We start from the raw sequence: 114,177 nt of genomic DNA on the forward strand, positions 1-114,177 counted from the left end.
GCCGGTGAGACAATACGACGAAATCGAGGTTACTAAGGTCCACATCCTTCGCCTTGACATTGGCAGCGAAGATCTTCGCGTTGTCCCCGGTATCGAACAGGATGCGCTTTCCTCCGACTTCAACGAGGGCGGAGAAGCCCCAATCCTTTGTCATCGCGGTATCAGTACCGAACGCATCGTACAGGATCGTGATCCGGGCCGCCGGCTCGGCCGCACGTGTTGCAGTGCCTATTGCGGCAACTAGCGCAGCGAGAACGACCGCGAAAAGAAAATTTGATTTGAGATACATGGAAGTTCCTCCTGTTCAAACGCAACGATTGAGGAATTCCTGACAGGCGACCAGTCGCTATAGGGCCGGACCGGACCTGCCTAGTTCAGAGACCAGCCTTCCAACGATCCATGCTCTCGACTTTGCGCGATCTCGTGGACGGCGCGGTCATGCAAATCCTCCCGCTGCGCGCCGCAAGCTGCAAGGCAATTATTTTCGTCATGGGCCGTGAACCTTTTCCTTGGTTCACGAGACTACCGCCTTCCACAAACAATTCGGACGTCGTCAGGTTTTGGAGACGTTTCGGCTCCATCGCTGCCGTTTCGCGGCGGCGACTCGTGGCGGTGGACACGCCCTATAACAGCGTCCCGTGCAGGATCACGGCAGCAACGCCGAAATAGATCACGAGGCCGGTGACATCGACCAGCGTCGCGACGAACGGCGCGGACGCGCTGGCCGGATCGAAGCCGATGCGCTTGAGGATGAACGGCAGCATCGATCCGGACAGCGAGCCGAAGGTGACGATGCCGACCAGCGCGGCGCCGACGGTGATGGCCACCAGCATCCAATGCGGGCCGTAGTCGAACAGGCCAAGCGTCTGCCAGAGCGTGATCCTGACGATGCCGATCAAGCCCAGGATGGCGCCGAGCACGATGCCGGTCGGCAGTTCGCGCATGGCGACACGCCACCAGTCGCGCAGCCGAACCTCGTGCAACGCCAGCGAGCGGATCAGGAGCGAGGTGGCCTGGGAGCCGGAATTGCCGCCGGAGCTCATGATCAGCGGGATGAACAGCGTCAGGACGATCGCCTTCTCGAGTTCGCTCTGGTACGACTGCATCGCGGTTGCGGTCAGCATTTCCGAGAGGAACAGCGCGCACAGCCAGCCGCCGCGCTTCTTGATCATTTCGAGGAAGCCGATCCGCAGATACGGCTCGTCGATCGCTTCCATGCCGCCGAACTTCTGGGCGTCCTCGGTCGATTCCTCGACGATGGCGTCGATGACGTCGTCGACCGTGACGATGCCGAGGATATGGCCGGGACCGTCGACGACGGCGACCGCGAGCAGATCGTAGCGCGAGATCAGCCGCGCCGCCTCCATGCGGTCGGCCTCCGGCGAAATCATCAGCGGCTTCCGCGCCGGTGCTGCGGTGAGCACATTGGCATGCGGATCGGCCGAGATCAGGCGGCGCAGCGGCACCGCCTGGATCAGGGTCTTCTTGACCGGGTCGATCACGAAGATCGAATAGACGGTCTCGCGGGTGCGCTCGACCATCCGGATGTGATGCAGGACCTCGGCGATGGTCCAGTTCGAGGGCACGCTGACGAATTCGGTCGTCATGATGCTGCCGGCGCTGCGCTCGGGATAGGCCAGCAGCCCCGAGATGACGTTACGGGTATCCGGATTGAGGCCGTTCAGCAGCGTGGTGCGCAGCGGCTCGACCAGTTCCTTGAAGATGTCGGCGGCGCGGTCGTCGGAGACGCCCGACAGCAGCGACACTGCCGCGTCCTTCGGCAGCTCGGCCAGGATCTCGCAGGTATTGTCGAGCCCGGGCAGGTCGAGCACCTCGATCGCTTTCTCGGCCGGCAGCGATTGCAGCAGCTTCGCCGCATCCGCCGGCTCCCGGGCATTGAGGGCATCGACGATCTCGGGCGCCCGCACATGGGCAAGGTCCCCGTTCTGGCCGGCGAGCGTGTCGTGGGTGATGGTTTCGCTGGTGTCCTGCATCGATCGGCCTCGGCTTTGCGTCCAGCAGCGCAATGAACCAAGGCGGCGCAGAATTCAAACAGAAAGTGCGGCGGCACGTCGCAGGCGCGGTCGACTGAGCCCGCGTCACGGCGCCGTCACATTTCGGGAGATTGCGCGGTGCCGTGCCGGAGGGCCGATCAGGCCCGGCTGAACAGTTTCGCGGCGTCGTCCACCGCCTGGCGCGCGGCGGCGAGATCCGGCGTTTCGTTGTCGTCGTTGAAGCCGAAATAGTCGTTTTCACCGACCGGCTGGACGACGATGCCATCGCGCCGGCCGAGGACGCTGAGGTTGCGGTAGAAGACGCCGTAATTCACATCCGGCTGGGGAATGAGCCAGGCGATCTGGCCGCGCACCGGAACGATGCTCTCGTCACGAAACAGCGCACGAGCGCCGTAGCCGGTGCAGTTGACAATGACGGTTTCGCCGATCTTCGAAAGATCGGACGGCGCCTGCAATTCGATCGGCACGAACAGCCCGCCGGCGCGCTGAAACTCCGCTTCGAGCTGACGGTAGAGATCCGTGACGTTGTAGGTGAGCGAAGCGCTTTTCCACACGTACGGCGCGGGAAACGGATTCGATCCGGCGGCCAGCAAATCCCATCGCGGCGTGAGCGACCTGATCCGGCCGCGCAATTCGAGGAATTTCTTCGAGCCGTCGCCCGAGGCATGCTGGCGCCTGTGCGGACGGCCGTCGGCGTCGGGTGCATCGTCGGACAGCAAATAGCGATCGGTCCATTCGATCGGATTGCCGGCAAGGCCGAGATAGCTTTGATGGGTCGCAAAGGTCGTGCGCGCCATCCGCTCCCAGCGGTCGGCAAAGTCCGGTGCGACGTCTGCTTCCATCGCGATACGCGAGTCCGGCGACCAGTCCCCGGTCGCACGCGCCGAGCGCACCTGCGGAAATCGCTCCTTGGCGTAGATCGTGACGGTCGCGCCCATCCTCTGGGCGGTGATCGCCGTCGTCAGACCGATCGCGCCGGCGCCAAGGACGGCAATGTTGCGCGCGCTCAATTGCAGGGCGAGCGGCACGGCCTCCTGCGCGGCGCCCCAGGACAGCGACCAGCCGCTACCGCCGTGTCCGTAATTGTGGACGACATATTTGCTGTCGATCCATTCCGCTTCAATGCGCGGACCGGCAGCGCGGAACGGACGCAGACATACCGTGACACGAAACATGCGGTCCGGACGCGCGAGAACCGGCCGGAGCGCAGGCGCGTCGACGAACGCAGCGTTGTCGGCAACGCCACGCGTTGATATCCCTGCGACCGCAGCGCTCGCCAGGCCGCCGCCGAGAAATGCTCGACGATTGAACATCGATCCCACTTCGATCCCCCTTGCCGCCACGGACTTCCGGGACGTCACGTCCCGTGCGGCAGAGCATCGAATCGTGACATGACGATGTCGCGCTTGGTCTCGTCGACCCGCACCGTCATGTCGAAGCGCTCGCCATTGAGCTCCTTGTTCAGGACCTCGGCATTGCGATGCAGCCAGCTGATGCCGGCGCCGTCGGAGGCATCGATCGAAAGATTGAGCGTGATGCGCTTGGCCGCGAGGCGATCCTCGATCGCGGTCAGGAGCTCCTCGATCCCCTCGCCGGTCACGGCCGAGACCAGGAAGCACGGGCGCTCCGGCGGCCGGCGCGCGGCGATGTTGCGCAGATTGTCCCGCTCCTCCGGATCGAAGCGATCGATCTTGTTCCAGACCTCGATGATGCGCTGGCCGCCGTCGGCGTCGGGATCGATGCCGAGCTGGTGCAGCACCGCCTCGACGTCGCGCTCCTGCGCCTCGGCATCCTCGTGGGAGATGTCGCGGACGTGCAGGATGATGTCGGCTTCCAGCACCTCCTCCAGCGTGGCGCGGAACGCGGCCACGAGCTGGGTCGGCAGATTGGAGATGAAGCCGACCGTGTCCGACAGCATCGCCTTGCCGCCATGCGGCAGGTTGAGCGCACGCAGGGTCGGGTCGAGCGTCGCAAACAGCATGTCGGCGGCTTGCACGTCGGCGCGCGTCAGCCGATTGAACAGGGTCGATTTGCCGGCATTGGTGTAGCCGACCAGCGCGACGACGCGGTACGGCACGCGCTGGCGTCCGGCGCGATGCAACCGCCGCGTCGCCTGCACCTTCTTGAGCTCGTTCTCGAGCCGCGTGATGCGGTCGCCAATCAGGCGGCGGTCGGCCTCGATCTGGGTCTCGCCCGGGCCGCCCATGAAGCCGAAGCCGCCGCGCTGGCGCTCGAGATGGGTCCACGACCGCACCAGGCGGCTGCGCTGGTAATTGAGATGGGCAAGCTCGACCTGCAACGCGCCTTCCTTGGTCTTGGCGCGGCGGCCGAAGATTTCCAGGATCAGGCCGGTGCGGTCGAGCACCTTGGTGCTCCAGGCCTTCTCGAGGTTGCGCTGCTGGATCGGCGACAACGCGCAATCCATCACCACGAGCTCGACCTTGTCGCCAGCGACGAGGCCGTTGATCTCCTCGACCTTGCCCTTGCCCAGATAGGTCGCGGGCCGGATCTGGCTGATCGGCGCGACGACGGATTCCACCACGGTGAGGTCGATCGCACCGGCGAGGCCAGCGGCTTCCTCGATCCGCGCTTCGTAGTCGCGGACAGACGAATCCGTTTGCGCATCGCCGTCGCCACGGCGCATGCGCAGGTACGGGCCGATGACGATCACCCGCCCGGTGCTCAAGTCCCCCGCCGACCCGGGCCTAGACTTGGTCCGGTCGACGCCCCCTTCAGGATTGAAGGGTTCCAATCAGTTCACTCTCAAGCCGGTGCGTCCTCACCACCTTCGAACAGTTGAATCGGAGCGCCGGGCATGATGGTCGAGATCGCGTGCTTGTAGACAAGCTGCGAGTGACCGTCGCGCCGCAGCAGCAAGCAGAAATTGTCGAACCATGTGACAATGCCCTGCAGCTTTACCCCGTTGACCAGAAATATCGTCAGTGGCGTTTTTGTTTTACGAACGTGATTAAGGAAGGTGTCTTGTAGATTTTGTGCGCGGTCTGCCGCCATTGTTTTTGTCCCGCAAGCTTGTGCTTCTTTTTCTTGAACCGGTTGCGGCTCTCTGACGGAGCCTCCTCCGGCTGCCCGCCTGCCCTGAGATCCCCCTCTGGCAGGCGTAGCGGTAGGATTAGAGGCCACGCGCGGTTTTTAGGCAAGCCGGTTCGCGCAGCAGTCGGTAGGAACACGGTGGCAATTCTAAGAAAGCGCAGGGAAAGAGACGAATATTCTCGCAGGGAGTGGATAAATCCCCCGGTTGTACCGACCCGGCCCTCGCCTCGCTCAGCGGCCCGCCCGGACCCGAGCCTGGCCTGCTTCCCCCGGCGGGTGACCGCCGAGACTTCGCGCCAGTCTACCGGCGAGTGCCGGCCCTGGCGTATTGGGTCAGGCATTTCGGGGTCAGCCGACCCCGAGCGCCTTCAGCTTGCGATGCAGCGCCGAGCGTTCCATGCCGACGAACTCCGCGGTGCGCGAGATGTTGCCGGAGAAGCGGCTGATCTGGGCGATCAGATAATCGCGCTCGAACACCTCGCGCGCCTCGCGCAGCGGCAAGCCCATGATGTGCTCGCCATTGTTGGAGGTCGGCATCGCCGGCACCATGGAGCCGACGTCCTGCGGCAGCATGTCGGCGGTGATGATCGCCTCCGGCCCGCCGCCGGCCAGGATCATCACGCGCTCGACGTTGTTGCGGAGCTGGCGGACGTTGCCCGGCCAGACATGCGACTGCAGCACGGCCATCGCGTCTTGCCCGATCTGCCGCTTCGGCAGGCCGGTGGCCGCCGAGATCTGATCCATGAAATAGTCGATCAGCTCGGGGATGTCCTCGCGGCGCTCCGACAGCGGCGGCACCCGGATCGGCACCACCGAGAGGCGATGATAGAGATCCTCGCGGAAACGGCCCGCCGCGATCTCCTCCTCGAGGTTGCGCGCGGTCGAGGAGATGATGCGGACGTCGACATGGACCTTGCCGGTGCCGCCCTGGCGCTGGAAGGTCTGATCGACCAGCACGCGCAGGATCTTGTTCTGCGTCTCGCGCGGCATGTCCGCGATCTCGTCGATGAACAGCGTGCCGCCATGCGCCTCCTCGAGCGCGCCGGCCTTGCGCTGCTGCTCGCCGTTCGATCCCTCGATGCCGAACAGCTCGATCTCCATGCGCTCGGGCGTGATCGCGGCCGCATTGATCACCACGAACGGCCCCTCGGCGCGCCCGGAGGCATGATGCAGCGTGCGCGCGGCGAGTTCCTTGCCGGCGCCGGAGGGACCGACGATCAGGATGCGGCTGTTGGCCTTGGCGGCGCGGTCGATGGTCTGGCGCAGCTGGTTCATGCAGGCCGAGCGGCCGGTCAGGACGCTCGCTGCCGGCGCCAGTTGCTTGAGCTCCTTCACCTCGCGCTTGAGCCGCGATGTCTCCAGCGCCCGCGTCGCCACCAGGATCAGCCGGTCCGACTTGAACGGCTTCTCGATGAAGTCATAGGCGCCGCGCTTGATCGCCGCGACGGCGGTTTCGATGTTGCCGTGGCCGGAGATCATCACGACCGGCAGATCGGCATTGTCCTTCTTGATCTGCTCGAGCAGTTGCAGGCCGTCGAGCTTGGAGCCCTGCAGCCAGATGTCGAGGAAGACCAGGTTCGGGCGGCGGTTGGCGATCTCGGCAAGCGCCGAATCGCTGTCGCGCGCGGTGCGCGTGGAAAACCCCTCATCGTCCAGGATACCCGCAACGAGGTCACGAATGTCAGCTTCGTCGTCGACAATCAGAATGTCACTTGCCATGGGTTACACCTGCGTTGTCAGTCGCCCGTCGCGGCTTTGATTCTTGGCTGTTGGCTTCTTGGCTCTTGTGCATTTGGCTCTTGGTTATTTGGTTCTTGCTGGTCGGGTTCTTGGATTGGCTGTTGGATTTTTGGTTCATTGTTGGTCGCCTGTGCCGGGCCGTTGGTCGGCTCTTGCGGCGGATTTTTTTCGCCGACGGGGTCGGATGATTTCGCGTCCGGCTTTTGCTCCTTGTTCTCCGGCTTGGCCGCCTGGCCCGTGACGGAAAAGCGCAGCCGCATCCAGGCCCCGCGCTGGCCCTCACGAAAATCCGACGCGTCCTTGAGCTCGATGCGGCCGCCATGGTCTTCGAGAACACGGCCGACGATCGCGAGTCCAAGACCGGTGCCCTTCGCCCGCGTCGTAACATAGGGCTCGAGCAGCCGCGAACGGGCAACCTTGGGCAGGCCGATGCCGTTGTCGACGACGTCGATCAGGATGTCGTCACCCTCGCGCTGCGCCACGACGTCGATGCGGCCCTTGCCGAGCTCCTCGCGTGGGACCTGCTCGATCGCCTCGGTCGCGTTCTTGATGATGTTGGTCAGCGCCTGCGAGATCAGCCTGCGGTCGAACTGTGCCGGCAGCGGCGCCTGCTTGATGTCGGCCTCGATGTCGAGATCGGGATGCGCGACCTTCATCAGGAACACGGCCTGACGCACCACGTCGGCGACGTCCTCGCCTTCCATCACCGGCTTCGGCATCCGCGCGAAGCGCGAGAACTCGTCGACCATGCGCCTGATGTCGTCGACCTGGCGCACGATGGTGTCGGTGCACTGCTCGAAGATCGACTTGTCCTTCTCCTCAGTGATGGTCTTGCCGAACTTGCGGCGGATCCGCTCTGCGGAGAGCTGGATCGGGGTCAGCGGGTTCTTGATCTCGTGGGCGATGCGGCGGGCGACGTCGCCCCAGGCCGAGGTGCGCTGCGCGGAGACCAGTTCGGTGATGTCGTCGAGCGTGATGATGTAGCTGTCGCGCGACTGGCTGGTCTGCTCGGCCGAGACGCGAACCGACAGATTGCGCTCATTGCCGTCTCGCAGGATCGTGACCTGCCCCTGCACCAGGCGCTGCGTGCCCTCGCGTGCGGTCTTCATCATCTCGTCGAGCTCGGGCAGCACGTCCGAGAGCGGATGGCCGAGCGTCTCCGACTCGGCATGCCCGATCAGCTTCTCCGCCGACCGGTTGAGGACGCCGATGGTGCCCGACGCGTCGACCCCGATGATCCCGGCGCTGGCCGACGACAGCACCGCCTCGATGAAGCGGCGGCGGCTGTCGATGGTCTCGCTGGCGTCGACCAGCTCGTTGCGCTGGGTGCGCAGCTCCTGGGTCATCTTGTTGAAGATTTCGCCGAGCATCGCGAGGTCGCTTGCCGATTTGTGGACCGGCACCTGGACATTGAGGTTGCCGGTCGAGACCTCGCTCGCGGCGCCCATCAGCTGGCGGATCGGCGACACCAGCCCGTTGGCGAAATTCAGGCCGATCAGCACCGAAGCCATCAGGATGGTCAGCGCGATCACCGCGAACATCAGCGCGAACGCGACCTGGATGCCGAGCCGGCGGGTCTCGAGCTGGGCATACTCGGCGGCACTGGTCTGGGTCTGCTTGAGCTGGGCGACGACGGCCGGATCGAGCAGACGCGCCACGTAAAGGAACATGTCGTCATAGGCCCGCAGCCGGACCACGGAGGCGACGTAGTTCTCCGGGAAGACCGAAATCTTCGGCTCGGTCTCGTTGATGTCCTTCAGGATGTCGGGTGGCGGTGCTTCATAGTTGAAGCGAACGCCGGTTTCAGCGCTGGCGACGATCTTGCCGTCCTTGTCCATCAGCACCGCGACCGGCAGGTTGCGCGCCTCGGCGCCGGCGGTCAGGAGTTGCAGGAACGTCATGCGATCCTGATCGTAGAGCGGCCGCGCATGGGCGAGGTCGTTGGCCATCGCCAGCGTGTCGCCGTTGATGAGTTGTGCGTGCTCCTGCATGTAGGCGCTGGCGATCGTCAGCGAGTTCTGGATCACCTGCTTGGTGGGGCCCGAGAACAGCCGGTCGAGGCCGCGCTCGATGGTGACGTTGGCGACGATCGACACCAGCACGGCGGGCAGCACCGCGATCACCGAGAACAGGCCGACGATCTGGACATGCAGCCGTGCCGCCGCCCGGCCCCGCCGTCTCGCCTGCACCATCTGCCAGACTTCCCGGACGATGATGCCGACCAGCAGCAGGATCGTGGCGGCGTTGATCATCAGGAAGGAGCGGACGACGTCTGAGGTCGGCTCGATCGGGGTCAGGCCGGTCAGCACCACGAAGGTGAGGAAGCCGGACAGCAGCGCGATCGCCACGGCAAACGGCGCCAGCCAGCGCCGCAGCGGGAAGCCCCGCGCCTCTGCAGTGGGCTCGGCCGGGGGCGCGTGTAACGTTGAAGCGGTGGTGTCTGCGCTGGTCATACCGGCAATTGAGCTGAGAGCGATCGCCCGCGGGAATTGCGAACTGATGCAATCATATCACAATGTTGCCGAATTGCGACATTTCCGCGGCGCAAACCGCGGTGCGGCGCCGTGTCCCTCAAAACCATTTGTGACTACTCAAAAACGGTTGCGAGGCTCGCGCCCCGCCCCGTCTCAGCCCTAGCCGCCGCTCCGGTAGACCTGGATATCGAGGTCGCGGATCTTCTTGCGCAGCGTGTTGCGGTTCAATCCGAGCAGGTCGGCGGCCCGGATCTGGTTGCCGCGGGTCGCCGCCAGCGCAGCGGTCAGGAGCGGGATCTCGATCTCCTTGAGGATGCGGTGGTAGAGGCCCGGCGGCGGCACCCCGTTCGGGAAGCCGGAGAAGTGCGAGGACAGATAGGCCTCCACGGCCCCGCCGAGATTGTCGACGCCGACGGTCGCGGTGCTGCCCGAGGTGACGGCCGGCGGCGCCAGCTCGCCGTCGATGACAGAAGCGGTGATGACGTCCTGCGGATAGAGCGCGGCGAGCCGCCGGGCGAGATTTTCCAGCTCGCGGACGTTACCCGGCCAGCGGTGCTGCTTCAGCCGCTCCAGCGCCTGGGTGTCGAGCTTCTTCGGCGGCAGGCCGTCCTTCTCGGCGAGCGAGAAGAAGTGCCGGATCAGGTCGGGCAGATCCTCGATGCGCTCGCGCAGCGGCGGCAGCCGCAGCGGCACCACGTTGAGGCGGAAGAACAGATCCTCGCGGAACAGGCCCTGCTGGATCAGGATGCGCAGATCCTTGTTGGAGGCCGCGACGATGCGCACGTCGGTCTTGATCGGGGTGCGGCCGCCGACGGTGGTGTACTCGCCCTGCTGCAGCACGCGGAGCAGACGGGTCTGCGCCTCCATCGGCATGTCGCCGATCTCGTCGAGGAACAGCGTGCCGCCCTCGGCTTGCTCGAAGCGGCCGGAGGCGCGGGTGTTGGCGCCAGTGAAGGCGCCGCGCTCATGGCCGAACAATTCGGACTCGATGAGATCGCGCGGGATCGCCGCCATGTTGACCGCGACGAACGGGCCGTTGCGGCGCCGGCCGTAGTCGTGCAGCGCGCGCGCCACGAGCTCCTTGCCGGTGCCTGACTCGCCCGAGATCATCACGGTCAGATCGGTCTGCATCAGCCGCGCCAGCACGCGGTAGATCTCCTGCATCGCCGGCGAGCGGCCGACCAGCGGGATCGAGTCGAACTCGCCGTCGTCGGCGGGACTGGAGACCCGCTCCTTCGGCTCGGCCAGCGCGCGGCCGACGATGGTGATCAGCTCCTTCAGGTCGAACGGCTTCGGCAGATATTCGTAGGCGCCGCGCTCGGAGGCGCGGATCGCCGTCATGAAGGTGTTCTGCGCGCTCATCACGATGACAGGCAGGTTCGGCCGCATCTTCTTGATCCGCGGCAGCAGATCGAACGCGTTCTCGTCGGGCATCACCACGTCGGTGATGACGAGATCGCCCTCGCCCTGGCTGACCCAGCGCCACAGCGTGGCGGCGTTACCGGTCAGGCGCACCTCATAGCCGGCGCGCGACAGCGCCTGGTTCAGGACGGTCCGGATGGCGGTGTCGTCGTCAGCGACAAGTATGCTACCTGCAGGCATTGTTGTTCCTCATCGTGAGGCAGGCGAGGACGTACCCGGAACGTCATCGCGGTTGCTGTGATCGTGTTGCTTGGCGGCGCTGTACATCGGCATCAGCACGCGGAAGGTGGTCTTACGCGGCTGCGACTCGCATTCGATGATGCCGCCGTGATCGCCGACGATCTTGGCGACCAGCGCGAGGCCGAGTCCGCTGCCGGTCTGCTTGGTGGTGACGAAGGGATCGAACAGGTTCGGCAACAGGTCTTCCGGCACGCCTGAGCCGTTGTCCTTGACGCAGAATTCCAGCGGCAGCGAGACCCGCGATTTCTTGCCGGGCACTGACAGCCGCACACCAGGCCGGAACGCCGTGGTGAGGTGGATCTCCGCATCGGTGCCGAGATCGGCAACCGCTTCGGCGGCGTTCTTCACGAGGTTGAGGAAGACCTGGATCAACTGGTCCTGGTTGGCCAGCACCGGCGGAAGCGACGGATCATAGTCCTCGATGAAACGGACGTTGCGGGCGAAGCCCGATTGCGCGAGGCGCTTCACATGGTCGAGCACCGAATGGATGTTGACCGGGCCGCGCGCCACCGGACGGTCGTCGCCGAACACTTCCATGCGGTCGACCAGCGTCACGATGCGGTCTGCCTCGTCGCAGATCAGCCGCGTCAGCAGCCGATCCTCCGAGGAAGCCTGCTGCTCGAGGAGCTGCGCGGCGCCGCGGATGCCGGACAGCGGATTCTTGATCTCATGGGCAAGCATCGCGGCCAGCGCGATCACCGAGCGCGCCGCGCTGCGATGGGTGAGCTGGCGATCCATCTTGTCGGCGATGGTGCGCTCCTGCAGCATCACCACGATATGTCCGGGCCGCTCGGTCAGCGGCGCGACGTGCAGGTCGACCTGACGATCGCCGCCGATCCGCGGCGTGCCGAGATCGACCTTGTATTCGTTGACCGGCGAACCGCTCGCCCGCACCTGCTCGATCAGCGCGAGCAGCGGACTGCCGAACGGCACCAGCTCCTTCAGCGACTGCCGGCGCAAGAACTGCGTCGAGATCTCGAAGAAAGATTCGGCGGCGATGTTGGCATCGACGATCCGTCCGTCGGGTGCGACCAGCAGCACCGGATTGGGCAGCGCGTTGAGGATGGCCTCGCCGTCGGTGGGCACGGGTCGGCGAAATTCCATGGCTGACGTCATGCGGCAGCACTCCAGGCAAAGTCGTCATAGGCGTCCTCGAGCGCGCGATGCACGCTGGACGGCTGCTCCGAGGTCAGGATTGCCTGCCGCCAGGTCTTCAACGTTGCCGCCGGCGCGCAGCTATAGGCCGCAGCAGTCTCCAGCGCCCAGCCGAGATGCTTGCGCGCATGCCTGAGCCCGATACGCAGGCCATAGTGGCTGCAGACCTCGTCATAGAGCGCGCGAACATGCTTGAGTTGCTCGGCGAGCGACGGCGCAGCCTCGGCGACCCCGGTCTCGAGCCGGCGACCGATCTGGCCGGGCAGCCAGGGCTGGCCCTGCGCGCCGCGCCCGATCATGACGGCGTCGGCGCCCGACATCTCCAGCGCGCCGACCGCCCTGTCGAACGAGGTGATGTCGCCGTTGACCACGACCGGGATCGTGACGGCGTCCTTGACCGCGCGCACCGCGTTCCAGTTGGCCTCGCCCTTGTAGAACTGGCAGCGGGTGCGGCCATGCACGGTGATCATCTGCACACCTGATGCCTCGGCGCGGCGCGCCAGTTCGGGCGCATTGAGCGAGCGATCGTCCCAGCCGAGTCGCATCTTCAGCGTCACCGGCACCTTGACCGCAGACAGCGTCGCCTCGATCAGCGTCACCGCGTGGTCGAGGTCGCGCATCAGGGCCGAGCCGGACTGGCCGCCGGTCACATGGCGTGCCGGGCAGCCCATGTTGATATCGATGATGTCGGCGCCGGCGCCCTCGGCGATCCGCGCGCCCTCCGCCATCCAATAGGTCTCGCAGCCGGCGAGCTGAACCACATGCGGCCCGATCCCGGCTGCCTCACAACGCAGCTTCGACATTGGCTTGCCGTTCACCAGATCGTCGCTGGCGGTCATCTCGGAGACCACCAGCCCGGCGCCCAAGGTGGCGGCGAGTCGCCGGAAGGGCGCGTCGGTGATGCCGGACATGGGCGCGAGGAGAACCCGGTTGGCGACAGCAATATCGCCTATCTTCAATGGGTTACGAGGAGTACTTTGCACGCCGGTCACAGCCGTCTCGTCGTTCTGTCAGCCACGCCATTGCAGCCGACGCCATCTATTCTGCGCACAATTCTTGTGCAGTCAAGGCTCATGCCTACGGTTTAGACATTCCTAGCACCTGTGCAAGTGCACTGCAACAAAATCTGCTTTTCCCACAGTCATCGGCAAACGCTCTGTTTTTGCGCAGCGGTCATGCTAAGGGCTGTGCGCGGCGGTCCCCGCCGCTCCCCTCATCCCCGATTCGTCTGTCACTGGTACAACATGTCGAAGCCTGAGCGTACCGCAGCCATCCTTGTCGCAGCCGGCCGTGGACTGCGCGCCGGCGCAGGCGGACCAAAGCAGTACCGGACGATCGGCGGACAGACGGTGATCTACCGCGCCATGGAGGCGTTCTCCGGACACCCCGACGTGTTTGTGGTGCAGCCGGTGGTCAATCCCGATGATGCCGCGCTGTTCGATGAAGCGGTGGCTGGCCTCCGCCATCAACCGCCGACGCCGGGCGGCGCGACCCGGCAGGCCTCGGTCCATGCCGGGCTCGAGGCGCTCGCGAGCGCGAAGCCCGATATCGTGCTGATCCACGATGCCGCGCGCCCCTTCGTCACCGCGGCCGTGATCTCGCGCGCGATCGCCGCGGCCGGCCGGACCGGCGCTGCGATCCCCGTGATTCCCGTCACCGACACGATCAAGGTCACCGGCGATGCCGGCGATGTCGAGGCGACGCCGGAGCGCGCCCGCTTGCGGATCGCGCAGACGCCCCAGGCATTTCGTTTCGACGTAATATTGGAGGCGCATCGTCGTGCCGCGCGCGAGGGCCGCAGCGATTTCACCGACGATGCCGCGCTGGCTGAATGGGCGGGATTGACCGTTGCGACGTTTGAAGGCGATGCTGCCAACATGAAACTCACCACCCCCGAAGATTTCGTGCGCGAGGAAGCGCGGCTCGCAAGCCAGCTCGGCGACATCAGGACCGGCACCGGTTACGACGTGCACGCCTTTGGCGACGGCGACCATGTCATGATCTGCGGCGTCCGCGTGCCGCACACGAAGGGATTCCTGGCCCATTCCGACGGCGATGTCGGGCTGCATGCGCTGGTCGACGCGATCCTCGGCGCGCTGGCCGACGGCGACATCGGCTCGCACTTCCCGCCGAGCGACGCCAAGTGGAAGGGCGCCTCCTCCGACCAGTTCCTGAAATATGCCGTTGAGCGCGTCACCGCGCGCGGCGGGCGGATCGCCAATCTCGAGGTGACGCTGATCTGCGAGCGGCCGAAGATCGGCCCGCTGCGCGACACCATGCGGGCGAAGATCGCGGAGATCTCCGGCGTCCACATCTCGCGCGTGGCGGTCAAGGCCACCACCAGCGAGCGGCTCGGCTTCACCGGCCGCGAGGAAGGCATCGCGGCGACCGCGAGCGCCACGGTCCGCCTGCCTTGGGACGATAAAGGTTGGGACGAAAAAGGCTGGGGTGCCTGACATGGGCGGCAGCGACGCTCGTGCCCTCTCCCGCGCGCTGCTCGACCTGTGCCGGATGCGCAAGCTGACCATCGCGACCGCCGAGTCCTGCACCGGGGGCCTGGTCGCGGGCGCGCTCACCGATATCCCCGGCTCTTCCGACGTGATCGACCGCGGCTTCGTCACCTATTCGAACGAGGCCAAGCGGGCGATGCTCGGCGTCAAGGCGGCAACGCTGGAGACGTTCGGCGCGGTGAGCAAGGAAACCGCGACCGCGATGGCGATCGGCGCACTGGAAAAGGCCGGCGTCGACCTTGCGGTCTCGATCACCGGGATCGCGGGCCCCGGCGGCGCGACGCCGGGCAAGCCGGTCGGCCTGGTGCACTTCGCCGTCGCCGCGCGCGACGGCCGTATCGTTCATCGGGAGCAACGATTTGGCGCGATCGGCCGCAGCACGGTGCGGCAGCGCTCGGTGGTCGAGGCGCTCCGCATGCTGATCGAGCTCGCGCGGCCGCCGCAGGCCGCAAAGCCGCGCCGCGAGGCTGCCAGCCGATTGCGGCCGCGCGTGGCCCGGTCGCCGCGAAGCCATGCCGCGAAGCGCCGGCGGCCGCCACGCGGATAGGCCTACGCAAGTCGCATCGCGCGAAGGCCAACCTCACACACCCCTGTGTCAACTGCGACCCAGTGCCGCTATCTCAGGTGGAACTGCGACGTCGCTTCGCCGTTTTCTATTGTTCCAACTCTGCTGTTTGAATTTTTTGTCCAAACAGCATAATCCCACAACAAGGAGAAAATGATGAAGTTGGGCACTTTGGTCGTGGCCGCAATCACCTCAGGCGCCATGACGCTTTCAACTATTGCCCCCTCGTTCGCCGCACCGCTCGCGCCCGCGCGATTGCAGGACCAGCCGATCTCCGTCGAGCAGGTGCAGTATCGTCACTGGCATGGCGGCCCGCGTCACGGTTACCGCGGTGGCTACTACGGTCATCGCCATGGCGGTGGTGGAAACGGTGCTGCGATCATCGGCGGGCTTGCAGCCGGCGCGATCATCGGCGGCGCCATCGCGGCGAGCCAGGCCAAGGCCAACAACGACGCCTATTGCTCCCAGCGCTTCCGCACCTACGACCCGGCTTCGGGCACCTACATCGCGTCCGGCGGCGTGCGTCGTTCCTGCCCGTAAGTCCACGCATCATCCGTCATGCCCGGCCTTGCGCCGGGCATTTGCGTTCCGGGGATGCAACGAGACGGCTTCGCTACGTTGACAGCTGAGGCTTGCCGTAGACTTGGTCCGCCCGCTTCTCGAACGCGGCGGCAAAGCGCGAGAATGCGGCATCGAACATCGAGCCCATCAGCATCGCCAGCATCCGGCTCTTGAATTCGTAGTTCAGGAAGAAGCCGACATCGCATTCGGTCTCCGACTTCGGCTCGAAGCTCCAGCGGTTCTCCAGATTGCTGAACGGGCCGCGCAGATATTCGACCAGAATCTTCAGGTTGGGCCGATCGAGCGTCACCCTGCTGGTGAAGGTTTCGCGGACCAGCTTGAACGAGACGGTCATGTCGGCCACCACGACCTCGGTGCCGTCGTCCTTGGGCGTCCGCTGGCGGACCTTGAGCGCCTGGCACAGCGGGACGAATTCCGGATAGCGCTCGACGTCGGCGACCAAATCGAACATTTGAGGTGCGGTGTGGCGGACCCGCCGCTTGCTTGAGAATCGTGGCATCAGTGGATACTCGCACGGTTTTGCTGGCGTGCGAGACGCTTCAGATAGTCGTCCGCCTGGGTCCGATCGGTGAAGCAGACCAGCGATTGACCGGCGCGCAAGCCCGAAAAATATTCGACCAGCTTCGGCCGCTGCTGCTGGCGATAGGTCCAGACATACCGGAAGAATTCGAGATCGATCTTCTCCGGGCATCCCTCCGCCATCTCGGGGCGAACCTGGCCATAGCTGCCGGCTATCCGGCCCAGGATTCCGAGCATGCAGGTCAGCCGCGGCAGGTCGAACCAGATGATCGTATCGGAGAGTTGCCGGCGCAGTTCACCTGCACCGCTCTTCATGTAGTTCCCATCCATGATCCAGCGCGGCGCTTGCGTGACCTCGACCATGCGGCGCTCGAATTCATCCTTGTCGGACTCGACCCAGCCCGGCTTCCAGAACAGCGCGTCGATCGATACGGTCGGAATGCCCGTCATGGCGGAGAGCCGTCGCGCAAAGGTCGATTTGCCGGACCCCGACGATCCCATCACCAGCACGCGTTGCATTGGTCCCGTCCAAGATTCGGTCAAGATTCGGTCGAGGCTCGATCAGGCAATGGCGCGTGGCGACGCCGGCCTCCTGCCGTTTACAAAATCTAGCGGCCGCGAGCCGTGCGCGCCGCCTGCAGCTTCGCAAAATCCTCGCCGGCATGATGCGACGAGCGCGTCAGCGGACTCGCCGACACCATCAGAAAACCCTTGGTATAGGCGACACGCTCGTAGCCCGCGAATTCGTCCGGCGTCACGTAGCGCAGCACGGCGTGATGCTTGCGCGTCGGCTGCAAATACTGGCCGATGGTCAGGAAATCGACCTCGGCCGAGCGCAGGTCGTCCATCACCTGCAGCACCTCGTGCCGCTCCTCGCCGAGGCCGACCATGATGCCCGACTTGGTGAAGATGGTCGGGTCCATCTCCTTGACCCGCTGCAGCAGCCGGATCGAATGGAAATAGCGCGCGCCGGGACGGACCGTCAGATAGCGCGACGGCACGGTTTCCAGATTGTGATTGAAGACGTCGGGCTTGGCCGCGACCACGCGCTCGAGCGCGCCGTCCTTGCGCAGGAAGTCCGGCGTCAGGATCTCGATCGTGGTGGTCGGGCAGCGCGCGCGGATGGCGCGGATGGTCTCTGCAAAGTGCTCGGCGCCACCGTCGGCGAGATCGTCGCGATCCACCGATGTGATCACGACATGGGTCAGACCCAGCTTCGAGACCGCCTCAGCGACGTATTCGGGCTCATGGGCATCGAGCGCGCCGGGCATGCCGGTCTTGACGTTGCAGAACGCGCAGGCGCGGGTGCACGTGTCACCCATGATCATGAAGGTGGCGTGCTTCTTGTCCCAGCATTCGCCGATGTTGGGACAGCCCGCCTCCTCGCACACCGTGACGAGGCCGTTCTCCTTCACGATCCGCCGCGTATCGGCATAGCCGCGCGTGTTCGGCGCGCGGACACGGATCCAGTCCGGCTTCGGCGGCGACACGGCATCCGGCCGGTTCACCTTTTCGGGGTGGCGCGGGCGGAGCTGAGTGGTGGAGATGGTGTCGACGATGGTGACCATTTGTGCCTGCAAGTCGCGAGAAGCCATAGCTAATCGGTGTTGACGCGGCTCGCAACCCGCCCTGCGACCCTAGCAGATCAGCCCATATGTTGGCAGTCTTGCGGTCCGTTCCACGCCGATTCCCACCTCAAAATGGCTCAAAAACCCCGATCGACCCGTGCGACCGCGCCGCGCCTCGGCAAAGCTCTGAAACGCGCCTTCTTCGATCGCAGCGTCCATGAGGTCGCGCCCAACCTGATCGGCGCGACCTTCCTGGTCGGCGGCGTCGGCGGCATCATCACCGAGGTCGAGGCCTACCATCACACCGAGCCGGCGGCCCACTCGTTCAACGGACCGACCCCGCGCAACCAGATCATGTTCGGCCCGCCGGGCTTCTGCTATGTCTACCGCTCCTACGGCATCCATTGGTGCGTCAACTTCGTCTGCGAAGCGCCGGGCTCGGCCAGCGCCGTGCTGATCCGCGCGCTCGAGCCGACCCATGGGCTCGCCGCGATGCGCCGGCGGCGCGGGCTGGAGGATGAGCGTGCTTTGTGCTCGGGGCCCGGCAAGCTCTGCGAGGCGCTCGGCATCACGATCGCGCACAGCGAACTGCCGCTCGACCGTCCGCCGATCGCGCTCCACGCGCGGCTAGAGCCGCCCGACATCGTCACCGGATTGCGGATCGGCATCACCAAGGCCGTCGACCTGCCCTGGCGCTACGGGCTGAAGGGATCGAAATTCCTCAGCAAGCGGTTCTGAGCGTTACAGCGTTGTCCGCTATGACGCCCGCTTCAGCAGCTCGATCGCCTCGAGGATCTTGGCCCGGCGCTCCGTTGCTGCCGCGCGCTTCTCTTTCTCTTCCTCGACGAGCTCTTCCGGCGCGTTGGCGACGAACTTCTCGTTGGAGAGCTTTGCGTCGACCCGCTTGATGTCGGCGTCGGCCTTGCCGAGTTCCTTCTCCAGCCGCGCCCGTTCGGCCGCAAGATCGATCACGCCCTTCAGCGGCAGCGCGACGACTTCGCCGCGCACTAGCAGCTGCATGGCGCCTTCCGGCGCGGCGTTCGCGAAGGAAATCTCGGACAATCGCGCGAGGCGCTTGATGGTGTCGTTCCAGCGCTGCGCGCGGTCGCGCGTCTCGTCGGAGGTGGTCACGATCACCAGCGGTGTCAGCGTCGACGGCGGGATGTTCATTTCCGCCTTCACCGACCGCATCGTGGTGACGAGATCGACCACCCAGCCGATCTCGGCCTCGGCTGCGGGATCGCTGAACTCGTCCGCGTCGAGCGCGGCAATGACCGGCGGAATGATCGGATCGACAATCGGCCCCGCCGTTGCGATCGCCGCCAGCTGCTCGCCGGTCACGCCCGACTTGCGCGGCCAGGGCGCCAGCACCAACAGACCGTCGCGCTTCGCGGTCACGGCCCACAGCTCTTCGGTGATGAAGGGCATGAACGGATGCAGCAGCTTGAGGATCTCGTCGCGGGTCCAGGCGATCATGGCGCGAGTCTCGGCCTTGGCTGCGCCCTCCTCGCCCATCAGCACCGGCTTTGCGAGCTCGAGATACCAGTCGCAGAACACGTTCCAGACGAAGCGGTAGATCGCGCCGGCCGCGTCGTTGAAGCGATGATCCTCGATCGTCTCGGTCACCTCGCGGGTGACGCGCGAAGTTTCGTGCGCGATCCAGCGGTTCAAGGTCTCCTTGGCGCTCTTCGGATCGAAACCGTCCGGCTTCACGCACTCGTTCATTTCGGCGAAGCGGCAGGCGTTCCAGAACTTGGTCGCGAAGTTGCGGTTGGTCTCGACCAGATGCGGCGACAGGCGGATGTCATGGCCCTGCGCCGCCTCGCGGGTCAACGCGAAGCGCAGCGCGTCGGCGCCGAAATCGTCGATCACGCCGAGCGGGTCGATAACGTTGCCCTTCGACTTCGACATCTTGGCGCCCTTCTCGTCACGGACGAGACGGTGGATATAGACGGTCGAGAACGGCACCTCCTTCATGAAGTGGAGGCCCATCATCATCATGCGGGCGACCCAGAAGAAGATGATGTCGAAGCCCGTGACCAGCGTGTTGGTCGGGTAGTAGCGCGCGACCTCCGGCGTGTCGTCCGGCCAGCCCAGCGTCGAGAACGGCCACAGCGCCGAGGAGAACCAGGTGTCGAGCACGTCCTCGTCACGCGTGATGAAGCCCTCGCGCTTGGCGGGGTCGACCGCCATGTCGTGGCCCTGCTCCGGCGTGATGACTTCCTGCTCGACGTAGTAGCCGAGCGCGTTGCCGACCGCCTCTTCCTCGGTCTCGGCGACGAACACCTTGCCGTCGGGCCCGTACCATGCCGGGATCTGATGGCCCCACCAGAGCTGGCGTGAGATGCACCAGGGCTGGATGTTCTCCATCCACTCGAAATAGGTCTTTTCCCAGTTCTTCGGCACGAACGTAGTCTCGCCCGAGCGCACCGCCGCCATCGCCGGCTGCGCCAGCGTCTTGGCGTCGACATACCACTGGTCGGTGAGGTACGGCTCGATCACGACATTGGAGCGGTCGCCATGCGGCACCATGTGGGTGTTGGGCTCGATCCGCTCGAGGAAACCGAACTCCTCCAGCCTTGCGACGATCTTCTTGCGCGCGGCGAAGCGCTCGATGCCGTGAAACTCCGCGGCGAATTCGTCGGCGCCCGCCGGCAGGCCGCGCAGATAGTCCTCGTTGCCGGTGAGATTCAGGCAGCCTTCCTGGTCCAGCACGCTGATCTGCGGCAGGCCATGGCGCTTGCCGATCTCAAAATCGTTGAAGTCGTGCGCCGGCGTCACCTTGACCGCGCCCGAGCCCTTCTCCGGATCGGAATAGTCGTCGGCGACGATCGGAATCTTGCGGCCGACCAGCGGCAGGATGACATGCTGGCCGACCAGATCGGTGTAGCGCTCATCGTCCGGATGCACCGCGACCGCGGTGTCGCCGAGCATCGTCTCCGGACGCGTGGTCGCGACCACGATGAACGATTTGGGATCCTCGGGGCTGAAGCTGCGGCCTTCGATCGGATAGCGCAGGTACCAGAGATGGCCCCTGACCTCGACCTGCTGCACTTCGAGATCGGAGATCGCGGTGAGCAGCTTCGGGTCCCAATTGACCAGGCGCTTGTCCTTGTAGATCAGGCCCTGGCGGTGCAGCTCGACGAACACCTTGACGACGGCACGCGACAGGCCCTCGTCCATGGTGAAGCGCTCGCGCGACCAGTCGCAGGAGGCGCCGAGGCGCTTGAGCTGGTTGACGATGGTGCCGCCGCTCTCGGCCTTCCACTGCCAGACCCGCTCGAGGAATTTGGCGCGGCCCATGTCGCGTCGGCCCGGCTCCTGCCGTTCCATCAGCTGACGCTCGACCACCATCTGGGTAGCGATGCCGGCATGGTCGGTGCCGGGCTGCCACAGCACGTCACGGCCGCGCATCCGCTCGAACCGGCACAGGATGTCCTGCAGCGTGTTGTTGAGCGCGTGGCCCATGTGCAGCGAGCCGGTCACGTTCGGCGGCGGGATCACGATGGTGAAAGGCGGGGCGTCCTTGCGCTCGGGCCGGCCGGCCTTGAATGCGCCGCTCTCCTCCCAGAGCTGGGCCATCCGGAGCTCGATATCGGCAGGCTGGTAGTTTTTCTCGATCATGACAATGCGCTGTGGACCATGGGGAAAGGGTAGAAAGCCGCCAGAACGCACCGAGTCAACCGGACCGGCACGTCAAAACGGCAATGAGAGCGTTTTCGAGCGAAGCGGACACCGTTTCGCGTGAAGAAAACGCGTCAAAAAGGGAACTTGAGTTTCGGGTCTGATCCTATCAGAACCGAAACTCTGGGGCATTTGGGGGCTGAATGAGGGCTGCCAAGCCCCTGCGGCACCAGCTACCGCCCGCGGGAGACCCGCTCGATCTCGGCCTTGACGATCCGCTCGACCAGCCCCGGCAGATTGTCGTCCAGCCAGGACTTCAGCATCGGCCGCAGCATCTCCTTGACCAGATCCTCCAGCGTCCGAGCATTGTTGCTCAGTACGGTGTTGGCCAGCGAGTTGAAGGCGGATTCGACCGCCCGCATCGTGGTTCCCGAGATGATCTGCTGCATCGGCGCGGTTTCGATTGCCGGCGGTTCTCGCTCTCGAACCGGTTCTCGCATGGGCTCCGGCGCCCGTGTGCGGGCTTCCGTGAACTCGACGTCGTCCTGGGGCTCGACCTTGCGGAACGACGGCGTGGCCGCCGGCTCCGGCAGCGCCATGTCGTCGGTGAGCTCGAATACGTCGGCTTCGGGCTGGGCTTCGGGCTGCGGCGACGGCCTGATCTCGGACGCGGGCGTCGCCTCGTCGAGGCTGGCGAGCAGCGAGTCGATGTCGTCCTGATTGTTGCTGGCCGGCGCCGGCGCGGGTGGCGGTGATTTCGGCGCTGACGCGGCGGGCTTCGCGGCCGGGGGCGCTGCGGGCGGCGGGCTCTTCATCGCGGGCTTGGCTGCTGGTGGCGGCGATTCAACCTTCGGCGGCGGCGCAGCGGCGGCCGCAGGTTTCTCGGCCGCGGCCGGCTTCGCCTCGTCGTCGGCAATGATGCGACGGATCGACGCCAGAATCTCCTCCATCGAGGGCTCTTGGACCTTCGCAGGTTGCGTCATCTCCAACTCCACATCGAAACTTATTTTACATCAAGCCCGAGAGGATTCGCCGGTTCCGATGAAGCGGGCGGAGATTTTCATTGCTCCCGCCCGACTTGTCCCCAGATCAAGCCCGCCCGAGGCTTTGTGCAAGCTTCGTGTCGCCCAATGCAGCGTCATCACAGGTGGCGTCGCACCTGCCATCACGCAACGCCGGCGCGAATCGCCTTGCTGCCCGACAAAACGGTATGTCAGGCCAATTATCGATTGCAAGCAAACGCGCCAGTCTGTGGTCCTGATTAACTCAGAACCACAAACATGGCGCGACAAGCGATGTTGACGTGAAGGTGTTTAGCGGCCGTCGGGCGTGCGTACGCCGGCCCAGTTGTCGCGCACCTGCTGGTAATGCACGCTGGCATCATAGACGTTGGTCGAAAGGCCCATCACCTGCGGTGACAGCCGGCCAATCGCGCTCAGCACGTTGTAGGATGCAACGACGCGGTCGTGTTGCGCGGTGACGAGTGCGTTGCGCGCATTGACCAGCGCTTGCTGCGCGTTGAGCACGTCCAGCGTGGTGCGTTGGCCGGCCTTGGCCTCTTCGCGCACGCCGTTCAGCGCGATTTCGGACGCGGTCACCTGCGCCTGCGCCGACGCGACCTGCGACTTGCCGGCGACCAGCTGGCCCCAAGCGGTGACGACGTTGGCGCGCGCCTGATCCCTGGTCTGTTCCAGGACCAGACGCTGCTGCGCCAGTGATTCCTTCGACTGCCGGATCAGCGAGTATTCAGCGCCGCCCTGATAGATCGGCACCGACACCTGAACCTGCGCTGCCGCATTGAAGAGGCGGTTCACCGACAATTGTTGCTGGTAGCCTTCGGTCACCGACGCCTGCAACCCGACCGTCGGCAACAGCGCGCCTTCGGCAACCTTGGTCTGCAGGAAGTTGACGTCGACGCCGTACATCGCGGACGTGACGTTTGGATTCTGGGTCAGGCTGAGCTCGACGGCGGCCGCAAGCGTCGTCGGCAGGAAGCGATCGACCGGCGAGCCGGGCGCAAGATTCTGCGGTTCGTTGCCGATGATGCGGCGGAAGTTCGACCGCGTGGTCGTCAGGTTCGATTCTGCGGTGAGCTGCTGCGTCTTGCCGGCCGCAAGTTGCGCCTCGGATTGTGCGACGTCCGTCCGCGTTACCTCACCTACGTTGAAGCGATCCTGGGTCTGCTTCAGCGTCTGCTCCAGCACGCGCGTGTTGCTGCGCTGGACCTCGACGATCGCCGCGTCGCGCAAATAATCCATGTAGATGGTGGCGGCGCTCAGGATGACGGTCTGCTCGAGCACGCGCAGACCTTCGCGTGCCGACGACACCTGGCTTTCGGCCGCGCGCACCTTGTGCGGGGTCTGCGCGTTGTACAGCGACTGGTTCACCGTCAGCCCCGCGCTGGCGGGATTTTGGGTGCCGTGAATCGAGTCTTTGATGCCCGTCGGCTGCTGGTCGCTATATTGATATCCGCCGCTCACGGTCAGCGCGGCTTTCGGACGATAGCCCGAGAGCGCCTGGGGAACGTTTTCGTCAGTCGCCCTCACCAGCGCGCGCTGCGCATTCAGCTGGGGATTGTTCTGGTAGGACCGCACCAGCGCGGCCTCGATAGTATCGGCGAGCGCAGGCACGGGGCCCATCTCCGCCAACAGAAGGACGGCAGTCGCAGCCGCGGTGATAAGCTTCACCCCACGCATCCCCGGTAATCCAATCATTGTAGTCGCCGTCTCCACACGCAAGTCAGTTCCGGCGGTCGCTTCAGACGAAGTGAGTCCCGCCTCACCTTAGTCCGCAGCTAAGGGCAACGGAACTACCCCGCAACGGAACGTGGTGGAAACTCTTCACGTGGGGCAAACGGGCCACACTTCTGATTCAGAACGGGATTTTATCAGCTAGCGCAGCGCGGTAGCGGTCAGAAGACGAACGCCGGAACCCGCTCGAATCCGGGCAGCACAGGGGCCGTGGCGTCGAACAGCTCGCGATGGCCGAAATCCCCGTGGGAGTGAGTCACGAGGGTGGCACGCGGCGGCGGCGTCAGGCCGAACACCCCGACCAGCCGGCCCCCCTCCTTGAGCTGGCCGAACAGCCCGGTCGGGATAACCTCGGTCGCACCGTTGAGAACAATGACGTCATACGGCGCGCCGGCGGCATCACCGTCGGCGGCGGCTGCGGTCTTGACGGTCACATTCTGGATGCCGAGCTGGGCGAACGCTGCGGAGGCCTTTGCGGCGAGCGCCGGATCGCTTTCGGTTGCGCTGACCTCGCCGGCAAAACGCGCCACGATGGCGGCGGCGTAGCCAGTCGCGCAGCCGACGACCAGGACGCGGTCGGTCGCCTTGATCTCGGCGGCTTGCAGCATCCTGGCGAGCAACGCCGGCGTGATCAGGCAGCGCCTGGCCGTGCCGCCCTCGGTCACGTCGAGATCGAGGTCCAGATAGGCCAGCGCCTGCTTGCCGGCCGGCACGAACACCTCGCGCGGCACGGTCAGCATGGCTTCGAGAATACGATCGTCGGTCACGTCGCTCGGACGCACCTGACCATCCACCATGTACTGGCGCGCGGTTGAAAAACCGGTCATTGGCGGGACCCTGCAAGTCGCGGCATTGCCGCTGGAGAAGCTAGAACAGGGCCATCTTTTGGAACAAGCTCCGCCAAAACGCAACACGCCGTTGGCGTGCAAAACCCGCTCTCAAAATGCGCGCCGTGGTGCGCTCTATTCGATCGTGACGGCAAGCCGGCCGATCAGGCGGACCACTTCATCGAGATGCTCGGAATCATGCTCCTCGACGGCCCTCGCGAGCCGGCGGACACACTCATCGTCACTGATGTCGGGAGCATCGCTCGGAACAAGCGTCGGCTGCAGCATCGACAGGTCGATCAGGTTAATGGCCATCAAAATCACCTCTCAAGACCCGGCAGGACGAAGTGTTGACGGTTATTGAGTCGATTTGACGACGTTTTTTGTCTGTCCGTAGCGGACCACAGGCTTGTGATGGGCGTTGAAGGGGTCTTGATGGGGCCAAAACTGGCTCCCCGGGCTGGATTCGAACCAGCGACCATTCGATTAACAGTCGAATGCTCTACCGCTGAGCTACCGAGGAATAGGCGAACAAAACGTTCGCGAGCGGGCAGCGTATAACAAAGCCTTTCGGCCTTGCAAAGAACCAAATGGGCCTCCGGCGAAACTTTAGCGGGGCACGGTAAACCTCTGCGTTGCAAGGCTTTGCCGGCGTTCCAGGGCGATGCAGGCCTGTCCCGGCTGTGCCGTTATCGGCGCCGCGGGCGCAAGGAAACACCGTCAAACACCGCCGGGCGCGGCCATTTCGCCGCGCCGCTGATTCTTCCGCGGGCCCGCCCCGCCTCTGACCTCATTCCGCGATGAACGAGGTGGTCGTGCGGCACGAGTAAAAATCGTGCACAAAATGTGAAGCTTCGCTCGGAAGCGCTCTATCGCGCAGCGATGGCGGCAATCAGCAGCGCCGTCGCCGCAAGCGAGGCGATGGTCCGCGCGTGGTTCCAGAAGGTCCAGTCGGTCAGGTAGTGCGCCCAGACCGGCGCGGCCGCGGTGCTCGCGGGGTCTGTGGCCGCAAGCTGATCGTTCAGCGGCACGTTGAAGACGACCGTGACGACGAACATCCCGACGACATAGAGGCCGCCGCCGCAGATCATCGCAAGCGCGCCCGGCTCCTGCCATCGCAACCCGCCGAGCACGACGAGCCCGGCGCAAGACAGCGTAGTGCCGAGGAAGACCGGCATGAACAGCGAGCGCACGATGTCGACATTGATCGCGTTCATCGCCGAGACGCCGGCGGCCTGGTCGATGCGGCCGAGCGCGGTCATGACGAACGCCGAGAACGTGAAATAGACCCCGGCAAGCAGGCCGCAACCGAGCGCGGAAAACCACAGCAAGCCCGAGGTCAGCACATTGCGCATCGCTCTACCTCCAAAAGCGAGAAGTACTCGCATTTGTAAGATGCGATAAACTCTCGTATTTAAGACGTCAACCCCCATTGCGGAGGAGACAGATGGCGAGACGAAAGGCAGTCGCAGGGGCCGCGCCCGGGGCGGAAGCCCCCCTGCCCGGGCTGGCGCGGCTTGCTCCGACGCAACAGCGCAGCCGCGAGCGGTTCGAGCGCATCCTCGCCTGCGCGACCGAGATCATGGCGGAGAAAGGCAGCGAGGCCTTCCGCATGAGCGACATCGTCGAACGCAGCGGCGTCGCATTCGGCTCGCTCTATCAATATTTCCCCGACAAGGCCGCGATCATCGGCACGCTGGCGGAACGGCATAACGCCATCGGGCGCGATTGCGTCAGGCGTGATCTGGCCGCGGTCTCGTCCGCGCGCGACCTGCACCCGGCGCTATGCCGGATCGTCGACAGTTACTACGAGATGTTTATACGCCAGCCTGTGATGCGCGACATCTGGCAGGCGACGCAGGCCGACCGCGCCCTGCAGAAGCTCGATGCGGACGACATGGCCGTGCTCTCCGGCCTGTTGTCCGACGCGGTCAGGCGGGTTGCGCCCACCTTACCGGCCGCCAGCCTCGCCACCTTCTCGGGACTGACGATGACGCTGATCGCGGCCGCCGTGCGTCACGCGATCACGCTGCCGCCGCGGAAAGCCCGGCAGGTGCTGACGCAATTCAAGACCATGCTGCCGGGAGACCTCGCCGGACTGGCATGACCGCGACCGCGCCGATGTCGGGAATTTCCCCGGCACTGATGCGATAGACAGCAGGCGCAGACGATCTACGCCGTTCGGGCCTTCACTGTCACGTCTCCCTAAAATTCCTGCGATATTTGACGGCTATGAATATTGCCGGGAAGTCCGGGAAGAGTTTTTCGCTAGATGTGATTTGTCTCACACGAGGTGCGGCCTTGCCGACCTAGGTTCCCCGAGGGGTCGTCAGACATTTATTTACCAAAGCGGGCGCCATCGTTCTTTTCATAAAATTCGAACGAATCGCTCAATCAGGACCGAAGACAGTTTTGCGACCATGGCGCTCTCGAACCTCGGAGAGCGCGATGAGCGAAGTCGAATTTGATCTGCTGCTGGACGCCGTGCGAACGGCGATCGCGCCTATTGCTCAGGAGGATTTCGTGGCCCAACCGTCGCCCCGCATTCAGCCGCCGCCGCGCGCGGCGAATGACAACCAGGCGCCGTGGCCGCTAATTCCGTTTCCTGAAGGCTGGTACGCCACAAGCTAATGCGACTTCTCATTTGTCGGCTGCAAGCCATTGATGAGATGAGTGGAGGCCACGACCAGAATTGAACTGGTGTACACGGTTTTGCAGACCGTTGCGTAACCACTCCGCCACGTGGCCCCTTGCGGCGCACTTCATATACGCCCTCTTTGCGATAGGCAACCAAGCCGGACAGCTAACGTCGGCGCTTCCGGAAGTCCCGCTTCTTCGGTTTTGGCGCCAATTCCGGCATTTCGGCCTGCACTTCCCGGAATCTCGCCAGCATCCGCTCGAAACTATCAGTTAACGTTGTGGCGATATCCGGCCGCTTTTCCAGCCCTGCCAGCAGGATCGCGGCCGCCTCGATGGTGGACAGGCCGTCGCGCCGCGGTTCCCGGCGCAGCTTACCGTACAGCGAGGGCCGTTTCGGCCCGAGAATCACCCGCTGGCACTTCAGCATCCAGGCGTTGCGCCACCACAGCGCCTTGGCCTGGCTCCAGGTGCCGTCGAGCAGTACGATGCCCTCGATGTCGGAGAGGACCGCGCGCTGGTGCGGCTCCGGCTCGCCCTTGCGGTTGATCGCGACGATCTCGGCGTCGGTATCGAGATCCTCGACCTTGGCCGAACCGAGATAGAGCACCGCCCAGCGCGACGGATCGGCCACCGGTCGGCCGAGCGCCTTGGAGAGGCTCGGCCAGGACAGCCCGATCCGGACGACCGCATTCTCAAAGTGCCGCGCGGTGAGCCGCGCCGTGCCGAGCGCCCTGTCCTGCTCCTGCGGGTGCTGCAGGATCAGGAGCTGGATCCGGCTCTTGATCGGCGTGACGCTGTCGCAGATACACAGCGGCACCGGCTTGCCGCAATGCGGACACTCCGGGATCTCGGTGGCAAGTTCGGTCTTTGCTTCGGTCGGTTCGGACATCGCTCCGCTATACGCGTGCCGAGCCGTTCAATCCAACCTATTCCGCCGGCGCGTGCACGCCTGACGGCGCCGGGCGCCGGCGCAACCGGTCGATCAAGAGATAGATCACCGGCGTGGTGTAGAGTGTCAGGATCTGCGACACGAACAGGCCGCCGATGATGGTGATGCCGAGCGGCCGCCGCAGCTCGGTGCCCGGGCCGGTCGCAATCACCAGCGGAATGCCGGCGAACAGCGCGGCCATGGTCGTCATCAGGATCGGGCGGAAGCGCGCCCGGCAGGCCTCGAAGATCGCATCCCGTGACGACAGGCCCTGATGCCGCTCGGCCTCGAGCGCGAAGTCGACCATCATGATGCCGTTCTTCTTGACGATGCCGATCAGCAGGATGATGCCGACAAAGGCGATCACGGTCAGCGGCGTGTTGGTCACCTGCAGCGCCAGCAAGGCGCCGAGGCCGGCCGACGGCAAGGTCGAGATGATCGTGATCGGATGCGCCAGGCTCTCATAGAGCACGCCGAGCACGATATACATCGCGACCAGCGCGCCGAGGATCAGTAGCGGCTGCCGCCCGCTGGTCTTGTTGAAGTCGCCGGCATTGCCGTCGAAGCTGCCGCGAATGCCCTCGGGCATGTGCAGCTCGTCGACCGCCTGCTGGATGTTCGTGGTGGCGACCTCGAGCGGCACGTCCGGCAGCAGGTTGAACGACACCGTGGTCGAGGGAAAGCCGCCGGAGTGATAGACCGCGAGCGCCGACAGTCCGCGCTGGTAGTGCACGAGCGCCGACAGCGGCACCTGCACGTCGTTGGCGCCGGCGACATAGATCCGCTCGAGATTCGACGGGTCGCTCTGGAATTTCGGATCGATCTCGAGCACCACCACGTACTGGTTGCGCTGGGTGTAGATGTACGAGATCTGCCGTTGCGAGAACGCGTTGTTGAGCGCGTTGTCGATGTCCTGCACGCGGACGCCGAGGCTGGAGGCGATCTTGCGGTCGATCACGAGGTTGAGCTGCAAGCCGCCGGGATCGCGGTCGGCGGAGACATCGGTGATGCCCTCCACCGTCTCCATGCGCTTGGCGACGAGCGGCGCCCATTTCTGCAACAGATCGAGATCGGTCGAGGCGAGCGTGTACTGGTAGTCGGAATCGCTCTGCCGGCCGCCGGTGCGGATGTCCTGGGCGGCGAACATGAACAGGCGGATGCCCGGCACCATGAACAGGTTGCGGCGCAGCCGGTCGATCACCTGCGCGGTCGACAGACCTCCCCGCTCCTCGGGCGGCTTCAGGCTGATGAACATGGTGCCGCGATTGGAGGTGGCACCGCCCGGGCCGCCGCCGGAGCCGACCGACGAACCGATGCCGGCGACCGCGGGGTCGGCCATCACGATGTCGGCGAGCCGCTGCTGCAGACCGAGCATCGATTGGAACGAGATATCGGCGGAAGCGCGGGTCGCCCCGATCACGAAGCCGCTGTCGTCGGTCGGGAAATAGGCCTTCGGCGTCTTGACGTACAGCACCACCGTCAGCGCGACGGTGGCGAAGAACACCACCAGGGTCAGGAAGGGATAGCCGAGCACGATCCGCAGGGTCGACGCATAGAACGCCACGACGCGCGACAGCGTGCCCTCGATGACGCGATCGTACCAAGTGGCACGATCCGAGGTCACCTCCTTGATGTAGTGCGCGCAGATCATCGGCGTGATCGTCACCGACACCAGGGTCGACACGATGATGGCAAACGTCAGGGTCAGCGAGAACTCGCGCAGCAGGCGGCCGACGATCCCGTCCATGAAGATCAGCGGCGTGAAGGCCGCGATCAGCGACAGCGAGATCGACAGCACCGTGAAGCCGATCTGCTTGGCGCCCTCGACCGCGGCCGGATATGGCGCCATGCCCTGCTCGAGATTGCGGTACATGTTCTCGATCATCACGATTGCGTCGTCGACCACGAAGCCGACGGAGATCGCGAGCGCCATCAGCGACAGATTGTCGATCGAGAAGCCGGCGAGCCACATCCCGGCGCAGGTGCCGGCCAGCGCCAGCGGCACCGAGACGCCGGCGGCGATCGTCGGTACGATCCTGCGCAGGAATACGAACACCACGACCATCACGAGCACGGCGGTCGCCAGCAGCGTGAACTGCATGTCCTCGACGCTGGCGCGGATCGTTCCGGTGCGATCGACCAGGGTCGAGATCTCGACACCGGCCGGGATCCACTGCTTCAGTTCCGGCAACATCCTGCGAACGCCGTCGACGGTGTCGATGACGTTGGCGTCGCCCTGCTTGGTGATCTGGATCAGCACCGCCGGCTGCTTGTTGAACCAGGCGATCGAGCGCGAATTGCGGACGGAATCCTCGACCTCTGCGACATCCGAGAGGCGGACGAAATTGCCATTCGAACTCTTGATGACGATGTCGCGGAACTCGGCCGCAGTGCGCATCTGCTTGTTGATCGAAAGCGTCTCGCTCAGCCGGTCGCCATTGAAGATGCCGACGGGGCCGAGCGGATTGGCATTGATGATCGCGAGCCGGACGTCGTCGGTCGCGATCCCGGCATTGGCCAGCGACACCGGATTGAGCGCGATGCGCACCGCCGGTTGGTCGGCGCCGCTGACCGTCACCTCGCCGACCCCCGGCACCTGCGAGATGCGCTGCGCCAGCACGGTGTCGGCGACGTCGTACATCGCGCTGGTCGAGATCGTCTTCGAGGTCAGCGCCAGCACGAACACGGGTGCCGCGGCCGGATTGGCCTTGCGGAACTTGGGCAGCGACGGCAGGTCGCTCGGCAGATCGGCGAGCGAGGCATTGATCGCGGCCTGCACGTCGCGCGCGGCGCGGTCGATGTTGCGGCCGATCGAGAACTGCACCTGGATGCTGGTGGTGCCGAGCGAACTCGTCGAGGTGATCTGGTCGACGCCCGAAATGGTGCCGAGCTTGCGCTCCAGCGGTGCCGCGACAGTCGCAGCCATCACCGAGGGATCGGCGCCGGGCCGCGACGCCGACACCCGAATGGTCGGGAAGTCGACATTCGGGACCGACGACACCGGCAGAAACTCGTAGGCGACGATCCCGACCAGGAACAGCCCGATCGCCAGCAAGGTGGTGCCCACCGGCCGACGGATGAAGGGCTCGGAGATCGAGATCACTGCATGCCCTCGGTGGCGCCCGCGATCGGCGGGCCGCTGGGACCGGGCTCAGGCACGGCCCGCTCGATCCGGCGGTTGAGCCGGTCGAGCGCGAGATAGATCACCGGTGTGGTGTAGAGCGTCAGCATCTGGCTCAGCAGCAGACCGCCGATGATCGAGATGCCGAGCGGGAAACGCAGCTCGGCGCCGGTGCCGCTTTCGATCGCGAGTGGCAGCGCGCCGAACAGCGCCGCCAGCGTCGTCATCATGATCGGCCGGAACCGCAACAGGCAGGCCTGCACGATGGCGTCATAGGACGACATGCCCTGATGCCGCTCGGCCTCCAGTGCGAAGTCGATCATCATGATCGCGTTCTTCTTGACGATGCCCATCAGCAGGATGATGCCGATCAGGCCGATCACCGAGAGGTCCTGCCCGCACAGCATCAACGCCAGGATGGCGCCGACGCCGGCCGAGGGCAGCGTCGAGAGGATCGTGATCGGGTGGATGTAGCTCTCGTAGAGCACGCCGAGCACGATGTAGATCGTGATGATCGCGGCCAGGATGAGCCAGGGCTGTCCGGCCAGCGAGCGCGCGAATTCGGCGGCGTCGCCGGAATAGATGCCGACGATGCTGCCGGGCATGCCGATCCGGGTCTCGATCGCCTTCACCGCCTCGACGGCGTCGCCGAGCGCCTCGCCGGGCGCCAGGTTGAAGCTGAGCGAGACCGACGGGAATTGCGCCTGGTGCGAGATCGCAAGCGGCGCCGTGGTGCGGACCAGCGTCGCGACCGCCGACAGCGGCACCTGCGCGCCGTTGGCGCCGGGCAGATAGAGCTTGTCGAGGATCGAGGGATCGCGCTGATACATCGGCAACGCCTCGAGCACCACGCGGTACTGGTTGGCCTGGCCGTAGATCGTCGAGATCTGCCGCTGCGCGAAGGCGTCGTTCAACGTGTCGGTGACGCCCTGTAGACTGACGCCGAGCTGGCCGGCGCGCTGGCGGTTGATGTCGAGCGCCGCACGCAGGCCGCCATCCTGCGCCTCCGACGAGACATCGCGGAAGATCGGATCGCGCCGCATCTCGGCGACGAGCTTCTGCGACCATTGCGAGACCTCGGCGGCATCGGTCGCGGTCAGCGTGTACTGGTATTGCGAGCGGCTCGACTGGGTCGAGATCTGCACGTCCTGCACCGGTTGGAAGTAGAGGGTCATGCCGGGGACCGTCGCGATCTTCTGCTTCAGCCGCTCGATCACCTTGACGACGCCGTCACGCCGTTGGTCGAGCGGCTTCAGCGTCATCACCAGGCGGCCGACATTGGTGGTCGGATTGACCGAGCCCGCACCGATCACCGAGACCACGCCGACCACGTCGGAGTCGGCCTTGATGAGGTCGGCGACCGCGCTCTGGCGCCGCTGCATCTCGGCGAACGAGACGTCGGGGCCGGCCTCGGTCACCGCCGTGATCGAGGACGTGTCCTGCAGCGGCAGGAAGCCCTTCGGCGCCAGCACATACATGATGAGCGTCAGCGCGATGGTCGCGAATGTCACCAGCAGCGTTGCGCGCTGGCGCTGCAGCACCCAGAGCAGCGTGCGATGGTAGAACTCCACCATGCGGTCGATGAAGCGGCTGACCGCGGCAAGGCCCGGGACCGCCATCTCCTCGTGGATGTTCTTGAGCAGCCGCGAGCACATCATCGGCGTCAGCGTCAGCGAGACGATCGCCGAAGTCACGACCGCGATCGTCAGGGTCAGCGCGAATTCGCGGAACATGCGGCCGACCAGGCCGGACATGAACAACAGCGGGATGAACACCGCGATCAGCGACACCGTCAGCGAGATCACGGTGAAGCCGATCTCGCTGGCGCCCTTCAGCGAGGCCTCCATCACCGTCTCGCCGCCTTCCATGTGACGGACGATGTTCTCGATCATCACGATGGCGTCGTCGACCACGAAACCGGTTCCGATGGTCAGCGCCATCAGCGACAGATTGTCGAGGCTGAAGCCGGCGAAATACATGACGCCGAAGCTCGTGATCAGCGACAGCGGCAGCGCGACGCCGGCGATCAGGGTCGCGCGCAGCGACCGCAGGAACAACAGCACCACCAGCGTTACCAGCACCACGCTCAGGATCAGCGTGAACTGCACGTCGTGGACCGAAGCACGTATCGTGACGGTACGGTCGGAGACGATGGTCAGCTTGACGCCGGCCGGAACGGCCCGCTGCAGCCGCGGGATTTCGCCGCGGATCTGCTTGACGACGTCGATGACGTTGGCGCCGGGCTGGCGCTGGATATCGATGATGACAGCCGGCGTGCCCTGGTACCAGCCGCCGGTGCGATCGTTCTCGAGCCCGTCGACGATCTGCGCGACGTCGCCGATCGTGACCGGCGAGCCGTTGCGATAGGCGATGATGATCGGCCGGTAGGCGGCGGCGGCGGCGATCTGGTCGTTGGCGGCGATGGTGTAGGACTGCTGGGCGCCGTCAAGCGAGCCCTTCGGCCCCGACACGTTGGCGCCGGCGATCGCGTTGCGCAGATCCTCCATCGCGATGCCATAGGCCGCAAGCCGCGCCAGGTCGGCCTGCACGCGCACCGCGGGCTTCAATCCGCCGAGGATCGAGACCCGGCCGACGCCGGAAATCTGGCTCAGCCGTTGTCCGAGGATGGTATCGGCAAGATCGCTCATCGCCCGCAGCGAGATCGTGTCCGAGGTCAGCGCCAGGGTCATGACAGGCGCGTCCGCCGGGTTCACCTTGGCGTAGACCGGCGGGTACGGCAGCGTCTTCGGCAGAATGCCGGCGGCGGCGTTGATCGCGGCCTGGACGTCTTGGGTGGCGCCGTCGATATCGCGGTTGAGGTCGAACTGTAGCGAGATCTGGCTGACGCCGAACGAGCTGGTCGAGTTCATCGACGACAGCGACGGAATCTGCCCGAGCTGCCGCTCCAGCGGCGCCGTGATCAGCGAGGCCACCACGTCGGGGCTCGCGCCCGGCAGTTGCGTCGTCACCTGTACGGTCGGGAAGTCGACCTGCGGCAGCGCCGAGACCGGCAATGCCCAATAGCCCAGCGCGCCGCCGATCATCAGGGCGATGCCGAGCAGCGAGGTGGCGATCGGCCGGCGGATGAACGGTTCGGAGACGCTCATGGTTGCGTGCTCGCTGTTAGGTCGGACATTACGAGGTCGGGATGTCGGTCATGGCTGCGCCTTCGGCGCGCCGCCCGACTGTTCGCCCCCTGCAGCCGGCGCGGGCGCCGGTCCGGTCTGCCCCTTCTGATCGCCCTCGCTGTGGTCGCGCCGGCCGCGATGCTCGCCGCCCTGCCCGTCCTGCTTGGCGTCCTTGCCCTGATCCTTGCTCTGGCCCTCGCCTTGCGCCCCGCGCTTGCCGTCCGGAGTACGGCCGCGCTTGCGCGGCGCAAGATCGGCGGCCGGCGGCCCGTCGTCCTTGCCGACCACGACCTTGGAGCCTTCAGCGAGATTGGCAAAGCCCGTCGTCACGACGCGGTCCGACGTGGTCAGGCCGGTGGCGATGACGGCTTCATGCTCGTTCTGCTGCGTGACCGTGACCGGCTTGGCGGTGACAGTGCTGTCCTCGCCGATGACGTAACTGAACGTGCCGGCGGGACCGCGCTGCACCGCCGAGGTCGGCACCACGATCGCCTGCGGCAGGGTCTCGACCTTGAGCCGCACATTGACGAACTGCCCCGGCCAGAGCTGGTAGCTGGCATTCGGCAGTTCGGCCTTCAGCTTCAATGTGCCGGTGGTCGGATCGACCTGGTTGTCGATGCCGGTCAGCTTGCCCGTATCGATCACGGTGACGCCGTCATTACCGAACACGTCGACCGCAAGCTGGCCCTTTGCGGCCGCGGCGTTGACCCGCATGATCTGCTGCTGCGGCAGGCTGAACCACACCGCGATCGGCTGCAGCTGGGTCAGGATTACGAGCCCGGTGGTGTCGGAGGCGTGGATGATGTTGCCCTGGTCGACCTGGCGCAGGCCGGCGCGGCCGGAGATCGGCGCGACGATCTTGGTGTAGCTTAGGGTCGCGCCCGTATTGTCGATCGCGGCCTGGTCGGCCTTGATCAGCGCCTCCTGCTGCGCCACCAGCGCACGCTGCGTGTCAGCCTGCTGCTTGGAGCCGGCATTGCTGGCGGCCAGCTGCTCATAGCGGGTAAGGTCGAGCTTCTGGTTGGTGAGCAGCGCGACGTCCTGCGCCTTCTTGGCGACGGCCTGGTCGTACTGCGCCTGATAGATCGCAGAATCGATCTCGCCGAGCACGTCGTCCTTCTTGACGTCCTGGCCCTCGACGAAGTTCACCTTGAGCAGCTTGCCGTCGACCTGCGAGCGTACCGTGACGGTGTTGAGCGCCTTCACCGAGCCAACGCCATCGAGATAGACCGGCACGTCCCGTACCTGCGGCGTGGCCGCGAGCACCGGCACCGGCAGATCGGGCCGCGCGCCCGCGCCGCGCCCGCCGCCTCCATTTTGCTTGGGCTGGAAAGCAAGCCAGCCGAGATAGCCGAGCCCGCCGAGGATCACGAGCGTGATGAGCAGCGACACCATGCGCCCAAGCACGCGCGAGACCAGGCTCCGCTTGCGTGGGGCTGAGCTTTTCTCGTCGTCCCTCGAGTCGGGCTTAAAGAGCATCGACCGGTCTTTCCATCTTCGGTTCCCAGCCGCCCCCCAAGGCCTGATACAGGCTCACGATCGCCAATAGCCGGGCCAGCTGGGCCTGGGAATAAGCGTCTTCCGCCTGGAACAGGGTCAGCTGCGTGTTTAGCACAGTTACGATATCGGCGGTGCCGGCCTTGAGCTGCTGCTCGGCCAGGTCGAAGGCGCGCCGCGACGACGACAGCACGTCGCGCTGCAGCTGCAGCCGCCGCGTGGTCTCGCGGATCGCGACCAGCGCGTTGTCGACATCGGTGAACGATTGCACGACCGTCTTGCGATAGGTCTGCAGCAGCTCATCCTGCCGCGCCTTCGCGTTCTCGAAATTGCCGAGGATCCGGCCGCCATCGAAGATCGGCTGGGTCATGCCGCCAACCAGGTTGAAGAAGGCCGCATGCGGCTGGAACAGCGAGACCAGCGCCTGGCTCTGGTAGCCGCCCGTCCCGGTCAGCTGGATGCTCGGGAAGAACTGTGCCCGCGCGCTGCCGACATTGGCGGTGGCGGATGCGAGCTGCGCCTCCTGCCTGCGGATATCGGGACGCTGGGTGAGCAATTCGGAGGGCAGGCCCGGCGTGACGCGCGGAATCGCGACTGAATTGAGCGAGCCGCCGGCGAGGCGCACGCTCTCCGGCGGCCGCGACACCAGCACCGCGAGCGCGTTGATGTTCTGGTCGAGCGTCTGCCGCAGCGGCGGCACCAGCGCGCGCTGGTTGGCCAGCACGCTCTCCTGCTGCGCGACGTCGAGATCGGAGCCGGTGCCGGCCTTGAAGCGTTCCCGGATCGCATTGAGGATACGCTCGGCGCTGGCGATATTGCGCTGTGCGGTGCGCAGCCGGTCCTGGGCGGCGAGCACCGTGAAATAGGTGTTAGCGACGCTCGCCAGCGTGGTCAGCGCCACCACCTCGCGGTCGAACCGGTTGGCGACGGCGGTCTCCTCCGCCGCCTGCGCGGCGTCGCGATTCTGGCCCCAGAAGTCGAGCTGGTAGCTCGCGCTCAGCGAGGCGCTGTAGTTCACCACCTCGCGCCCGCCATTGGTCAGGCCGCTGGCGCTGGAGCCGGAGGTGCGTGAATAGGTTTCAGACCCGTTGAGATTGACGGTCGGCAGCAGCGCCGCGCCCGCCTGCCGCGCCAGCGCGTCGGCCTGCCGGAAGCGCGCCACAGCCGCAGCGATGTCGAGGTTGACGGTCTGCGCCTCCTCCATCAGCTGCGTCAGCTCCCTGGAGCGGAAGCCTCGCCACCAGGCGAGCGTCGGAAGCGCGTCGCCCGGCCGGCCCAGACGCGCGGCCTTGTAGCCCTGCGGCACGTCGAGCGCGGGATCGGGGATGTCCTGGGTCAGGATGCAGCCGGCTGAGCCCACGACCAGGCCGAGCGCGACAAGCGATCGTCCCGCCAGCCGTCGCATGCGGACGGCGAGGCCGAACCGGCCTCCAGGCGCCATCACGGACGCGGGCTGGGTCACACCCATTCTCCGCCAAAGCCAGACTTCGCCCGTGGCGGACGAATGACGCAGTCAGCAATGGTCTGGGTGACGTGCACGGGGTAATGCTTCCAATGGAACCTGGCTGTCCCATCCTACCCTTGGGACGATAGGGCGGACAGCCCTGTCACGATTGTGCGACGTCGCATCGCAAGCGATTCGTGGCTACCCGGAATGCCGACTTTTCCCTATTTTTACGGCATTTCCGCGCGCTTCAGACCGGTGCCGGAAGTCATCTTTCTTACGAAGATTTCATGGGGATTTCTCGGCCCTGTTGCTCCGAATCCGCAGCTTGCCGTCCCCAACCGGCGCCGGATGATCCAGACGCCTCGATCTGTCGTTACCCCATTGAGAGCTGCGCCTTGCGACAGTGGCGTTCAACCTTCGGGCCCCGACATGACCTACCTCTACGCCTACCTGTCGACACTGATCGTCTTCTTGCTCTGCGACATGGCCTGGCTTGGGACGATGGCGACCCGATTGTATCGCCCGACACTCGGCGACATCTTGTCGACGGAGGTCAACCTGCCTCCGGCAATCGCCTTCTATCTGATCTACCCGATCGGGCTCGTGGTGTTCGCGGTGCTCCCGGCCATAAGGTCCGAAAGCCTGGCCCAGGCAGCGCTCAGCGGCGCGCTCTTCGGCTTCTTCAGTTACATGACGTATGATTTGACCAACCAGGCGACCGTGCGGAACTGGACCTTCCAGCTCACACTGCTCGATATGACCTGGGGAACGCTGCTTGGCGCCATGTCGGCCACGGCGGCCTGCCTCATTACTGCAAGGCTAGCTGCCTGAAGTCGGCTTCGGAAATGGAAAGAACGGCCGGGTTCGCGCCTGTACGTCACGAAATTGCTGGCCGCGCGAGCGCAGCATGTGCTGTTCGAGCGGCGGCACGCCGGACACATGGACCAGAACCCAATACATGCAGACCGGCGCCAGCAGCGTGATCCAGCCGAGCGGATACGATGCGTCGATCGCGATCAACGGATACGCCAGCCAGCAAAGCCACTCGAAGAAATAGTTCGGATGGCGCGACCACTTCCATAATCCCGCCTCGCAAATCCGATGTCGATTGGCGCGATTCGAGCGGAACTTACTGAGCTGCGCGTCGGACAAGGCCTCCCCGATCAGGCCAGTCAGCAGCAGCACCGCGCCGAACAAGTCCGCAAGTCCAAGTGCGGGTCGCGGGTTATGCGCCGCGAGCGCAACGGATATCGTCAGGATGAGCCCAACCGCCGCCTGGGCCTGGAGCTGCAGGAACATCCGCCTGTCGGCCGTGTCGCCCCATTGATCGATCAGGTCGCGATAGCGCGGATCATCGCCGGCTTTCCAGGTCCGCGACAGAAGATGACTTCCGAGCCGCAGCGACCAGATCGCGACCAGCAGCATGACCATGATCTGCCGCGCGGTCGGCACGCCCCCTTCCGGGACCGGTACGAGGCTGGCTATGCAAGCAACCAAGCCGGCGCCGAATGTCCAGCAGACATCGATCCATCCGGTGGCTCCGGTCCGTCGCTGGATCTGCCAGGCGGCCGCCATGACCGTGGACAGCGCAAGGGCCATGACAGCGAGTTGAGATATCAGCTGGAGCAGGCTCACGGAGCATCTCCCACGGCGACCGTCACATGCGGATCAACGGCTGCAGCAAACGGCCGATCATTCCGTTGAGCTTCAAATCTCCCTGCATTGCGACCAGGCAGATGCAGTCTTCGGTCGAGTTGATCCTGACGTCATGATCCACCGACCCGTCACCAAAGTCGAAATCTCCTGGCCCGAAATGGCCGCCGGCGTGGACGAAGCTTCCTGACAGCACGCAGGTCATTTCAAACCCGGTGTGGGTATGTTCGATCATCCTCGTTCCCGGGCTGGATTTCAGGAGAAAGACGCGTGTCGCGCTCGGCTCGGGCAACCGGATCGGCCGCAAATGCACCTTCGGTGCGATCCATCTCCACGGACTATCGGGATAGCTGTCCAGAAAGTCCGGCAAACCCGGTACGTCGCGGAATGCGTGCCCCCGGCGCCGCTCCGGGATGGAGGTCAGCGACGTCTCGTCCAGCCTGCGCTCCATCGCCTCGAGCGCTCCGTCCGACATCGCGGTCGGCGGCAATCCAGTCAGCATCGCGCCGCCGACATGCTCCATCGCGCGCACCACCGCACGGCACTTCGCACAGCCGACCAGATGGGTGGCAATGCCAATTTGCTGGCCAAGGTCGGCCGTGCCGGCTGCGAACATCGCCAACAGCTCGTCCGGGGGATGATGATGCACGGTCATGAGAAGTCATCCAGCAAGCTGCGCAGCCGGGCCATCGCCAGCCGCAAGCGCGATTTGACGGTGCCGAGCGGGATATCGAGCGCCCTTGCGATCTCCGCATGGGCGGTTTCGTGAAAGAAAGATAGCTCGATGACCCGCATCTGCTCTTCCGGCAGCACAGACAGCGCATCGCGGACCCGCGCCTCGATTTCAGACGCCGCCACCCCGGCGTCGGGCAACGGCCCCTCATCGCGCTGAAACTCGAGTTCCGTCTCGGACGTATCGCTCGTGGGGGTTCGTTTCTGACGACGGAGCGCGTCGATGCGCAAGTTTCGCGCAATCGTAAAGATCCAGGCTGCGGCACCGGCGCTGCCGGGATCGAACAGGCTGGCCTTCGACCACACGGCGAACAAGGCCTCCTGCGCCAGTTCGTCGGCAAGCTGCTCGCCCGCACCGGAGCGCTGCATGAACGTCTTGATGCGCGGCGCAAAATCCCGAAACAACGCCGCGAAGGCCTCGCGATCCCTGCGGACAGCAACGGCTTCGATCAGCCGGGCCCATCTGGCGGCATCCGACGTCTCATTGTCGGGAGTTTCACTCAGCATGCCGCGCGGGCACTCCCTATCACTGACGGCTCTGCGACCGCAGTACCGGATCGCGCCGGGCCTGACCAGACCGATGACCCCGGAAACATGTCGAGCGGCGGCTTGCATGCATCAGCAACGCCACCCGGCCGCGGTTGGATCACTGCCGGTGATCCAACCCGCAATATCCGTCGTTTCGTTCCATGACGCCGACCGCACAATCGGCCGGCGCATCGTGCCACTGAGGGATCGTAGTTGAGCAGCGACGGCCGATTGAACATAGCCGTAGTCGGAACCGGCATTTCCGGCCTCTCGGCCGCCTGGCTGCTCAGCCAGCGGCACGACGTGACGGTCTACGAGAAGTCCGATCGGATCGGCGGGCATTCCAACACCGTGATAGCGTCCATCGGTCACGAGCGCGTTGCCGTGGATACCGGCTTCATCGTGTTCAACCGGAGTACCTACCCTAATCTCTCTGCGCTGTTCCGGCATCTCGACGTCGCCACGCAAGCGTCGGAGATGTCGCTGTCGGTTTCGCTCGACCGCGGCAATCTGGAATATTCCGGGACCGGCCTCGCGGGTCTGCTGGTGCAGCCCGGCAACCTCCTGCGCCTGCGCTTCTGGTCGATGCTGCGCGACGTCGTCCGGTTCTACGATCGCGCGACACGCGACGCGGCACGGCTGAACGACGAGACGATCAGCCTCGGCGATTATCTCGCGCAAGGTGGTTATAGCTCAGCGTTCCGCGACGACCACCTGCTACCGATGGCAAGCGCTATCTGGTCGGCACCCCCGGATGAAATTCTCGCCTTTCCCGCGGCGACATTCATTCGCTTCCACCACAATCACGGGCTGCTCCAATTGACGCGGCGGCCGCCATGGGAAACCGTGATCGGTGGCAGTCAGGTCTATGTGCAGCGGCTGATCCAGCCGTTCGCGGACCGGATCAGGCTCGACTGCGGCGTGGTCCGGATACGCCGATCGTCCGGCCGCGTCATGGTCACGGATGTCCACGGTGAAACACAGCCGTACGATCACGTCGTGCTGGCAACGCACGCAAATCAGGCATTGTCGACGATCGACGATCCGACGCCCGATGAAGCCGAACTGCTCGGCGCGTTCCGCTATAGCCGCAACCTGGCCGTGCTCCACTCCGATCCCAGATTCATGCCGCGGCGCCGACCGGCCTGGTCGAGCTGGAATTATGTCGGCTCGCGCGACAAGGCCGCCGCGCCGGTCGGCGTCACCTATTGGATGAACCGGCTCCAGGGCATTCCCCAGCATTTGCCGCTCTTCGTCACGCTCAATCCAGCGCATCCGCCACACAGCGAAACGCTGCATCACACGGAGGTGTACGAGCATCCGATCTTCGATGCCGCCGCGATCGTCGCACAGCGCCGGCTATGGTCGCTGCAAGGCCAGAAAAACACATGGTTCTGCGGCGCGCATTTTGGCGCCGGCTTCCACGAAGACGGGCTGCAATCCGGGCTTGCGGTCGCCGAACAGCTTAGAGGCGCGCGGCGGCCGTGGACCGTATCAGACGAATCCGGACGCATCGCGCTCGCCGCAAGCGCGAGGTCGTTGCCCGAACCGGAGCTGCAACCATGACGCTCAGCTCCTGCCTCTATCGCGGCAGCGTCATGCATCGGCGGCTGCGGCCCACCACGCACCGCTTCAGCTATCGTGCGTTCTGGCTGCTGCTCGATCTCGACGAGATGACCCTGCTCGCTTCCCGTTTGCGGCTGTTCTCCCGCAACAGATTCAACCTGTTTGCACTTCACGATGCCGATCACGGCGACGGTAGCGCGACGCCACTGCGCCTGCAGGCCGAACGTTGCCTGATGCAGGCAGGGATCGACATCGCCGGAGGGCCGATCCGGCTCTTCTGCATGCCTAGAACCCTCGGCTACAACTTCAATCCGCTCAGCATCTATTTCTGCCACCGACACGACGGACAGCTCGCCGCGGTCATCTATCAGGTTCACAACACGTTCGGCGAACGCCACGCCTATGTGGCCTCGGTCGCGGCCGATACTGGCACCATCCGGCATGACTGCGACAAGGCCTTCTACGTGTCTCCCTTCCTGAACATGGACATGTCCTATCACTTCCGGCTGAACCAACCAGACAAGCATTTTGCGCTCGGTATCAGCGCGAGTGCGGGTGGAGAAACGGTGCTCGGCGCCTGCCTGACCGCGACACGCCACGAGCTCAGCGATCAAGCGCTGTTGCACAACTTCATCGCCATTCCGCTGGTCACGATCAAGGTGATCCTTGCGATTCATTGGGAAGCGTTGCGGCTCTGGTTGAAGGGCTTGCGGTTACGCGGGCGCCCGCAACGCTCCTCTTCCACGATCACGACCGTGCCCCCATCGCCCCAGCATCGGATTGACTCGCATGCACTCTGACCACCCGCAGACCGTCGCCTGCCCGCGTCCCGTCGAATGGCCGCCGGTGCTGCGGGCGACTGTCGGGACGCTGCTGCGGCGGCTGTTCCGCCGTATCGACTGCGGCGAAATCCTGCTCCAGACGCCGAGTGGGCGCGGCGTCGCGATTTCCGGGATGCGCGGCGAAGAGCAGGCGCATATCAGGATCCATAGTTGGAAATGCCTGCTGCGGCTGCTGATCGGCGGTGACCTGGGTTTTGCTGAGGGCTTCCTTGCCGGTGAATGGTCGACGCCCGACATCTACTCGTTCCTCAGCGCGGCTGCACCGCGTTCGGCACGCGCCCCCTCGTTCGAGCGGCTGAGGCCGCCGCAGCCTCTCAACTGGCTTCGTCACGCCCTGCTCAATCGCAATACCAGGCGCGGCAGCCGGCGCAACATTCGCGCCCATTACGATCTCGGCAATGATTTCTACCGCCTCTGGCTCGATCCGAGCATGACCTATTCATCGGCGATCTACACCTCGCCACACCAGACGCTCGCGCAGGCGCAGCAGAACAAGCTCGATCGGGTGACCGAACTGCTCGATCTCAACGGCGGCGAGAAGGTTCTCGAGATCGGCTGCGGCTGGGGCGCGCTGGCACAGCGTCTTGTCGAACGGAATGTCTGTCACGTCACCGGCCTGACACTATCGACTGAACAGCTTGGCTACGCATGCGAGCAACTCGCCGAGCAGGGTCTCGCCGACCGGGCAAGTCTGCGGCTCGAGGACTATCGCGACACCAAGGGCACCTATGATCGCGTCGTCTCGATCGAGATGCTGGAGGCAGTCGGCGAGGCGTACTGGCCGTTGTTTTTCGACAATCTGCGGCAACGGCTCGATATCGGCGGCATCGCGGTGCTGCAGGTGATCACGATCGACCAAGGTCGCTTCGAGAGCTATCGCAGGCGGCCGGAATTCATCCAGCGATACGTATTTCCGGGCGGAATGTTGCCGACCGTCGAGATCGTCGAACGACTGGTCGACAATTCCGGACTTCGGCTGGTTTCGACCGAGTTCTTCGCCGCCAGCTATGCACGCACGCTGGCCGATTGGCGCGACCGGTTCGTCGACGCGTGGCCATCGATCGAAGCCCTCGGCTTCGATATCCGCTTCAAGCGGATGTGGGAGTATTATCAGGCCTATTGCAGGCTCGGCTTTGAAATCGGCGCTCTCAATGTGGGGCTGTACAAGATCGAGCGACCGTCTTGAACGAACCGTGTCGCGCGAATCTGACGCAGCGCGCCGATTTGCAGCAAGATTTGGCCGGATCGCAGCGCATTTTCAAAACGATCTTTCCGGCTGTGTCATCCCCCGCACGGCCAACTGGTTAACGCAGACCGCCACGCGAAATTCGCCGCACTGCAAAAGCCTTCCCCTTTTGCCATCGGCACACTAGTTTCCGGCCAGAGCAAAACACGGACCGGCAAAAGATTACCCCGACATGGCATTCAACAAAGACGTCATTGAAGCGATCGGCAACACCCCCCTCATCAAGCTGAAACGCGCATCCGAACTGACCGGCTGCACCATTCTCGGCAAGGCCGAATTCATGAATCCCGGCCAGTCGGTGAAGGATCGCGCCGGCAAGGGGATGATCCTGGAGGCCGAAAAGCGCGGCGATCTGAAGCCCGGCGGGCTCGTGGTCGAATCGACCGCGGGCAATACCGGCATCGGACTTGCGGTCGTGGCCAGCGCGCGAGGCTACCGCACCCTGATCGTCATTCCGGAGACCCAGAGCCAGGAAAAGAAGGACATGCTGCGGCTGTGCGGGGCCGAGCTCGTCGAGGCGCCGGCGCTGCCCTACTCCAATCCGAACAACTATCAGCATCTCGGCAGGCGTCTCGCCGAGCAGCTGCGCAAGACCGAACCGAACGGCGTGCTGTTCGCCGACCAGTGGAACAACCTCGACAATCCCAAGGCGCACTACGATTCGACCGGACCGGAGATCTGGCAGCAGACCAACGGCAAGGTGGATGGCTTCATCTGCTCGGTCGGCACCGGCGGCACGCTCGCCGGTATCAGCCGCTATTTGAAGGAAAGGAACAAGGACATCGTCACCGCTTGTGCCGATCCGCACGGCTTCGCGATGTACGAGCTGTTCAAGAACGGCCAGGTCAAGTCGACGCCGGGCGACTCGATCACCGAAGGCATCGGGCTCGGACGCAAGACGCCGGTGATCGAGACCGCGAACGTCGACGACGCGTTCCTGGTCTCCGACGAGGAAGCCGTAACCATCATCTACGAGCTGCTGGAGCACGAAGGCCTGTGCCTCGGCGGTTCGACCGGCGTCAACATCGCAGGCGCGATCCAGCTCGCCAAGCAGCTCGGCCCCGGCAAGACCATCGTCACCATTCTCTGCGACTCCGGCAACCGCTATCAGTCCAAGCTGTTCAACCCGGCCTTCATGCGTTCGAAGAACCTGCCGGTCCCGGAATGGCTGGAAAAGCGGAGCAAGATCGAGCTGCCGTTCGTCTGACGAACGACGTCCCCGCAGACGTCATTGCGAGGAGCTATTGCGACGAAGCAATCCATGCTTCCGATGCGGATGATTGGATTGCTTCGCTCCGCTCGCAATGACAGCGGAAATCACCGCAATATCTGGCTCAGGAACAGCTTCGACCGCGCATGCTGCGGGTTGGCGAAGAATTCCTGCGGCGTGTTCGACTCGATGATCTGGCCGGCGTCCATGAACACGACGCGGTTGGCGACCTCGCGGGCAAAGCCCATCTCGTGGGTCACGACCAGCATGGTCATGCCTTCCCTCGCGAGATCGACCATGGTGTCGAGCACCTCCTTGACCATTTCCGGGTCGAGCGCCGAGGTCGGCTCGTCGAACAGCATCACCTTCGGGTTCATGGTCAGTGCGCGGGCGATCGCGACGCGCTGCTGCTGACCGCCCGACATCTGGCCGGGAAACTTATTGGCCTGATGCGGGATCTTGACCCGCTCGAGGAACTTCATCGCGGCCGCCTCGGCATCCTTCTTCGGGATGTTGCGCACCCAGATCGGCGCCAGCGTGCAATTGTCGAGCACAGTGAGATGCGGGAACAGGTTGAAGCTCTGGAACACCATGCCGACCTCGCGCCGCACCTCGTCGACCCGGCGCAGGTTCGGGCCGAGCTCGATGCCGTCGACCACGATCTCGCCCTCCTGGAATTCCTCCAACGCGTTGATGCAGCGGATCAGGGTCGACTTGCCCGAGCCGGACGGGCCGCAGATCACGATGCGCTCACCCTTGCCGACCTCAAGGTTGATGTCGCGCAACACGTGGAAGTCGCCGTACCATTTGTTGAGCGTGGAAATGTTGACGATCGGGGTTGTGGACATGGTGACCTTGTTCAATGGCGGCGGTGAGCGTTGAGCCTGTTTTCGACGAACAGCGAGTAGCGCGACATTCCAAAGCAGAACACGAAATAGATCATTCCCGCAAAGGCGAAGCCGGTAAAGGCCGTCGTCGGCGTCGACCAGTTCGGGTCGGAGAACGATGCCCGCAGGGAACCCAATAGATCGAACAGCGCCACGATCGACACCAGCGAGGTATCCTTGAACAGCGAGATGAAGCTGTTGACGATGCCGGGAATGACGTAGCGCAGCGCCTGCGGCAGCACGATCAGCGACGTCGTCTTCCACCAGGACAGGCCGAGCGCCGATGCGGCCTCCGCCTGCCCGCGCGCCACCGCAGCCAACCCGCCCCTGATCACCTCGGCCATATAGGCGCCGGTAAAGATCGCCACGCCGATCAGGGCACGCAACAGGCCGTCGACGGCGAAATTGCCCGGCACGAACAGCGGCAGCATGTAGGTCGCGAAGAACAGCACCGTGATCAACGGCACGCCGCGCCAGAATTCGATGAAGGCGATCGAGAAGATCCGGATCAGCGGGATGCTCGAGCGGCGGCCGAGCGCAAGCGCAATCCCGATCGGCATCGAGGCAACGATGCCGGTGATCGCGATCACCAGCGTCACCAGGAGCCCGCCCCACAGTCGCGTGTCGACGATGGGAAAGCCGCCGCGATCGAGCCCCATCAGCTTGATGCCAACGGCTATGCCGGCAAAGGTCAGCAGGCTGCCGATCAGCGCTCTGCGCCCGGTCCGCATGCCGCCTCCGAGCACAAACAGCATGGCGGAGACGATCACGGCGGTGACCAGGAAATCGCCCCAGACCGGCAGCGACGAGAGCTGCAACTGGTCGCGCAGCCAAGTCAGCGGAAAGATCAGCCAATGGATCAGAAAGCCGACCAGGACGAGCACCTTGCCCAGTACCCATGGCAGCGGGGCGATCGCCGAACTCTTGCTGAGATTGACCAGCAGATCGCCGGCGCCGCCAACGCTCTGCTCGAACAGCTGCAACACGCCGGCGGTCCAGCTCACGCCGAAGCCCGCGATGCCGCCGCCATGCAGCAGGAAGAACGCCACCACCGGAAACGCGAAGAAAAACAGGCCGGAGTTGATGCCCTTGGCCGGCAGGCGCGGCATCAGCAGCGGCAGCAACAACGCGGCGCCGAGCCCATAGGTCAGATTGACCCGCCAACGCTGGGCTTCCGGATAGAAGCCATAGATCAGCTGCGTCAGCTTGGCCTCAATATAGGGCCAGCAGGCGCCGACCTCGTGCCCCGCCTTTTCGGCGAGGCAAGCGGTGCGATCCTTGCCGGCCCAGACCGCGTCGACCAGCAGGAACTTGATCGTCGGGACAACGATGTACCAGGCCAGCAATAGCCCGAGGATCGTGAGCAGGATGTTGCCCGGCGAATTCAGCAGCCGCGTTCGTACGAAGCCGATGAAGCCGGTGGTCCTGGCCGGTGCCGCACGCTCTGCGACCAGATCCTGCCGGACAAAGGACGGGGCGGACAGATCCGTCATGCCGCCATGCTCCGGTTGATGCGCCAGCCATAGATGCTCATCAGCGCGCTCGTCGCGAGCGAGAGCAGCAGGTAGACGCCCATCGTCATGGCGATGATCTCGATCGCCTGCCCGGTCTGGCTCACTGCGGTGCCGGCGAACACCGAGACAAGGTCCGGATAGCCGATCGCCACCGCCAGCGACGAATTCTTGGTGAGATTGAGGTACTGGCTGGTCAGCGGCGGCACGATGACCCGCATCGCCTGCGGCACCACGATCAGCCGCAGCGTCGCGGCGCGGCTGAGGCCGAGCGAGGAGCCCGCCTCCATCTGTCCCTTGTGGACCGACATGACGCCGGCGCGGACGATCTCGGCAATGAAGGCCGCCGTGTAGGTCGACAACGCGACCGTCAGCGCAACGAATTCGGGGATGACCCGCGCGCCGCCGGCGAAGTTGAAGCCTTTCAGCTGCGGCAGCTCGAACTTCAACGGCCAACCGAAGATCAGCATCGAGACCAGCGGCAGTCCGACCAGGCAACCAAGCACATAGGGCCAGATCCGGATCATCTGCCCGCGCTGGAACAGGGCACGCCGCGCATGGTGCCGCAAGCCCAGCGCCACGACGATGCCGACCGCGAGCGCGGCGAGGAACGGATAGAGCCCCGGCTCGCTGACCGGCTGCGGCACGATCAAGCCGCGATTGTTGAGAAAGAATGTACTGAAGATCGAGATGCTCTGCCGCGGCGCAGGCAGCGCCGCGAGCACAGCGAGGTACCAGAACAGGATCTGGAACAAGACCGGCAAGTTCCTGACGATCTCGACATAGATGCCGCCGATCCGCGACAGCAGCCAGTTCGGCGACAACCGGCACAGCGCTACGACGAAGCCGATCACGGTGGCGAAGACAATGCCGATCACCGAGACCAGGATCGTGTTCAACAAGCCGACGAAGAACACCCGCCAATAGGTGTCGGAGTTGTTGTAGGCGATCAGGCTCTGATTGACGTCAAAGCCCGCATTGTAGTTGAGGAAGCCGAAGCCCGACGCAATGTGCTGGGTCTCCAGGTTCGTCCGCGCATTCGCCACGATCTCATAGGCGATCCAGGCCAGGATCGCAGCGAAGGCAATCTGGGCGGCCAATCCGTTCCAGCCGGTCTTGCCGCCAAGCGCACGCTTCAGCCTGAGGGCAAATTGCAGCGGTGGTTTGCGGGGCGCGATGCTCATCGCGGCAGCCGTTGGCCGGACCGATCAGCGGATCGGCGGCGCGTACTGGATCCCGCCCTTGTTCCAGAGATTGTTGACGCCACGGGCGATGCCGAGCGGCGAGCCGGCGCCGACATTGCGCTCGAAGGTCTCGCCGTAATTGCCGACTGCCTTGACGATGCGCACCACCCAGTCCTTGGTCAGGCCGAGCTGCTCACCCAGATTGCCGTCGGTGCCGAGCACCCGCTTCATCTCCGGCTTGTCCGATTTGAGCATCGTGTCGACATTCTTCTGGGTGATGCCGAGCTCCTCGGCATTGATCATCGCAAACAGCGTCCACTTCACGATGTCGAACCACTGGTCGTCGCCGTGGCGAACCATCGGCCCCAGCGGCTCCTTGGAGATGATTTCGGGAAGCACGATGTGATCGGCGGGGTTCGCGAGCTTCAGACGGCTGGCATAGAGCCCGGAGGCGTCGTCAGTGAAGACGTCGCAGCGACCGGATTCATAGGCTTTGACGGCTTCGTCGATGCTGCCGAATGCGATCACCTCGTACTTCATGTTGTTGCCCTTGAAGAAGTCGGCGAGGTTCTGCTCCGTCGTGGTGCCGGTCTGAACGCAGACCGACGCGCTGTTCAATTCCAGCGCCGAATTGACCTTGAGCGACTTCTTCACCATGAAGCCCTGCCCGTCATAATAGGTCACGCCGGTGAAGTTGGCGCCGAGCGAGGTATCGCGCGACACCGTCCAGGTGGTGTTGCGCGACAGCACGTCGATCTCGCCGGATTGCAGCGCGGTGAAGCGATCCTTGGCCGACAGCGGCACGAACTTGACCTTGGTCGGGTCGTCGAGCACCACGGCGGCAATGGCCCGGCACACGTCGACGTCGATCCCGGTCCAGTTCCCCTTGTCGTCCGGTGATGAAAAGCCAGGCAGGCCCTGGCTGACGCCGCAGGACAGCTGGCCCCGGTCCTTGACCGTCTTGAGGGTTTGCGCCGAGGCGGACTGGACCGACAAGGCAGCGGCAGCAGCAAGGAGGACAGCCAGGGATACGCGTTTCATGGGTAGGCCTTTCAGGGTCGTCCGTTGGACGTTTTGCTTTGTGATCGCCTCGCGTTCACGGGCCATCCCAATGATCCCTTGCAGCAAAAGATGCTGATCTGACAGTCAGTTTGACGTGCAAACCGGCCAGGCAACGGATCGTAGGTCGCGGCAGGCCCCTCAACGTGCGGCGACTGGTAGTTGCGGCGCATCACATAGCGACTGACGAGCCGGGTCAAGGGGTTGACGCACGTCTTCTACCTCTTGTTAGTAACACCTCCCGGCGTAGCCCTGTCTTCCCGACGCGGTACGGCTGCGGCAAAAAGTCTAAAATCCAACGGCAGCAAACCATGACCTCCTCCGACGGCTCCACGCCCTCCCGCCCGCACGACGCCGCGACCCGCCTGGTCACGGCCGGCCGCGACACCAAGGCCCAGAAGGGCTTCGTCAATCCGCCGGTGTTTCACGGCTCGACCGTGCTCTATCCGACCGCCGAGGACCTCCACGCCCATCGCGCCGAATTTACCTATGGCCGCCACGGCAGCCCGACCACGCGGGCGCTGCAGGACGTGCTGATGGCGCTGGAAGGCCCGCAATGCGCCGGCGTCGGCATCGCCCCGTCGGGACTGGCCGCGATCAGCACCACGCTGCTCGCCGTGCTGAAGGCCGGCGATCACCTGCTGGTGTGCGACAACGCCTATCGGCCGACCCGCAATTTCTGCGACAACATGCTGAAGCGCTACGGCATCGAGACCAGCTATTTCGATCCGCTGATCGGTGCCGGCATCGAGACGCTGTTCAAGCCGAATACCCGTGCGGTGCTGATTGAAGCCCCCGGTTCGCAATCCTTCGAGATGCCCGACGTCCGCGCGATCTCGGCCGCGGCGCATGCCCGCGGCGCGCTCATGATCGACGACAACACCTGGGCGACGGCGCTCTATCACCGCTCGCTCGAACAGGGCGTCGACATCAGCATGCAAGCCGGCACGAAGTATATCGGCGGCCACTCCGACATCATGTTCGGCACCATCTCGGCCAATGCGAAGGCCTGGCCGCTGGTGCAGGAGGCGATCCGCCTGCTCGGCGTCTGCGCCGGCCCCGACGACGTCTATCTCGCGCTGCGCGGGGTCCGGACGCTGTCGGTGCGGCTGGCGCAGCACCACCGCTCCGGGCTCGAGATCGCGCGCTGGCTTGGCACGCGGCCCGAGGTCGCTCGTGTGCTGCACCCTGGCCTCGAGACCGATCCGGGGCATGCGATCTGGAAGCGCGACTTCACCGGCGCCTCCGGCCTGTTCAGCATCGTCTTGAAGCCTGTGCCGCAGACCGCGGTCGATGCGATGCTCAACGCACTCACGCTGTTCGGCATGGGCTTTTCCTGGGGCGGCTTCGAAAGCCTCGCCATCCCGTTCGACTGCAGCGACTATCGCAGCGCGACCAAATGGTCGCCGGGTGGGCCGACGCTGCGGTTGCATATCGGGCTCGAGAATCTCGACGACCTCAAGACCGATCTCGACCGCGGTTTTGTCGCGTTGAAGGCCGCGCTCTGACTTTCCACGCCGGCTGCGTTAGACGACATTAACCACGACCGACCGGCCAAGTCGCCGCGTTGCGACTAACGTCGCACGCGTTGCGCGCGCACGATCTCCGGGATTCTGCGGAGATGCGACGGCGCCGATAACTCGCCGTTCACCATCCCCACCAATCCCTTAATTGTCCGGACCTTCCATCAAGTTCCCTTATACTTTTGCGGCCGTACTGATGCTCCCGGGAAGGGCTGTCAGTGCCGCAAGGACGTGACTGCCCTGCGTTAAGGGCATTCAGACAATCGCATGAAGACGGCACGCATCGTGGTCCTCGGCATCGCCGGCGTCGCAGGCCTCGCGGCCATGTATCTCGCGAGCGTTGGCGATCGCAAACCGGCGCCGGTCGCGCCGCCAGTGGTACAGCTGCCGACCGTCGAGGTGCTGGTGGCGAAGGCCGACATCGGGCTCGGTCAGTCGGTCAAGCCCGAAGACGTGCAATGGCAGCGCTGGCCGGCCGAAACCGCGAGCAGCGCGTTCATCCGTCACGACACCAATGCCGACGCCATGAACGACGTCATCGGCTCGATCGCACGCGCTCCCTTTATCGTCGGCGAGCCGATCCGCGAGCAGAAACTGGTCAAAGCCAATGGCAGCGGCTTCATGGCCGCGATCCTGCCCTCCGGCATGCGCGCGATCTCCACGGAAATCTCGCCCGAGACCGGCGCCGGCGGCTTCATCCTGCCGAACGACCGCGTCGACGTGATCCTGTCGCGACGCGACAAGAATCCCGACCAGCAACAGGGCAGCCGCGACATCATCACCACCGAAATCCTGCTGTCCAACGTCCGCGTGCTGGCGATCGACCAGGCGCCGAAAGAGAAGGACGGCAACAACTCCCTGATCGGCAAGACCGTGACGCTCGAGCTCAAGCCCGAACAGGCCGAGACGCTCGCGCGGGCACGGCAGAGCGGCACGCTGGCGCTGGCGCTGCGCAGCATCGCCGACGTCAACGAGAAGACCGACGAGACCAGAGATCAGGCCCCGAAGCGGGGCGAGAGCATTCGGGTGGTGCGTTTCGGCATCCCGAGCTCTCAGACGACACAGAAGTGATGGGGGCTTCGATATGACAATTGCAGCAAAACAACTGGCGAGGCGGACCACGCTGGTCCGCTCGCTGTCAGTCTCGGCGGTCACCGCCCTGATGCTGATCCCTGCCCTCGCCAGCGCGACCGATCCCGACAAGAACGCGGACGTCGCGGTGACGAGCAGCATCGCCGCCAAGACGCGCTTCGTCTCGCTCGGCGTCGGCAAGTCGGTGGTGGTCGACCTGCCCCGCGAAGCCAAGGACGTCCTGGTCGCCGATCCCAAGATCGCCAACGCCGTGATCCGCTCGGCGCAGCGCGCCTATATCATCGGCGCCGCGGTCGGCCAGACCAACGTGGTGTTCTTCGACGCCGACGGCAACCAGGTCGCGTCCTACGATATCGCGATCAAGCGCGACCTCAACGGCATGCGTGCCGCGCTGAAGCAGATGCTGCCGGGCGTCCAGATCGAGGGCGTCGGTGAGAGCGTGGTGCTGACCGGTACCGTGGCAAGCCCGGTCGAGGCGCAGCAGGCCGGCGACATCGCAGCCAAGCTGGTCGGCGGCGCCGACAAGGTCGTCAACTCCATCGTGGTGCGCGGCCGCGACCAGGTGATGCTGAAGGTCACCGTCGCCGAAGTGCGCCGCGACGTCGTCAAGCAGCTCGGCGTCGATCTCAGTGCCAACATGAACTACGGTACCGCTGCGGTCGTCTTCAACAACGCCAACGCCTTCACCGCCAACAACGGACCGCTCGCCAACAACGTGCTGACCGGCGCGGCCCTGAACAAGCTCGGCGTGCCGACCGTCACCGCGACGCTGCGCGCGATGGAAAGCGCGGGCGTGGTGAAGACGCTGGCCGAGCCCAACCTCACGGCGATCTCCGGCGAGTCCGCGACCTTCGTGTCAGGCGGCGAGTTTCCGATTCCGACCGGCGTCACCTGTCAGACCTCGTCGACGGGCACGATCGGGAATTGCGTCCAGACCGTCAGCTTCAAGAAGTTCGGCATCTCGCTCAACTTCACCCCGGTGGTGCTGTCCGAGGGGCGCATCAGCCTGAAGGTGATGACCGAGGTTTCCGAAGTCTCGATGGACAACGCGTTGACCGGCGGCCAGGGCGGCACGACCATTCCCTCGATCAAGACCCGCCGCGCCGACACCACGCTGGAAGTGCCCTCCGGCGGCTCGATCGCGATGGCCGGATTGATCCAGGAGCAGACCAAGCAGGCCATCAACGGAATGCCCGGTGTCGATCAGATCCCGGTCCTCGGACAACTGTTCAGGAGCCAGGACTTCGTCAACAACGAGACCGAGCTCATGGTCATCGTGACGCCCTACGTGGTGCGCGCGGTTGCGCAGAAGGAATTGTCCCGTCCCGATGACGGGTTCGCCCCGGCCTCCGACGCGCAGTCGGCGCTGCTGGCGCGCGTCAATCGCATCTACGGCGTTGCCGCCCGTGCCGAGCCGATCGGCGCCACGCCGGTCAATTTCGGCTTCATCATCGACTGAGGCGCTGAAGGGTTGGGGGATGCCATGATGACACGCAACACACGAGCCGGCCATGCGAGGACGCTGTCGCTGTCCGGCGCCCTCGTCGCCACCGCGATCGCGCTCGGCGGCTGCAATCTGACCGGCGACAATATTGCGACCGGCACAGTGCCCGACGACTATCGGCAACGGCATCCGATCGCCGTCACCGAGGGCGAGCAGTCGATCGTCGTGTTCGTGGGCCGCGCCCGCGGCAATCTCACCGAAACGCAACGCGACGACGTCATGGGGATGGCCCGCACCTGGCGCCGCGACGGCACCGGCGCGATCGCGATCGACGTGCCGGCCGACACCTCGAATGCGCGCTCTGCGCAGGCGGTGTATCAGGAGATCCGCGGCGTGCTGGCGTCGATGGGCGTGCCCGCCCACGCCATCGTCAGGCGTTCCTATCGCGTCGACGATCCGCGCGCGCTGCCGACAATTCGCCTCAGCTATTCGAAGATGGCCGCGGTCGCCGGCCCCTGCGGCTTGTGGCCGAGCGACCTGGGTCCCTCGATCTACAATCCCAGCTACAACGAGAACAAGCAGTGGGACAATTTCGGCTGCGCCACGCAGCACAATTTGGCTGCGATGGTCGCCAATCCGTCCGACCTCGTGCAGCCGCGGACCGAAACCGCATCCTACACGCCGCGCCGGTCGGTCGCGTTCCAGAAATACAGCAAGGGTGAGTCCACCGCGACCACCTACCCTGAAGCCGATAGAGCCAAGCTGAGCGACGCCGGGAAATGACCGAACAACAAGACGAGCCGCAGCACGTCAACGACCACATCGCGCCGGCGCCACGGATTTCCGTGCAGGCCTTCTGCGCCAGCGTCGCGACCGCCACGACGGCGCGCGCCGCCGCCGAAGACCGCCGGCTCGCCAAGGCCCACCTCTCCGTCCATATGGGCGGCATCGCCGCCGCCATCGACGCCTATCACAAGGCGCCGACGCCCAACGTCATCATGCTGGAGACCGAGCCGGACATCGATTTGCTCGCCGGTCTCGACGAACTCGCCACGGTCTGCGATCCCGGCACCCGCGTCGTCGTGCTCGGCATGCCCGGCGAGACTGCACCGTATCGCGAATTGGTCCGGCGCGGCGTCAACGACTACGTCATCGGGCCGGTTAAGGTGCTCGACGTCGTGCGCTCGATCTGCGGCCTGTTCTCGTCCTCGGAAGCAGTCTCTGTGGGCCGCCTGATCGCGGTCGCGGGCGCCAAAGGCGGCGTCGGCGCCTCGACCATCGCTCACAATGTCGCCTGGACCATCGCGCGCGACCTCGGGCTGGATTCGGTCGTGGTCGATCTCGACCTCGCCTTCGGCACCGCCGGCCTCGACTACAACCAGGATCCGACACAGGGTATCGCCAACGCCGTGTTCGCGCCCGAGCGCCCGGACAGTGCCTTCATGGAGCGCCTGCTGGCAAAATGCGGCGATCACCTGAGCCTGCTGGCGGCACCGGCCACGCTCGACCAGGTCTACGATTTCGGCGCCGAAGCATTCGATGCCATCTTCGATACGATGCGCATGACCACGTCCTGCATCGTGCTCGACGTTCCCCATCAATGGACCGCCTGGACCAAACGCGTGCTGGTAGGCGCCGACGATATCCTGATCGTCGCCGAGCCCGACCTCGCCAACATGCGCAACACCAAGAACATGATGAACCTGTTGCGGACCGCGCGTCCGAACGACCGCCCGCCGCTCTACTGCCTGAACCAGGTCGGCATGTCGAAGCGCCCCGAGATCGAGGTCAAGGACTTCGCCAAGACGATCGAGAGCCAGCCGATCGCGACCATCCCGTTCGATTGCAGGTTGTTCGGTGAGGCCGCCAACAACGGTCAGATGATCGCGGAAGTCTCCGCGCGTCACCGCACCACCAAGACCTTCCTGCAGATCGCGCAACGCCTGACCGGCCGCCCCGATCTCGCCGAGACGCGCGAGTCGTTCCTGTCGCCGATCCTCAGGAAGCTGCAGTCGCGTCGAAGCTATGGACGCCGCGCCGCCGGCTAGTCTTCCAGGCGTTCGCGTGAGAGCGCTCTAGTCGCGGCGGCTGGCCGCGACCGGGATCTTGTCCGTATCGCTGCGGCTCGCATCCCTGCGCGTCAACAGCCGCTTCAGCGCGGCGACATTGGCCGATCCCTGATCGGGCGGCAGATCGGCCTTCATGATGGTCTCTGCCTCGGCCTGGCGGCCCTGCAGGCCGACCACGACGGCGAGATTGGTGCGCACCCGCATGTCGTCGGGTGCGCGATCCCGGGCCCGGCGCAGCGTTTCCTCGGCCTTCGGCAGGTCTTTCGACAGCAGATAGGACAGGCCGAGGTTAGAGAGCACCGATGGATCGTCGGGCACGATCTTCAGGGCGCTCGCGTAATATTGGCGGGCCTCGTCGTGGCGCTCGAGCTGATCGAGCACGGCGCCCTGCGCCGACAGGATGCGCCAGTCCGGGTCCTCCGGGGTGTGGGCGCGCCCGAGTACGTCGAATGCCTGCTGGAAATTGCCGTTGTCGGCGAGCGCCCGTCCGTAGCCTGCGAGCAGCGCCTTGTTGCTGGGCTGCGCCAGCACCGCCTGCTCCATGACCGCGACCGCCTGCGCCCGCTGGCCGGTGGCGCGCAGCGCCCGGGCGTATTTCAGCGCGGAGTCAGTGTCCTTGGGGTTGGCGCGGACGCGCTCGTGATAGGTCGCGATGTCGCGCCGCGGGTCGGCTGGGGCCGGCGTGGACTCCGCCGTATCGCCCAATGACCCAGTGATGTCGGACGGACCGGAGGTCTGACAGGCGGACAGCCCGATCAGCAGGATCGCAGCCGATACCGAGCCGGCGAGACGGTGCAGACGGCCTGAAGGTCGGGATAGTTTGTCAGACATCAAGGAGACTCGGAACAGCGAAGGTTCCGGGATGCTCACAGCTTAACCCTAAGGTCCGGTTAAGGATGCCATCATCTCGCCGTCATCCGGCCCAGAAGCGGTGCCGGACGCGGCGCGAACCGCCAGCCTGCCGGCTGGATCAGTCGACAAATTGGGCGCCGAATTCGTGCCCGATCCGCCAGGCCAGGCGGCACTGACGCGGACTGCCGCTCGACAGGATGATGGTGAATTCCGGCGGAATCTCCAGATATTCAGCGATCACCTTGACGCCGCCGGCCGAGATATCGGTGATCATGCAGTCGCGCGGCAGCGACCCTGTGCCCAACTGAATTTTGGCGACGCTCCGGCACTCACGGCGTTCGCTCTTGCGGCGATTGACAAACATCCTGATCCCCAAGCCCTTTTCTGGATAGCTTCTCGGCTGGACAGCTACTCGTTCCCACGGTCATAACGGGGAAAGATTGGAAACTGCCTAGCGGAACCAATCGCAATTGAGCGGTCATGTTCGAGATTCGTTTACCGGGCCTCACCGTTGAACCATGAGGCCGGCTCCAGTGACCTCAGTGCCTCAATTGGCGGCCGCGGTCGTTACAGGCCTTTCCGACAAGCCGGGTCCAACGGGAACAAAAAGGGGTTGATCCCAGGTCATTTGACTATAGCGTGACCCCTTCGACTCGAATTTGCCGGGATATCCAGGAAGTATGGGAAGTCTTGTTCTGCTTGATCTGATGGGGGGCGTCGCGCTCTTGCTGTGGGGCCTGCATATGGTCCACAGCGGGATTCTGCGGGCTTTCGGGCCCGATTTGCGGCTGTTGCTGGCCCGGGCGCTGAACAACCGCTTCACCGCCCTTGGCGCCGGCCTTGGCCTGACTGCCCTGCTCCAGAGCTCGACCGCGACCGCCCTGATCACCAGTTCCTTCGCCGCCGAGGAGATCGTCAGCCTGGTGCCGGCGCTTGCGATCATGCTCGGCGCCAATATCGGCACCACGCTAATCGTGCAGGTGCTGTCGTTCAACGTCGCCGCCGTGGCGCCGGTGCTGTTCATCGTCGGCCTGGTCGCATTCCGCAGCGGGCCGCGCTCCCGGATCAAGGATCTCGGCCGCGTCTCGATCGGTCTCGGCTTGATGCTGCTCGCGCTGCATATCCTGCTCGATACGATGGCGCCGGCCGAGAATGCCCCGGGCGTGCGCGTGTTCCTGAACGCGATCACCGGCGATCCCGTGCTCTGCATCCTGATCGGCGCGGTCGTGACCTGGCTGGTCCATTCCAGCGTCGCCAGCGTGCTGCTGGTGATGTCGCTGGCCTATTCACAGTTCATCTCGCCCTATGCCGCGTTCGCGCTCGTGCTCGGCGCCAACCTCGGCAGCGCCATCAATCCGTTGATGGAGGGGGCGCGGCGCGACAATCCGGCGAGCTACCGGCTGCCGGTCGGCAACCTCGTCAACCGCGTCATCGGTATCCTTCTGGTGGCGCCGTTCCTGCGTCCGATCACCGAGCATATCTACGCCTGGCAGCCGGATCTCGCCAAGGCGACCGCGCTGTTCCACATTGCTTTCAACGTTGCGACCGCGCTGCTGTTCATCGGCGTGCTCGACCACTCGGCGCGTCTGCTCGAGCGGCTGTTGCCCAAGCGGGCGCAGGAGACCGATCCGTCACGGCCGCGCTATCTCGACGAGAGCGCGCTGGAGACGCCCTCGCTCGCGCTGGCCGATGCCGCGCGCGAGGTGCTGCATATGGGCGACCACACCGAGGCCATGTTGCGCAAAGTGATGACGGCGATGCTGACCAACGATCGCGCAATGGTCGACCAGGTGTCGAAGATGGACAACACCGTCGACCGGCTGAACGAGGCGATCAAGCTTTACGTCACGAAGCTCACTCGGGGCAGCCTGGACGAGCGCGAGGGTCAGCGCGCCATGGAGATCGTCGCGTTCGCAATCAATCTCGAGCATATCGGCGACATCATCGACAAGAATCTGAGCGAGCTCGCGACCAAGAAGATCAAGCATCGCCTGCAATTCTCGGCCGAAGGCGCCGAGGAATTGTCGGCGTTCCACAAGCGCACGATCGACTCGCTGCGGCTCGCGTTCGGCGTCTTCATGTCGGGCGACGCCGCCGAGGCGCGCAAGCTGCTCACCGAGAAGGCGGCGCTGCGCGCGGCCGAGCTCGCCGCGGTCGAGCGCCATCTCGAGCGCCTGCGCGAAGGCCGGCCCGAGACCATCGAGACCACCTCGCTGCATCTCGACGTGCTGCGCGACCTTCGCCGCATCCATTCGCACATCTGCTCGGTCGCCTATCCCGTGCTCGACGCCACCGGCGAGACTGCCGCCGATCGCGAGAATGCGGTCGAGGCGGCCGAACTGCCGGCGCCCGGGCGCCCTTGATCCGACGTGCCTTCAAAGGCTACGTAGGCGGCTGGTGTTCGGAGCCCGGCGGCCGCTGCGGAGACGCGGAGGCCGCCGCGAGCTGGTCGATGTTGTCCCGCTGGCGATCGAAGGCCCCTAGCAGATCGCCTTGCAGCAGCCGGCCGCCCGACAATTTCATCCGCAGCGGATCGACGTTATGGCCGTTGATCCGCACCTCGTAATAGAGATGCGGTCCGGTCGAGAGCCCTGTCGATCCGACATAGGCAATCGTCTCGCCCTGACGAACGCGGTCTCCGATCTTCAGCCCGGGCGGGAAGCTCGCAACGTGGGCGTAGGTGGTCTCATAGCCGCGATCGTGCCGCACGCGGATATATTTCCCGTAGCCGTGCTCGTAGCCTTCGGTCTCGACGACGCCGGCGCCCGCGGCCGCAATCGGCGAACCATAGGGTGCTGCAAAATCGACGCCCTCATGGAAGCGGCGGTCGCCGAGGATCGGATGGATGCGCCAGCCAAAGCCGTCGCCAAGGCGCCCGCTGACCACCGGCTTGCGCAACAGGAATTTGGTGATGGACTGACCATCCTCATCGTAAAAGTCGGAGCTGCCGTCATCCGGGGCCGTGAAGCGATAGTAGCGGCGCGCCTGCCCGCCGGCCGTCAAGTCGATGAAGACCAGCTCGGGCTGACCAATTTCGTTGGGAGCATAGATGATGTCGGCGACGTCGGCGTCGCCGAGAGGCTCGTCGAGATCGAAATCGCGGCCGCAAAGCCGCATCAGTTCTGCAACGATCCCCTCGTCGACGTGATTGGAGCGTGCAAGCTCGTTAAGTCCGTCACGTAGCGTCTCGCCGGGGACGGAGCGGGTGTCGATCGACTGACGCAACAATTTCCCGTTCGACACGACGACATCCGGCTGTTCCGGCACGATCGCCAGGTACTGGCCGCTATCGGTGCGACCGACAGCGGACACTCCTGAGTCTGGCCGTTCGATCGACACTTTCGCGACATGGCCGCGCGGCGACCCGGGGTCTCCGCCTTGTTCGATGATCGTGATCTTTTCGCCACCAGACAGCGTCTCTCGACCGCCAGGCGACGGGAAGGCGGCAAGGATCGACGGTGCGTCCTCCGCAGCCGCGGCCAACGCCCGCAGAATGGCGGACAGCGTGTCACCGCTCCTTGCGATAACGACATGTCGATGGTGACGCGACGAGGAAGGCGACTTCGGAAGATTGGTTACGTTGACAGCCTCCCCGATCGGAGAATGCAGCTGTGGCACATCTTCACTATCGGCATAGGAACTGGTGCGGCCCGGCAGCCCGCGGCGTGATGGACCCGCCCGCATGATGGCTGGTAACTCCGACAGCAGCTGCGGGCTCGCTCGCTGCTCGTCCTTGCCGTCTGCCGGTGCTTCGCGACGATGGTCCTGTTGTGGTTCGGGATCGATCTCCGCGAGCCGCGCTGACACGCGGGTAAATCGACGGACCGAGCCGGCATCGCTCAGCTGCTCGATCTTGAGCGCCGACGGACTGCCTTGCGAGCTTGGTCGCCGATCCAGACGATCGCCGCGCCGCGCCTCGTCAACCACTTGCCCGGTGAAGCGCGGAAGTGAAACGACCGGCGATGCTGCGAATCGCGTGCGATAGCCGAATGCACCGCGCAGCGCGCCACCAAGGAGCGCGACGGCCGCGGTCCCGATCAGAATCGTCCCGGCCATCCAGCGGATACTGACTGCACGCCTGTCCGGCAGGCCGCGCTCGCCGGTCAGCGGCGGCTCGTCAAGCATCGGGACATCACGGACGCTCGATGGATAACCACGCGCTCTGGTCGGTTCGCCACGGCCGGTCATCAACGCCCCTCATCCCTTGGCGCATGGTCTCGGGATGCAGCCACGCCCACGACGAAGCGTAGATGCCATACGCCTTGGGGCGATTGTTTGACCGTCGTTTTGTTTCGATCACAATGTCGAGCGGAGCCCGGTGCTGGACTTCATCGAGTTTGTCGAGGAGGCCCCGCATACCGCTCGTCGCACTGACGACCACGACGATCAGCTGTCGAGCGTCTTCGACGCCTTGGCGCGGTTCTTCACGATCAACATGATGTTACGGATGTAGATCAGCGTCGCGAGGCCCTGCCCGATGATGATGACAGGCTCGCGTTTGGCGAACCCGTAGATCAGCGTCATCAAACCACCGCCCATCGAGAAGAACCAGAACGCCATCGGCACCACGCTCTGGCCGGCGCGCTCGCTGGAAATCCACTGCACCAGGAAGCGCGCGGTGAAGAACAATTGCGCGATCAGGCCGAACGCCAGCCAGAAGTCGAACTTGGCGATGAACACTTCGTAGAAATAGGCGCTGAGCGCCTGGCCGAACTGAATCAGCATCACTTCACCTCGGTCACATCAGGCACTTCAGTGCCTGTCACTTCAGTGACGACCGGCGTCGGCTTCTTGCGGCGGATCAGCCACCACACGCCACCGAGATCCATGATCCCGATCCAGAGCCGGTCGAAGAAGCCATAATTCGACACGCCGGAATGGCGCGGGCGGTCGACGACATCGACGTAGGCGATCGCCAGCCCCTCGCGGCGGACCAGCGCCGGAAGGAAACGATGCAGCCCGTCGAAATAGGGCATCGCCAGAAACACCTCGCGCGGAAACGCCTTCAGGCCGCACCCGGTGTCGCGGGTGCCGTCGCGCAGGATGATGCCGCGCACGGCGTTGGCGATCCGCGATTGCAGCTTCTTGAAGCCGGTGTCCTTGCGTCCGACCCGCTGGCCCGCAGCGAGGCCAACCCGGCCATTGCCGCTCTCGATCGCCGCGATCAGGTTGGGCAGGAAGGCCGGATCGTTCTGGCCGTCCCCGTCAAGCGTTGCCACGATCGCCCCGCGCGCGGCGCGGACGCCGCTGCGCACGGCGGCCGACTGGCCCGACGAAACGGTGTGGCGGAGCTGCCGGAGATTGGACCGCTGCGCCATGATCGCGCTCAGCCGTTCGCCGGTGGCGTCGGTCGAGCCGTCATTGACGTAGACGATCTCATAGGCCCAGCGTCCGTCGAGCGCCGCCGCGATCTCGGCGATCAGCGGCGCGATATTGTCCGCCTCGTTGCGCACAGGCACGACGATGGAAACGGCGACCGGCGTCTGGTCGGAAGCAGGCAAATCGGCACTCGTGGTTGGTGTTGGCAGCGGATGGAACCGCCCGATCCGGCCATCGGGCGACCGCTTTTATGGGGCGAAGGCGTTCCTCGCAACCCTTTTAAGGCGCTCTTCCGACGGTCCTGACAGCGCCAACACGGTGCCATCGCGATCAATGGCGAAACCAAGGCGGCGGGCGGCGAACCAGTAGCGCGCGGCCATTGCGCCGATCACGCCAACCAGCGCGCCGGCCACCACGTCGCTCGGATGATGGGCCAGCAGCACAAGCCGGGTCGCGATGATGATCAGCGCATAGACCAGCATCACGCCCCGTGCACGTGGCCACACAGCCGACACGGCGAAGGCCAGCGCAAATGCCGTGATCGAATGTCCCGACGGAAAGCTCGAATAGGCCTCGGTGCCGGCGAAATGCTGGAAGTTGAACGCGTTGGCCTTGCCGCCGACAAACGGCCGCCCGCGGCCGACGATCCACTTGATCAGTTCACCGACCGCCACCGACAACACGACCGACAGGAACAGGTATTGCAGCCTCGTTCCTAGCCCGAGCAAAGTCGCGCGCGGCACACCGCGCAGCGCAGGCGCCGCCAAGGCGACCGCAGTCAGCAGCAAGCCAAGCGCGCACAGCACATACTCGTCCTTGCCGAAATCGGTGAGCGTCTTCACCCACCAGAGACCCGGCGTGCCGCGTGGCGGCATCAGGCTGATCTCGGCGACATCGACCGCATACATCAGAGTGATGATCACGGCACCAGTGACGACGACGAGCAGGAGTCCATGGCGCGCGGAGCGTCGCGCCGCCTCGGCCCGGCGCGAATGCGACGGCGCGCGCACGAGCTGGGCAAAGGATAGCCAGACCAGCGTCAGCAATCGTCCGAAATAGTTGACGGATTCCGCGGTGGCTGGCGGCGCCGGCATTCACTCCGTCCCTTCGGAACGGAAGATCGCGATCGAAACGGCCTTGCCCTGCGAGATGTTGTAGCCGTCGATCCGCACCGGCGCGTTGTAGCGCAGGCCGATCGCCTCGGCGCGCTGCACGAAGGCGCGCTCGGAGCGCTGTTCGACCAGCGCGAAGCGGCAGGAGCCCTGCCCAAGGAAATCCGCGGCGCCCGATCCGTCGGTGAGCAGCGTCGACGTATCGGTCATGAACACGAGGCTCGGCTCGTGGAAGCCGGCAGCAGCCGCCCTCGGGCCGACGCAGGTCACGTTGCGCAGCGCGCGTGCGACCTCCTGGCTCGGAAACACGGTGGTGAGCCGCGGCAGCACCACGCCATAGGTGGCGCCCGCCATCAGCGCCGCGGCGATCACCGCATTGAGCAGCGAGCGCTCGGCGCGGCGTTCCTCGAACATCCACCAGGCGATCAGGCCGAACACCATCGCCACCGCGAACAACGGCCAGGCCGGAAACACCGGCTGATGCATCGCCTTGATGGCGCCGACGATCACCAGCACAGCGCCGAACGCGGGGATAGCGAACCACCAGGCAGCGCCGCGCAACAGCCAAGGGGAGCGCGACAGCACACGCCGCTCCAGCGCGCCGACGGTCAGGATTGCGATCGCCGGATAGAGCGGCAGCACGTAATGCGGCAGCTTGGTCAGCACCGCCTCGAACACGATCCAGGACGGGATCAACCAGGCCAGCAGGAACTGCGCACCCGGCTCGCGCCGCGCGCGCCAGACCGCCGGCGCCGCCAGGCCGGCGAGCGGCGCGCCAGGCCAGAACGTGATCCAGAACAGCAGCAGATAGAGCCCGGGCGGCGCGCCGTGCGACTCCTGTGCGCCGAGCTTGCTCAACATGTCGCCGCCGACGGAGTCGGCAAAGAAGGTCTCGCCGGCGCGCAGGAAGATCAGCACGAACCACGGCAGCACCAGCACCAGGGTCCACATCAGGCCCCAGACCGGGCGCATGCGCCAGAACCAGGCCGCCGATCGATCGAGGATAGCAAGCCCGGCCATCGCAAGCCCAACGAACATCAGGATCAGCGGACCCTTCAGCAGGATGCCGACCGCCAGCGCCGTCCAGAAGATCGCAGGCGGCGCCCATGATGGATGCGCCGGGTCCTCGCCGCGTTGCCAGGACAGATACACCCGCGCCATCGCGCCCATCGCCGCGGTGACCGTCAGCAGCAGCATGGCGTCGGTCTTGGCGAGCCGTGCTTCAACGCCAAGCAGCACGCAGCTTGCCATCATCAAGGCAGCCAACACCGCCCCTTGTCGCGTCACGAAGGCAAGCGCCGTCCAATAGGTCAGCAAAACGGCGCCGATGGCGCCGATCAGAGACGGCAGGCGGTAGACCCAGATCCGGACCTGGGCACGCGGCACCCCGAGCGCGGAGATCGTCTTCAGCGCCGCCGCCTGCATCCAGTAGATGCCGACCGGCTTCTTGTAGCGGACGTCGTCCTGGAAGCGGATATCGACGAAATCGCCGCTCTCGACCATCTGCTTGGTCGCCTGGGCAAAGCGAACCTCGTCACGGTCGATCGGCGGGATGGTGAAGAAGCCCGGCAGGAGCAGCACCAGGCAGGTCAGCGTCAGGAACAGGATCGAACGCCATTGGCTGGCCGTCGCGAACTCGAACGCCATGAACAGCCTGCGGCTCGAATGCGCAGGTTTTACAGACTGTTGCCCTGCTCCGAAGCGCCGGGGTTGGAGGCTATCCACCATGGGTTTCGCATACGATGAAACCGCAGCGCAAACAACCGTGCTGTTCCGCTTTCCCGCGCGATCATTGCACGCGGATCACAACGGTATCCGCTGCCCCCGTGGCGTCGATCACGGTGAGCCGCGCGAAGCCCGGCCCCGGCGGGTCGATCAGGCGCTGGCGCCGGCTGTCGATGTCCCCGGCTGAGACACCATTCACCAGCACGGTCAGCGGCAGCACCCCGCCGGCGACCTTGACCGGCATCGCCGCATGACCGCCCTCGGATTGATCGACGTCGATGCGTGAGCCGTTCAGCGGAAACTGGATGTGCGGCGCCTGGTCGTTGCCGCTGCGCACCAGTTCGCCGAGCGGCCGGAACCGGCGCAGCGGCGGCGGCAGTTTTGCGTTGGAGGCGACCAGCACGCCGCGCGGCGGCTTCGGCAACGCCGCCGGGATTTTGCCGGTGCGCGCAAAGGCGTCGAACAGGATCGGCGCCGCCGCCGTGCGCCCAACCAGGCCCGGCACCGGCGCGCCATCCGGACGGCCGACCCAGACACCGATGGTGATGCGGCCGTCGAAGCCGACCGACCAGGCATCGCGATAGCCATAGCTGGTGCCGGTCTTGAACGCGATCCGGTTGTGCACGCCGTTCTCCGGCGGCGGCGTGCCGAGCAGGACATTGCCGACTTGCCAGGCCGCCGCCTGATCCATCAGCCGCATCGTGTCGCGGCCGTCATTCGCCTGCACGATCTCGCGCAGCGGCTTGGTCGCACCGAGCCGCGCCAAGCCCGAATAGAGCTGGGCGAGATCCTGCAGCGTGATGCCGACGCCGCCGAGCCCCATCGCAAGGCCCGGCGCCTCGTCCTTCGGCAGCACGAGGTTGGTGCCGGCCTGCTTCAGCCGCGACGACAGCCGGCTCGCACCAACCCGGTCGAGCAGCGCGATCGCCGGCACGTTCAGCGACAATTGCAGCGCCTTGCGGATCGGCACCGTGCCCTGGAACGTCATGTCGAAATTTTCCGGCGCATAGGTGCCGAACCGGATCGGCCGATCCTCGATCAGGCTGTCGGGATGAACAAAGCCATCCTCGAAGGCGAGGCCATAGATGAACGGCTTCAGCGTCGAGCCCGGCGAGCGCACCGCGCGCGTCATGTCGACCTGCCCGGCCCGCCGCTCGTCGAAATAATCCGCGGAGCCGACACGCGCGAGCACGTCGCCCGTCTCGTTGTCGACCACGACGATCGCAACCGAGACGTCGGGTCCCTGCGCGATGGCGCGATCGCGCGCAAGCGCCTCCAGGTTCCGTTGCAGCGTGGCGTCCAACGTCAGCTTGATGACGGGCGCATCCTTCATCGTCGCGATCGCCTGATCGGATGAATGCGGCGCCAGGATCGGGATCTGCTTGCGCAGCTTCGGTACTGGCGTAGCCCGGGCCTGCGCGGCGTCGTCCTTCGACACCACGCCGTCCTCGACCATGCGGTCGAGCACGCGGTCGCGCGCGGCGTGGGCGGCTTCGGGGAAACGATCGAGCCGCCGCCGCTCCGGCGATTGCGGCAGCGCCACCAGCAAAGCGGCCTCGGCGAGCGAGAGCCGCTTCGGCTCCTTGCCGAAATAGGCGATCGAGGCGGCGCGCACGCCCTCGAGATTGCCGCCAAACGGCGCCAGCGCGAGATAGAGATCGAGAATCTGGTCCTTGGAGAGCTGCCGCTCCAGTTCAACCGCGCGCACCATCTGCCGCAGTTTTGCGTAGACCGAGCGCTGGTGCCGCGGCTCGATCAGCCGCGCCAGCTGCATCGTGATCGTCGAGCCGCCCGAGACGATATGGCCGCTTGTGAGCAGCTGGAATCCGGCGCGCGACAGCGCCAGCGGATCGATGCCGTGATGCGCGTAGAACCGCTTGTCCTCATAGGCGAACAACAGCTTCAGATAGCCGGGATCGACCGAACTCTTCGTGTCGACCGGCAGCCGCCAGCGCCCGTCCGCCATCGCATAGGCGCGCAACAATTTTCCGTTTCGGTCGATGACCGTGGTCGAGACCTGCCGCGCCTGCGCAAGCGGCAGCGGACCGAGCGACGCGGCCCAAGCGGCAAAGACGCCGGTGATCGCGACGACCACGACGACCATTGCGGCAACGACGCGAAGCGCTCTTCTGTTGCCGCCGTCATGCCCGGGCTTGCCCGGGAATGACGAGGCGAGCTTTGAGCGCGCGTCCTTGCTCATTCCGTGATCACTCATTTCGCCGGCTTGACCTCAACCGCACCGGTGCCGCTGCGGCCGTAGCGCGAGGGGTTGTACATGTCCTCGACATAGGCCTGCGGCAGCACGTATTTGCCGGGTGACACCGCGCGCACGACATAGGCAACCGTGAACACCGACTTGTCGTTGGCGCCCCGGTCGATCGCCGCGGTGAAACGGTCATCGCGGAACTCGGTGTTCTTCGGCTCGACACCGTCCTCGATCCACTCGAGCGTGCCGGAATCGCCCGACGACACCAGGTTCGGGTTGTCGATCTCGAGCCCGGCCGGCAGATAGTCGGCCACCATGATGTGACCGAACTCCGGCTTCGCCTCCGTCACCTTCAGGACAACCGCGAAGCGGTCATTCTGTTTCGCCTTGCTGACGTCGGCCGGCTTGCCATCGAGTGTGAAATAGCTGCGCTCGATCTTGAAGCCGTTCGAGGCCGCCGGCTCGGGCGTGACCGGCGAGCCCGACACCGAGATCACCGCTTGCACCGGTGCGTCGCCGGTATTGGTGATCTTGAGCGGCTGGCCCGTCATCTCCTCGGCCTTGTAGCTGCGATAGACCGCGGTCTTGACCGGCTGGCCGTTGATGTCGAGCGCCATCGTCTCCCTGGCGAGCGCGCGTGCCGCCAGCACCATCCACGCATTCTCCTGCGTCGAGGTATAGGGCGACAGCCCGCGTGCCGCTTCGACCCGCAGCACGGCCTGGGTCAGCGTCGTGCGGGGCGCATTGCCCTCGCCTGCGAGCGAAACCAGCGCCGCCGCATCGCGCAGCGCCGAGCCGTAATCGACCCGGCCGAACTCGATCACCGGTTTGGGGTTCAGCGCATCGAGCGCGGCACCATAGACCCGCTCCGCCCGCGCCTTGTCGCCGACCAGTGCTAGCGCCGCGGCAAGCTGCGCCTTGGAGATCGGCGTCGCCAGATTGTTCAGCTTGGTGTCGGCGAGATAGCGCAGGTCGCCGATCGGCGCGGCGCCGTTGCGCGCGAGCACGTAGAGCCCGTAGGCCAGATCGCGGCCGCCGTCCTTCTCCGGCTCGTTGGCATTGACCACCGAATTCCTGACGCGGTCGAGTGCGTTCTTGAACAGCACGTCCGGCACCGCAAAGCCCTTTTCACGGGCCCGGGTCAGGAAGTCGGTGACGTAGGCGTCGAGCCAGGCGTCGTCGCCGCCTGCCGACCACAGGCCGAACGAGCCATTTGATCCTTGTCGCGCCAGCAGTCGCTCGATCGCATCGCGGATGCGCTGGTCGACCGCGGTGTCCATCGCAAGATGGGCGCCGGCGGCGAGATCGTTGACATAGAGCAGCGGCAACGCGCGGCTGGTGATCTGCTCGGAGCAACCATAAGGGTAGCGGTCGAGCGCCTTCAGAATGCTCGCCGCATCGAGCGCGGTCGACAGGCTCGCCGAGACCGAGACGCTGCCGGTGCCCGACACCAGATCGGAGAACATGTCGGAGGTCAGCGTCAGGCTCTCTCCCTTCGCCAGCGTGCGGATCGAGCGGCGCGCCAGCACCTGGGTCGCCGGCTTGACGTCGAGCGCATAGTGCCGCGCCAACGTCATCCCGTTCGGCCCGGAAATGTCGACGTCGAAATCGGCACGACCCGCGCCGCCGGCCTTGAGGCCGAGCGACAGCGAGGTGCGCTGCTTCGCGGCGAGCTTCACCGTCGTGGTCGGATTGCCCGAAGCCTTGATCGGGCCGCTCGCCTTGACGCTGACGGCATAATCGCCGGCGGCACCTTCGACATTGTCGATATCCATGCTGATGGTGCCCTTGTCACCGGTCAGCAGGAAACGCGGCAATGTCGCCGTCACCACCACGGGATCGCGCACGATCACATCAACATTGGCACGGCCGAGCTTGGTGGCACTCCACGCCACCGCCATCACCCGCGCCGTGCCGGCGAATTCGGGGATGTCGAAGCTCACCTCGGCAGTGCCGTCGGGGCCGACCGTGACGATACCGGAATAGAGCGCGAGCGGCTTCTGCGTCGGCGGCGAGCCTTGCAGCTCGGCGCCGGCTGCGTCACCGCCGCTGCGGATCTGGCCCTGGGTGCCCTGCATGCCGTCGATCAGCTGGCCATAGAGGTCGCGGATCTCGGCAGTCAGGCGGCGCTGGCCGAGATAATAGTCATCCGGCGCCGGCGGCTTGTAATTGGTCAGGTTGAGAATGCCGACATCGACCGCAGCCAGCACCACCTTGGCGTCTTCGCCGGGATTGAGCCCGCCGAGCTTGACCGGGATCTTCAGCGTCGTGCCCGGCCGCACCAATGCGGGCGGCGACAGCGCGACGGCCAGCGTGCGCGTCTTCTTGTCGATGCCGAACCATTTCAGCCCGATCGCGCGGCCCGGCATGCGCCCGGCGGCGGCATCGAGCGGGCGGCGCAGCGTCGTCATCACGTAGGCACCGGTGCCCCAGTCCTTGCCGACCGGAAGCTTGACCTGCTGGGTGCCCTCCTTGACGTCGACGCTTCGGGTCGTCAACAGGCGGTCGCCCAGCACGTAGACCGTGAGCTTGCCTGATGTGCGCGCGTTGACCGACACGGTCATGGTGTCGCCGGACTGGTATTCCGGCTTGTCGATCGAGGTTTCGAGCAGATCGGGCGTGTCGGCGCTGCCGTCGGAATACCAACCGACATCGAACTGCACCGAGGTCACCGGACCGTCTGCATCGGTCGATTTCACATCAAGCCGGTAGCGGCCGGGCTGCGGCTGGAAGGTCAGGCGCATCGGCTTGTCGGCCGCGAGGTTGACGTCGCCGTCGGCGACGCGGCGGGTCGATTTGACCGGTTCATACTGCCAGGACGAATTCTGCCGGTACCATTGGTAACGCGACTCCAGCTTCAACAGCTCGTAGCGCAGCCCGTTGCGCGACAGCTGCTTGCCGTCGGGCGCGACGAACACGACGTCGAACTCGGCCTTGTCACCCTCGGCCACGCTCTTGTCGCCGAACAGCGGCTTGACGCCGATCAGCGAGGCCGCAGGCGCTACCGGCAGCACGATCTTGCGCTCGACCGAACGGCCGCCGGTCTCCGCCATACGGATGAAGATCTGGGCCTCCTGCGGCCGGGTCGAGGCCGGGACCTTGTCGAGCTTGACCGGGAAGCTCGCCGCGCCGTTGGCATCGGCCTCCGGCAGGTCCTCGATCGGGGTCCGCTCGTTGCTCGCGGTCTGCTCGTCGTCGACGCCGAACTGGTAGCCGGCATAGCCGGGCCGGCCGGCTGCGCTAGGTGCGACCAGCATGTCGCCTTCGAGCTGCAAGCCCGAGGCCGGCGCGCCATAGAGAAAGTGGCCGGAAACCTGAAGTTCCACTGGAACTTCAGCTTTGATCACCTTCTCCTTGCTGGTCAGGTCGAATTCGATCCGCTCGGGGATGTAGTCCTCGACCATGAAGGTGGTCTCGCCGACCGACGAGCCCTTGGGATCGGTAAAGACACGCGCCCGCCAGGTCCCCGTAGGCACCGCGGAGTTCAGCGCCACCGCCAGCATGCGGCCGCCGGCGCCCTGGTCGGGCAGCACGGTGCGGCGGAATTCGACGCCGTCGGGCCGCTCGATCACCATGGTCAGCGGCGTCCCGGTCAGGGCGTTGCCCTGTCCGTCGCGCAGCAGCGCGGTCAAATAGACGGTCTCGTTGGAGCGATATACGCCGCGCTCGGCGTAGACGAAGGCGTCCGCACCGGCCGGGATCGCCCGCCCTGCGACGCCGCGGTCGGTGAGGTCGAAGGCGTTGGTCTTCAGGCTGAGGAAGGCGTAGTCGGCCTTCTCGCCCGTCACCGTCAGCAGCGCCGGCGACAATCCGCCCTCGCCGCGCGCCAGCCCCTGCTCGAACAGCACATGGCCCGCTGCATCGGTCTTGCGGGTGGCCAGGATCTCGTTGTTGCGGGCGACCAGCTTTACCTCGGCATTGGCGACCGGTTCGGTGGAGGCCAGCGAATTGACGAAGACGTGGATACCGTCGTTGCCGGAGAACGCCGACAGGCCCATGTCGGAAACGATGAACCATTGCGTCGCCAGCGTGCCGTCGTCGTCACTGCCCGGCCCCTTGGCCGCAGCGGTCATGACGTAGACACCCGGCTGCAGGTCGCCGAGCGCCTGGTCGACCGGAAATGCGGTGACGACGTCCTGGTTCAGCGTGGTGGCGGTGGCAAGCTCGCCGGACCATACCTTGACGCCGCGCTGGTCGCCGAGATCGGAGAGCTGATAGCGGCTCAGCGTGCTCTGGAAGTCAGAATCGATCACGGTGTTGATCAAGTTGCGGTCGCCGATCCGGAACACGTTGACCGTGACCGCCGGCGTGTTGACGCTGACAACCGGGATACCGTGCTGCCCGGTCCGCGGCAGCACATAGGCGCGCCCGGTGAACCGCACGAACGGCTTGCGGTCGCGGACATAGATGTTGAACTCGGCCGATTTCGGCAGGGTCTCCTTGACAGTCGACGGCAGGCCGGCGCGCAGATTGATGTTGTAGCGCTCGCCGTGCTTCAGACCGTCGACGCAGAGCTGCTGGCCTTCCGCCGACAAGGCCGGCTTGTCGGTGCCGGCCAGTGCGAGATACGGCGCGAAGTCGACGCGCTTGGCGAGCTCCTCGGAGAACTGGAAGCAGGCCCGCGGCGAGGCGGCGTCGGAATCAACGGTATAATCGAGCAGCCGGAAGCCGTGCTCGTCGCGCATCTTCTCATACTGGCCGCGCACATCGGCCACCTCGCGCAGGTCGAGCGACAACCGAAGCGCGTCGAGCGCCGGACGCCACAGCTTGCGCTCGGCGAACGCCTTGCCCAGCACGGCCAGCGAATCCGCCTCCTCGCCCGCATTGCCGGCACGCTGATAGGCGATGTAGGCGGCGGTGGAGGCGCGCTCCATCAGAAAGGTCTGTTCGCTGGAGCTGGCCGAGCGGATCTGGAAGACGGTTTTGGCAAGCCGTAGCCAGTTGGCGCCGTCCTCGGGCGCGGTTGCCGCGATCTGGCCGAGGATCGTGAGCCCGCCGCGGAAATCATTGCGCTTGAAGGCTGCGTCCGCGTCGGTGCGCAAGGTCGCGGCCGACTTGTTGACCGCGCCCGCCTCGCTCTTGATCTGGGCCTCCAATTTGATCGCGGAATCCGCGAGATCGTCGCGCTTGAAGGCCTTGTCCGCAGCCTGGGCGCTCACCAGGCCGAGCGCCAGCGTGGCGCAAAGTGCGGCCGCACGAACCAATCCGATCATGATGGAGCTCCTGAACGCCCCGCGGTCGAACGCCGCGTTGGGGCTAAAAAATGCGCGAAAAGGTGACGGAGTGAAGGCGCCGACATGAACGGACGAAAACGTCGCAGATCGCATTGCCGACATTCCTTCGACCGGCCCCCGGCGGCAGCGTCATGCCGGCTCGGCAGGCTGGTCTGACCAACACAGGGCGGGACCCCCTGCTCGCCTTTGTCGTCCGACCACAAAAATCGGTTCGGACGGACTTGGCGGAAAGGCGGATTTTTCATATTGCGGATGCTACAAGGCGGCCACGGTCCCGTAGCTCAACTGGATAGAGTAGCGGATTTCTACTCCGCGGGTTGCAGGTTCGAATCCTGCCGGGATCGCCAGTTTTCAGCGCCCGAAATTCCTTATATTTCAAAGGCCTTTAGCTGGTTTGCAACGCAAAGCAAATTCACGCTTTGTGCAGAACAGATGCCGCTCAATGCAGCTGTTTGTCGCCGAATGCTGCACCAAATCCCCGGATCTATTCCGCACAGCGAATCGATCGTTTGATATTGAACGACCCAATGACAAAAAGGCTCATTTACTGAGGAGCTTGAAAAAACCTTTCGAGAAGGAGTGAAGCGGGTCGGACCGGCGCTCGAGTTTGGCGCGCAGGACCGCGCCCTCCCAGCCGATCCAGAAGAATTCGGCAAGCCAATCGCAATCGTGGCTGGAAGAGATCGCACCCATGGTTTGAGCAGACCTCAAGCACTTGGCTGTGCGCTGCTGCCAGTCGATGAACACAGCGAATAGTTGCTGACGAAAAGATTGTGGAAGTGCGCCCATCTCCTGGCCAAGATTGCCGACCAAACAGCCGCGCGTATAACGGAAGCGCCTCATGGCAAACGCAGCATCGTCGGTAAAACCCCTAAGCCTCTCCAGCGGGGGTTGTTGCTCGTTCAGGAAGAAGCTGTCGAGCTTCCGCGAAAAATAGCCAGCGTAGCTGTCGATCAGTTCCGCTCCAAATGCTTCCTTGCTCGGAAAGTAGTGGTAGAACGAACCCTTCGGCACGTCGACGCTACGCAAGACTTCCTCGATTCCCGTCGCGGAATAGCCCTTCTCCGTCAGCATGACGACACCTGCACGGACCAGCGCGTCACGAGTAGCACTATAGCCGGCGAGTTCTTTCGGCGGGCGCCCGCGGCGGCGGAGAGGCAACGTCTTGCTCATAAAAAGTCTAATAGACCGGTCGTCTAGGCGAAGCAACCGCCAGATGGGAGATCTGTTTTAGCCCCGGAAACGGACATCTTCGCCCGCTCAGGTTCGAAAGTGCCACTAACAATCGTCATGCTCGTCGAGATTGCGCACGTGATCCGGGCGTCCCTCAGCGTGGCGCGTCATTCGCAGGAGCGGACGCGAACAGTTTGCTCGACGCGGCTTCCTGAACGATCACCGCCGCATCTTCCGGCAGCACGAAGCCTCGCGCCACGAGGTCCAGCGCGGCGATCCGGATCCGGTTCACATAATCGTCGCGGCCGTGGTAGCGCTCCTCGATCGACGGGCGGGCGTCGCCCGTGCGTTCCCGTTCGGCTTTCGTCGCTGCGAACGGCGAGAAGGTCCCAATCAGCATGCAGGTGAATGTCTGCGGTTGGTTCTGTCCGCCATTGGTGCCGGTCGGCACCGCGACATCCGGCAGCCGCACTCCGCCGAGCGCGTTGCCGTCCTGATCGCGCTTCGGCACCTGGATCACGGCAGCGGAAAGCGCGGTCGGTGCGCGCAGCGCGGGCGGATCGCCGCTCACGGTATCGAGCGGCATCAGTTCGCTGGCGGGCGGCTCGGCGTTGCGGCTCACCCAGTCATCGAGATGCAGCAACAAGGCCCGCGACAAGGGAGCCCAATCGAGACGGCCGGGCGATTGCGTGCACGTGGGCGCCTTTGGAACCACCACATGCGAGCCGCCGGCGACATCGTACATCCGCACATTGGCAGGGAGCGGCTGGTCCGCGGTACCGGACGCGCCGGTGCGGCCGAGCGATGCGCGCAGCGAGTAGTAATCCGTGGTCGAGTTGACCAGCATCATCTTCGGCGGCACCTCGCCGCGCGCCGCGACCTTGGCGGTGATCTCGCCGATCGTGAGCGGCCCATCATTCACGCCGGGAAAGTCCGGATTGGCGAAGGTGGGAGCTCCCTCGCCGCTCGACATTGGTCCAAGGCCCGTCTGAAGGATCGGAAGAAGACCAGCAGCCGAGACGAACACATGCATGCCGTCGAATACGCGCCGGTTACCCACCATGTTGAAGCCGTTCAAGAGAAAGGTCTTCAGGAAGCGTCCGTCCTGGGATTTGCCGCTCGCGAGCACGCGGCTGATAGCGCCCTTGAGCGGGTTCGGCGTTGCTCCGGCGTCAGTGGCTGCGTGCGCGAGGAAATCCGCGGCATCGCGCACGATCGCAAAGCCTACCCCCTCGACGTAGCGCGTCTTGCCGTCGCTGTCGGCGAACGAAGGTAGCTCCGCGCCCTGTCCGAGTTCCCAATGCACCTCGGCGATCGCAAAACCGTGGTCCTGGAGAAAGCCGGTGCCCTGCTCCAGCGTACCGGAGAGAAACGGCGCGTCGCGCGGCGAGTTGTAGAGCGCCTCGGCGTAGACGCGACCGCGGTTGGGCACATCCACCAGCAATGCGCCGTTGCCGTCGGGCAGAGCCGCCGGCATCATGAGAATGATCTTTGCCGCGTAGTCGACGCGCCCGCGTTCATTGCGCGCCGCCTTGTCGATGCCCGGAATGGCCTCTTGCGGCGCCAGGTCGCCATGGATCATGCCCTGCCAGATCACATAGTCGCCGGTGCGAAACGTACCGTACGGCTGCTTCGAGGTGAATTCGATTTTGGTGACTTCCGCGGACGCAGATCGCGTCACAGCGATGATGCCGAGCAGGCAGAGCAGAAACGACACGATGAGCCTGTTCAGGTGCAACATTGGAATCCTCCCGGCTTGATCGCCATCACGTTCTTGGTGTCGCCGTTGTCCAGATATCGTCACAGGGGGAGACATCATGGAAACGGACATGGACCGGCAATTTCTCACCGGTCCATCGCCTGTGGCGCAGAGCTTCTCACTCCATCCAGTAGTCGATGTCGGTCTGATTGGCATTGACGCCGGCCTTCGGCTCGGACGGCCCATGGCTGCTAATGATGCCACGAATCCTGGCGAGGTTACCTGTGCCTCCCGTAATGACGCCCGATGTCATGTTTGTAAGCTTCCCGTCTCCACTGCTTTGGGCGACCAGAGATGTCCTGACAAAAAACTTGTCGCCATTCTCCAGTATCCAGACGTTGTAGATGAGGGCCGGACCATTGTTATCGATGTAGTCCGACATGCCGCGCGTCCACTGCTCTTTCAACCTCGACCCGTTGATGAGGGGGGCATCGTTCCCATAGATCCGCCGAATTTCGAAGAGCCGAGCTTGATGTCCCGGAATATCGCCAACATCGATGACATGTTGTTGGGTGTATGTCGTCTGAGTTGCCGGGGTATCATAGCTGACATGGTGCTTCTGCTGGGCCATGGCCACCGGAGCGGTCAGAGCCATTGCGAGAGCGATCGTCATTCCAAGCGCGATCTTGCGAACCATACGTGACCTCTCATGTTGGAAACCAGCCGACCGCGAAGGAGTCGGCAGACGTTGTCTATTGAAAATGTCCCGATCAATCCGTCAGCGCTCGGCAGCGACCGAACTCCGCCAAAGCCGATATCACTGCATTTCACCGAGACCCATTAAATTAGACCGATCGTCTAGTACTTGGCCGCGAGCGATTTCGCTAATCACCCTTTTTTGACGACGCTTTATCGGGACACGTTTCCTGCCGCGAAAGCAGCGTCTCGATGCCCGACGTCAACGACGAAGGCGAGCGCCACGCACGGATCAGGTATCAGGACGTCTACGGCGCCTGACCTGCGGACGCGCGAGCTGCAGCGAGAGCGACGCGCCCCGCGAGCGTGACCGGGCATGGGCAGCGCACCAGGCGCGGCAGCTCAATGCCGATTGCGAGGAGGAGATCGCGCGGCGGCGCGGCGCCCGATCCCCGGAAAAATCACCGGACCGCACGGACGATGCGCGCTAACGATCTGAGGTATCGCGACACTCGCCGCGCCGCCCGGTTTGTTTCTGCTCCGCGGGTTGCAGGTTCGAATCCTGCCGGGATCGCCACCCCACTCCCCTTCGATGAAGCCATTTTCCGGACGCCGTGAAGCCGGCCGGAAACAAAGGCGGGATAGCGTCCCGTCATTGCACCAAAAGGGGATTCGGTCATGTGGGATTTCATCAACGAATTGTATCGGGATTTCTGCCTGGCTCGCCCGCAGGAGATGCGAAAACTTGAGCATCATATCTGAACGGGCGCGGAGCATGGACAACGATCAGCCCTTGGCCGGCGCCATCCTGACGGCGGTGGTGATTGCGGCGGTGGTCTGGGTGACAATCGGACCTCCGCCGGGGCAGAAGACGGTCAGCAGCCGACCCCAGACTGTCGCGAGACGCTGACGCCCGTATGAATACGGGTTGCTCGAACCTTGGCACCGGTCTCGCAGACAGAACATGACTGGGATTGCGGGCCCAGATTGAAACAGGGCGCCGCCGGGACAATTCATTTCGAGCCCGGCGGCGTAGTTTCGTTGGCCGTACCAATTCTAAGGATCCCTTAACCACCAGCGAAGGCCGCGCGCGAGAGCGTGGACCGATTGCGCGTTCGTTCGCGTTGTACAGCACCATGCGTACAACGGGTCATTGGGTCATCGTTGCGGTGTGGGGCGCGGCCGTTCTCGCCACGCCCATCGCAACCGCCGAGGCACAACAGGTGCAGGCCGGAACGCTCGCGTGTCGTGGCGGCCCCGATACCGGTTTCATCCTGGGCGCGGTGACCAATCTCGATTGCGTGCTGCACGCCGACAGCGCACCGGACAGCCGTTACGTCGCAGCCATTCCCAACCTCGGCATTTTCATCGGCGACGAGGAAGTCGCACTGACCTGGAAGGTGATGGCGCCAGTGCCGTGGCTCGGGCTCGGCCAACTCGCCGGCAGTTACACCCACGAAAGCGGCGCGCGTGACAACGTCCTCACCGGCGGCACGAATACTCCGATCACGCTGCATCCGTTGAGCGAGGATGCTTTCTCTAGTCCGCCGGTCAAAATCGAGAGCCTGGAAATTCGGCCGATGGATCGCTGATCCCTGATCGAAGCCGCGTACCGGCGGCCGAAATGCACAACGCCGCCCGCTTGAAATATACGCGGACGGCGCTGCTCCTAGCCCCAGGAAGGTGATGCAAAATCCTGACAGCTCCAACTCTGCACGTTCTGTGCCAACGATCATGGCCCATATGGGCTATTTGGCTGCAGAGAAACGAAGCTAGGTTAAGCACCGAGGCACTGGTGACGGTGCCTCACGACCAAAGTGTCAACTTGGCCTCAGCGTGGCCCACGCGCTGAGGCCTTTCTTTTGATGTTCACGATCTGCTCTGAAATCGCGTCTCGTTCTTTATCATCCAGCGCACGAAATGATTCCGTAGTTCTCCGTGCGTGAACAAAGTTCCGGCTGCCTGAGCGACCGGACGCTCTCTGTTCGTGAGGCTGCAGGTTGCCGCGATTGCCGACAATTCGCTTCGTGATTTCTTAATTCAGAATTACTTCCTCAAGAGGATCGTGAGCGCTCGCGCCGTTCGTCGATATTTTGGGATCGATATGGAAGACTCCGTCCAGATCCGTTGCACACGCTGCAAGAACGTCTTTCGTGATCGCGCCAAGCGGCTGCAGAACGGTTACTCGCGCCAGTGCCCGAGCTGCGAGATCGTCCTCTTCTTCGACGAGGACTCGCACGATCCAAATATCAAGCGAGCGATGCGAACCGCGCGGCGCGCGCGGAAGGAACTGCGTGAGAGCGAGGACGTGAGCACGCGAAGGGCCGCGGGCGTTCCCCGGCAGTACAGCGGCCGCTCGGCATCGAACTCGCGGGGAACTGACGAAGCTGACGACGATTGAGTTTGGGGCTGCTGGCTGCTCGACTAACCGCCCAGGCCCACATAGGACGAGGCACGGTCGAGCCATTGCCGCGTCGACTCGTCACTCCAGCCGGGAACGGCGAAGCGCGCCGCCGGCGCTGGTGCCGCGGGCGAACGAACGGTCGCCGGTTGGCGTGTGTGGGAGTGACGCCGTGTTGCGGCGTTCGCAGACACGCACAGGATGACCAACAGGCCAAGTGCCAAGACACAACGCATCGCATTTGCTCCTGACGACCATCGCGACCGTGCCGGGAGAATGATCACCTCGCCTGTTTGCTCGGCCGGTGCGCCATTCCTAGATCGACCCCGCCGGCTTTCAATTCTTCCAGCATCTGGTCGATCCGCTTGCGCTTGGTGGCAGCGCGCACGCTGCGCTCGATCCGTCCCTCGATCTCGCTGGCAGCGCCAGGCTGCCAGACCCTCGCTTTACCGATCACGTCGCCTCCAGTGGCCGGATCAGGACCGCTGCTTTGCCTCGACGTAGCGCTTGAAATTATCCAGGATCGCCTGCCAGCCGCCGCGCTGCTGCTCGACCGAATGGGTATCCTCGCCGTCGAAGCTGACCTGCAGCTTGACGCCGCCCGCCTCGGGCGTGAACGCAACCTGCGCGGTGCGGTCGCCGAACGCATATTCCAGCAGCCGGGGTGCCTCGACCTTGGTGTAAGTGCCGGCGAAATCGAACCCCATGCTGCCGTCCTTGGCTTCCATCCGCGACGAGAATGCGCCACCGGCGCGCAGGTCCACGGTCGCAGCAGTGGTGTGCCAATCGTCGGAGGCCGCATTCCACTGCTTGATGTCGTCGGGCGTGGTGTAGGCGCGCCAGACATCTGCGATCGGTGCGGCAACGGTCGTTTCGACGGCAATCTTCATATGCGTTCCTTCGTCGTTCCTAAATGAAGCGGATGCGCCCACGGCGCCCGCCCCGGGGCGCCTGACCGCGGACACTCTACTAGGGCTATTCGCCGTGATCCACAAATCGCTCCGCGGACGACAGCGCCTGCCAGGGCCGCCGGGAACATGAGGTGGCCGGCGACGCCGTTCAACAAACCAAATGGTGTGTGGCCGGCACAAGAATTTCGTCAGGAATGACCGTGTATGGAAGACGGGTCCAACGCCCGGAGAGGACGACATGCGGAACCTGAATACTGTGCTGAGCAAGCTGAACGACCGCCTGCTGCGGCTGGAGGGCGAGCTGTTCGTGCTGCGATCGATCGCGCGCGCCGCCCTGACCTCCGGCGACGAGTCCGCCATCCGCACCCGCAAACTGCTCGAAGGCGCCAAGCTCGCGCTGGCAGACGAAGCCGAACGGCCGCTGGACGCCGCGACCGGGAAATACGTCGCGGCCGCGATCGCCATGGTCGAAGAGCTGCTCGAGAATCCTCGAGAGGCGGCCCCGCTGTTCAGGGTGATCGACGGCGGCAAGCGGGACGATTAGCTCGCGGTCAGGAATTAGGGACCGAGCCTAGCTCGCGCCCTGCACGGCCCTGTCATACGCCTCGATCGTGACTTTCGCCCTGACCGCAACATCCGCGGCCGTCATGCCCGGCTTGTAGAGGCTGCTGCCGAGACCGAAGGCGCGAATGCCCGCCTTCACATACTCCGCGAAATTCTGGTCCGAGACGCCGCCGACGGCGGCGAGCATCACATCCGGCGGCAGCACGGCGCGGATCGCCGAGATGCCGGAAGCGCCGAGCACGCTTGCCGGAAAGAACTTCAGGCTCGACGCGCCCGCGCGTGCGGCGAGCAGCGCTTCCGTCGGCGAGAACACACCGGGCATCGTGATCATCGCGTGGTGCCGGGCGCGCGCCAGCACATCGACATCGACGTTCGGCGACACCATGAGGCGCCCGCCGGCGTCATGGAGGCGATCGACGTCTCCCGTGGTCAGCACCGTGCCGGCGCCGATCAGGACATCAGCGGGCGCCAGCTTCGCCGCAATCTCGATCGAACGGAACGGCTCGGGGGAGTTCAGCGGAATCTCGATCGCGGTCATATCAGCCTCGAGCAGTGCGCTCACGATGCCCAAGGCCTCGTCCGGCTTGACGCCGCGCAGGATCGCGACCAGCGGACGCTTCATCGGAGGAAACGGAATGCTCATGCGTTGATCCCTCAATTGGTCCAGATCGCCGCCGCGGCGCCGGCGAGGCCACGGCGAACCGCCTCCTCCGCATCCATCACGTTGAGCGGAATCGAAAGGCTTTCGAGCGCGATCCGATAGAGCCGTTGCAGCCGGCCCGATGCAATCAGCGTAACCGGCGTTGTTCGCTCTCGCTCGGCAAGGCCGGCCGCCAGCTCGGCACCGATCAACGTGCCGGAGATCGTCTCACGGGCCGCCTGCGCGCTGCCGCCGAACAGCAACTGCCGGGATCGCACCCGAAACAGCAAATTGGCCGATAGCGCCGGCGTTGCGAACGCCTCGACGACGGCCGAGCGGAACGCATCGGCATCAACGGCCTCTTCCGCACCGGCGACGGCATGCGACAGAATGGTGTCGCGCGCAACCACGCTGAACAACTCGCCGGTCATGAAGGTCGCAAAGCGCTCGACCGTTCCACCGCGCAGGCGCACCCATTTGGAATGGGTTCCCGGCATGCAAACGAGGGCCTCACCCGGCGCATCCAGACCGAGCGCGCCGAGCAACTGGGTTTCCTCGCCACGCATCACATCGGGGGCCGCAGCATCGCGCTGCGCAATCCCGGGCAGGATCCGGATATCGCGCGGCTGCCCGCTGACCACGACGGCGCCTTTGAGGATTTCGGAGAGATGCGCCGGTGTGTCGACATAGCCGGCCTCGACCCAGCCCTGCCGGGCACCGGCCATGCCGCAGATCACGACCGGCAGGTTGACCGCCGCGCCCAGCGCGTCGAGATGCGATTGCAGCACCGACGCAAAGCCGGCCCTGGCGGCCGCCGTCATGCCCTCGTCGCTGCGCCGTTCGCCGAACAGCTCGCCGCCAGCGCTCATCAGCCAGAGCCGGAAGCTGCTGGTGCCCCAATCGACCGCGACATAGGAAGACCCGCTCATCGCGCTCTGTTCCACGCTTTTGGTTTCCGGCTCGGCGATGGCGCCGCCGAACAGACGCGATAACGGCGTTCATGACGCCGCGCAAGGCGCGCCCGATATCGCGCCGCCACGCGATCACGCGAACGCGCGCGCATGCGACCGCCGGGCCCTGTTCGCATCGGTGCGTGCGCGGATCGGTTACCGCGCGCCCTTCAGCGTACAGGAGGTCGTGCAGGTCGTGACGTTGCCATGGTCACACTTGATGCAGGCGTTGACGCACTGATCCATGACCTTGGGATTGTACTGACTATAAAGATTGGCCGCGCAGCTGTTGGTCGATCCCGTGACCTCCGGGTCAGACCAGCAACCGGACAGTAAAAACGCTGCGGCACTCAAAATGGCGACCTTGCGCATAAGGCCTCCTGCCACGCTCTATCCAAGTATCCTTGCAAGTAACCTTGATAGGTTAGGTTAAATTTCGGTTTCAATTGCGACCTGATCCGGAAGCGGTATTGCTTATCCACCGGACATTTCCCCAAGGTCCGGGCCCACACCGGCAAGGCCGTCAGGCGACCCCGCCTGGCGGCTTTGTTGCCCAGCAATGCACAAGGATACCAACAAGATGGCCCGAAAGCCGCGGTGGTCGTTCAAGGAGGACCGACGACTGATGGAATTGGCGCGTTCCTCCAAGTCACTGGAAGAGGTCGTGAAGGCGACCGGCCGTTCGCCGGAGCGCATCAAGAAGATGGCGATGCGCCTTGGCCTCTCCATCAAGTCGCGTGGCGCCACAAAGAAATAGTTTGAATACGGCCGCAGCCCGGCCGGCCGGCCAGAGCGCGTTTGAGCGAAGTGGACAGCGATCCGCCTAAAGACGACGCGTCAGAAACAAGGATTTAGGGTTCCGGCGGACAATCGTCCTTGGCCCGCACCGGGATCGCCTTGACCTCGCCCTCGGTCTTGACCTCACGCTCAGCCTTGACCTCGCGCTCGGCCTTGGCCTCTTGTTCATCCTCGCCCGCTCGCGTGCAGGTGGTCAGCACGAAAGCCACCCGGCTGCATTGCCACGCCGGCCCGAGCGCCGCGCTCGACACCGGTTCTGGCGACGCCAGCGTCAGGGATAGATACGCTACCAAAACGGCACCCGCCGCGGCTGCGGCAGCCAGTGCCGCGCCCGTTCCGGACCACAGCTTGGACATCATGGCCTTGGTTCCCGCCGATCTCTGGGAGTCGGGGCAGCCCGCCTGTCCGCGTGTGACCGGAATCACAACCGGGACCAAACAGTTCAGCCCGAATCTTTGGGCTTGATCTGGGAGCGATATTGCACTGCCGCAAGGCAGGATCAGCGCGCCGGCTCGATCACATTACAGTTGGTCCGGCCCGACATCAGGCAGTCCTGCATCTTGCTCGCCGCCGTCAGGTCATGCGCAAGCCAGAGACCGACCGCGAGCATGACCACCGCGACCAGCAGTCCGATCAGCGCCCCGCGGCGGTTGCCTCCGTCTTCGGATTCGCTCATGGCCGCTTCGGTTCCCTTTTGCCATCGCCCGCATCATGACCGTTTGCACGGTTGCGTGCGATCAATTCTGCAACAGTCGCACAACGAAATGCACGCCGGCAGCGATCGGCCCTGCAATTCCATTGCGGGCTAGCGCGACTCGCGAAAAACTGCTCGCTGAGTGGAGCGCGTGTGCGGGGCGTGCCGGTGAGCGAACAAGAAGCGAGTTACGATTATCAGCGTTACAGGCAGCTGCTCTCGGAAGCTGTCGACGAGACCAGCAGACTGGGGCTGATCAGCCTCCTGATCACCGAAAAGGCGCGCGACAGGCTCGAAGCGCAGCGCGCCTCGGACCGGAGCGCGATGACCGCCGAGACAGTCGCCAAGGTGCTCGGCAACGGCCGGCGCGAGCAGTTTCAGCGCGGTTAGGCCTGTCGGCAGGTTCGGTGACCAACCACTCACCACGCCGGCCGCCAGCCGGGTGCAAGCACCGCCGTCGGCCATTTGCTGTCCGCTCATATCTCCTTTGCTCCACAGCCCCCCGTTCACCACTGGCCTTTTCGTTGCCATTCACTTATTGAACGCCGAACCGAACCCCATCCATCAACGAACAGAAAGCAGCAGGCTTCCTCTATGAGTGGCTTCAAGGAACCGGGTTTTGCCGACCGCCAGAAAGCGGCCCTGCAGGCGCGGCAAAACCTCCTCAACAAGTTTCGCACCCAGCCGGGCGCTGACGATCCGACCGTGAAAGCACGGGCCGAGGAGCGCGCGGCTATCGCCGAACGCCGCGCCAAGGCCAGGGAAGCCCGTGAAATCGAGAAAGCCGAACGGAAGCGCCGCGAGGAAGAGGCCGCCGCAGCCGAGGCCATCCGCATTGCGCGGGAGAAGGAAGAGGAAACCGCACGACTGGCTGCGCTCGAGGCTGAACAGAAGGCCAAGCGCGACGCCCGCTACGCTGCGCGCAAGGAGCGCGGCAAGAAGAAGCGCTGAGGCGTAACCAGGCCCGCCACGACGGCGGGCCTGTGAAGCCTGTGAAGGATGAGCGGTGGCGGCGGTCAGTTCTTCTTCATGCCGTCGTCTTTCTTCATCATCGCGCCACCATCCTTCTTCATGGCGTCGTCCTTCTTCATGCCATCGTCCTTCTTCATGGCATCCTTGGACATCGTGCCTTCCTTCTTCATTGCGTCGTCCTTGCCCATCTTGTCCTGAGCGAAGGCGGCGGGGGCGAGCGCAAGGCTGAACGAGAGCAACGCGGCGGAAAGGCCGAGGCGGGTCTTGGTGGTCATGATGAGTGATCCCTTGTGTGGTCAAATGTGAGCGCGACGACTTGCCGCTCTCTCCTCGACGCACTTGCGCCGCCGGTTGTTACCTCCAATAACAAATTCTTGAAGCACACCGGCGCGTACGCCCATCGCTCATCGCGCGAGGATCGGGCGGCGACGCTGCGGCAGCGCAGTGTGCGCCGCAGCAACGGCAACACTTGCGACCGCCTGCCGGCCCGCACTAACAGGGCGCCTCGAACTATCAGACTAGAGAAGTTTCACGCGAAGACCGGCTAGGCTAAAGCTCCGCGCCGGTCTAGCAGCCACTCAAGAAGCTCTTCAGGGGAACAACCATGCTCACACGCCGCCACGTCCTCGCTTCCGCCCTCGCCGCACCCGCCGTCCTGCGGATGGGTGTCGGGACTGCGCATGCCGCGACCACACTGAAGATCTCGCATCAGTTCCCCGGCGGCACCATCGACAAGGGCGATTTCCGCGACAGGCTGTGCCGGATGTTCGCGGCCGAGGTCGCCAAGCGCTCGGGCGGCGACCTCACTGCCGAGGTCTATCCGAACTCCTCGCTGATCAAGACCAACGCGCAGTTCTCGGCGATGCGCAAGGGCGCGCTCGATCTCAGCCTCTATCCGATGCCCTATGCCGGCGGCGAATTGCCGGAGACCAATATCGGCCTGATGCCGGGCCTGGTCACGACCTACGACCAGGGCCTGCGCTGGAAGAAGGAGCCGGTCGGCAAGGCGCTGAGCGACTTCCTCGCCGACAAGGGCATTCTGCTGATCTCCTGGGTCTGGCAGGCCGGCGGCGTCGCCAGCCGCTCCAAGGCGATCGTGGCGCCCGAAGACGCCAAGGGCCTCAAGGTGCGCGGCGGCTCGCGCGAGATGGACATGGTGCTGCAGACCGCCGGCGCCGCCGTGCTGTCGGTGCCCTCAAACGAGCTCTACGCCGCGATGCAGACCGGCGCCTGCGATGCCGGCATTACCTCCTCCACCAGCCTGATCTCGTTCCGCCTCGAGGAAGTCGCGAAGTCGCTGACCTCGGGCGCCGGCGCGTCCTACTGGTTCATGCTGGAGCCGCTGATGATGTCGAAGGCGATCTTCGACAAGCTGCCGAAGAACCAGCAGGACATCATCCTTGCCGTCGGCGCCGAGCTCGAGGCCTTCGGCCGCAAGGGTGCGCAGGACGACGACGTCGAGGTCACCAAGGTCTATGAGAAAGCCGGCGCCAAGGTCAGCGCGCTCGATGCCGCTATTGTCGGCAAGTGGCGCGACATCGCGCGCGATACCGCCTGGAAGGACTACGGCGCCAAGACAGCGACGGCCGCCAATTTGCTGAAACTCGCAAGCGACGTCGCCGCATGATCCATGGTCCGGTCCCGGATCAAGGTGAAAGCGCAAGCATAGCCGCGGGCAATACCGCCGTGGCGATGCTCGCGCGTGCGCTGTCCGTCTGCAACAATATCATCGTGGTGTTCGCCGCACTTGCCTTGATCGCGGCCTGCGTGATCCTGAGCTACAGCGTGCTTGGCCGCGCCGTGTTCCACAGCCCGAACTACTGGCAGGACGAGGCCGCCGTGTTCCTGCTGGTCGGCGCCACCTTCATGTCCTCGGCCTATGTGCAGAGCCAGCGCGGTCACGTCAGCATCGAGGCGTTCGTCGGCCTGCTCTCGGCGCGCGCCAACAGCATCAGGCTGTGGCTGGTCGATGTCGCGAGCTTCGCGTTCTGCACCTTCTTCGCCTGGAAGTCCTGGACCCTGGCGCACGAGGCCTATGTCGACGGCCAGGTGTCCAACTCGATGTGGTCGCCGCCGCTCGCGATCCCTTACGGGCTGATGGCGCTCGGCATGACGCTGCTCTGCGTGCAACTCCTTTTGCAAATCCTCATTCCGCTGACCGGTGGCCCGCGCCGATGACCGTGTTTGGTATTGGCATCTCCTACGGGCTTGCCACCCTGTTTGCGATGTTCTCCGGCATGCCGATCGCATTCGCGCTCGGTGCGGTCGCCGTCGTGTTCATGGCGATCTACATGCCGGCGGCCTCGCTCGATACGGTGACCCAGAACGTCTACGAGGAGATGGCCTCGATCACGCTGCTGTCGATCCCGCTGTTCATCCTGAAGGGTGCGGCGATCGGCAAATCCCGCGCCGGCCAGGATCTCTACTCGGCGCTGCATGCCTGGCTGCACCGCGTGCCCGGCGGCCTTGGCGTCGCCAACGTGTTCGCCTGCGCCCTGTTTGCGGCGATGGCCGGTTCCTCGCCCGCGACTTGCTCGGCGATCGGTTCGGCCGGCATCCCCGAAATGCGCAAGCGCGGCTATTCCGGCGGCTTTGCCGCGGGGATCATCGCCGCCGGCGGCACGCTCGGCATCCTGCTGCCGCCCTCGATCACGATGATCCTGTTCGCCGTCGCGGCCGAGAAGTCGCTCGGACGGCTGTTTCTGGCCGGCATCGGCCCCGGACTGCTGCTGGTGTCGTTGTTCGGCGTCTACGCCGTGCTCCGCTTCCGCAAGGAATACGCCATGGCCCGCGCCGTCTACGACGCGACCGGCAAGGATGCCGCGATCCTGCAACGCGACGAGTTCACCATGGCCGAGCGCTTCAGCGCGCTGCCGCGCGTGATCCCATTTGTGCTGCTGCTAACCGGCGTGATGATCGCGCTCTATGGCGGCTACGCCACGCCGTCGGAAACCGCCGGCCTCGGCGGCCTGCTGGCGCTCGGGCTGATCGCCGTGATCTACAGTGTGTGGAAACCCAGCGACCTGTCGCCGATCCTGAAATCCACCATTCGGGAATCGACCATGCTGATGCTGATCATCGGCATGTCGCTGCTCTATTCCTATGTGATGAGCTATTTGCACATCTCGCAATCGGCGGCGGAGGCGATCGTCGCCATGCACCTGCCGCGCTGGGAGCTCTTGTTCGCGATCCTCGTGATGGTGATCGTGCTCGGCTTCTTCCTGCCGCCGGTCTCGATCATCCTGATGACCGCGCCGATCATCCTGCCGCCGCTCCGCGCCGCCGAGTTCGACATCATCTGGTTCGGCGTCGTCATGACCATCGTGATGGAGATGGGCCTGATCCACCCGCCGGTCGGCCTCAACATCTTCGTCATCCGCAACGTCGCGCCCGATATCCCGCTGAGCGAGGTGATCTGGGGCACGCTGCCCTTCGTGCTGCTGATGATGTTCGCCGTGCTGATGCTGTGCTTCTTCCCGGAGATCTCGACCTGGTTGCCAAACCTGGTGATGGGGCCGGACGGCGGGCGCTGATGCGCAAGCAAGAAACTACAGCGCGCGATGGCGGTTCGCCCCGGTCGCCGTCACGCTTCAGGCCGCCTCCTGCTCCCTCGCTGCCAGGGCCTGCTCGATCCGACGGACTATCAACGCCGTCGGACGTCCCTCGCGCTGCAGCCGGCGGAGCTCATTCCAGAGCCTGATGATTTCGCGGTCTCGCTCGGCGTCCATGGCATTCTCCCGGCGTGCCTCATTATGAACGAAACAAGAACAAAACTCAAGGCCGCAAGAGGCCGTCGCCGGCGCGGGAACCAGGACGACGCAGCGCGATTGGTTCCTTCATGAAAATGGCCAAGGCAATTCGCAAGCAGGCGCAGACCGCGGAACGGGTCGCATCGGCGACCGCGGACGCAATCGTCGCCGATCAGATGCGCTCACTGGCCCGCGCCTTCAGGAGCCAGGCCGAGATCCTGAAGAAGAAAGAGAAGCAAAAGAAGAAACAGTCTCGCCCCGGCTAGGGATAGCCGTCGGCCGGTGTATCGACCTCGATCATGTCGATCCGCGACACCGATTTGCCCTTCCGCAGCTCCTCGTAGGACGTCTCCGCGCTCAGGCAGAACAGCGTCCTGCGATCCGCGCCGCCGAGTGCACAGGCGAGCGCGCGGCGGCCGGGCACCGCGATGCGCGCGCGCTCGACACCATTGCGATCGATCCGGACAAACGCGTCTTCGGTGAACGACGCGACCCAGACTGCGCCGTCGCCGTCGAGGCAGATGCCGTCGGGATCATTGACGCAACCGAACCGCCCGCGAAGGCTCAGGCCGCCGTCCGGCGCGATGTCGTAATCGGCGAGACCAGCGCCGTCCATCTCAGCGACGATGAGCCGGCGATGGTCGGAGGAAACGGCAATGCCGTTCGGAAAGCGCAAGCCGTCGGCGACGACGCGGGCGCCGCCGTCGGGCATCACCAGGATGATGCGACCGACGGCGCCGCGGCCCTCCGGCGGCGGCAGATTGAAGCCGAGATCGCCGACGTAAGCACGGCCCTGCCCGTCGACGATCATGTCATCGATCGTACCGGTCGCGATCCCGGAAACATCGGCATACAGGGACAGCGCGCCACCGGAAAACCGCAGCAGCCGCTTCCTGAACATCGTCAGCACGACGATGTCGCCATCAGGCAGCACGCCAAGACCGCACGGCGTGTCGTCGGTCACCGCCGCATGCTCCTGGCGTTCGCCTGACGGGCTGATGCTGAGCAGCGTCCGCGCCATGCAGTCAACGAACCAGAGCCGCCCGCGATGCCAGCGCGGGCCCTCGAAATAGCGCCCGCCGTCCAGGATGGTTCTGAGCCCAGCCGTCATGACGCACCGGCCTGAAAGAACAGATCTGACATGAGAAAGCGCCCCGCCGCACGTTTGGCGAGAATATATCCCCGCTGGGACCGGTCAAACCGGCGTCTCGGCCCCTTAAAAAGACCCGCAAAACCCCGGTTCCCGCAGGGTTCCACACGCTGTATGCCATATTTTGCCGCGTTTTCTCTGTTGAGTTGCGGCAGCGTTAATACTCGAGAATCGAGGGTGGTAGTAATCTGCGGCGGATGTGCCGCGTACGACGCGTTCCGTTTGTGCCTGATCGTTTCAGGGGGGCCAGGGAATGAACCGTTGCCTACGTCCGCTGGCGTGCCTCGCCACGGTGGCCGTGCTCGCGCTGCTTCCGCTTGAGGCAGGCGCCAAACCGCATCATCAGCACCAGGCCAAGAGCGGCCACGGGGACAAGAAGGCGCACGGCGCCAAGGCGACGCGCGAGAGTGCCGCCGTCAAGCGGCGCCATGCCAGGCATGGCAACGACAAGCGCAAATCCGCGAAGGCCAAATCCGCTTCGTCCAAATCGGCTGAGACCACCAAGGCGCCCGAGCCGGAGAAGCCCGCCGGGCCGCAATTGTCGGGCGATCTCGCCGCGGTCAGGGACGCGATCACCGCGGCGCGCCGGGGCAAGACCAGCGAGGCGACCGATATCCAGGCAAAGATCATCGACCCCGTCGGGCGGAAGCTCGTCGAGTGGTATCTGCTGCGCCACTCGGAGTCGAATGCGCCGTTCAGCCGCTATGCGGCATTCGTCACGGCCAACCCGGACTGGCCAAGCGTCACGCTGTTGCGCAAACGGGCTGAGGCGCGGATCTGGCAGGAGCGCAGTGATCCGGCCACGGTTCACGGCTTCACGCTCGATCAGCCGATCAGCGCCAAGGGCAAGTTCGCCCTCGCCCGCACGCTGCTCACCGAAGGCGATCGCGACGGCGCCACGCGGCTGGTGCGCGAGGCCTGGCGCTCGGAAGAATTGTTGGACCGTACCGAGAGCGACGCCTACGACGCATTCAAGGATCTGCTGACGCGCGACGATCATCGCGCGCGCATGGACAAGCGGATCGGCGCCAAGGATCTCGCCGGCGCGAGGCGCGCGGCGCAGCATCTCGGCAGCGACGAGCTGGCCATCGTGAAGGCTTGCGGCGCGGTCCGCGGGCAATCCAGCAAGGCGGAGGACACCCTCAACGACGTGCCGGCGGACGCCCGCAGCGACCTCGGCTACACGCTGTGCCGCATCCAGTGGCTGCTCGCGAAGAACAGGATCGATGATGCGGCGCGCGTGACGATTGCGGCGGCGCCCGAGACCATGGCGCAGCAGGACACCGACCAGTGGTGGCGCGAACGCCGCATCCTCTCCCGCAAGCTGCTCGACCAGGGTGAGTACCAGGCGGCCTATGACGTTATCCGTGCCGCGGCGGCGCCGGACAATCCCTATTACCGCTCCGACATGCACTTCATGCGCGGCTGGATCGCGCTGCGCTATCTCGACGATGCCAGGACCGCGGCAGCGCATTTCGCGCGGATCGACGAGGGCCAGACCAACCCGACCGTGCTGGCGCGCGCCGCCTATTGGCGCGGTCGCGCCGCCGAGGTGCTCGGCAACAACGTGGCGATGCGGGCCGACTACCAGGCAGCGGCGCGCTACCCGACCGCCTATTATGGTCAGCTCGCGCTGGCCAGGCTCGGCCGTGACGGCGTCGAGCTGCACGCGCCCTCGCCGGCGGCCAGCGCGGCCAGCATGGCGGCCGACGAGCGCGTGCGTGCCGCCGACATGCTCTACGCGATCGGCGAGCCCGATATCGTGCTCTATTTCGCCGCCGACCTTGCCGAGGAAAGCGCAGATGTCGGGATGCTCGAGGCGCTCGGCGAACTCACCGGCCGCCACAACGATGCCCGCGCCATGCTGCAGATCGGCAAGATTGCGCTGGCGCGGGGCTTTGCCTTCGACCACTACGCTTTCCCGGTCATCGGCATTCCCAAGCACACCCCGATCGCCCCCGATATCGGGCGCAGCATGACCTACTCGATCGCACGCACCGAAAGCGCGTTCGATCAGCGCGACAAGTCGGCGGCCAACGCCGTCGGCCTGATGCAGGTAACGCCCGAAGCCGGCCGCGACACCGCCAAGCGTTTCGGCGTCAGCTATGACTGGAGCCGGATGGTCTCCGATCCGGTCTACAACACCCAGATGGGCGCGGCCGAATTGAGTGCGCTGCTGGCGGAATATCGCGGCTGCCACATCATGACCTTTGCCGGTTACAACGCCGGCCGCGGCCGTGTCCGCGACTGGATCAAGGCCTATGGCGACCCGCGCGATCCCAAGGTCGATCCGGTGGACTGGGTGGAACGGATTCCGATCTCGGAGACGCGCAACTACGTGCAGCGCGTGATGGAGAATTTCGCGGTCTATCAGGCGCGGTTCGAGGACGCGGGCACGGCGTTGGCGGCAAAGGGCGGCGAGCGCGTCGTGAGGCAGGAGACGAATGCGGCGCCCGCGCAGTAAGCGCCTCCGTCAGGCAGGCCACCGGTCCCGCGAATGCGCGCGCCGGAGAGATTACGACTCTCGCTCTGTCTTCCAGGCCAGCGCCCGGGCCGTCGTCGCTTCAACGAACGCACTCTTGCCGTTTCGATACGCAGCAATGTCGTCGTTGGACGCGCGCGCAAGTTCGCGCTTGATGTCGGCGTAAGCATGCGCGGCCTCGGGATGGGCGCGGAGATAGTCGCGAAACAGCACCAGTTGCTCCCAGCAGGGGTGGGACAGCTGCATCACATGAACATGGTGGGTCCACGGTCCGGGCGGTCCCTTGCGGAAGAACAGCTCGCCCGGCAGCCATGACTCGTACTGTGGCATGTAGACATAGCCCAGCGCCTTGACCGGCTCGACATAGCGCTGTTGTGCCTCGTCGAGACTTGGCACACCAACCAGCAGATCGATGATGGGTTTGGACGGCAACCCCGGTACCGCCGTGCTGCCGACATGCTCAACGGCGAGCACAAGACCTCCAAGCGCTGCCTGGATCCTCGCCCGCTCCTGCTCGAACAGCGCCGGCCAGTTAGGGTCATAGGCGGAGACAATGATCGCCCCTGCGCCGTATTTCTCCATGAGCGCCTCTATCGCTTGCCGGCCTGAGTTGCCGGCAAGCCTCACTCCACCTTCACATTGGCGGCCTTGATCATCGGCCACCATTTTGCAATCTCCGCCTTCTGCCAGGCGCCGAGTGCTTCCGGTTTCAACTGGTCCTTTGGCGGCATCTGCAAGCCGAGATTTTCGAGCTGCTTCTTCACCGCGGGATCGTTCAGCGCCTGGATCACCGCGACGTTGAGCTTGTCCACGATCTCTTTCGGCGTGCCCTTCGGCACCCAGAGGCCGGACCACAGCGTCATGTGGAAGCCCGGCAGGCCGGCCTCATCGACCGTCGGGACCTCAGCCGCGTTCGCGACCCGCTTGGAATCGGTGACCGCATAGGCACGGATGTTGCCGGCGCGGACCTGGTTGATCGAGTTCGACGTCTGGTCGACGATGATATCGATCTGGCCGGCGACGAGGTCGTTCAGCGCCGGCCCGGTGCCGCGATAGGGCACGTATTGCAGCTTGATTCCGGAGACGTTCTCGAAATAGAGCCCGGCGATGTGGCTGCCGCTGCCGGCGCCGGCGGTGCCCGCGGTCGGCGGCGCCGGCCGCGACTTCAGCCACTCCAACAGCTCCTTCAGCGACTTCGCCGGCACGGCGTTCTTGCTGACGATGATCATCGGATTGCTCGGCAGCAGCACCACCGGCTCGAGATCATCGACGAGATCGTAGCCAAGCTTGTAGATCGCGCCGTTCGCGACATGGGTGCCGAGATGACCGAACGAGACGGTGTAACCGTCGGGCGCCGCGCGCACCGCACGGCCGACACCGAGCGAGCCGCCCGCTCCGGTCACGTTCTCGATCAGAACCACCTCGCCGAGCGACTGCTTCATGCGCTCGGCGAGGATACGCGCCATCGCATCCGACGGACCGCCGGCGGCGAACGGCACGACGATGGTGATCGGGTGCGCGGGCCAGGTTTCCGCCGAAACGGTCCCCGTGAACGCCAACATCGCCAACACGGCCAGAACCAGTTTCCGCATCACGCGCTCCCCTCAATCTTCCTTGTCGTATCATTTTTGAAGGGCCACCTTTCAACAAGATGGCCCTTCGGATGAGGCGTCAGAACTGCGAGAAGTCGATCGGCTTGTGCCTGTCGAGCGCGCGGGTCACCGGCTGCAGCGGGTATTTCAGGCCGCTGGCGCAATTGAACAGCATCACGCGGTCTGCCTTGGTGACGCGGCCGTCGGTAAGGCTCTGCTTGTAGGCGGCATAGGTCGCAGCCCCCTCGGGGCACAGCAACAGTCCCTCCTCGCGCGCGACCTCGTTGAGGGCGGCGGTGATCTTGTCGTCATCGACCGCGATAGCAAATCCCTTGCTCTCGCGCACCGCGCGCAGGATGAGAAAATCGCCGACCGCCTGCGGCACGCGGATGCCCGAGGCGATGGTGTGAGCGTCCTCCCAGCGCGCCGCATGCTCGGTTCCGGCCTCATAGGCGCGCACCATCGGCGCGCAGCCGGAGGCCTGCACCGCGACCATCCGCGGGCGCTTCGAACCGATGAAGCCGATCTTCTCGAGCTCGTCGAACGCCTTCCACATGCCGATCAGGCCGGTGCCGCCACCGGTCGGATAGAAGATCACATCGGGCACGTCCCAGCCGAGCTGCTCGGCGAGCTCGAGGCCCATCGTCTTCTTGCCCTCGATCCGGTACGGCTCCTTCAGGGTCGATGTATCGAACCAGCCGACTTTTGCTTTCCCTTCGCCGACGATCTTGCCGCAATCGTCGATGTAGCCGTTGACGCGATAGACGGTGGCGCCCTGCAGCTCGATCTCGCTGACATTCACCTCCGGCGTATCCGCCGGACAGAAGATCGTGGTCTTGATCCCGCAGGAAGTGGCGTAGGCTGCGAGCGCCGCGCCGGCGTTGCCGTTGGTCGGCATCGCCATGTGCTTGATCCCGAGTGCCTTGCCCATCGAGACCGCCATGACGAGGCCGCGCGCCTTGAACGAGCCGGTCGGCAGCCGCCCCTCGTCCTTGACGATGATCTCGCCGCCGCCAAGCCTTGAGGAAAGCTTCGGCAACCGGATCAGCGGCGTCGTAACTTCGCCGAGACTGACGATGTCCTTGCATTTGCGCACCGGCAACAGCTCGCGGTAGCGCCACAGGTCGGCGGGGCGCTCGGCCAGTGCGTCCTTGGTCAGCGCCTTCTTCACCCCGGCGAGATCGTAGCGCACCAAGAGCGGCTTGCCGGCCTTCGAGAGGTTGTGCACCTGATCGGCTGCATAATGATCGCCCTCCATCGCGCATTCGAGATGGGTCACGAAGGTCGGGCGTTCGATGGTGAGATTGTCGTTGTCTTTCACGAGATGCGCTCTTTCTTGTTCTTTGGTTCACTCATATCAGACCCGTCACCCTGAGGTGGCCGCTTCTTAGCGGCCCTCGAAGGGCGACGAGCCCAGCTGCTCGATCCGGGCCGTGCATCCTTCGAGGCTCGCTCTGCTCGCACCTCAGGATGACGCGACGTCTAGGGTTGCTTTCCATCAATCAGATATTCAGCACGCGCCCGTAAGCGTCGAGCACCGCTTCCTTCATCATTTCCGACAGGGTCGGATGCGGGAACACGGTGTGCATCAGTTCCTCCTCCGTGGTCTCCAGATTCATCGCCACGACATAGCCCTGGATCAGCTCGGTGACCTCGGCGCCGATCATGTGAGCGCCGAGCAGCTGGCCGGTCTTCTTGTCGAACACCACCTTGACGAGGCCCTGGTCCTCGCCGAGCGCGATCGCCTTGCCGTTGCCGACGAACGGGAAACGGCCGACGCGGATCTCGCGGCCGCCCTCCTTGGCCTTGGCTTCGGTGAGGCCGACGGAGGCGACCTGCGGGTTGCAGTAAGTGCAGCCCGGGATCAGCAGCTTGTCCATCGGATGCGGATGCAGGCCCTTGATCGCCTCGATGCAGATCACGCCCTCATGCTCGGCCTTGTGCGCGAGCATCGGCGGTCCCGCGACATCGCCGATCGCGTAGATGCCGGGCACGTTGGTCTTGCCGAGACCGTCGATCACGATGCAGCCGCGGTCGGTTTTGACGCCGAGCTTCTCCAGCCCGAGATTCTCGATATTGCCGACCACGCCGACCGCCGAGATCACGCGCTCGAACTCCTTGGTCTGCGGCTGGCCCTTGCCGTCGTCGATGGTCGCGACCACGCTGTCGGCCTTCTTCTCCAGCTTTGTCACCTTGGTCGAGGACATGATCTTGATGCCCATCTTCTCGAACCGCTTGCGCGCCAGCCCCGCGATCTCGGCGTCCTCGACAGGCAGGATCTGCGGCAGCACCTCGACCACGGTGACGTCGGAGCCCATGGTGTGGAAGAACGAGGCGAACTCGATGCCGATCGCGCCTGAGCCGACCACCAGCAGCGACTTCGGCATCCGCTCCGGCACCATCGCCTCGAAATAGGTCCAGATCAGCTTCTTGTCGGGCTCGAGCCCGGGCAGCACGCGCGGCCGCGCGCCGGTCGCGATGATGATGTGCTTGGCCTGATAGGTGCCCTCGCCGCTCGCGCCCTTCGGCGCCTCGACCGCCGATTTCTTCACCGCGATCTTGCCGGGCGCGTCGATCGTGGCATCACCCCAGATCACCGTGACCTTGTTCTTCTTCATCAGGAAGCCGACGCCGTCGTTGAGGCGCTTCGAGACCCCGCGCGAGCGCTGCACCACCGCCTTCGGATCGAACGAGACGTTGTCGGCCGACAGCCCGTAATCCTTGGCGTGCTGCATGTAGTGATAGATCTCGGCGGAGCGCAGCAGCGCTTTGGTCGGGATGCAGCCCCAGTTCAGGCAGATGCCGCCGAGATAGGATTTCTCCACGATCGCGGTCTTGAAGCCGAGCTGCGCGGCGCGGATCGCGGTCACGTAGCCGCCGGGGCCGGAGCCGATGATGATGACGTCAAAGGATGTATCGGCCATGGCGGCTCCCGTTCAACTCAATTTGTGACGCCGCGCGCGCGGCTTCTTGCGATCAATGACCTGACCAGCCATTCGAGCCCGATCGCCAGGGCCATGATGGCCAGGGCCGTCAGCACGATCGGTTGGGCGATGTTCCGCGCCAGCTGTTCACCGGCGAAGAACGCGGAGCGCAGAAAATCGAACCCGACCGGATTGCACACCAGTGCGGCCGACAGCAATAGCGAGATCCAGGGCCAGCGCGTGCGAGCCGTGCCGGCCATCTATCCGTACTCCTGCCATACCGCACCGAGGAACACGGTCCACGCCAGCGCCAGCACAGCGGCGCCGGTCATCATGATCCTGAACTGGATCGTCGATATCAGGTCGCGGTTGACAGCGAAGAGCAACGCGACGGCGATGGCGGCGAGCAGGACGTACGGACCGTAGATCGCGTACATGGCGGATGCCCGTCACACCATCATCATCACGGGGTTTTCGATCAGCTGCTTGAAGGCGCCGATCAGCTCGGCACCGAGCGCGCCGTCGATCGCGCGGTGATCGCACGACAAGGTCACGCTCATCATGTGCGCGATCTCGATCTTGCCACCGCGCACCACCGGACGTTCCTCCGAAGTGCCGACCGCGAGGATCGAGGCGTGCGGCGGGTTGATCACGGCGGTGAAGTGGTTGATGCCGTACATGCCGAGGTTCGACACCGCGGTGGTGCCGCCCTGGTATTCTTCCGGCTTCAGCTTGCGGGCGCGGGCGCGAGCGGCAAAATCCTTCATCTCGTTGGAGATGGTCGACAGCGTCTTGGTCTCGGCCCTGCGGATGATCGGCGTGATCAGGCCGCCCGGCATCGCCACCGCGACGCCGACGTCGGAATGCTTGTGCTTGAGCATGCCGCCCTCGGTCCAGCTGACGTTGCAGTTCGGGATCTTCTGCAGCGCGACCGCCATCGCCTTGATGACGAAGTCGTTGACCGAGATCTTGTAGAGCGGCTTCTTCTCCTTGTCCTTCGGCGCAGCGGCGTTGATCTCCTCGCGCGCGGCGAGCAGCTTGCCGATGTCGCAGTCGATCGTGAGGTAGAAGTGCGGGACGTTCTGCACCGAGGCGGTGAGACGCTGCGCGATGGTGCGGCGCATGCCGTCATGCGGCACGACCTCGTAGGAGCCCGGCTCGAACAGCGCCAGGATCTGCTTGTCGGACATTGACGGTGCGATGCTGGGACCTGTGGCGGCCGGCGCAGCCGCCGGCGCCTTCAGGCCCTTGCCGGACTTGGCGTCGTCGACGTCGCGCGCGATGACACGGCCGTGCGGACCGGTGCCGGTGATGCGCCCGAGTTCGATGCCGGCATCCTTCGCCAGACGGCGCGCCAACGGTGAGGAGAACACGCGGGCGTGGCCATTGGGCTGCGCGGCCGGTGCAGCAGCCCGCGGCGCGGCGGCGGGCGCTGCGGCCGGCTGCGGCGCCGGCGCAGCCGCCGGTGCGGGAGCTGCGGCCTGGGCGGCGGGCTTCGGGGCCTCGGCCGGTTTGGCGGCCGGTGCAGCGCCCGCTCCGGCGCTGGCCGCCGCCTTCACGTCCTCGCCGTCACCCGCCATGACGGCGATGACGTCGTTGACCGGCACGTCCTGGGTGCCCTCGGGCACCAGGATCCTGGCGATCGTGCCTTCGTCGACCGCCTCGACTTCCATCGTCGCCTTGTCGGTCTCGATCTCCGCGATCACGTCGCCGGACTTGACCTTGTCGCCCTCTTTCTTGAGCCACTTGGCGAGGTTGCCCTTTTCCATCGTCGGCGACAGCGCGGGCATGAGAATATTGATCGGCATTGTCAGTGACCTTGTTGCGACCGCGGTTTGGTTTGGCCCATGTCGGTCGGCCGGGCGATTTCGGCTTCGAACATCTCGACGATGCGCGCGAGCGCCTCGTCTTCGGTGTATTCACTCTCGCGCGAATAGGCGCGTGCGGCGTGGCGGGCGATGTCGACGAGCATCAGTCCCCACATGTCCGGCTCCTCGAAGGCGCGCTGGAACGCGATCGACAGGCCGCCGTCGACGACGAAGGCGCGTAGCACCTCGACGGCGTCGTCGCGGCCCATCACGTCGGGCGGCAGCGGCTGCTCCTTGGGACCGGCCATCAGCGTTACCGGTACGACACGGCCTTGGCGGCCGCGACCACCTCGGCGACGGAGGGCAGAGCGAGCTTTTCGAGGTTCGCAGCATAGGGCATCGGCACATCCTTGCCCGAGACGCGCGCGACCGGCGCATCGAGATAGTCGAAGGCGTGCTCCATGATGCGCGACGCGACCTCGGAGCCGACGCCGCTCTGCTGCCAGCCCTCCTCCACCGTCACCGCACGGCCGGTCTTCTTCACCGAATTGATGATCGTCTCGGTGTCCATCGGACGGATGGTGCGGAGATCGATCACCTCGGCCTCGATGCCTTCCTTGGCGAGTTCATCGGCGGCCTTCAGCGCATAGGACATGCCCATCGCCCAGGAGACGATGGTGACGTCCTTGCCGGCGCGCGCAATCCGCGCCTTGCCGATCGGCACCACGAAATCGGGCAGCTTCGGCACCTCGCCGGTGTGGCCGTACAGCATCTCGTTCTCGAGGAAGACCACCGGATTTGGATCGCGGATCGCGGCCTTGAGCAGGCCCTTGTAGTCGGCAGCCGAGTACGGCGCGATCACCTTGAGGCCCGGGATCTGCGAGTACCAGGCGGCGTAGTCCTGGCTGTGCTGGGCAGCAACGCGCGCGGCGGCGCCGTTCGGGCCGCGGAACACGATCGAGCAGCCCATCTGGCCGCCGGACATATACAGCGTCTTGGCGGCGGAGTTGATGATCTGGTCGATCGCCTGCATCGCGAAATTCCAGGTCATGAACTCCACGATCGGCTTCAGCCCGGCCATCGCTGCGCCGACGCCGACGCCGGCAAAGCCGTGCTCGGTGATCGGCGTGTCGATCACGCGGCGGGCGCCGAACTCCTGCAACAGGCCCTGCGTCACCTTGTAGGCGCCCTGATACTCGGCGACCTCCTCACCCATGATGAAGACGTCGCCGTCGCGCCGCATCTCCTCGGCCATCGCATCGCGCAGCGCCTCGCGAATGGTCTGGGTGACCATCTCGGTACCCGCCGGAATTTCCGGGTCGGGCAAGGCTTCGCTGACCGGCGCGGCCGGCACCTTCGCCGCGGGCTGCGGCGCTTCCGCCTTGGCTTCCGCGGCGGGAGCCTCCGTGGCCTTCGGCTGCGGCGCCGGTGCGGCAGGCGCCTTGGCGAGGTCGGCGGCGCTTTCGCCGTCGGCCAGGATGGTGGCGATCGGCGTGTTCACCGCAACGTCGGCGGTGCCTTCCGGAATCAGGATCTTGCCGAGCGTGCCCTCGTCCGTTGCCTCGACCTCCATCGTCGCCTTGTCGGTCTCGATCTCGGCGATGACGTCACCGGACTTGATGGTCTCGCCTTCCTTTTTCAGCCATTTGGCGAGGTTGCCCTTCTCCATGGTGGGCGACAGCGCAGGCATCAGCACTTGAATGGGCATATCAGCTCCCGAAATCGGTCTTGAGATTCTTCTGCGCGGGTGGGGTCAGCGGTAGATGTCGGTGTAGAGCTCGGACGGATCCGGCTCCGGATCGTGCTGCGCGAAGTCAGCGGCTGCGTTGACGATCTCGCGCACCTCGGCGTCGATCGCCTTCAAATCCTGCTCGCTCACGCCTGCCGCCAGCAAGCGGTTGCGCACCTGCTCGATCGGGTCCTGGTCGTGGCGGACCTTCTCGACCTCCTCGCGGGTGCGGTACTTCGCCGGATCGGACATCGAATGGCCGCGGTAACGGTAGGTCTGCATCTCCAGAATGATCGGACCGTTGCCGCCGCGGCACCATGCCGTGGCCTCATCGGCGGCAGCCTTCACGGCGCGCACATCCATGCCGTCGACCTGCTTGCCGGGAATGTTGAACGAAACGCCGCGCTTGGAGAAGTCCTGCTGCGCCGAAGCGCGCGACACCGCGGTGCCCATCGCGTAGCGATTGTTCTCGATCACGTAGATCACCGGCAGCTTCCACAGCTCCGCCATGTTGAAGCTTTCGTAGACCTGGCCCTGGTTGGCCGCGCCGTCGCCGAAATAGGTCACGCTGACGTTATCGTTGCCGCGATAGCGGTTGGCGAACGCAAGGCCGGTGCCGAGCGAAACCTGCGCGCCCACGATTCCGTGACCGCCGTAGAAATGCTTCTCCTTGCTGAACATGTGCATGGAGCCGCCCTTGCCGCGGGAATAGCCGCCGCGGCGTCCGGTCAATTCCGCCATCACCCCCTTGGCTTCCATGTCGCAAGCCAGCATGTGGCCGTGGTCGCGGTAGCCGGTTATGACCTCGTCGCCAGGCTTCAGCGCCATCTGCATGCCGACCACGACCGCTTCCTGGCCGATATAGAGATGGCAGAAGCCGCCGATCGCACCCATGCCGTAGAGCTGACCGGCCTTCTCCTCGAAGCGCCGGATCAGGAGCATGTCCCGCAGTGCCTTGAGCTCCTGCTCCCTGGAGAATTCGGGCGGAGAGCCGGCCTTCTCCTGCCCTGATTCCTTTGCGACGGTTTTCTTGGGTGTGGCCATGGCAATTCCGGGTGAGAGAAGTCGAAGAACCCTCTCTAACCCAACTCAAATCGCCTTGGAAGGATTGCATTCGCCGGATGGAATTTTGCTATGCCGCACTGCAACGCGGCGCGACATTTTTGTGATGTTGATTGATCAATTTTGAAATTTGAAGAACGGGCGCGAGTTAATTTCGGACAAGCGCTGTCCAAAAATCACTGCCGGTGTCAGTTCGCCTTGTTGATCCGAACCAGATCGCGCGGATTGGCGTAGTCGAGCTGAAAGCGCGCACGCTCGTCCAGCATATCGGGATCGACCCGGTCCGACCGTAGCAGCGACACCCGCTGCTCGCCCTCGGCCCGCTCCTTCTTCAGCCGCGCCAGCTCCGAGGTCAGCGCGATGATTTCCTGGTCGAGCTCCTGCCGCGCGTTCAGGCCATATTTGCCGGTGTAGGCGTTGACGCCGAAATAGCCGACCATCAGCGCCGCCAGCGTGTAGAGGGCGAGCCCAGTCAGAATCGATTTGAGGCGTGTGCGGGAAACCATGGCCGCGAAGATGCGGCCATGCGGTTAACGGAGTGCTAAACCAGAGTGTTTTCGAGCCTGGAGCCCCCGCTCCGATTCAATCGGAACGGGGCGCCGGGTCAGCCGTTCTGCTTCGCGACGAAGGCGGCGAAGGCGTCGAGGTACTGCTGCAACACCGTCTTGAGCGCTTCCTTGGTCAGTTCGCCCTTGTCGTCGAAGGCATCGCCGACGCCGTTGAGATAGGTTTCCGGCTGACCGAGGATCGGGCCTGAAATGCCCGGCAGGATGTTCTGCAGGTGCTTCGCCGCGCTGACGCCGCCGAGCGGGCCCGGCGAGTTGGAGACGATTCCGACCGGCTTGCCGATGAATGAACTCTTGCCGTAGGGCCGCGAGGCGACGTCGATCGCGTTCTTCAACACGCCCGGGACCGAACGGTTGTATTCGGGGGTCACGAACAGCACGCCGTTCGACTTCTGCAGCTTCTCGCGGAAAGCGAGCCAGTCCGCCGGCGGCGCCGCCTCGAGGTCCTGGTTGAAGAAGGAAATGCCCTCGAGGGTCGTCACATCGAGCTTCAGCGAGGCCGGCGCGAGCTTGGCCAGCGCATTGGCGATCTTGAGCGAGAAGCTCTGCTTGCGGATGCTGCCGACGATGGTGACGATGTTATAGGCCATTGCAGGTACCCCTGGGGTGCACGTGAAACTGAATTGGTCATCTTCACGTACCGGCACGGCAAGAAAGATGCAAGTGCATGGATTGTCCAATTCCGGAAACGCAGTGTTTTCAAAATTGGGCTGGACGCCGGCCTCCAGCCGTCCGCCCGGCCCCCGCAACACCGACTTAGGCCTGTGTAACAAATTGCCGACATCTTCGTCCGAGCATACTGCAGCGGATTCCCGCTTCCTCCGCCGCGGCCGAGAGACAAGACAATGCGAGAGCGCAAGACACGGGTTGCAATCCTGTTCGGCGGCCGATCGGCCGAGCATGACGTTTCGCGGGCGTCGGCCGCAAACGTGCTTCGCTCGCTCGACCCGGATCGCTATGACGCCACGGCGATCGGCGTCACCCGCGATGGCCGCTGGATCGTCACCGACGCGGGAAACGGCGCCGGCACCGGGAGCGGCGCGCTGACCATTCCGGACCAGGGACCACAACTCGCCTTGCTGCCGGGCGGACAGGGCCGCGTCGTGGTACTCCAGGGACCGGCGGCGGGACCAACGGAATTGCCGGCATTCGACGTCGTCTTCCCGGTCCTGCATGGCCCGAACGGCGAGGATGGCACGGTGCAGGGTGCGCTGGAATTGTCCGATGTCGCCTATGTCGGCTCGCGCGTGATGGGCTCGGCGGCCGGAATGGACAAGGACGTCGCCAAGCGCCTGATGCGCGAGGCGGGGTTGCCGATCGTCCCTTTTGTCGCGATGTCGGCCGTGGCCCCCATCAGCTATGACGACACGGTCAGGGCGCTGGGGTCGCAGGAGGTCTTCGTCAAGCCCGCCAACATGGGATCATCGGTCGGCGTGTCGAGGGCGCGCACCGCGGAGGAGTTCGAGGCCGGCTGCAGACTGGCGTTCCGCTTCGACAGCAAGATCCTGGTCGAGCGCGGTGTCGCGCCGATCCGCGAGGTCGAATGCTCCGTGCTCGAGGATGCCGAGGGCCGCGTCCGTGCCTCCCTGCTCGGCGAGATCGTTCCGTCCGACAAGCACGGCTTCTATTCCTACGACGCGAAGTATCTCGATGCGGACGGCGCGTTGCTGCAGGTGCCGGCCAACGTTCCGGCTGCCGTTGCCGAAACCATCAGGGAGCTCGCCATCAAGACATTCCGCGTGCTCGGCTGCGAAGGCATGGCGCGGATCGACTTCTTCCTGCACGGCGAGCAGGCCTTCGTGAACGAGGCGAACACCCTGCCGGGCTTCACCAACATCAGCATGTATCCGCGGCTGTGGGAGGCCAGCGGCCTGCCGCAATCCGAGCTGATGGATGTCCTGATCGGCCACGCCCTGGAGCGTCACAAGCGCTCCAGGAAGCTGGCATTCGAGCGCGAGTAGACGCGGTTCGTTACGCGCCCTTGTTCGGATTGATCAGGAATTTCTCGCCGGTGGCGCGCTTGCCGTAGACCGCGATGTTGCCGAGCTGCAGGGTCTCCTGCAGCGACACCACCTTGGTGTAGTGGCTGGCGAAGGTCGTCTTCAGCTCGGCCACCACGCGCTGGCGCAACTTGTTGCCGGCCTCCGGGCCGATCTTCATCAGGAACGGGAACAGCAGCCAGCCGCCGATGCCCCAGGCCATGCCGAAGCCGCGCGGCAGCTCGATGTCGCGGGTATCGAGGCCGCCATAGACATAGACCTGCTTGTGCACATTCGAGCCGTAGCGGCTGTAGACCTTGGCGGTCTTGTTGATCGCGGTCTCCATCGCGACCAGTATCTGGCCGGCGAGCTTGCCGCCGCCGATCGCATCAAAGGCGATGGTCGCGCCGGTCTCGACCAGCGCGCCTGTGAGCTTGTCCATGAAATCGGGCGCGCTGGAATCGACGACATGTTTGGCGCCGACCTTGTGCAGGATGTCGGCCTGCTCCTTGTTGCGCACGATGTTGACGAGGCCGATGCCGTCCTTGAGGCAGATCTTGTTGAGCATCTGGCCGAGGTTCGACGCCGCCGCCGTGTGCACCAGCGCCTTGTGTCCCTCGCGCCGCATCGTCTCGGTCATGCCGAGCGCGGTCAGCGGATTGACGAAGCAGGACGCGCCTTCCGCCGGCGTGGTGCCGTCGGGCAGCGGCAGGCATTCGTTGACGCGCAGCGTGCGGTATTGCGCATACATCGCGCCGCCGATCATCGCGACGGTGCGGCCCATCAGCGCTTTCGCCGCGTCCGACGAGCCGGTCCTGATCACGACGCCGGCGCCTTCATTGCCGACCGGCATCGACTCGTCGAGCCGTGCGGCGAGGCCGGGCAATGCCGCTTCCGGCACGCGCGCGGTCACCACAGGCAATTCCTTGCTGCCGGTGACCTTTGCCGCCGCCATGTTGGCCGGGCCGATCAGGAGCCCGAGGTCGGACGGGTTGATCGGGGTCGCCTCGACCCGGACCACGACCTCGTCGGGACCGGGCTCGGGGGTCGGGACATTGACCAGCGACAATTCCAGTTCGCCATCCTTCTTGAGCAGCGAACGCAGCTGCAGACCGCTCTTGCCGTCACTCATCCCGACCTCCCTTTTTTACGTCTTGTTCAGTCCCGATCAGTTGGGGCGCTAGGCCAGCGCCTTCAAGGCCGCCCTGCCCGCGTATTTCGCCTGGGTGCCGAGCTGCTGCTCGATGCGCAGCAGCTGGTTGTACTTGGCGGTGCGGTCGGAGCGCGCCAGCGAGCCGGTCTTGATCTGCCCACAATTGGTGGCGACCGCGAGGTCGGCAATCGTGGAGTCTTCGGTCTCGCCGGAGCGATGCGACATCACGGCGGTGTAGCCGGCCTTGTAGGCCATCTCGATCGCCGCGAGCGTCTCGGTCAGCGTGCCGATCTGGTTGACCTTGACCAGGATCGAATTGCCGCGGCCGTTCTGGATGCCGTCGGCAAGCCGCGTGACGTTGGTGACGAACAAATCGTCGCCGACCAGCTGGCACTTCTTGCCGATCGCATCCGTCAATTCCTTCCAGCCGTCCATGTCGTCTTCCGACATGCCGTCCTCGATCGTGACGATCGGATAGCGGCTGACGAGGTCCGCGAGATACTTCACCTGCTCCGAACGCGAGCGGGTCTTGTTCTCTCCGCCGTAGACGTAGGCGCCTTCCTTGAAGAATTCGGTGGAGGCGCAGTCGAGGCCGAGCACGACGTCGTCGCCCGCCTTGTAGCCGGCCTTGCCGATCGCGTTCATGACAAACTCGAGCGCGGCGTCGGCCGACGGCAGGTTCGGTGCGAAGCCACCCTCGTCGCCGACATTGGTGTTGTGGCCGGCCTTCTTCAATTCGCCGCGCAACGTGTGGAAGATCTCCGAACCGCAACGCAGCGCCTCGGCAAATGACGTGGCGCCGACCGGCAGGATCATGAATTCCTGGAAGTCGATCGGGTTGTCGGCATGCACGCCGCCATTGATGATGTTCATCATCGGCACCGGCAGCGTCCGCGCCGAGGTGCCGCCGACATAACGATACAGCGGCATGTCGAAGGATTCGGCGGCCGCCTTGGCGCAGGCCAGCGACACGCCGAGGATAGCGTTGGCGCCGAGCCGGCTCTTGTTCGGCGTGCCGTCGAGCTCGATCATGATCTGGTCGATCGCGACCTGCTCCTCGACGGCCTGGTCGCTCAGCGCCTCGAAGATCTCGCCATTGACGGCGGCAACCGCCTTTTCGACGCCCTTGCCGAGATAGCGCGACTTGTCGCCGTCGCGCAGTTCCACCGCCTCATGGGCGCCGGTGGAGGCGCCCGACGGGACCGCCGCACGGCCGATTGACCCATCCTCCAGCACCACATCGACCTCGACCGTGGGGTTGCCGCGGCTATCCAGGATTTCGCGGCCGATGATGTCGACGATGTCAGTCATGAGTACCTCTTGTGGCAGTGAGGGGGTCGGATGGCGGTGCTTCTAGCGCAATGCATCGAGGGGGAAAAGGCCGGGTGACGGACGCCCGATCATAGGCTAGGAGACCCCCACGGAGACCCCGAATGGCGAAGAAATCCAGCAAATCAACGACCTCCCCCGGCCTGCAACTCGGCCGTGCGGTGGAATGGCCCGACGCGCCGGAAAAGGCGCAGCTCGACCGCGTGCCCAATCCGCAGGCTGGTACCGATTATCTGGTACGCTTTACGGTACCGGAATTCACCTCGATCTGCCCGGTGACGGGCCAACCGGATTTCGCGCATCTGGTGATCGACTATGTGCCGGGCCGCTGGCTCTTGGAATCCAAATCGCTGAAGCTGTTCGCCTCGAGCTTCCGCAATCACGGCGCATTCCATGAGGATTGCACGGTCATGATTGGCCGGCGGATATCAGACGAGATCAAGCCGAAATGGCTGCGCATCGGCGGCTACTGGTATCCGCGCGGCGGCATCCCGATCGACGTGTTCTTCCAGACCGGCCGGCTGCCGAAGGGCCTCTGGGTTCCCGATCAGGGCGTCGCGACTTATCGCGGGCGGGGATAGGTCGGGCCCCTTTCAGTTCGCCACGTCTGCTGATCCTCGGAAGCCGGCGCAGAAGCCGACATGCATGTCGGCCCTGGGCGAGGAACTGACATGGCGCACCTTCGATGTATGATATGTTCGTTCGAGCATGGCTGCTCCGATGTGGTCGAAGCGACCATGATCGAAGACCATCGACACGCTCGTTGTCGGCGGCGCGTAAGCTGGCCGGCCATGAGCCATCATTTGAAGAAGTCAGGCATAGCCAGCAGCCGCGGGCATTATCGTGAGTGGGAGTAGTTCAGGACGGCGAATAGTTTACTCGTATTGATGGAGGCAGATTTGGGTAGAATGTTTGTGGATTGCCGAGAATACCCAAGTGAGATGAACTGCACGATCGCGATTTCAGCTGATACTCAAAAGGAGCTTCTGGAAGCGGCGGTACAACACGCTGTCGCGGTGCATGGCCATCAAGATAGTCCGGAATTGCGCCATGAATTGGCGAAGATGATAAAGACCCAGTAGGCAGGCCAATCGGTCAGTGACCGCCGCGAAGCGGAAGTGAATGCATCCGCTTTCAACTTGCGCGACCCACGTAGGCGCGCTTCCTCTACGGGAGCGTCTCAGTGCTTTGGGAGAAGACGGTGACCGCTTTCAATGCTGTGCGTTTTCGAGTGAAGCCGGGGCGCGATCAAGAGTTCTTGGACGCTCACAAGACAATTGGAGCAACGTGGCCGGGTCTATTGCATGCCAGCATTATTAAGACCGGTGACCGTTCCTACTGCATTATCGCCGAGTGGCAAAATATGGACGCGTGTACTGAGGCGCGGCCAGCCATGATCTCCACTCTGAATTCTTTTCGCGACACGCTCGAAGACCTCGGCAACGGTCTCGGCGTAACCGATCCGGTTGCGGGTCCGGTCATCTTATCTTTAAAATAGCAGTTGCGGGGATGAGCGGGCCGAGATGACCTGAGGGATCGCCGGGACTCGATGTCTGGCAGCGCGCCGGCATCAGCCGGACACCGTTGCTTCAGGAATCTCGCTCAGATGAAGCCGAGCATCGCGGCGGATGAGACCAGCGTCGCTGGTCTTGCCGTGCTGATTTTCGCAGCGATACTTTCGTGATGCGCGCGGAACAAGCGCGAAAGCGCTTGAGCTATCGGGACGATTCGCAATCGCGAAAGGTTCCGCCATCGTTGCAAAAATTCGCGCGGCCAATCGTCACACGCACGTCGTCCACCACGCGTTTCCTCCCGTTTCCAAACATTGCAAACCCATGGAGGATCGACATGGTCACGATCAGCGGGATGAAGACGTTCGCGTCGGGGACATCGATTGGCGCGACGGCTCCGGATTCCATCACGACGGCAAACGGAACGATCTTCGTCGAATACGGCAATGGCGCGGACTCGACCGGTGCCGGCGGCTCGAGCACGATCGTGCAATACGACAACAGCGGCAAAGTCGAGCGAACCTACACGATCGCCGGGTCGGTCGACGGACTGAAATACAACCCTTACACCGGGCAGATCTGGGCGCTGCAGAACCAGGATGGCAACTCCACGCTGACGCTGATCGATCCCGTCACGCACAAGGTGACAGGTCCGCTGAGTTTTGCCAATCCCTCCGCGACCAGCGGCTACGATGACGTCGTGTTCGACGGCAACAGGGTGTTCCTGAGCTACACCAATCCGAACGGCGCCGGCGATCCGACGCTGGTGGAATTGCTGAACGGCGACCATCCGAGCGGCACACTGCTGACGACGACGATCCTGACCGACGGCGCCACCGGCCTCGACACGGCGACCGGCAAGACCGAGCTCGTTCCGCAGTCCGATCCGGATTCGCTGAAGCTCGCAGCCAATGGCGATCTGATCTTCTCCAGCGCAGCCGACGGCTCGATCATCGATATCCAGCACCCCGGGACGGCCAGCCAGGCGATTTCGTTCACGCCGATCGCCGGAATCCCGGCGGCCTCCGTCGGCAATGCCGGCCTCGATGACGTGATCAAGCCGACTGCGACGGCGGGCACGTTCTACATGACCGATACGAAGTCGGGGAACGTCTACTCATTCCACGCCAGCGGCCTCAACACCAACGACTACTACGCCGCGGTTGCCAGTCTCGGCGGCTTTGGCCAGGTCGATCCGACCACCGGCGCCTTCACGCCGATCGTCACCGGGCCAAATTTTGCCGCCGCGCACGGCCTGCTCTTCATTCCCGACAAGAATGCGCCGCAGGTGGCGCATGTCGATGCGATCCATACCTTCGCCAGCGCTCCAAACGGGGTGACCGGGCTCGACTCGATCACGATCGCCGGCAAGTACGTGTTCGTGGAGTACGGCAACGGCGTCGACTCGACCGGAGCGGTGCCCGGCGACAGCACGATCATCCAGTATGATCACGCCGGTCATTTCGTGCACGCCTATTCGATCGAGGGTTCGGTCGACGGACTGAAGTACAATCCCGAAACCGGCATGGTATGGGCGTTGCAAAACCAGGACGGCCGTTCCTCGCTGTCGCTGATCGATCCCAACACCCAGACAGTGACGGCTCACTTCAACTACGCCAATCCGTCTATCTCGCGCGGCTATGACGACGTGGTGTTCAAGGGCAACGAGGTATTCCTGAGCTACACCAACCCGACCGGCAACGGCGATCCGACCATCGTCAAATTGCTGAACGGCACCAGCCCGAAACCCGGTGACCTCCTCACCACCGCTCCCGTGCTGCTCGACGGCGCGATCGGCTACGACACCGTCACCGGCAAGATGGAGTTGGTGCCGCAGACCGATCCGGACTCGCTGAAGCTCGCCGCCAACGGCGATCTGATCTTCTCCAGCAACGCCGATGGCGCGATCATCGATATCCAGAATCCCGGTACCTCCAAGCAGGCGATTGCCTTCACCCCGATCCAGGGAATTCCCGCGGGCTCGATCGGCAATGCCGGCCTCGACGACGTCATCAAGCCGAACGCGACGTCGGGCACGTTCTACATCTCTGACGCAAAGGACGGCCACGTCCTGTCGGTGCATGTCAGCGACCTCGATCCCAACGCTTACTATGCATCCGTCGGTGCGCTCGGCGCCTTCGGTCAGGTCGACGAGAACACCGGCGCCTTCACCGCGCTGGTCTCGCAGGACAATGCACCGGGCTTCAGCTTCGGCTCGCCGCATGGCGTGGTGTTCGTCGCCGACAAGAACGCTGCGCCGTTTCCACATATCGACAGCGTCAAGACCTTCCAGGCTCCCACCGACGGATCGACCCAGCCGGATTCCGTCACCACCGCGCACGGCTCGACCTTCGTCGAGTACGGCAATGGCGCGGATTCGACCGGCGCCGGCGGCTCGAGCACGATCGTCCAGTATGACAAGCACGGCGACATCGAGTTCAGCTACTCGCTGTCAGGATCAGTCGATGGCCTGAAATACAACCCGGTGACGGGCGATATCTGGGCGTTGCAAAACCAGGATGGCAATCCCACCCTGACGATGATCAACCCGGAGACGCATGCGGTCTCGGCTCCGCACAGCTATGCCGATTCGTCGGCCAGCCGTGGCTATGACGACGTCGTGTTCAAGGGCGACAAGGTGTTCCTGAGCTTCACCAACCCGGTCAATCCGGGCGATGCGACCGTGGTCCAGCTCCTCAACGGCGATCATCCGACCGGCACGCTGACCACCAAGCCAATCCTCGAATTCGGCGCGACCGGGCTCGACACCGTGACCGGCAAGATCGAGGTCGTGCCGCAAAACGATCCCGACTCGCTGAAGCTTGCGCCGAATGGCGATCTGCTGCTGTCGAGCGGCGACGACGGCACCATCATCGACGTCAAGGCCCCCGGAACGACCCACCAATCGGTGTCATTCACGCCGATAGCCGGCGTCGGCGCCAAGGCCGGCCTCGACGACGTCATCGAGCCGGGCGCCAAATCCGGTACCTTCACCCTGACCGATACGGCGACCAACAAGGTCTTTTCGTTCCACGCAACAGGGCTGAACCCCGACGATTTCTATGCCTCGGTTGGAAGCCTGAAGGCGTTCGGTCAGGTCGACCCGCACACCGGCACCTTCACGCCGCTGCTGTCCGCCGACAACGCGCCGGGATTCAACTTCAGTTCGCCGCATGGCGTCAGCTTCACGCCCGATCCCTCGCCGGCTCCGGTTGCGGCCGACCATGGCGGCACATGGGTCAGTGCCGCCGGCGATGGCTTCGCATTTGCCAGCGGCGGCCACACCGGCGATGCGGCCAGCAACGCCCCGCACGGCTTCTTGGGAGGTGCCTCAGCCGCGGACACGCTTGCGCAGCTTGCGTCCGATGTCTCTCAAACGGCGCATGGCGGCCCTGAGGTGGATCATGACCTTTCGGCGATCTATGCCGCGATGGGCATGCACACCTTCCATCTGATCTAACGGTCGGAAACCCATGATGGGCTGCGAGGGGATACGACGTTCCTCTCGCAGCTCCGCCCACTCTGAGCGGCTCGCGAGCGCGTCCGCCGGGCGCATCTGCCGGGCGCGTCTGCCGTGGCGACGCGAGATTGTTGAGTAGCCAACAGGAACTGAGCCACCAATGCCGAATTAGCCTAGGTCAATTTGCGTCCCACGCAAATCACAACCGGGCTTGCACATTTGATGACACGCTCGGCCGTTCTCGTCGTCGAAGACGATTTCCTGATCCGCATGCAGGCCGCCGACATGGTCGAGGCCGCTGGGTTCCACTCCATTGAAGCCCAGAACGCCGACGACGCGATCGCGATCCTTGAAACGCGTGACGACATCCGGGTGATTTTCACCGATATCCAGATGCCCGGCTCGATCGACGGCTTGAGGCTTGCGCATGTCGTTCGCCATCGTTGGCCGCCGATTGCGATCATTGCCACGTCAGCCACCGACGTAACCCTCGACGACCTCCCGGCCGGCGGTCATTTCATTGCCAAGCCGTACAGCCTCGCCGACGTTGGGATGCACCTCCGGCAGGTTACGGCTGACCAATAGTGGGGATTGCGCACCGACGTCACCTGGACGCCGATTGGGTGCCGCGGTCCGGCATGTGATCAACGCGCGAGAGATCAGGATGTACGGCCTGTCATGACTCGGCTCCGTTGTCGAACATGTTGCGAAAGCCGCGCGGCAGCCGCGCCTCGCCTTCAGGCTTATTGCAATGAGGACATGGCGACCCGGCCCCACAACACGTGCAGGCGTCGGGACCTGTCCATGGCTGATCCTCGTGGCTCTCACAGACCCAGCGCGTGTCCTCACAAAGGATGCAATGACCGATCATGACAGCTGGGCGGACGTGCGGAACAATCGCCAGCCCAAATAGCTAAAAGTGCCCGACCATTGATGCACCAATCTGGCGCAATGAACGCAGTGAAATTTTCCACTGCGATCATTGCGATCCTGTGAGGCTTCATATGTGGCGCCACAGCTCTCGCAGGAAAAATATACTGAAATGTGAGGTAAACTGATCATTTGGCTGCGCTGCTCCCTGATTGGGGCGAAAGCGCAACCGGCGTTCTCATCACCGATAGAAGCCACGGGCCGGGCGGCGATGCGGAAAGCATACGCCGATCCGGCTGGCAACGATAGGGCCACGATCAAAAGCGATGCGGTGGACATCCGGTCTGAACACCGACGGATGCTTCATTCAAGGTCGAGACCACCATTGAAGCCGCTCTGCGGCGACATTCGATGTCACGGTATCCGCACCTGGCATTTCAAACATTGAAAGCAGCAGATCTCCGGATCAATGCAAGCGAAGCCGGCTGGCACATGGTCAGCGCGCGTCCCACTATCGCCTCTCACATAAGCATAGCCATCCGCCTGAGACAGAATAGCTACGTCGAGGCTCCCGCAGCGCGGGCACTCCAAGTCTACGGTCCATCTATCGCGCGCGACCATGGGTCAATATTGCCTCGTTGGAACGACGTTGATCAGGCTTCGGTGTCGAGCTTTGCCATGATCACGTTAATGGTGGGGCTGATTGTCGCCACTGACGAGATATTGCAGCTCCGGCGCGCTAACCACGCTAGACGACCACAGCGACCAAGCAGAGCAGAAGAAATAGCGGCACGATGACCGGCGGCACAATTCAGTCGGTCAAGCGACGTCCGGATAACGCGCACGCTCCTTCATCACCACGGCGGGAGCGTTCGTTACCCTCGGTCACCGTTAGAGGCCGCGTTGGAAGCACGGTGATAGGGCACGGTACGCGCATCTTGTTTGAATAGCGAGCACTAAGGCGACTGAGCGACACAATGCCTTGATGCTTGTGTGTCCATGACCTGAGGGATCGCTAGGGCTCGACGTCCGGGCGCAGGTCGGCGTCGGCCGGTTGCCGCTGCTTCAGGAATCTCGCGCAGATGAAGCCGAGCACGACCATCACGGCGGCGGCGGAGACGAGCGTCGCGGTCTTGCCGGCATGCTGCAGACCGAAGCCATAGGCGATCGGGCCGACGGTCTGGCCCATGAAGAAGAAGAATGAGTGCAGCGACAGCGCGGTGGCGCGCGCCTCGACCGACAGCTCGCTGGCGAACACCTGCAGGCAGCCATGGATCATGTAGAAGCCGAGGCCCATCACCAGGAGGCCCGCCATCTGCAGCTTCCAGTGCGGCCCGAAGGCGACGCCGACAAGCTGTATGCCGACCAGCGTTGCGCCGACGACCATCATGCCCCTCACGCCGATCAACGGCAGCAGGCGCGCCACCGTGAGCGTGTAGAGCAATCCGCCGATCGCAAAGCCTGCGATCACGATACCGGCGATCGAGAGCGAGGTTTCGCCGAGCTCGAACAGGAATGAAGCGATGAAGGGAAACAGCCCGAGCACGCAGCAGCCTTCGATGAAGACCGCCGAATAGCAGATCCGCGCGTTCGGATTGGTGAAGATGGTGCGATAGCCGTGACGCAGCGCCTTCAGGCTGGTGCGCGGCGGACGGTTCAGCGCAGCGCCGCGGAAGCCGGCCGCAACCGCCAGTGCTACGATGATCACGAGGCCGCCGAGCACGGCGAGCACACCGCGCCAGCCGAGGAAATCGCCGATCAGACCGGAGGCCGTGGCGCCGAGCAGGTTTCCGGTCATCGAACCTGCGAGCGTTCGCCCGATCGCAAGCTGCCGCTTGTCGGGACCGACGAGATCGCTGGTCAGCGACAGCGCCACCGGAAACACGCCGCCCGAGCCGATGCCGGCGAGGACGCGGGTCACGAACAGCATCGGAAACGAGGTCGAGAGCGCGCCGAGGATGTTGGCAACGCCGAGCAAGCCGAGGCAGATCGTCATCAGCCGCGCCTTGCCGAACAAATCGGCGGCGGCGCCGATTGCCGGCTGGACCGCGGCAAAGGTGAAGGCGAACACCGCAGCAAAGCTCGCCGCGGTCGCGATGCTGACGCCGAAATCCTCCGCGACATGCGGCAGCACCGGATCGAGTGCGCGCACCGACAGGCTCGCCGCGAAGGTTGCCAGCGTGATGACGTTGAGGGCCGGCGGCATGCCGCTCGTTGCGGTCATGTCGTTGTCCGCCGGTCAGGCTGCCGTCTTGGCGAGCGCGTCGAACTGCATCAGCCGCTTGACGAGGGATTCGAAGTCGCGGAGCGGCACCATGTTGGGGCCGTCGGACGGCGCGTGATCCGGATCGCGATGGGTCTCGATGAACACGCCGGCAACGCCGACCGCGACCGCGGCGCGCGCCAGCACCGGTACGAATTCGCGTTCGCCGCCCGAGGACGTGCCCTTGCCGCCCGGCTGCTGCACCGAATGGGTGGCGTCGAAGATCACAGGCGCGCCGGTGGTGCGCGCCAGGAT

General features: G+C 64.7%; 102 protein-coding genes, 3 tRNA genes and 1 pseudogene (2 of these 106 only partly in view). 35 read left to right on the forward strand and 71 right to left on the reverse strand.

Translation table 11 applies throughout. The features are described from left to right. The 10 genes from AAFG13_RS04970 to dusB all read right to left on the reverse strand — a co-directional run. On the reverse strand, positions 1-289 hold the 5' portion of the coding sequence (locus AAFG13_RS04970) for an MBL fold metallo-hydrolase (protein WP_342711304.1). 749 nt of this gene lie to the left of the window's left edge; only the first 289 of its 1,038 coding nucleotides appear in the window; the start codon lies at positions 287-289; the stop codon falls past the left edge of the window. A gap of 334 nt (positions 290-623) precedes the next feature. Continuing rightward, positions 624-1,994, reverse strand: coding sequence for a magnesium transporter (mgtE, locus tag AAFG13_RS04975; RefSeq protein ID WP_212314494.1), 1,371 nt, complete (start codon positions 1,992-1,994; stop codon positions 624-626). A gap of 158 nt (positions 1,995-2,152) precedes the next feature. Beyond that, positions 2,153-3,328, reverse strand: a complete 1,176-nt coding sequence (locus tag AAFG13_RS04980; protein ID WP_342711305.1) for an FAD-dependent oxidoreductase — start codon at positions 3,326-3,328, stop codon at positions 2,153-2,155. Positions 3,329-3,372: 44 nt separating this feature from the next. Beyond that, the gene (gene hflX, locus AAFG13_RS04985; protein WP_342713551.1) at positions 3,373-4,659 is read right to left on the reverse strand and encodes a GTPase HflX; all 1,287 of its coding nucleotides are present in this window, start codon (positions 4,657-4,659) and stop codon (positions 3,373-3,375) included. 119 nt (positions 4,660-4,778) lie between these two features. Continuing rightward, a complete protein-coding gene (gene hfq / locus AAFG13_RS04990; protein ID WP_006020546.1) occupies positions 4,779-5,027 on the reverse strand; it encodes an RNA chaperone Hfq in 249 nt (82 codons plus the stop codon). Positions 5,028-5,414: 387 nt separating this feature from the next. After that, complete coding sequence (locus AAFG13_RS04995) at positions 5,415-6,785, reverse strand: sigma-54 dependent transcriptional regulator (protein WP_028331957.1); 1,371 nt, start codon at positions 6,783-6,785, stop codon at positions 5,415-5,417. Positions 6,786-6,802: 17 nt separating this feature from the next. Further along, the gene (locus AAFG13_RS05000; protein ID WP_342711306.1) at positions 6,803-9,259 is read right to left on the reverse strand and encodes an ATP-binding protein; all 2,457 of its coding nucleotides are present in this window, start codon (positions 9,257-9,259) and stop codon (positions 6,803-6,805) included. Positions 9,260-9,439: 180 nt separating this feature from the next. After that, entirely contained in the window at positions 9,440-10,882 is a 1,443-nt protein-coding gene (gene ntrC / locus AAFG13_RS05005) for a nitrogen regulation protein NR(I) (protein ID WP_029084144.1), read from the reverse strand. A gap of 9 nt (positions 10,883-10,891) precedes the next feature. Further along, positions 10,892-12,058, reverse strand: a complete 1,167-nt coding sequence (locus AAFG13_RS05010; RefSeq protein WP_092114488.1) for a nitrogen regulation protein NR(II) — start codon at positions 12,056-12,058, stop codon at positions 10,892-10,894. After that, complete coding sequence (dusB, locus tag AAFG13_RS05015; RefSeq protein ID WP_342711307.1) at positions 12,055-13,056, reverse strand: tRNA dihydrouridine synthase DusB; 1,002 nt, start codon at positions 13,054-13,056, stop codon at positions 12,055-12,057. Before dusB ends, AAFG13_RS05010 begins: the two co-directional genes overlap by 4 nt. A gap of 285 nt (positions 13,057-13,341) precedes the next feature. Between dusB and AAFG13_RS05020 the strand changes: the two genes are divergently transcribed. From AAFG13_RS05020 to AAFG13_RS05030, 3 genes are all read left to right on the forward strand, one after another. Then, on the forward strand, positions 13,342-14,553 hold the full coding sequence (locus AAFG13_RS05020; RefSeq protein WP_342711308.1) for a bifunctional 2-C-methyl-D-erythritol 4-phosphate cytidylyltransferase/2-C-methyl-D-erythritol 2,4-cyclodiphosphate synthase: 1,212 nt from the start codon (positions 13,342-13,344) through the stop codon (positions 14,551-14,553). A 1-nt stretch (position 14,554) separates the two neighbouring features. Next, positions 14,555-15,154 carry a CinA family protein gene (locus AAFG13_RS05025; RefSeq protein WP_342711309.1) on the forward strand — a complete coding sequence of 200 codons (600 nt, stop codon included), beginning with the start codon at positions 14,555-14,557 and terminating at the stop codon, positions 15,152-15,154. A gap of 171 nt (positions 15,155-15,325) precedes the next feature. Then, a complete protein-coding gene (locus AAFG13_RS05030; RefSeq protein ID WP_212314508.1) occupies positions 15,326-15,712 on the forward strand; it encodes a BA14K family protein in 387 nt (128 codons plus the stop codon). 73 nt (positions 15,713-15,785) lie between these two features. Here AAFG13_RS05030 and AAFG13_RS05035 read toward each other — a convergent pair whose 3' ends face one another. From AAFG13_RS05035 to lipA, 3 genes are all read right to left on the reverse strand, one after another. Further along, entirely contained in the window at positions 15,786-16,253 is a 468-nt protein-coding gene (locus AAFG13_RS05035) for an SRPBCC family protein (RefSeq protein ID WP_212314510.1), read from the reverse strand. Then, positions 16,253-16,792: a DNA topology modulation protein gene (locus AAFG13_RS05040; protein ID WP_342711310.1), complete on the reverse strand. Its 540-nt coding sequence runs from the start codon at positions 16,790-16,792 to the stop codon at positions 16,253-16,255. Before AAFG13_RS05040 ends, AAFG13_RS05035 begins: the two co-directional genes overlap by 1 nt. A gap of 89 nt (positions 16,793-16,881) precedes the next feature. Then, positions 16,882-17,841, reverse strand: coding sequence for a lipoyl synthase (gene lipA / locus AAFG13_RS05045; protein WP_342711311.1), 960 nt, complete (start codon positions 17,839-17,841; stop codon positions 16,882-16,884). Positions 17,842-17,973: 132 nt separating this feature from the next. Between lipA and AAFG13_RS05050 the strand changes: the two genes are divergently transcribed. Further along, on the forward strand, positions 17,974-18,579 hold the full coding sequence (locus AAFG13_RS05050; RefSeq protein ID WP_342711312.1) for a DNA-3-methyladenine glycosylase: 606 nt from the start codon (positions 17,974-17,976) through the stop codon (positions 18,577-18,579). Between the two features lie 18 nt (positions 18,580-18,597). Here the strand turns inward: AAFG13_RS05050 and AAFG13_RS05055 are convergent, their stop codons facing one another. The 7 genes from AAFG13_RS05055 to AAFG13_RS05085 form a co-directional block, all read right to left on the reverse strand. Continuing rightward, positions 18,598-21,465 carry a valine--tRNA ligase gene (locus AAFG13_RS05055; RefSeq protein ID WP_342711313.1) on the reverse strand — a complete coding sequence of 956 codons (2,868 nt, stop codon included), beginning with the start codon at positions 21,463-21,465 and terminating at the stop codon, positions 18,598-18,600. A gap of 233 nt (positions 21,466-21,698) precedes the next feature. Continuing rightward, a complete protein-coding gene (locus AAFG13_RS05060) occupies positions 21,699-22,448 on the reverse strand; it encodes a DUF2497 domain-containing protein (RefSeq protein WP_212314519.1) in 750 nt (249 codons plus the stop codon). Between the two features lie 330 nt (positions 22,449-22,778). Beyond that, positions 22,779-24,161 carry a TolC family outer membrane protein gene (locus AAFG13_RS05065; RefSeq protein WP_342711314.1) on the reverse strand — a complete coding sequence of 461 codons (1,383 nt, stop codon included), beginning with the start codon at positions 24,159-24,161 and terminating at the stop codon, positions 22,779-22,781. 215 nt (positions 24,162-24,376) lie between these two features. Next, positions 24,377-25,042, reverse strand: a complete 666-nt coding sequence (locus AAFG13_RS05070) for a protein-L-isoaspartate O-methyltransferase (RefSeq protein WP_212314523.1) — start codon at positions 25,040-25,042, stop codon at positions 24,377-24,379. A gap of 135 nt (positions 25,043-25,177) precedes the next feature. Further along, positions 25,178-25,357 carry a hypothetical protein gene (locus AAFG13_RS05075; protein WP_212314524.1) on the reverse strand — a complete coding sequence of 60 codons (180 nt, stop codon included), beginning with the start codon at positions 25,355-25,357 and terminating at the stop codon, positions 25,178-25,180. Positions 25,358-25,490: 133 nt separating this feature from the next. After that, positions 25,491-25,565, reverse strand: a tRNA-Asn gene (locus AAFG13_RS05080). Positions 25,566-25,911: 346 nt separating this feature from the next. Further along, entirely contained in the window at positions 25,912-26,397 is a 486-nt protein-coding gene (locus AAFG13_RS05085) for an anthrone oxygenase family protein (protein ID WP_342711315.1), read from the reverse strand. Between the two features lie 92 nt (positions 26,398-26,489). On the opposite strand from AAFG13_RS05085, the gene AAFG13_RS05090 reads away from it, so the two are divergent. Both AAFG13_RS05090 and AAFG13_RS05095 read left to right on the forward strand, forming a co-directional pair. Further along, positions 26,490-27,149 (forward strand): TetR family transcriptional regulator, encoded by a 660-nt coding sequence (locus AAFG13_RS05090; protein ID WP_342711316.1) that lies wholly within the window; start codon positions 26,490-26,492, stop codon positions 27,147-27,149. Positions 27,150-27,490: 341 nt separating this feature from the next. Beyond that, positions 27,491-27,673 carry a hypothetical protein gene (locus tag AAFG13_RS05095; RefSeq protein ID WP_342711317.1) on the forward strand — a complete coding sequence of 61 codons (183 nt, stop codon included), beginning with the start codon at positions 27,491-27,493 and terminating at the stop codon, positions 27,671-27,673. 43 nt (positions 27,674-27,716) lie between these two features. On the opposite strand, the gene AAFG13_RS05100 is transcribed toward AAFG13_RS05095, so the two are convergent. From AAFG13_RS05100 to AAFG13_RS05125, 6 genes are all read right to left on the reverse strand, one after another. Further along, a tRNA-Cys gene (locus AAFG13_RS05100) sits at positions 27,717-27,790 on the reverse strand. 55 nt (positions 27,791-27,845) lie between these two features. Further along, positions 27,846-28,571, reverse strand: a complete 726-nt coding sequence (locus tag AAFG13_RS05105; protein WP_342711318.1) for a tRNA-uridine aminocarboxypropyltransferase — start codon at positions 28,569-28,571, stop codon at positions 27,846-27,848. Positions 28,572-28,608: 37 nt separating this feature from the next. Further along, the gene (locus AAFG13_RS05110) at positions 28,609-31,713 is read right to left on the reverse strand and encodes an efflux RND transporter permease subunit (RefSeq protein WP_342711319.1); all 3,105 of its coding nucleotides are present in this window, start codon (positions 31,711-31,713) and stop codon (positions 28,609-28,611) included. Then, positions 31,710-34,838 (reverse strand): efflux RND transporter permease subunit, encoded by a 3,129-nt coding sequence (locus AAFG13_RS05115; RefSeq protein WP_342711320.1) that lies wholly within the window; start codon positions 34,836-34,838, stop codon positions 31,710-31,712. The genes AAFG13_RS05110 and AAFG13_RS05115 overlap by 4 nt, the downstream gene beginning before the upstream one ends. 48 nt (positions 34,839-34,886) lie before the next feature. Then, positions 34,887-36,338 carry an efflux RND transporter periplasmic adaptor subunit gene (locus tag AAFG13_RS05120; protein WP_342711321.1) on the reverse strand — a complete coding sequence of 484 codons (1,452 nt, stop codon included), beginning with the start codon at positions 36,336-36,338 and terminating at the stop codon, positions 34,887-34,889. Then, a complete protein-coding gene (locus tag AAFG13_RS05125; RefSeq protein WP_249132480.1) occupies positions 36,328-37,761 on the reverse strand; it encodes an efflux transporter outer membrane subunit in 1,434 nt (477 codons plus the stop codon). The genes AAFG13_RS05120 and AAFG13_RS05125 overlap by 11 nt, the downstream gene beginning before the upstream one ends. A gap of 249 nt (positions 37,762-38,010) precedes the next feature. Here AAFG13_RS05125 and AAFG13_RS05130 point away from each other — a divergent pair, with 249 nt between their 5' ends. After that, positions 38,011-38,634 (forward strand): DUF2177 family protein, encoded by a 624-nt coding sequence (locus AAFG13_RS05130; RefSeq protein ID WP_342711322.1) that lies wholly within the window; start codon positions 38,011-38,013, stop codon positions 38,632-38,634. On the opposite strand, the gene AAFG13_RS05135 is transcribed toward AAFG13_RS05130, so the two are convergent. Genes AAFG13_RS05135 through AAFG13_RS05145 form a run of 3 tightly spaced genes read right to left on the reverse strand, consistent with a single transcriptional unit; the run spans position 38,623 to position 40,803 of the window. Continuing rightward, the gene (locus tag AAFG13_RS05135) at positions 38,623-39,438 is read right to left on the reverse strand and encodes a DUF1295 domain-containing protein (RefSeq protein ID WP_342711323.1); all 816 of its coding nucleotides are present in this window, start codon (positions 39,436-39,438) and stop codon (positions 38,623-38,625) included. The two genes, AAFG13_RS05130 and AAFG13_RS05135, sit on opposite strands and share 12 nt — an antisense overlap. Before the next feature lie 22 nt (positions 39,439-39,460). Beyond that, entirely contained in the window at positions 39,461-40,111 is a 651-nt protein-coding gene (locus AAFG13_RS05140; RefSeq protein WP_342711324.1) for a ChrR family anti-sigma-E factor, read from the reverse strand. Next, entirely contained in the window at positions 40,108-40,803 is a 696-nt protein-coding gene (locus AAFG13_RS05145; RefSeq protein WP_342711325.1) for a sigma-70 family RNA polymerase sigma factor, read from the reverse strand. Before AAFG13_RS05145 ends, AAFG13_RS05140 begins: the two co-directional genes overlap by 4 nt. A 144-nt stretch (positions 40,804-40,947) precedes the next feature. Between AAFG13_RS05145 and AAFG13_RS05150 the strand changes: the two genes are divergently transcribed. The 4 genes from AAFG13_RS05150 to AAFG13_RS05165 all read left to right on the forward strand — a co-directional run bounded on the left by AAFG13_RS05150 (position 40,948) and on the right by AAFG13_RS05165 (position 45,577). Beyond that, positions 40,948-42,282 carry an FAD-dependent oxidoreductase gene (locus AAFG13_RS05150; protein ID WP_342711326.1) on the forward strand — a complete coding sequence of 445 codons (1,335 nt, stop codon included), beginning with the start codon at positions 40,948-40,950 and terminating at the stop codon, positions 42,280-42,282. Then, entirely contained in the window at positions 42,279-43,082 is an 804-nt protein-coding gene (locus AAFG13_RS05155) for a DUF1365 family protein (RefSeq protein WP_342711327.1), read from the forward strand. Before AAFG13_RS05150 ends, AAFG13_RS05155 begins: the two co-directional genes overlap by 4 nt. Continuing rightward, on the forward strand, positions 43,072-44,310 hold the full coding sequence (locus AAFG13_RS05160) for a cyclopropane-fatty-acyl-phospholipid synthase family protein (protein ID WP_342711328.1): 1,239 nt from the start codon (positions 43,072-43,074) through the stop codon (positions 44,308-44,310). The genes AAFG13_RS05155 and AAFG13_RS05160 overlap by 11 nt, the downstream gene beginning before the upstream one ends. A 232-nt stretch (positions 44,311-44,542) precedes the next feature. Beyond that, positions 44,543-45,577, forward strand: a complete 1,035-nt coding sequence (locus tag AAFG13_RS05165; protein ID WP_212314543.1) for a cysteine synthase A — start codon at positions 44,543-44,545, stop codon at positions 45,575-45,577. Positions 45,578-45,687: 110 nt separating this feature from the next. Here AAFG13_RS05165 and AAFG13_RS05170 read toward each other — a convergent pair whose 3' ends face one another. Genes AAFG13_RS05170 through AAFG13_RS05185 form a run of 4 tightly spaced genes read right to left on the reverse strand, consistent with a single transcriptional unit; the run spans position 45,688 to position 50,203 of the window. Beyond that, positions 45,688-46,428, reverse strand: a complete 741-nt coding sequence (locus tag AAFG13_RS05170) for an amino acid ABC transporter ATP-binding protein (protein ID WP_029083902.1) — start codon at positions 46,426-46,428, stop codon at positions 45,688-45,690. A gap of 11 nt (positions 46,429-46,439) precedes the next feature. Continuing rightward, positions 46,440-47,960, reverse strand: coding sequence for an amino acid ABC transporter permease (locus AAFG13_RS05175; protein WP_342711329.1), 1,521 nt, complete (start codon positions 47,958-47,960; stop codon positions 46,440-46,442). Then, complete coding sequence (locus tag AAFG13_RS05180) at positions 47,957-49,162, reverse strand: ABC transporter permease subunit (RefSeq protein WP_342711330.1); 1,206 nt, start codon at positions 49,160-49,162, stop codon at positions 47,957-47,959. The genes AAFG13_RS05175 and AAFG13_RS05180 overlap by 4 nt, the downstream gene beginning before the upstream one ends. Before the next feature lie 24 nt (positions 49,163-49,186). Then, positions 49,187-50,203, reverse strand: coding sequence for an amino acid ABC transporter substrate-binding protein (locus tag AAFG13_RS05185; RefSeq protein WP_173642910.1), 1,017 nt, complete (start codon positions 50,201-50,203; stop codon positions 49,187-49,189). 329 nt (positions 50,204-50,532) lie between these two features. Between AAFG13_RS05185 and metC the strand changes: the two genes are divergently transcribed. The 5 genes from metC to AAFG13_RS05210 all read left to right on the forward strand — a co-directional run bounded on the left by metC (position 50,533) and on the right by AAFG13_RS05210 (position 56,328). Beyond that, positions 50,533-51,729: a cystathionine beta-lyase gene (gene metC, locus AAFG13_RS05190; protein WP_342711331.1), complete on the forward strand. Its 1,197-nt coding sequence runs from the start codon at positions 50,533-50,535 to the stop codon at positions 51,727-51,729. Between the two features lie 282 nt (positions 51,730-52,011). Then, on the forward strand, positions 52,012-52,815 hold the full coding sequence (cpaB, locus tag AAFG13_RS05195) for a Flp pilus assembly protein CpaB (protein ID WP_212314547.1): 804 nt from the start codon (positions 52,012-52,014) through the stop codon (positions 52,813-52,815). A 91-nt stretch (positions 52,816-52,906) separates the two neighbouring features. After that, positions 52,907-54,295, forward strand: coding sequence for a type II and III secretion system protein family protein (locus tag AAFG13_RS05200; RefSeq protein WP_342713552.1), 1,389 nt, complete (start codon positions 52,907-52,909; stop codon positions 54,293-54,295). Between the two features lie 27 nt (positions 54,296-54,322). Further along, positions 54,323-55,063 carry a CpaD family pilus assembly protein gene (locus AAFG13_RS05205; protein ID WP_212314552.1) on the forward strand — a complete coding sequence of 247 codons (741 nt, stop codon included), beginning with the start codon at positions 54,323-54,325 and terminating at the stop codon, positions 55,061-55,063. Beyond that, positions 55,060-56,328: an AAA family ATPase gene (locus tag AAFG13_RS05210; protein ID WP_342711332.1), complete on the forward strand. Its 1,269-nt coding sequence runs from the start codon at positions 55,060-55,062 to the stop codon at positions 56,326-56,328. Before AAFG13_RS05205 ends, AAFG13_RS05210 begins: the two co-directional genes overlap by 4 nt. 27 nt (positions 56,329-56,355) lie before the next feature. Here the strand turns inward: AAFG13_RS05210 and AAFG13_RS05215 are convergent, their stop codons facing one another. Together AAFG13_RS05215 and AAFG13_RS05220 are read right to left on the reverse strand one after the other, a co-directional pair. Continuing rightward, positions 56,356-57,180: a tetratricopeptide repeat protein gene (locus tag AAFG13_RS05215; protein WP_342711333.1), complete on the reverse strand. Its 825-nt coding sequence runs from the start codon at positions 57,178-57,180 to the stop codon at positions 56,356-56,358. A gap of 139 nt (positions 57,181-57,319) precedes the next feature. Further along, the gene (locus AAFG13_RS05220; RefSeq protein WP_021079298.1) at positions 57,320-57,565 is read right to left on the reverse strand and encodes a PilZ domain-containing protein; all 246 of its coding nucleotides are present in this window, start codon (positions 57,563-57,565) and stop codon (positions 57,320-57,322) included. A gap of 316 nt (positions 57,566-57,881) precedes the next feature. Here AAFG13_RS05220 and AAFG13_RS05225 point away from each other — a divergent pair, with 316 nt between their 5' ends. Next, entirely contained in the window at positions 57,882-59,564 is a 1,683-nt protein-coding gene (locus AAFG13_RS05225; RefSeq protein ID WP_212314558.1) for a Na/Pi cotransporter family protein, read from the forward strand. 19 nt (positions 59,565-59,583) lie between these two features. Here AAFG13_RS05225 and AAFG13_RS05230 read toward each other — a convergent pair whose 3' ends face one another. The 7 genes from AAFG13_RS05230 to AAFG13_RS05260 form a co-directional block, all read right to left on the reverse strand. Beyond that, positions 59,584-61,326 (reverse strand): M23 family metallopeptidase, encoded by a 1,743-nt coding sequence (locus AAFG13_RS05230; RefSeq protein ID WP_342711334.1) that lies wholly within the window; start codon positions 61,324-61,326, stop codon positions 59,584-59,586. Positions 61,327-61,587: 261 nt separating this feature from the next. Next, positions 61,588-61,926, reverse strand: coding sequence for a lipid-A-disaccharide synthase N-terminal domain-containing protein (locus tag AAFG13_RS05235; protein WP_212314562.1), 339 nt, complete (start codon positions 61,924-61,926; stop codon positions 61,588-61,590). Then, the gene (locus AAFG13_RS05240; RefSeq protein WP_212315446.1) at positions 61,926-62,729 is read right to left on the reverse strand and encodes a glycosyltransferase family 2 protein; all 804 of its coding nucleotides are present in this window, start codon (positions 62,727-62,729) and stop codon (positions 61,926-61,928) included. The genes AAFG13_RS05235 and AAFG13_RS05240 overlap by 1 nt, the downstream gene beginning before the upstream one ends. A 39-nt stretch (positions 62,730-62,768) precedes the next feature. Continuing rightward, a complete protein-coding gene (locus AAFG13_RS05245) occupies positions 62,769-63,614 on the reverse strand; it encodes a phosphatase PAP2 family protein (protein WP_342711335.1) in 846 nt (281 codons plus the stop codon). Further along, positions 63,615-65,360, reverse strand: coding sequence for a glycosyltransferase family 39 protein (locus AAFG13_RS05250; protein ID WP_342711336.1), 1,746 nt, complete (start codon positions 65,358-65,360; stop codon positions 63,615-63,617). It lies immediately after the preceding gene. 61 nt (positions 65,361-65,421) lie between these two features. After that, positions 65,422-67,557 (reverse strand): penicillin-binding protein 1C, encoded by a 2,136-nt coding sequence (pbpC, locus tag AAFG13_RS05255; protein ID WP_342711337.1) that lies wholly within the window; start codon positions 67,555-67,557, stop codon positions 65,422-65,424. A gap of 11 nt (positions 67,558-67,568) precedes the next feature. Beyond that, on the reverse strand, positions 67,569-72,776 hold the full coding sequence (locus AAFG13_RS05260) for an alpha-2-macroglobulin (protein WP_342711338.1): 5,208 nt from the start codon (positions 72,774-72,776) through the stop codon (positions 67,569-67,571). A gap of 291 nt (positions 72,777-73,067) precedes the next feature. Between AAFG13_RS05260 and AAFG13_RS05265 the strand changes: the two genes are divergently transcribed. Then, a tRNA-Arg gene (locus AAFG13_RS05265) sits at positions 73,068-73,144 on the forward strand. Between the two features lie 193 nt (positions 73,145-73,337). Here AAFG13_RS05265 and AAFG13_RS05270 read toward each other — a convergent pair. The 3 genes from AAFG13_RS05270 to AAFG13_RS05280 all read right to left on the reverse strand — a co-directional run bounded on the left by AAFG13_RS05270 (position 73,338) and on the right by AAFG13_RS05280 (position 76,366). Then, complete coding sequence (locus AAFG13_RS05270) at positions 73,338-73,970, reverse strand: TetR/AcrR family transcriptional regulator (RefSeq protein ID WP_342711339.1); 633 nt, start codon at positions 73,968-73,970, stop codon at positions 73,338-73,340. A 154-nt stretch (positions 73,971-74,124) separates the two neighbouring features. Continuing rightward, complete coding sequence (locus tag AAFG13_RS05275; protein WP_342711340.1) at positions 74,125-75,711, reverse strand: alpha/beta hydrolase domain-containing protein; 1,587 nt, start codon at positions 75,709-75,711, stop codon at positions 74,125-74,127. Positions 75,712-75,847: 136 nt separating this feature from the next. Then, positions 75,848-76,366: a hypothetical protein gene (locus AAFG13_RS05280; protein WP_342711341.1), complete on the reverse strand. Its 519-nt coding sequence runs from the start codon at positions 76,364-76,366 to the stop codon at positions 75,848-75,850. A gap of 1,123 nt (positions 76,367-77,489) precedes the next feature. Between AAFG13_RS05280 and AAFG13_RS05285 the strand changes: the two genes are divergently transcribed. Both AAFG13_RS05285 and AAFG13_RS05290 read left to right on the forward strand, forming a co-directional pair. Then, positions 77,490-77,957, forward strand: a complete 468-nt coding sequence (locus AAFG13_RS05285) for a DUF992 domain-containing protein (protein WP_342711342.1) — start codon at positions 77,490-77,492, stop codon at positions 77,955-77,957. A 395-nt stretch (positions 77,958-78,352) separates the two neighbouring features. Continuing rightward, the gene (locus AAFG13_RS05290; protein WP_342711343.1) at positions 78,353-78,766 is read left to right on the forward strand and encodes a hypothetical protein; all 414 of its coding nucleotides are present in this window, start codon (positions 78,353-78,355) and stop codon (positions 78,764-78,766) included. 280 nt (positions 78,767-79,046) lie between these two features. Here the strand turns inward: AAFG13_RS05290 and AAFG13_RS05295 are convergent, their stop codons facing one another. Both AAFG13_RS05295 and AAFG13_RS05300 read right to left on the reverse strand, forming a co-directional pair. Then, entirely contained in the window at positions 79,047-79,223 is a 177-nt protein-coding gene (locus AAFG13_RS05295) for a hypothetical protein (RefSeq protein WP_342711344.1), read from the reverse strand. Between the two features lie 19 nt (positions 79,224-79,242). Continuing rightward, positions 79,243-79,656 carry an SRPBCC family protein gene (locus AAFG13_RS05300; protein WP_092114531.1) on the reverse strand — a complete coding sequence of 138 codons (414 nt, stop codon included), beginning with the start codon at positions 79,654-79,656 and terminating at the stop codon, positions 79,243-79,245. Positions 79,657-79,915: 259 nt separating this feature from the next. On the opposite strand from AAFG13_RS05300, the gene AAFG13_RS05305 reads away from it, so the two are divergent. Continuing rightward, positions 79,916-80,221 (forward strand): hypothetical protein, encoded by a 306-nt coding sequence (locus AAFG13_RS05305; protein ID WP_092114532.1) that lies wholly within the window; start codon positions 79,916-79,918, stop codon positions 80,219-80,221. Positions 80,222-80,248: 27 nt separating this feature from the next. On the opposite strand, the gene AAFG13_RS05310 is transcribed toward AAFG13_RS05305, so the two are convergent. From AAFG13_RS05310 to AAFG13_RS05320, 3 genes are all read right to left on the reverse strand, one after another. Then, entirely contained in the window at positions 80,249-80,884 is a 636-nt protein-coding gene (locus AAFG13_RS05310) for a 2-dehydro-3-deoxy-6-phosphogalactonate aldolase (protein ID WP_342711345.1), read from the reverse strand. Positions 80,885-80,895: 11 nt separating this feature from the next. Further along, positions 80,896-81,810: a 2-dehydro-3-deoxygalactonokinase gene (locus AAFG13_RS05315; protein ID WP_342711346.1), complete on the reverse strand. Its 915-nt coding sequence runs from the start codon at positions 81,808-81,810 to the stop codon at positions 80,896-80,898. A 177-nt stretch (positions 81,811-81,987) separates the two neighbouring features. Further along, positions 81,988-82,203, reverse strand: coding sequence for a hypothetical protein (locus tag AAFG13_RS05320; protein WP_050402491.1), 216 nt, complete (start codon positions 82,201-82,203; stop codon positions 81,988-81,990). Between the two features lie 208 nt (positions 82,204-82,411). Between AAFG13_RS05320 and AAFG13_RS05325 the strand changes: the two genes are divergently transcribed. Then, positions 82,412-82,588, forward strand: coding sequence for a hypothetical protein (locus AAFG13_RS05325; protein WP_212314690.1), 177 nt, complete (start codon positions 82,412-82,414; stop codon positions 82,586-82,588). A gap of 94 nt (positions 82,589-82,682) precedes the next feature. Here the strand turns inward: AAFG13_RS05325 and AAFG13_RS05330 are convergent, their stop codons facing one another. Beyond that, positions 82,683-82,988 (reverse strand): hypothetical protein, encoded by a 306-nt coding sequence (locus tag AAFG13_RS05330; RefSeq protein ID WP_212314692.1) that lies wholly within the window; start codon positions 82,986-82,988, stop codon positions 82,683-82,685. Positions 82,989-83,128: 140 nt separating this feature from the next. Next, a pseudogene (locus tag AAFG13_RS05335) lies at positions 83,129-83,370 on the reverse strand (hypothetical protein). A 121-nt stretch (positions 83,371-83,491) separates the two neighbouring features. Between AAFG13_RS05335 and AAFG13_RS05340 the strand changes: the two are divergent. Beyond that, positions 83,492-83,713 carry a hypothetical protein gene (locus AAFG13_RS05340; RefSeq protein WP_342711347.1) on the forward strand — a complete coding sequence of 74 codons (222 nt, stop codon included), beginning with the start codon at positions 83,492-83,494 and terminating at the stop codon, positions 83,711-83,713. Positions 83,714-83,917: 204 nt separating this feature from the next. Then, a complete protein-coding gene (locus AAFG13_RS05345; RefSeq protein WP_212314696.1) occupies positions 83,918-84,274 on the forward strand; it encodes a DUF6481 family protein in 357 nt (118 codons plus the stop codon). 65 nt (positions 84,275-84,339) lie between these two features. Here AAFG13_RS05345 and AAFG13_RS05350 read toward each other — a convergent pair whose 3' ends face one another. After that, positions 84,340-84,570, reverse strand: coding sequence for a pentapeptide MXKDX repeat protein (locus AAFG13_RS05350; RefSeq protein ID WP_342711348.1), 231 nt, complete (start codon positions 84,568-84,570; stop codon positions 84,340-84,342). A 329-nt stretch (positions 84,571-84,899) separates the two neighbouring features. On the opposite strand from AAFG13_RS05350, the gene dctP reads away from it, so the two are divergent. The 3 genes from dctP to AAFG13_RS05365 are packed head-to-tail and all read left to right on the forward strand — an operon-like array spanning position 84,900 to position 87,828. Continuing rightward, positions 84,900-85,922: a TRAP transporter substrate-binding protein DctP gene (gene dctP, locus AAFG13_RS05355; protein ID WP_342711349.1), complete on the forward strand. Its 1,023-nt coding sequence runs from the start codon at positions 84,900-84,902 to the stop codon at positions 85,920-85,922. After that, on the forward strand, positions 85,919-86,473 hold the full coding sequence (locus AAFG13_RS05360; protein WP_212314702.1) for a TRAP transporter small permease: 555 nt from the start codon (positions 85,919-85,921) through the stop codon (positions 86,471-86,473). The genes dctP and AAFG13_RS05360 overlap by 4 nt, the downstream gene beginning before the upstream one ends. After that, positions 86,470-87,828, forward strand: coding sequence for a TRAP transporter large permease (locus AAFG13_RS05365; protein ID WP_342711350.1), 1,359 nt, complete (start codon positions 86,470-86,472; stop codon positions 87,826-87,828). The genes AAFG13_RS05360 and AAFG13_RS05365 overlap by 4 nt, the downstream gene beginning before the upstream one ends. A 57-nt stretch (positions 87,829-87,885) precedes the next feature. On the opposite strand, the gene AAFG13_RS05370 is transcribed toward AAFG13_RS05365, so the two are convergent. Next, the gene (locus AAFG13_RS05370; protein WP_212314706.1) at positions 87,886-88,023 is read right to left on the reverse strand and encodes a hypothetical protein; all 138 of its coding nucleotides are present in this window, start codon (positions 88,021-88,023) and stop codon (positions 87,886-87,888) included. A gap of 14 nt (positions 88,024-88,037) precedes the next feature. Here AAFG13_RS05370 and AAFG13_RS05375 point away from each other — a divergent pair, with 14 nt between their 5' ends. Next, positions 88,038-88,310, forward strand: coding sequence for a hypothetical protein (locus AAFG13_RS05375; protein WP_342711351.1), 273 nt, complete (start codon positions 88,038-88,040; stop codon positions 88,308-88,310). Here the strand turns inward: AAFG13_RS05375 and AAFG13_RS05380 are convergent. After that, positions 88,307-89,155, reverse strand: coding sequence for an SMP-30/gluconolactonase/LRE family protein (locus AAFG13_RS05380; protein WP_342711352.1), 849 nt, complete (start codon positions 89,153-89,155; stop codon positions 88,307-88,309). The genes AAFG13_RS05375 and AAFG13_RS05380 overlap by 4 nt on opposite strands. A 292-nt stretch (positions 89,156-89,447) precedes the next feature. Here AAFG13_RS05380 and AAFG13_RS05385 point away from each other — a divergent pair, with 292 nt between their 5' ends. Then, positions 89,448-91,658 (forward strand): lytic transglycosylase domain-containing protein, encoded by a 2,211-nt coding sequence (locus tag AAFG13_RS05385; protein WP_342711353.1) that lies wholly within the window; start codon positions 89,448-89,450, stop codon positions 91,656-91,658. Between the two features lie 51 nt (positions 91,659-91,709). Here AAFG13_RS05385 and AAFG13_RS05390 read toward each other — a convergent pair whose 3' ends face one another. The 12 genes from AAFG13_RS05390 to AAFG13_RS05445 all read right to left on the reverse strand — a co-directional run bounded on the left by AAFG13_RS05390 (position 91,710) and on the right by AAFG13_RS05445 (position 101,947). Continuing rightward, the gene (locus tag AAFG13_RS05390) at positions 91,710-92,342 is read right to left on the reverse strand and encodes a GrpB family protein (protein ID WP_342711354.1); all 633 of its coding nucleotides are present in this window, start codon (positions 92,340-92,342) and stop codon (positions 91,710-91,712) included. Then, positions 92,300-93,268 (reverse strand): tripartite tricarboxylate transporter substrate binding protein BugD, encoded by a 969-nt coding sequence (locus AAFG13_RS05395; protein WP_212314712.1) that lies wholly within the window; start codon positions 93,266-93,268, stop codon positions 92,300-92,302. The genes AAFG13_RS05390 and AAFG13_RS05395 overlap by 43 nt, the downstream gene beginning before the upstream one ends. Before the next feature lie 79 nt (positions 93,269-93,347). Further along, positions 93,348-94,589, reverse strand: a complete 1,242-nt coding sequence (locus AAFG13_RS05400) for a threonine synthase (RefSeq protein WP_212314713.1) — start codon at positions 94,587-94,589, stop codon at positions 93,348-93,350. A gap of 181 nt (positions 94,590-94,770) precedes the next feature. After that, entirely contained in the window at positions 94,771-96,192 is a 1,422-nt protein-coding gene (gene lpdA / locus AAFG13_RS05405; RefSeq protein ID WP_342711355.1) for a dihydrolipoyl dehydrogenase, read from the reverse strand. Between the two features lie 17 nt (positions 96,193-96,209). Beyond that, positions 96,210-96,452, reverse strand: a complete 243-nt coding sequence (locus tag AAFG13_RS05410) for a hypothetical protein (protein WP_342711356.1) — start codon at positions 96,450-96,452, stop codon at positions 96,210-96,212. Next, complete coding sequence (locus tag AAFG13_RS05415) at positions 96,453-96,629, reverse strand: hypothetical protein (RefSeq protein ID WP_212314716.1); 177 nt, start codon at positions 96,627-96,629, stop codon at positions 96,453-96,455. A gap of 12 nt (positions 96,630-96,641) precedes the next feature. Beyond that, entirely contained in the window at positions 96,642-98,000 is a 1,359-nt protein-coding gene (locus AAFG13_RS05420) for a pyruvate dehydrogenase complex dihydrolipoamide acetyltransferase (RefSeq protein WP_342711357.1), read from the reverse strand. 2 nt (positions 98,001-98,002) lie between these two features. Beyond that, complete coding sequence (locus AAFG13_RS05425) at positions 98,003-98,308, reverse strand: DUF5076 domain-containing protein (RefSeq protein ID WP_021079261.1); 306 nt, start codon at positions 98,306-98,308, stop codon at positions 98,003-98,005. 5 nt (positions 98,309-98,313) lie between these two features. Continuing rightward, the gene (locus tag AAFG13_RS05430) at positions 98,314-99,708 is read right to left on the reverse strand and encodes a pyruvate dehydrogenase complex E1 component subunit beta (protein WP_212314720.1); all 1,395 of its coding nucleotides are present in this window, start codon (positions 99,706-99,708) and stop codon (positions 98,314-98,316) included. A gap of 45 nt (positions 99,709-99,753) precedes the next feature. After that, on the reverse strand, positions 99,754-100,773 hold the full coding sequence (pdhA, locus tag AAFG13_RS05435; protein WP_212314721.1) for a pyruvate dehydrogenase (acetyl-transferring) E1 component subunit alpha: 1,020 nt from the start codon (positions 100,771-100,773) through the stop codon (positions 99,754-99,756). A 206-nt stretch (positions 100,774-100,979) separates the two neighbouring features. Continuing rightward, entirely contained in the window at positions 100,980-101,297 is a 318-nt protein-coding gene (locus AAFG13_RS05440; protein WP_092114550.1) for a septum formation initiator family protein, read from the reverse strand. 98 nt (positions 101,298-101,395) lie between these two features. Continuing rightward, entirely contained in the window at positions 101,396-101,947 is a 552-nt protein-coding gene (locus AAFG13_RS05445) for an NADPH-dependent FMN reductase (protein ID WP_092114551.1), read from the reverse strand. 255 nt (positions 101,948-102,202) lie between these two features. On the opposite strand from AAFG13_RS05445, the gene AAFG13_RS05450 reads away from it, so the two are divergent. After that, entirely contained in the window at positions 102,203-103,318 is a 1,116-nt protein-coding gene (locus tag AAFG13_RS05450) for a D-alanine--D-alanine ligase family protein (protein ID WP_342711358.1), read from the forward strand. 10 nt (positions 103,319-103,328) lie between these two features. On the opposite strand, the gene AAFG13_RS05455 is transcribed toward AAFG13_RS05450, so the two are convergent. Next, a complete protein-coding gene (locus AAFG13_RS05455; RefSeq protein ID WP_342711359.1) occupies positions 103,329-104,468 on the reverse strand; it encodes a zinc-binding dehydrogenase in 1,140 nt (379 codons plus the stop codon). Between the two features lie 48 nt (positions 104,469-104,516). Continuing rightward, entirely contained in the window at positions 104,517-105,800 is a 1,284-nt protein-coding gene (gene eno / locus AAFG13_RS05460; protein ID WP_342711360.1) for a phosphopyruvate hydratase, read from the reverse strand. Positions 105,801-105,922: 122 nt separating this feature from the next. Between eno and queF the strand changes: the two genes are divergently transcribed. From queF to AAFG13_RS05485, 5 genes are all read left to right on the forward strand, one after another. Then, a complete protein-coding gene (queF, locus tag AAFG13_RS05465) occupies positions 105,923-106,399 on the forward strand; it encodes a preQ(1) synthase (protein ID WP_342711361.1) in 477 nt (158 codons plus the stop codon). Between the two features lie 318 nt (positions 106,400-106,717). Further along, a complete protein-coding gene (locus AAFG13_RS05470; protein WP_212314728.1) occupies positions 106,718-106,900 on the forward strand; it encodes a DUF1059 domain-containing protein in 183 nt (60 codons plus the stop codon). 119 nt (positions 106,901-107,019) lie between these two features. After that, on the forward strand, positions 107,020-107,316 hold the full coding sequence (locus AAFG13_RS05475) for an antibiotic biosynthesis monooxygenase (protein WP_212314730.1): 297 nt from the start codon (positions 107,020-107,022) through the stop codon (positions 107,314-107,316). 350 nt (positions 107,317-107,666) lie between these two features. Then, positions 107,667-110,789, forward strand: coding sequence for a hypothetical protein (locus AAFG13_RS05480; RefSeq protein WP_342711362.1), 3,123 nt, complete (start codon positions 107,667-107,669; stop codon positions 110,787-110,789). Between the two features lie 222 nt (positions 110,790-111,011). Continuing rightward, on the forward strand, positions 111,012-111,374 hold the full coding sequence (locus AAFG13_RS05485) for a response regulator (protein WP_212314736.1): 363 nt from the start codon (positions 111,012-111,014) through the stop codon (positions 111,372-111,374). A gap of 1,300 nt (positions 111,375-112,674) precedes the next feature. On the opposite strand, the gene AAFG13_RS05490 is transcribed toward AAFG13_RS05485, so the two are convergent. Beyond that, entirely contained in the window at positions 112,675-113,883 is a 1,209-nt protein-coding gene (locus tag AAFG13_RS05490) for an MFS transporter (RefSeq protein ID WP_342711363.1), read from the reverse strand. A gap of 15 nt (positions 113,884-113,898) precedes the next feature. Next, positions 113,899-114,177: the 3' portion of a 3-deoxy-8-phosphooctulonate synthase gene (gene kdsA, locus AAFG13_RS05495; protein WP_342711364.1), read on the reverse strand. It continues 579 nt past the right edge of the window; 279 of the gene's 858 nt are visible here — the last part of the coding sequence; its start codon lies off the right edge, out of view; its stop codon occupies positions 113,899-113,901.

This window comes from Bradyrhizobium sp. B124, from assembly GCF_038967635.1.
In the GTDB taxonomy this organism is placed as follows: domain Bacteria; phylum Pseudomonadota; class Alphaproteobacteria; order Rhizobiales; family Xanthobacteraceae; genus Bradyrhizobium.

Excerpts from the sequence above, each read along its gene's own strand:
- mgtE (WP_212314494.1), bottom strand. The coding sequence starts at position 1,994 with ATGCAGGACACCAGCGAAACCATCACCCACGACACGCTCGCCGGCCAG.
- AAFG13_RS04980 (WP_342711305.1), bottom strand. The coding sequence starts at position 3,328 with ATGTTCAATCGTCGAGCATTTCTCGGCGGCGGCCTGGCGAGCGCTGCG.
- hflX (WP_342713551.1), bottom strand. The coding sequence starts at position 4,659 with ATGCGCCGTGGCGACGGCGATGCGCAAACGGATTCGTCTGTCCGCGAC.
- hfq (WP_006020546.1), bottom strand. The coding sequence starts at position 5,027 with ATGGCGGCAGACCGCGCACAAAATCTACAAGACACCTTCCTTAATCAC.
- AAFG13_RS04995 (WP_028331957.1), bottom strand. The coding sequence starts at position 6,785 with ATGGCAAGTGACATTCTGATTGTCGACGACGAAGCTGACATTCGTGAC.
- AAFG13_RS05000 (WP_342711306.1), bottom strand. The coding sequence starts at position 9,259 with ATGACCAGCGCAGACACCACCGCTTCAACGTTACACGCGCCCCCGGCC.
- ntrC (WP_029084144.1), bottom strand. The coding sequence starts at position 10,882 with ATGCCTGCAGGTAGCATACTTGTCGCTGACGACGACACCGCCATCCGG.
- AAFG13_RS05010 (WP_092114488.1), bottom strand. The coding sequence starts at position 12,058 with ATGACGTCAGCCATGGAATTTCGCCGACCCGTGCCCACCGACGGCGAG.
- AAFG13_RS05020 (WP_342711308.1), top strand. The coding sequence starts at position 13,342 with ATGTCGAAGCCTGAGCGTACCGCAGCCATCCTTGTCGCAGCCGGCCGT.
- AAFG13_RS05025 (WP_342711309.1), top strand. The coding sequence starts at position 14,555 with ATGGGCGGCAGCGACGCTCGTGCCCTCTCCCGCGCGCTGCTCGACCTG.
- AAFG13_RS05030 (WP_212314508.1), top strand. The coding sequence starts at position 15,326 with ATGATGAAGTTGGGCACTTTGGTCGTGGCCGCAATCACCTCAGGCGCC.
- AAFG13_RS05035 (WP_212314510.1), bottom strand. The coding sequence starts at position 16,253 with ATGCCACGATTCTCAAGCAAGCGGCGGGTCCGCCACACCGCACCTCAA.
- AAFG13_RS05040 (WP_342711310.1), bottom strand. The coding sequence starts at position 16,792 with ATGCAACGCGTGCTGGTGATGGGATCGTCGGGGTCCGGCAAATCGACC.
- lipA (WP_342711311.1), bottom strand. The coding sequence starts at position 17,841 with ATGGTCACCATCGTCGACACCATCTCCACCACTCAGCTCCGCCCGCGC.
- AAFG13_RS05050 (WP_342711312.1), top strand. The coding sequence starts at position 17,974 with ATGGCTCAAAAACCCCGATCGACCCGTGCGACCGCGCCGCGCCTCGGC.
- AAFG13_RS05055 (WP_342711313.1), bottom strand. The coding sequence starts at position 21,465 with ATGATCGAGAAAAACTACCAGCCTGCCGATATCGAGCTCCGGATGGCC.
- AAFG13_RS05060 (WP_212314519.1), bottom strand. The coding sequence starts at position 22,448 with ATGACGCAACCTGCGAAGGTCCAAGAGCCCTCGATGGAGGAGATTCTG.
- AAFG13_RS05065 (WP_342711314.1), bottom strand. The coding sequence starts at position 24,161 with ATGCGTGGGGTGAAGCTTATCACCGCGGCTGCGACTGCCGTCCTTCTG.
- AAFG13_RS05070 (WP_212314523.1), bottom strand. The coding sequence starts at position 25,042 with ATGACCGGTTTTTCAACCGCGCGCCAGTACATGGTGGATGGTCAGGTG.
- AAFG13_RS05075 (WP_212314524.1), bottom strand. The coding sequence starts at position 25,357 with ATGGCCATTAACCTGATCGACCTGTCGATGCTGCAGCCGACGCTTGTT.
- AAFG13_RS05085 (WP_342711315.1), bottom strand. The coding sequence starts at position 26,397 with ATGCGCAATGTGCTGACCTCGGGCTTGCTGTGGTTTTCCGCGCTCGGT.
- AAFG13_RS05090 (WP_342711316.1), top strand. The coding sequence starts at position 26,490 with ATGGCGAGACGAAAGGCAGTCGCAGGGGCCGCGCCCGGGGCGGAAGCC.
- AAFG13_RS05095 (WP_342711317.1), top strand. The coding sequence starts at position 27,491 with ATGAGCGAAGTCGAATTTGATCTGCTGCTGGACGCCGTGCGAACGGCG.
- AAFG13_RS05105 (WP_342711318.1), bottom strand. The coding sequence starts at position 28,571 with ATGTCCGAACCGACCGAAGCAAAGACCGAACTTGCCACCGAGATCCCG.
- AAFG13_RS05115 (WP_342711320.1), bottom strand. The coding sequence starts at position 34,838 with ATGAGCGTCTCCGAACCGTTCATCCGCCGGCCGATCGCCACCTCGCTG.
- AAFG13_RS05120 (WP_342711321.1), bottom strand. The coding sequence starts at position 36,338 with ATGCTCTTTAAGCCCGACTCGAGGGACGACGAGAAAAGCTCAGCCCCA.
- AAFG13_RS05125 (WP_249132480.1), bottom strand. The coding sequence starts at position 37,761 with ATGCGACGGCTGGCGGGACGATCGCTTGTCGCGCTCGGCCTGGTCGTG.
- AAFG13_RS05130 (WP_342711322.1), top strand. The coding sequence starts at position 38,011 with ATGCCGACTTTTCCCTATTTTTACGGCATTTCCGCGCGCTTCAGACCG.
- AAFG13_RS05140 (WP_342711324.1), bottom strand. The coding sequence starts at position 40,111 with ATGACCGTGCATCATCATCCCCCGGACGAGCTGTTGGCGATGTTCGCA.
- AAFG13_RS05145 (WP_342711325.1), bottom strand. The coding sequence starts at position 40,803 with ATGCAAGCCGCCGCTCGACATGTTTCCGGGGTCATCGGTCTGGTCAGG.
- AAFG13_RS05155 (WP_342711327.1), top strand. The coding sequence starts at position 42,279 with ATGACGCTCAGCTCCTGCCTCTATCGCGGCAGCGTCATGCATCGGCGG.
- AAFG13_RS05160 (WP_342711328.1), top strand. The coding sequence starts at position 43,072 with ATGCACTCTGACCACCCGCAGACCGTCGCCTGCCCGCGTCCCGTCGAA.
- AAFG13_RS05165 (WP_212314543.1), top strand. The coding sequence starts at position 44,543 with ATGGCATTCAACAAAGACGTCATTGAAGCGATCGGCAACACCCCCCTC.
- AAFG13_RS05170 (WP_029083902.1), bottom strand. The coding sequence starts at position 46,428 with ATGTCCACAACCCCGATCGTCAACATTTCCACGCTCAACAAATGGTAC.
- AAFG13_RS05175 (WP_342711329.1), bottom strand. The coding sequence starts at position 47,960 with ATGACGGATCTGTCCGCCCCGTCCTTTGTCCGGCAGGATCTGGTCGCA.
- AAFG13_RS05180 (WP_342711330.1), bottom strand. The coding sequence starts at position 49,162 with ATGAGCATCGCGCCCCGCAAACCACCGCTGCAATTTGCCCTCAGGCTG.
- AAFG13_RS05185 (WP_173642910.1), bottom strand. The coding sequence starts at position 50,203 with ATGAAACGCGTATCCCTGGCTGTCCTCCTTGCTGCTGCCGCTGCCTTG.
- metC (WP_342711331.1), top strand. The coding sequence starts at position 50,533 with ATGACCTCCTCCGACGGCTCCACGCCCTCCCGCCCGCACGACGCCGCG.
- cpaB (WP_212314547.1), top strand. The coding sequence starts at position 52,012 with ATGAAGACGGCACGCATCGTGGTCCTCGGCATCGCCGGCGTCGCAGGC.
- AAFG13_RS05200 (WP_342713552.1), top strand. The coding sequence starts at position 52,907 with ATGCTGATCCCTGCCCTCGCCAGCGCGACCGATCCCGACAAGAACGCG.
- AAFG13_RS05205 (WP_212314552.1), top strand. The coding sequence starts at position 54,323 with ATGACACGCAACACACGAGCCGGCCATGCGAGGACGCTGTCGCTGTCC.
- AAFG13_RS05210 (WP_342711332.1), top strand. The coding sequence starts at position 55,060 with ATGACCGAACAACAAGACGAGCCGCAGCACGTCAACGACCACATCGCG.
- AAFG13_RS05215 (WP_342711333.1), bottom strand. The coding sequence starts at position 57,180 with ATGTCTGACAAACTATCCCGACCTTCAGGCCGTCTGCACCGTCTCGCC.
- AAFG13_RS05220 (WP_021079298.1), bottom strand. The coding sequence starts at position 57,565 with ATGTTTGTCAATCGCCGCAAGAGCGAACGCCGTGAGTGCCGGAGCGTC.
- AAFG13_RS05225 (WP_212314558.1), top strand. The coding sequence starts at position 57,882 with ATGGGAAGTCTTGTTCTGCTTGATCTGATGGGGGGCGTCGCGCTCTTG.
- AAFG13_RS05230 (WP_342711334.1), bottom strand. The coding sequence starts at position 61,326 with ATGCTTGACGAGCCGCCGCTGACCGGCGAGCGCGGCCTGCCGGACAGG.
- AAFG13_RS05235 (WP_212314562.1), bottom strand. The coding sequence starts at position 61,926 with ATGCTGATTCAGTTCGGCCAGGCGCTCAGCGCCTATTTCTACGAAGTG.
- AAFG13_RS05245 (WP_342711335.1), bottom strand. The coding sequence starts at position 63,614 with ATGCCGGCGCCGCCAGCCACCGCGGAATCCGTCAACTATTTCGGACGA.
- AAFG13_RS05250 (WP_342711336.1), bottom strand. The coding sequence starts at position 65,360 with ATGGTGGATAGCCTCCAACCCCGGCGCTTCGGAGCAGGGCAACAGTCT.
- pbpC (WP_342711337.1), bottom strand. The coding sequence starts at position 67,557 with ATGAGCAAGGACGCGCGCTCAAAGCTCGCCTCGTCATTCCCGGGCAAG.
- AAFG13_RS05260 (WP_342711338.1), bottom strand. The coding sequence starts at position 72,776 with ATGATCGGATTGGTTCGTGCGGCCGCACTTTGCGCCACGCTGGCGCTC.
- AAFG13_RS05270 (WP_342711339.1), bottom strand. The coding sequence starts at position 73,970 with ATGAGCAAGACGTTGCCTCTCCGCCGCCGCGGGCGCCCGCCGAAAGAA.
- AAFG13_RS05275 (WP_342711340.1), bottom strand. The coding sequence starts at position 75,711 with ATGTTGCACCTGAACAGGCTCATCGTGTCGTTTCTGCTCTGCCTGCTC.
- AAFG13_RS05280 (WP_342711341.1), bottom strand. The coding sequence starts at position 76,366 with ATGGTTCGCAAGATCGCGCTTGGAATGACGATCGCTCTCGCAATGGCT.
- AAFG13_RS05300 (WP_092114531.1), bottom strand. The coding sequence starts at position 79,656 with ATGAAGATTGCCGTCGAAACGACCGTTGCCGCACCGATCGCAGATGTC.
- AAFG13_RS05305 (WP_092114532.1), top strand. The coding sequence starts at position 79,916 with ATGCGGAACCTGAATACTGTGCTGAGCAAGCTGAACGACCGCCTGCTG.
- AAFG13_RS05310 (WP_342711345.1), bottom strand. The coding sequence starts at position 80,884 with ATGAGCATTCCGTTTCCTCCGATGAAGCGTCCGCTGGTCGCGATCCTG.
- AAFG13_RS05315 (WP_342711346.1), bottom strand. The coding sequence starts at position 81,810 with ATGAGCGGGTCTTCCTATGTCGCGGTCGATTGGGGCACCAGCAGCTTC.
- AAFG13_RS05320 (WP_050402491.1), bottom strand. The coding sequence starts at position 82,203 with ATGCGCAAGGTCGCCATTTTGAGTGCCGCAGCGTTTTTACTGTCCGGT.
- AAFG13_RS05325 (WP_212314690.1), top strand. The coding sequence starts at position 82,412 with ATGGCCCGAAAGCCGCGGTGGTCGTTCAAGGAGGACCGACGACTGATG.
- AAFG13_RS05330 (WP_212314692.1), bottom strand. The coding sequence starts at position 82,988 with ATGATGTCCAAGCTGTGGTCCGGAACGGGCGCGGCACTGGCTGCCGCA.
- AAFG13_RS05345 (WP_212314696.1), top strand. The coding sequence starts at position 83,918 with ATGAGTGGCTTCAAGGAACCGGGTTTTGCCGACCGCCAGAAAGCGGCC.
- AAFG13_RS05350 (WP_342711348.1), bottom strand. The coding sequence starts at position 84,570 with ATGACCACCAAGACCCGCCTCGGCCTTTCCGCCGCGTTGCTCTCGTTC.
- dctP (WP_342711349.1), top strand. The coding sequence starts at position 84,900 with ATGCTCACACGCCGCCACGTCCTCGCTTCCGCCCTCGCCGCACCCGCC.
- AAFG13_RS05360 (WP_212314702.1), top strand. The coding sequence starts at position 85,919 with ATGATCCATGGTCCGGTCCCGGATCAAGGTGAAAGCGCAAGCATAGCC.
- AAFG13_RS05365 (WP_342711350.1), top strand. The coding sequence starts at position 86,470 with ATGACCGTGTTTGGTATTGGCATCTCCTACGGGCTTGCCACCCTGTTT.
- AAFG13_RS05370 (WP_212314706.1), bottom strand. The coding sequence starts at position 88,023 with ATGGACGCCGAGCGAGACCGCGAAATCATCAGGCTCTGGAATGAGCTC.
- AAFG13_RS05380 (WP_342711352.1), bottom strand. The coding sequence starts at position 89,155 with ATGACGGCTGGGCTCAGAACCATCCTGGACGGCGGGCGCTATTTCGAG.
- AAFG13_RS05385 (WP_342711353.1), top strand. The coding sequence starts at position 89,448 with ATGAACCGTTGCCTACGTCCGCTGGCGTGCCTCGCCACGGTGGCCGTG.
- AAFG13_RS05390 (WP_342711354.1), bottom strand. The coding sequence starts at position 92,342 with ATGGTGGCCGATGATCAAGGCCGCCAATGTGAAGGTGGAGTGAGGCTT.
- AAFG13_RS05395 (WP_212314712.1), bottom strand. The coding sequence starts at position 93,268 with ATGCGGAAACTGGTTCTGGCCGTGTTGGCGATGTTGGCGTTCACGGGG.
- lpdA (WP_342711355.1), bottom strand. The coding sequence starts at position 96,192 with ATGGCCGATACATCCTTTGACGTCATCATCATCGGCTCCGGCCCCGGC.
- AAFG13_RS05410 (WP_342711356.1), bottom strand. The coding sequence starts at position 96,452 with ATGGCCGGCACGGCTCGCACGCGCTGGCCCTGGATCTCGCTATTGCTG.
- AAFG13_RS05415 (WP_212314716.1), bottom strand. The coding sequence starts at position 96,629 with ATGTACGCGATCTACGGTCCGTACGTCCTGCTCGCCGCCATCGCCGTC.
- AAFG13_RS05420 (WP_342711357.1), bottom strand. The coding sequence starts at position 98,000 with ATGCCGATCAATATTCTCATGCCCGCGCTGTCGCCGACGATGGAAAAG.
- AAFG13_RS05425 (WP_021079261.1), bottom strand. The coding sequence starts at position 98,308 with ATGGCCGGTCCCAAGGAGCAGCCGCTGCCGCCCGACGTGATGGGCCGC.
- AAFG13_RS05430 (WP_212314720.1), bottom strand. The coding sequence starts at position 99,708 with ATGCCCATTCAAGTGCTGATGCCTGCGCTGTCGCCCACCATGGAGAAG.
- pdhA (WP_212314721.1), bottom strand. The coding sequence starts at position 100,773 with ATGGCCACACCCAAGAAAACCGTCGCAAAGGAATCAGGGCAGGAGAAG.
- AAFG13_RS05440 (WP_092114550.1), bottom strand. The coding sequence starts at position 101,297 with ATGGTTTCCCGCACACGCCTCAAATCGATTCTGACTGGGCTCGCCCTC.
- AAFG13_RS05445 (WP_092114551.1), bottom strand. The coding sequence starts at position 101,947 with ATGGCCTATAACATCGTCACCATCGTCGGCAGCATCCGCAAGCAGAGC.
- AAFG13_RS05450 (WP_342711358.1), top strand. The coding sequence starts at position 102,203 with ATGCGAGAGCGCAAGACACGGGTTGCAATCCTGTTCGGCGGCCGATCG.
- AAFG13_RS05455 (WP_342711359.1), bottom strand. The coding sequence starts at position 104,468 with ATGAGTGACGGCAAGAGCGGTCTGCAGCTGCGTTCGCTGCTCAAGAAG.
- eno (WP_342711360.1), bottom strand. The coding sequence starts at position 105,800 with ATGACTGACATCGTCGACATCATCGGCCGCGAAATCCTGGATAGCCGC.
- queF (WP_342711361.1), top strand. The coding sequence starts at position 105,923 with ATGGCGAAGAAATCCAGCAAATCAACGACCTCCCCCGGCCTGCAACTC.
- AAFG13_RS05480 (WP_342711362.1), top strand. The coding sequence starts at position 107,667 with ATGGTCACGATCAGCGGGATGAAGACGTTCGCGTCGGGGACATCGATT.
- AAFG13_RS05485 (WP_212314736.1), top strand. The coding sequence starts at position 111,012 with ATGACACGCTCGGCCGTTCTCGTCGTCGAAGACGATTTCCTGATCCGC.
- AAFG13_RS05490 (WP_342711363.1), bottom strand. The coding sequence starts at position 113,883 with ATGACCGCAACGAGCGGCATGCCGCCGGCCCTCAACGTCATCACGCTG.